This window comes from Micromonospora sp. C81, assembly GCF_018070425.1.
In the GTDB taxonomy this organism is placed as follows: domain Bacteria; phylum Actinomycetota; class Actinomycetes; order Mycobacteriales; family Micromonosporaceae; genus Micromonospora; species Micromonospora zamorensis.
Genome location: NZ_JAGPXS010000010.1, coordinates 57,553 through 170,690, shown reverse-complemented (window position 1 = coordinate 170,690; position 113,138 = coordinate 57,553). Strand labels below are relative to the sequence as shown.

General features: G+C 70.5%; 107 protein-coding genes (2 of these 107 only partly in view). 43 read left to right on the top strand and 64 right to left on the bottom strand.

What is annotated here, in order from left to right; all coding sequences use genetic code 11:
• The 3 genes in view from KBX46_RS18500 to KBX46_RS18490 are tightly spaced (at most 2 nt apart) and all read right to left on the bottom strand, a layout consistent with a single transcriptional unit that may run on beyond the window.
• Positions 1-169, bottom strand: the 5' end (the start) of a protein-coding gene (locus tag KBX46_RS18500) for an ABC transporter permease (RefSeq protein ID WP_210793414.1). Its footprint begins 815 nt before the window's first position; only the first 169 of its 984 coding nucleotides appear in the window; its start codon is at positions 167-169; its stop codon lies beyond the left edge, outside the window.
• Positions 170-171: 2 nt separating this feature from the next.
• Positions 172-1,143 carry an ABC transporter permease gene (locus tag KBX46_RS18495; RefSeq protein WP_088947080.1) on the bottom strand — a complete coding sequence of 324 codons (972 nt, stop codon included), beginning with the start codon at positions 1,141-1,143 and terminating at the stop codon, positions 172-174.
• Positions 1,140-2,651, bottom strand: coding sequence for a sugar ABC transporter ATP-binding protein (locus KBX46_RS18490; protein WP_210793413.1), 1,512 nt, complete (start codon positions 2,649-2,651; stop codon positions 1,140-1,142). The genes KBX46_RS18495 and KBX46_RS18490 overlap by 4 nt, the downstream gene beginning before the upstream one ends.
• Before the next feature lie 523 nt (positions 2,652-3,174).
• On the opposite strand from KBX46_RS18490, the gene KBX46_RS18485 reads away from it, so the two are divergent.
• Positions 3,175-6,720 carry a ThuA domain-containing protein gene (locus KBX46_RS18485; RefSeq protein WP_210793412.1) on the top strand — a complete coding sequence of 1,182 codons (3,546 nt, stop codon included), beginning with the start codon at positions 3,175-3,177 and terminating at the stop codon, positions 6,718-6,720.
• A 111-nt stretch (positions 6,721-6,831) separates the two neighbouring features.
• Here the strand turns inward: KBX46_RS18485 and KBX46_RS18480 are convergent, their stop codons facing one another.
• From KBX46_RS18480 to KBX46_RS18445, 8 genes are all read right to left on the bottom strand, one after another.
• On the bottom strand, positions 6,832-7,812 hold the full coding sequence (locus KBX46_RS18480) for an aldo/keto reductase (RefSeq protein WP_308159586.1): 981 nt from the start codon (positions 7,810-7,812) through the stop codon (positions 6,832-6,834).
• Entirely contained in the window at positions 7,809-8,687 is an 879-nt protein-coding gene (locus KBX46_RS18475) for an amidohydrolase (RefSeq protein WP_210793410.1), read from the bottom strand. Before KBX46_RS18475 ends, KBX46_RS18480 begins: the two co-directional genes overlap by 4 nt.
• Positions 8,684-9,445 (bottom strand): SDR family NAD(P)-dependent oxidoreductase, encoded by a 762-nt coding sequence (locus KBX46_RS18470; RefSeq protein ID WP_210793409.1) that lies wholly within the window; start codon positions 9,443-9,445, stop codon positions 8,684-8,686. The genes KBX46_RS18475 and KBX46_RS18470 overlap by 4 nt, the downstream gene beginning before the upstream one ends.
• Positions 9,442-10,467: a zinc-binding dehydrogenase gene (locus KBX46_RS18465; RefSeq protein WP_210793408.1), complete on the bottom strand. Its 1,026-nt coding sequence runs from the start codon at positions 10,465-10,467 to the stop codon at positions 9,442-9,444. The genes KBX46_RS18470 and KBX46_RS18465 overlap by 4 nt, the downstream gene beginning before the upstream one ends.
• Positions 10,468-10,572: 105 nt before the next feature.
• Entirely contained in the window at positions 10,573-11,796 is a 1,224-nt protein-coding gene (locus tag KBX46_RS18460) for a mandelate racemase/muconate lactonizing enzyme family protein (RefSeq protein WP_099851741.1), read from the bottom strand.
• A 1-nt stretch (position 11,797) separates the two neighbouring features.
• On the bottom strand, positions 11,798-12,625 hold the full coding sequence (locus KBX46_RS18455) for a carbohydrate ABC transporter permease (protein ID WP_088947072.1): 828 nt from the start codon (positions 12,623-12,625) through the stop codon (positions 11,798-11,800).
• Positions 12,625-13,605, bottom strand: coding sequence for a carbohydrate ABC transporter permease (locus KBX46_RS18450; RefSeq protein WP_172861986.1), 981 nt, complete (start codon positions 13,603-13,605; stop codon positions 12,625-12,627). Before KBX46_RS18450 ends, KBX46_RS18455 begins: the two co-directional genes overlap by 1 nt.
• A 4-nt stretch (positions 13,606-13,609) precedes the next feature.
• The gene (locus KBX46_RS18445) at positions 13,610-14,875 is read right to left on the bottom strand and encodes an ABC transporter substrate-binding protein (RefSeq protein ID WP_210793407.1); all 1,266 of its coding nucleotides are present in this window, start codon (positions 14,873-14,875) and stop codon (positions 13,610-13,612) included.
• A gap of 147 nt (positions 14,876-15,022) precedes the next feature.
• On the opposite strand from KBX46_RS18445, the gene KBX46_RS18440 reads away from it, so the two are divergent.
• On the top strand, positions 15,023-15,793 hold the full coding sequence (locus KBX46_RS18440) for a FadR/GntR family transcriptional regulator (RefSeq protein ID WP_088947070.1): 771 nt from the start codon (positions 15,023-15,025) through the stop codon (positions 15,791-15,793).
• Between the two features lie 99 nt (positions 15,794-15,892).
• Here KBX46_RS18440 and KBX46_RS18435 read toward each other — a convergent pair whose 3' ends face one another.
• From KBX46_RS18435 to KBX46_RS18425, 3 genes are all read right to left on the bottom strand, one after another.
• Positions 15,893-17,278 (bottom strand): RICIN domain-containing protein, encoded by a 1,386-nt coding sequence (locus KBX46_RS18435; RefSeq protein ID WP_210793406.1) that lies wholly within the window; start codon positions 17,276-17,278, stop codon positions 15,893-15,895.
• A gap of 225 nt (positions 17,279-17,503) precedes the next feature.
• Positions 17,504-18,970, bottom strand: coding sequence for an endo-1,4-beta-xylanase (locus KBX46_RS18430; RefSeq protein ID WP_088947068.1), 1,467 nt, complete (start codon positions 18,968-18,970; stop codon positions 17,504-17,506).
• A 454-nt stretch (positions 18,971-19,424) separates the two neighbouring features.
• Entirely contained in the window at positions 19,425-20,432 is a 1,008-nt protein-coding gene (locus tag KBX46_RS18425; RefSeq protein WP_210793405.1) for a PaaX family transcriptional regulator C-terminal domain-containing protein, read from the bottom strand.
• Positions 20,433-20,699: 267 nt separating this feature from the next.
• On the opposite strand from KBX46_RS18425, the gene KBX46_RS18420 reads away from it, so the two are divergent.
• Entirely contained in the window at positions 20,700-22,034 is a 1,335-nt protein-coding gene (locus tag KBX46_RS18420) for a PHB depolymerase family esterase (protein ID WP_210793404.1), read from the top strand.
• Positions 22,035-22,111: 77 nt separating this feature from the next.
• Here the strand turns inward: KBX46_RS18420 and KBX46_RS18415 are convergent, their stop codons facing one another.
• Together KBX46_RS18415 and KBX46_RS18410 are read right to left on the bottom strand one after the other, a co-directional pair.
• Positions 22,112-23,686, bottom strand: a complete 1,575-nt coding sequence (locus KBX46_RS18415; RefSeq protein ID WP_210793403.1) for an arabinofuranosidase catalytic domain-containing protein — start codon at positions 23,684-23,686, stop codon at positions 22,112-22,114.
• Between the two features lie 193 nt (positions 23,687-23,879).
• Entirely contained in the window at positions 23,880-25,715 is a 1,836-nt protein-coding gene (locus KBX46_RS18410; RefSeq protein ID WP_210793402.1) for an RICIN domain-containing protein, read from the bottom strand.
• Between the two features lie 297 nt (positions 25,716-26,012).
• Here KBX46_RS18410 and KBX46_RS18405 point away from each other — a divergent pair, with 297 nt between their 5' ends.
• Genes KBX46_RS18405 through KBX46_RS18390 form a run of 4 tightly spaced genes read left to right on the top strand, consistent with a single transcriptional unit; the run spans position 26,013 to position 30,830 of the window.
• Complete coding sequence (locus KBX46_RS18405; RefSeq protein WP_210793401.1) at positions 26,013-27,251, top strand: extracellular solute-binding protein; 1,239 nt, start codon at positions 26,013-26,015, stop codon at positions 27,249-27,251.
• Between the two features lie 27 nt (positions 27,252-27,278).
• A complete protein-coding gene (locus KBX46_RS18400; protein WP_247667748.1) occupies positions 27,279-28,241 on the top strand; it encodes a carbohydrate ABC transporter permease in 963 nt (320 codons plus the stop codon).
• Positions 28,238-29,062: a carbohydrate ABC transporter permease gene (locus KBX46_RS18395; protein WP_210793400.1), complete on the top strand. Its 825-nt coding sequence runs from the start codon at positions 28,238-28,240 to the stop codon at positions 29,060-29,062. The genes KBX46_RS18400 and KBX46_RS18395 overlap by 4 nt, the downstream gene beginning before the upstream one ends.
• A gap of 55 nt (positions 29,063-29,117) precedes the next feature.
• Positions 29,118-30,830 (top strand): amylo-alpha-1,6-glucosidase, encoded by a 1,713-nt coding sequence (locus tag KBX46_RS18390; RefSeq protein ID WP_210793399.1) that lies wholly within the window; start codon positions 29,118-29,120, stop codon positions 30,828-30,830.
• Between the two features lie 7 nt (positions 30,831-30,837).
• On the opposite strand, the gene KBX46_RS18385 is transcribed toward KBX46_RS18390, so the two are convergent.
• Positions 30,838-31,851, bottom strand: coding sequence for a LacI family DNA-binding transcriptional regulator (locus KBX46_RS18385; RefSeq protein ID WP_210793398.1), 1,014 nt, complete (start codon positions 31,849-31,851; stop codon positions 30,838-30,840).
• A 201-nt stretch (positions 31,852-32,052) separates the two neighbouring features.
• Here KBX46_RS18385 and KBX46_RS18380 point away from each other — a divergent pair, with 201 nt between their 5' ends.
• The gene (locus tag KBX46_RS18380) at positions 32,053-33,525 is read left to right on the top strand and encodes an arabinofuranosidase catalytic domain-containing protein (RefSeq protein ID WP_210793397.1); all 1,473 of its coding nucleotides are present in this window, start codon (positions 32,053-32,055) and stop codon (positions 33,523-33,525) included.
• 77 nt (positions 33,526-33,602) lie between these two features.
• On the opposite strand, the gene KBX46_RS18375 is transcribed toward KBX46_RS18380, so the two are convergent.
• Complete coding sequence (locus KBX46_RS18375; protein WP_157743913.1) at positions 33,603-33,830, bottom strand: hypothetical protein; 228 nt, start codon at positions 33,828-33,830, stop codon at positions 33,603-33,605.
• Between the two features lie 97 nt (positions 33,831-33,927).
• On the opposite strand from KBX46_RS18375, the gene KBX46_RS18370 reads away from it, so the two are divergent.
• A complete protein-coding gene (locus KBX46_RS18370; RefSeq protein WP_210793396.1) occupies positions 33,928-34,530 on the top strand; it encodes a bifunctional 2-polyprenyl-6-hydroxyphenol methylase/3-demethylubiquinol 3-O-methyltransferase UbiG in 603 nt (200 codons plus the stop codon).
• A 59-nt stretch (positions 34,531-34,589) separates the two neighbouring features.
• On the opposite strand, the gene KBX46_RS18365 is transcribed toward KBX46_RS18370, so the two are convergent.
• Both KBX46_RS18365 and KBX46_RS18360 read right to left on the bottom strand, forming a co-directional pair.
• On the bottom strand, positions 34,590-35,333 hold the full coding sequence (locus KBX46_RS18365) for a VOC family protein (RefSeq protein ID WP_210793395.1): 744 nt from the start codon (positions 35,331-35,333) through the stop codon (positions 34,590-34,592).
• A 176-nt stretch (positions 35,334-35,509) separates the two neighbouring features.
• On the bottom strand, positions 35,510-35,656 hold the full coding sequence (locus KBX46_RS18360) for a hypothetical protein (protein WP_172861983.1): 147 nt from the start codon (positions 35,654-35,656) through the stop codon (positions 35,510-35,512).
• An 83-nt stretch (positions 35,657-35,739) separates the two neighbouring features.
• On the opposite strand from KBX46_RS18360, the gene KBX46_RS18355 reads away from it, so the two are divergent.
• Positions 35,740-36,594, top strand: a complete 855-nt coding sequence (locus KBX46_RS18355; RefSeq protein ID WP_210793394.1) for a phosphotransferase — start codon at positions 35,740-35,742, stop codon at positions 36,592-36,594.
• 54 nt (positions 36,595-36,648) lie between these two features.
• Positions 36,649-37,467, top strand: coding sequence for an MOSC domain-containing protein (locus tag KBX46_RS18350; protein WP_210793393.1), 819 nt, complete (start codon positions 36,649-36,651; stop codon positions 37,465-37,467).
• Here KBX46_RS18350 and KBX46_RS18345 read toward each other — a convergent pair.
• The 4 genes from KBX46_RS18345 to KBX46_RS18330 form a co-directional block, all read right to left on the bottom strand.
• Positions 37,464-38,087 carry an HIT family protein gene (locus tag KBX46_RS18345; protein ID WP_210793392.1) on the bottom strand — a complete coding sequence of 208 codons (624 nt, stop codon included), beginning with the start codon at positions 38,085-38,087 and terminating at the stop codon, positions 37,464-37,466. The genes KBX46_RS18350 and KBX46_RS18345 overlap by 4 nt on opposite strands.
• Positions 38,088-38,164: 77 nt before the next feature.
• The gene (locus tag KBX46_RS18340) at positions 38,165-38,635 is read right to left on the bottom strand and encodes an SRPBCC family protein (protein ID WP_308159583.1); all 471 of its coding nucleotides are present in this window, start codon (positions 38,633-38,635) and stop codon (positions 38,165-38,167) included.
• 85 nt (positions 38,636-38,720) lie between these two features.
• On the bottom strand, positions 38,721-39,197 hold the full coding sequence (locus KBX46_RS18335; RefSeq protein ID WP_088947051.1) for an SRPBCC family protein: 477 nt from the start codon (positions 39,195-39,197) through the stop codon (positions 38,721-38,723).
• The gene (locus tag KBX46_RS18330) at positions 39,194-39,514 is read right to left on the bottom strand and encodes a helix-turn-helix transcriptional regulator (protein ID WP_210793391.1); all 321 of its coding nucleotides are present in this window, start codon (positions 39,512-39,514) and stop codon (positions 39,194-39,196) included. Before KBX46_RS18330 ends, KBX46_RS18335 begins: the two co-directional genes overlap by 4 nt.
• A gap of 325 nt (positions 39,515-39,839) precedes the next feature.
• Between KBX46_RS18330 and KBX46_RS18325 the strand changes: the two genes are divergently transcribed.
• On the top strand, positions 39,840-40,967 hold the full coding sequence (locus tag KBX46_RS18325) for a hypothetical protein (protein WP_210793390.1): 1,128 nt from the start codon (positions 39,840-39,842) through the stop codon (positions 40,965-40,967).
• A gap of 217 nt (positions 40,968-41,184) precedes the next feature.
• On the opposite strand, the gene KBX46_RS18320 is transcribed toward KBX46_RS18325, so the two are convergent.
• The gene (locus KBX46_RS18320) at positions 41,185-42,027 is read right to left on the bottom strand and encodes an aldo/keto reductase (RefSeq protein WP_210793389.1); all 843 of its coding nucleotides are present in this window, start codon (positions 42,025-42,027) and stop codon (positions 41,185-41,187) included.
• A gap of 233 nt (positions 42,028-42,260) precedes the next feature.
• Here KBX46_RS18320 and KBX46_RS18315 point away from each other — a divergent pair, with 233 nt between their 5' ends.
• From KBX46_RS18315 to KBX46_RS18290, 6 genes are all read left to right on the top strand, one after another.
• Positions 42,261-42,842, top strand: coding sequence for a type 1 glutamine amidotransferase domain-containing protein (locus KBX46_RS18315; RefSeq protein WP_210793388.1), 582 nt, complete (start codon positions 42,261-42,263; stop codon positions 42,840-42,842).
• Positions 42,843-43,215: 373 nt separating this feature from the next.
• Entirely contained in the window at positions 43,216-44,127 is a 912-nt protein-coding gene (locus tag KBX46_RS32565; RefSeq protein ID WP_247667747.1) for an SRPBCC family protein, read from the top strand.
• A complete protein-coding gene (locus KBX46_RS18305; protein WP_210793387.1) occupies positions 44,124-45,299 on the top strand; it encodes a zinc-dependent alcohol dehydrogenase in 1,176 nt (391 codons plus the stop codon). Before KBX46_RS32565 ends, KBX46_RS18305 begins: the two co-directional genes overlap by 4 nt.
• 190 nt (positions 45,300-45,489) lie before the next feature.
• A complete protein-coding gene (locus KBX46_RS18300) occupies positions 45,490-46,119 on the top strand; it encodes a TMEM175 family protein (protein WP_308159581.1) in 630 nt (209 codons plus the stop codon).
• 73 nt (positions 46,120-46,192) lie between these two features.
• On the top strand, positions 46,193-46,600 hold the full coding sequence (locus tag KBX46_RS18295) for a DUF2267 domain-containing protein (protein WP_088947045.1): 408 nt from the start codon (positions 46,193-46,195) through the stop codon (positions 46,598-46,600).
• A 156-nt stretch (positions 46,601-46,756) separates the two neighbouring features.
• Positions 46,757-47,602 (top strand): hypothetical protein, encoded by an 846-nt coding sequence (locus KBX46_RS18290; RefSeq protein WP_210793385.1) that lies wholly within the window; start codon positions 46,757-46,759, stop codon positions 47,600-47,602.
• Positions 47,603-47,666: 64 nt separating this feature from the next.
• Here KBX46_RS18290 and KBX46_RS18285 read toward each other — a convergent pair whose 3' ends face one another.
• The 6 genes from KBX46_RS18285 to KBX46_RS18260 all read right to left on the bottom strand — a co-directional run bounded on the left by KBX46_RS18285 (position 47,667) and on the right by KBX46_RS18260 (position 53,029).
• Entirely contained in the window at positions 47,667-48,323 is a 657-nt protein-coding gene (locus KBX46_RS18285) for a DUF1345 domain-containing protein (protein WP_308159580.1), read from the bottom strand.
• Positions 48,324-48,406: 83 nt separating this feature from the next.
• Positions 48,407-49,417, bottom strand: coding sequence for a mechanosensitive ion channel family protein (locus tag KBX46_RS18280; protein WP_210793383.1), 1,011 nt, complete (start codon positions 49,415-49,417; stop codon positions 48,407-48,409).
• Between the two features lie 265 nt (positions 49,418-49,682).
• Positions 49,683-50,066: a VOC family protein gene (locus tag KBX46_RS18275; protein ID WP_099851695.1), complete on the bottom strand. Its 384-nt coding sequence runs from the start codon at positions 50,064-50,066 to the stop codon at positions 49,683-49,685.
• 67 nt (positions 50,067-50,133) lie between these two features.
• Positions 50,134-50,883, bottom strand: coding sequence for an alpha/beta hydrolase (locus KBX46_RS18270; RefSeq protein WP_247667746.1), 750 nt, complete (start codon positions 50,881-50,883; stop codon positions 50,134-50,136).
• A 162-nt stretch (positions 50,884-51,045) separates the two neighbouring features.
• Positions 51,046-52,467, bottom strand: a complete 1,422-nt coding sequence (locus KBX46_RS18265; protein ID WP_210793382.1) for an NAD(P)/FAD-dependent oxidoreductase — start codon at positions 52,465-52,467, stop codon at positions 51,046-51,048.
• A gap of 1 nt (position 52,468) precedes the next feature.
• Complete coding sequence (locus KBX46_RS18260) at positions 52,469-53,029, bottom strand: hypothetical protein (RefSeq protein WP_210793381.1); 561 nt, start codon at positions 53,027-53,029, stop codon at positions 52,469-52,471.
• A gap of 181 nt (positions 53,030-53,210) precedes the next feature.
• On the opposite strand from KBX46_RS18260, the gene KBX46_RS18255 reads away from it, so the two are divergent.
• Positions 53,211-53,819, top strand: coding sequence for a TetR/AcrR family transcriptional regulator (locus KBX46_RS18255; RefSeq protein ID WP_210793380.1), 609 nt, complete (start codon positions 53,211-53,213; stop codon positions 53,817-53,819).
• A 30-nt stretch (positions 53,820-53,849) separates the two neighbouring features.
• Here KBX46_RS18255 and KBX46_RS18250 read toward each other — a convergent pair whose 3' ends face one another.
• Positions 53,850-55,085, bottom strand: a complete 1,236-nt coding sequence (locus KBX46_RS18250) for a low temperature requirement protein A (RefSeq protein WP_210793379.1) — start codon at positions 55,083-55,085, stop codon at positions 53,850-53,852.
• A gap of 467 nt (positions 55,086-55,552) precedes the next feature.
• Positions 55,553-56,065, bottom strand: coding sequence for a PH domain-containing protein (locus KBX46_RS33140; protein ID WP_210793378.1), 513 nt, complete (start codon positions 56,063-56,065; stop codon positions 55,553-55,555).
• Between the two features lie 307 nt (positions 56,066-56,372).
• Between KBX46_RS33140 and KBX46_RS18240 the strand changes: the two genes are divergently transcribed.
• Positions 56,373-56,900: a hypothetical protein gene (locus tag KBX46_RS18240; protein ID WP_308159579.1), complete on the top strand. Its 528-nt coding sequence runs from the start codon at positions 56,373-56,375 to the stop codon at positions 56,898-56,900.
• 16 nt (positions 56,901-56,916) lie between these two features.
• Here KBX46_RS18240 and KBX46_RS18235 read toward each other — a convergent pair whose 3' ends face one another.
• The gene (locus KBX46_RS18235; protein ID WP_210793377.1) at positions 56,917-58,011 is read right to left on the bottom strand and encodes a bifunctional NAD(P)H-dependent oxidoreductase/GNAT family N-acetyltransferase; all 1,095 of its coding nucleotides are present in this window, start codon (positions 58,009-58,011) and stop codon (positions 56,917-56,919) included.
• Between the two features lie 71 nt (positions 58,012-58,082).
• Between KBX46_RS18235 and KBX46_RS18230 the strand changes: the two genes are divergently transcribed.
• Positions 58,083-58,517, top strand: a complete 435-nt coding sequence (locus KBX46_RS18230) for a MarR family winged helix-turn-helix transcriptional regulator (RefSeq protein WP_197699598.1) — start codon at positions 58,083-58,085, stop codon at positions 58,515-58,517.
• Between the two features lie 5 nt (positions 58,518-58,522).
• Here the strand turns inward: KBX46_RS18230 and KBX46_RS18225 are convergent, their stop codons facing one another.
• The 3 genes from KBX46_RS18225 to KBX46_RS18215 are packed head-to-tail and all read right to left on the bottom strand — an operon-like array spanning position 58,523 to position 61,343.
• A complete protein-coding gene (locus KBX46_RS18225; protein WP_308159578.1) occupies positions 58,523-59,428 on the bottom strand; it encodes a questin oxidase family protein in 906 nt (301 codons plus the stop codon).
• Positions 59,429-59,464: 36 nt separating this feature from the next.
• Positions 59,465-60,715, bottom strand: coding sequence for an MFS transporter (locus KBX46_RS18220; protein ID WP_247667744.1), 1,251 nt, complete (start codon positions 60,713-60,715; stop codon positions 59,465-59,467).
• Positions 60,696-61,343: a disulfide bond formation protein DsbA gene (locus tag KBX46_RS18215; RefSeq protein WP_374224984.1), complete on the bottom strand. Its 648-nt coding sequence runs from the start codon at positions 61,341-61,343 to the stop codon at positions 60,696-60,698. The genes KBX46_RS18220 and KBX46_RS18215 overlap by 20 nt, the downstream gene beginning before the upstream one ends.
• 18 nt (positions 61,344-61,361) lie before the next feature.
• Here KBX46_RS18215 and KBX46_RS18210 point away from each other — a divergent pair, with 18 nt between their 5' ends.
• Both KBX46_RS18210 and KBX46_RS18205 read left to right on the top strand, forming a co-directional pair.
• Positions 61,362-61,853 (top strand): MarR family winged helix-turn-helix transcriptional regulator, encoded by a 492-nt coding sequence (locus KBX46_RS18210; protein ID WP_210793375.1) that lies wholly within the window; start codon positions 61,362-61,364, stop codon positions 61,851-61,853.
• A 303-nt stretch (positions 61,854-62,156) separates the two neighbouring features.
• Entirely contained in the window at positions 62,157-62,507 is a 351-nt protein-coding gene (locus KBX46_RS18205) for a YrdB family protein (protein WP_210793374.1), read from the top strand.
• On the opposite strand, the gene KBX46_RS18200 is transcribed toward KBX46_RS18205, so the two are convergent.
• Positions 62,504-63,148: a TetR/AcrR family transcriptional regulator gene (locus tag KBX46_RS18200; protein WP_210793373.1), complete on the bottom strand. Its 645-nt coding sequence runs from the start codon at positions 63,146-63,148 to the stop codon at positions 62,504-62,506. The two genes, KBX46_RS18205 and KBX46_RS18200, sit on opposite strands and share 4 nt — an antisense overlap.
• A gap of 80 nt (positions 63,149-63,228) precedes the next feature.
• Here KBX46_RS18200 and KBX46_RS32555 point away from each other — a divergent pair, with 80 nt between their 5' ends.
• Positions 63,229-64,524: a YbfB/YjiJ family MFS transporter gene (locus KBX46_RS32555; protein ID WP_247667743.1), complete on the top strand. Its 1,296-nt coding sequence runs from the start codon at positions 63,229-63,231 to the stop codon at positions 64,522-64,524.
• A complete protein-coding gene (locus tag KBX46_RS18195) occupies positions 64,430-65,077 on the top strand; it encodes an alpha/beta fold hydrolase (protein WP_247667774.1) in 648 nt (215 codons plus the stop codon). Before KBX46_RS32555 ends, KBX46_RS18195 begins: the two co-directional genes overlap by 95 nt.
• Positions 65,078-65,223: 146 nt before the next feature.
• Here KBX46_RS18195 and KBX46_RS18190 read toward each other — a convergent pair whose 3' ends face one another.
• The 13 genes from KBX46_RS18190 to KBX46_RS18130 are packed head-to-tail and all read right to left on the bottom strand — an operon-like array spanning position 65,224 to position 77,395.
• Entirely contained in the window at positions 65,224-66,381 is a 1,158-nt protein-coding gene (locus KBX46_RS18190) for an acyl-CoA dehydrogenase family protein (protein ID WP_088947027.1), read from the bottom strand.
• A gap of 12 nt (positions 66,382-66,393) precedes the next feature.
• On the bottom strand, positions 66,394-66,771 hold the full coding sequence (locus KBX46_RS18185; RefSeq protein WP_210793371.1) for a Zn-ribbon domain-containing OB-fold protein: 378 nt from the start codon (positions 66,769-66,771) through the stop codon (positions 66,394-66,396).
• Positions 66,771-67,904, bottom strand: a complete 1,134-nt coding sequence (locus tag KBX46_RS18180; RefSeq protein WP_308159577.1) for an acetyl-CoA acetyltransferase — start codon at positions 67,902-67,904, stop codon at positions 66,771-66,773. Before KBX46_RS18180 ends, KBX46_RS18185 begins: the two co-directional genes overlap by 1 nt.
• A 5-nt stretch (positions 67,905-67,909) precedes the next feature.
• A complete protein-coding gene (locus KBX46_RS18175; protein ID WP_210793369.1) occupies positions 67,910-68,353 on the bottom strand; it encodes a MaoC/PaaZ C-terminal domain-containing protein in 444 nt (147 codons plus the stop codon).
• Positions 68,350-68,850 carry a MaoC family dehydratase N-terminal domain-containing protein gene (locus KBX46_RS18170; RefSeq protein WP_210793368.1) on the bottom strand — a complete coding sequence of 167 codons (501 nt, stop codon included), beginning with the start codon at positions 68,848-68,850 and terminating at the stop codon, positions 68,350-68,352. The genes KBX46_RS18175 and KBX46_RS18170 overlap by 4 nt, the downstream gene beginning before the upstream one ends.
• A complete protein-coding gene (locus KBX46_RS33135; protein WP_210793367.1) occupies positions 68,847-70,082 on the bottom strand; it encodes a RidA family protein in 1,236 nt (411 codons plus the stop codon). The genes KBX46_RS18170 and KBX46_RS33135 overlap by 4 nt, the downstream gene beginning before the upstream one ends.
• Positions 70,079-71,473, bottom strand: coding sequence for an MmgE/PrpD family protein (locus KBX46_RS18160; protein WP_210793366.1), 1,395 nt, complete (start codon positions 71,471-71,473; stop codon positions 70,079-70,081). Before KBX46_RS18160 ends, KBX46_RS33135 begins: the two co-directional genes overlap by 4 nt.
• Complete coding sequence (locus KBX46_RS18155; protein WP_210793365.1) at positions 71,470-72,729, bottom strand: CaiB/BaiF CoA-transferase family protein; 1,260 nt, start codon at positions 72,727-72,729, stop codon at positions 71,470-71,472. Before KBX46_RS18155 ends, KBX46_RS18160 begins: the two co-directional genes overlap by 4 nt.
• Entirely contained in the window at positions 72,726-73,760 is a 1,035-nt protein-coding gene (locus KBX46_RS18150) for an LLM class flavin-dependent oxidoreductase (protein ID WP_088947020.1), read from the bottom strand. The genes KBX46_RS18155 and KBX46_RS18150 overlap by 4 nt, the downstream gene beginning before the upstream one ends.
• A complete protein-coding gene (locus tag KBX46_RS18145; protein WP_088947019.1) occupies positions 73,757-74,296 on the bottom strand; it encodes a MaoC family dehydratase in 540 nt (179 codons plus the stop codon). Before KBX46_RS18145 ends, KBX46_RS18150 begins: the two co-directional genes overlap by 4 nt.
• Positions 74,296-75,837 (bottom strand): class I adenylate-forming enzyme family protein, encoded by a 1,542-nt coding sequence (locus KBX46_RS18140; RefSeq protein WP_308159576.1) that lies wholly within the window; start codon positions 75,835-75,837, stop codon positions 74,296-74,298. The genes KBX46_RS18145 and KBX46_RS18140 overlap by 1 nt, the downstream gene beginning before the upstream one ends.
• 46 nt (positions 75,838-75,883) lie before the next feature.
• Positions 75,884-76,681 carry an SDR family oxidoreductase gene (locus KBX46_RS18135; RefSeq protein ID WP_210793364.1) on the bottom strand — a complete coding sequence of 266 codons (798 nt, stop codon included), beginning with the start codon at positions 76,679-76,681 and terminating at the stop codon, positions 75,884-75,886.
• 39 nt (positions 76,682-76,720) lie between these two features.
• Entirely contained in the window at positions 76,721-77,395 is a 675-nt protein-coding gene (locus tag KBX46_RS18130; RefSeq protein ID WP_210793363.1) for an isochorismatase family protein, read from the bottom strand.
• A 216-nt stretch (positions 77,396-77,611) separates the two neighbouring features.
• On the opposite strand from KBX46_RS18130, the gene KBX46_RS18125 reads away from it, so the two are divergent.
• Positions 77,612-78,478 (top strand): DUF4437 domain-containing protein, encoded by an 867-nt coding sequence (locus KBX46_RS18125; RefSeq protein WP_157743911.1) that lies wholly within the window; start codon positions 77,612-77,614, stop codon positions 78,476-78,478.
• 98 nt (positions 78,479-78,576) lie between these two features.
• On the opposite strand, the gene KBX46_RS18120 is transcribed toward KBX46_RS18125, so the two are convergent.
• Complete coding sequence (locus KBX46_RS18120; protein ID WP_210793362.1) at positions 78,577-79,419, bottom strand: CoA ester lyase; 843 nt, start codon at positions 79,417-79,419, stop codon at positions 78,577-78,579.
• 102 nt (positions 79,420-79,521) lie between these two features.
• On the opposite strand from KBX46_RS18120, the gene KBX46_RS18115 reads away from it, so the two are divergent.
• The gene (locus KBX46_RS18115) at positions 79,522-80,229 is read left to right on the top strand and encodes a hypothetical protein (protein ID WP_210793361.1); all 708 of its coding nucleotides are present in this window, start codon (positions 79,522-79,524) and stop codon (positions 80,227-80,229) included.
• Between the two features lie 14 nt (positions 80,230-80,243).
• Here the strand turns inward: KBX46_RS18115 and KBX46_RS18110 are convergent, their stop codons facing one another.
• Entirely contained in the window at positions 80,244-81,062 is an 819-nt protein-coding gene (locus tag KBX46_RS18110) for an IclR family transcriptional regulator (protein ID WP_210793360.1), read from the bottom strand.
• 205 nt (positions 81,063-81,267) lie between these two features.
• Between KBX46_RS18110 and KBX46_RS18105 the strand changes: the two genes are divergently transcribed.
• Genes KBX46_RS18105 through KBX46_RS18080 form a run of 6 tightly spaced genes read left to right on the top strand, consistent with a single transcriptional unit; the run spans position 81,268 to position 88,585 of the window.
• Entirely contained in the window at positions 81,268-82,221 is a 954-nt protein-coding gene (locus tag KBX46_RS18105) for a flavin reductase (RefSeq protein WP_210793359.1), read from the top strand.
• Between the two features lie 5 nt (positions 82,222-82,226).
• Complete coding sequence (locus KBX46_RS18100; protein ID WP_210793358.1) at positions 82,227-83,504, top strand: acyl-CoA dehydrogenase family protein; 1,278 nt, start codon at positions 82,227-82,229, stop codon at positions 83,502-83,504.
• Positions 83,501-84,994, top strand: a complete 1,494-nt coding sequence (locus tag KBX46_RS18095; protein WP_308159574.1) for an aldehyde dehydrogenase family protein — start codon at positions 83,501-83,503, stop codon at positions 84,992-84,994. Before KBX46_RS18100 ends, KBX46_RS18095 begins: the two co-directional genes overlap by 4 nt.
• Positions 84,991-85,914 (top strand): oxaloacetate decarboxylase, encoded by a 924-nt coding sequence (locus KBX46_RS18090; protein ID WP_210793357.1) that lies wholly within the window; start codon positions 84,991-84,993, stop codon positions 85,912-85,914. The genes KBX46_RS18095 and KBX46_RS18090 overlap by 4 nt, the downstream gene beginning before the upstream one ends.
• Entirely contained in the window at positions 85,914-87,119 is a 1,206-nt protein-coding gene (locus KBX46_RS18085; protein WP_247667741.1) for an NAD(P)/FAD-dependent oxidoreductase, read from the top strand. The genes KBX46_RS18090 and KBX46_RS18085 overlap by 1 nt, the downstream gene beginning before the upstream one ends.
• Complete coding sequence (locus KBX46_RS18080) at positions 87,116-88,585, top strand: aldehyde dehydrogenase family protein (RefSeq protein ID WP_210793356.1); 1,470 nt, start codon at positions 87,116-87,118, stop codon at positions 88,583-88,585. Before KBX46_RS18085 ends, KBX46_RS18080 begins: the two co-directional genes overlap by 4 nt.
• A 29-nt stretch (positions 88,586-88,614) precedes the next feature.
• Here the strand turns inward: KBX46_RS18080 and KBX46_RS18075 are convergent, their stop codons facing one another.
• Positions 88,615-88,977 (bottom strand): Dabb family protein, encoded by a 363-nt coding sequence (locus tag KBX46_RS18075; RefSeq protein ID WP_255509111.1) that lies wholly within the window; start codon positions 88,975-88,977, stop codon positions 88,615-88,617.
• On the opposite strand from KBX46_RS18075, the gene KBX46_RS18070 reads away from it, so the two are divergent.
• The 9 genes from KBX46_RS18070 to KBX46_RS18030 are packed head-to-tail and all read left to right on the top strand — an operon-like array spanning position 88,970 to position 97,655.
• Positions 88,970-90,610, top strand: coding sequence for a nitrilase-related carbon-nitrogen hydrolase (locus KBX46_RS18070; protein ID WP_210793355.1), 1,641 nt, complete (start codon positions 88,970-88,972; stop codon positions 90,608-90,610). The genes KBX46_RS18075 and KBX46_RS18070 overlap by 8 nt on opposite strands.
• Before the next feature lie 2 nt (positions 90,611-90,612).
• Positions 90,613-91,419, top strand: a complete 807-nt coding sequence (locus KBX46_RS18065; RefSeq protein ID WP_210793354.1) for an oxidoreductase — start codon at positions 90,613-90,615, stop codon at positions 91,417-91,419.
• A complete protein-coding gene (locus tag KBX46_RS18060) occupies positions 91,416-92,405 on the top strand; it encodes a dienelactone hydrolase family protein (RefSeq protein ID WP_210793353.1) in 990 nt (329 codons plus the stop codon). Before KBX46_RS18065 ends, KBX46_RS18060 begins: the two co-directional genes overlap by 4 nt.
• A gap of 6 nt (positions 92,406-92,411) precedes the next feature.
• Positions 92,412-93,677: an aromatic ring-hydroxylating dioxygenase subunit alpha gene (locus KBX46_RS18055; RefSeq protein ID WP_088947004.1), complete on the top strand. Its 1,266-nt coding sequence runs from the start codon at positions 92,412-92,414 to the stop codon at positions 93,675-93,677.
• The gene (locus tag KBX46_RS18050) at positions 93,674-94,396 is read left to right on the top strand and encodes a hypothetical protein (RefSeq protein WP_088947003.1); all 723 of its coding nucleotides are present in this window, start codon (positions 93,674-93,676) and stop codon (positions 94,394-94,396) included. Before KBX46_RS18055 ends, KBX46_RS18050 begins: the two co-directional genes overlap by 4 nt.
• Positions 94,389-95,390: a hypothetical protein gene (locus KBX46_RS18045; protein WP_210793352.1), complete on the top strand. Its 1,002-nt coding sequence runs from the start codon at positions 94,389-94,391 to the stop codon at positions 95,388-95,390. The genes KBX46_RS18050 and KBX46_RS18045 overlap by 8 nt, the downstream gene beginning before the upstream one ends.
• Entirely contained in the window at positions 95,387-96,235 is an 849-nt protein-coding gene (locus tag KBX46_RS18040) for an SDR family NAD(P)-dependent oxidoreductase (protein WP_210793351.1), read from the top strand. Before KBX46_RS18045 ends, KBX46_RS18040 begins: the two co-directional genes overlap by 4 nt.
• A complete protein-coding gene (locus tag KBX46_RS18035; protein ID WP_210793350.1) occupies positions 96,232-96,915 on the top strand; it encodes a hypothetical protein in 684 nt (227 codons plus the stop codon). Before KBX46_RS18040 ends, KBX46_RS18035 begins: the two co-directional genes overlap by 4 nt.
• The gene (locus tag KBX46_RS18030) at positions 96,912-97,655 is read left to right on the top strand and encodes an arylmalonate decarboxylase (RefSeq protein ID WP_141908497.1); all 744 of its coding nucleotides are present in this window, start codon (positions 96,912-96,914) and stop codon (positions 97,653-97,655) included. The genes KBX46_RS18035 and KBX46_RS18030 overlap by 4 nt, the downstream gene beginning before the upstream one ends.
• A 69-nt stretch (positions 97,656-97,724) precedes the next feature.
• Here the strand turns inward: KBX46_RS18030 and KBX46_RS18025 are convergent, their stop codons facing one another.
• From KBX46_RS18025 to KBX46_RS17990, 8 genes are all read right to left on the bottom strand, one after another.
• Positions 97,725-99,101, bottom strand: a complete 1,377-nt coding sequence (locus KBX46_RS18025; protein ID WP_210793349.1) for a hypothetical protein — start codon at positions 99,099-99,101, stop codon at positions 97,725-97,727.
• Positions 99,098-99,871 carry a neocarzinostatin apoprotein domain-containing protein gene (locus KBX46_RS18020; RefSeq protein WP_210793348.1) on the bottom strand — a complete coding sequence of 258 codons (774 nt, stop codon included), beginning with the start codon at positions 99,869-99,871 and terminating at the stop codon, positions 99,098-99,100. Before KBX46_RS18020 ends, KBX46_RS18025 begins: the two co-directional genes overlap by 4 nt.
• Complete coding sequence (locus KBX46_RS18015) at positions 99,868-102,678, bottom strand: ATP-binding cassette domain-containing protein (RefSeq protein ID WP_210793347.1); 2,811 nt, start codon at positions 102,676-102,678, stop codon at positions 99,868-99,870. The genes KBX46_RS18020 and KBX46_RS18015 overlap by 4 nt, the downstream gene beginning before the upstream one ends.
• Positions 102,675-104,756 (bottom strand): ABC transporter ATP-binding protein, encoded by a 2,082-nt coding sequence (locus KBX46_RS18010; RefSeq protein WP_210793346.1) that lies wholly within the window; start codon positions 104,754-104,756, stop codon positions 102,675-102,677. Before KBX46_RS18010 ends, KBX46_RS18015 begins: the two co-directional genes overlap by 4 nt.
• On the bottom strand, positions 104,743-106,101 hold the full coding sequence (locus tag KBX46_RS18005) for a hypothetical protein (protein WP_210793345.1): 1,359 nt from the start codon (positions 106,099-106,101) through the stop codon (positions 104,743-104,745). The genes KBX46_RS18010 and KBX46_RS18005 overlap by 14 nt, the downstream gene beginning before the upstream one ends.
• Positions 106,098-107,291 (bottom strand): hypothetical protein, encoded by a 1,194-nt coding sequence (locus tag KBX46_RS18000; protein WP_210793344.1) that lies wholly within the window; start codon positions 107,289-107,291, stop codon positions 106,098-106,100. The genes KBX46_RS18005 and KBX46_RS18000 overlap by 4 nt, the downstream gene beginning before the upstream one ends.
• Complete coding sequence (locus KBX46_RS17995) at positions 107,288-108,316, bottom strand: WxL protein peptidoglycan domain-containing protein (RefSeq protein ID WP_172861980.1); 1,029 nt, start codon at positions 108,314-108,316, stop codon at positions 107,288-107,290. The genes KBX46_RS18000 and KBX46_RS17995 overlap by 4 nt, the downstream gene beginning before the upstream one ends.
• 73 nt (positions 108,317-108,389) lie before the next feature.
• Positions 108,390-110,024 carry a hypothetical protein gene (locus tag KBX46_RS17990; protein WP_210793343.1) on the bottom strand — a complete coding sequence of 545 codons (1,635 nt, stop codon included), beginning with the start codon at positions 110,022-110,024 and terminating at the stop codon, positions 108,390-108,392.
• A gap of 285 nt (positions 110,025-110,309) precedes the next feature.
• Between KBX46_RS17990 and KBX46_RS17985 the strand changes: the two genes are divergently transcribed.
• The gene (locus KBX46_RS17985) at positions 110,310-111,128 is read left to right on the top strand and encodes an NAD(P)-binding domain-containing protein (protein WP_210793342.1); all 819 of its coding nucleotides are present in this window, start codon (positions 110,310-110,312) and stop codon (positions 111,126-111,128) included.
• 48 nt (positions 111,129-111,176) lie between these two features.
• On the opposite strand, the gene KBX46_RS17980 is transcribed toward KBX46_RS17985, so the two are convergent.
• On the bottom strand, positions 111,177-112,589 hold the full coding sequence (locus KBX46_RS17980; protein ID WP_210793341.1) for an FAD-dependent oxidoreductase: 1,413 nt from the start codon (positions 112,587-112,589) through the stop codon (positions 111,177-111,179).
• Positions 112,590-112,680: 91 nt separating this feature from the next.
• Positions 112,681-113,138: the end of an MFS transporter gene (locus KBX46_RS17975; RefSeq protein ID WP_210793340.1), read on the bottom strand. It continues 880 nt past the right edge of the window; 458 of the gene's 1,338 nt are visible here — the last part of the coding sequence; its start codon lies beyond the right edge, outside the window; it ends in the stop codon at positions 112,681-112,683.

The following is a 113,138-nucleotide window of genomic DNA, read 5'->3' as shown; positions in this document are numbered from 1 at the left end:
GCGCCGAACGACCGAGGAAGGACATCAGCGACGGCGGGGACAGGAAGTCGGGCTGCCGGATGCCGACGAGCACCAGCAGCACCGCGAGGATCGCGAGGATCGGCAGGACACCACCGGGGCGCACCTGCGGCAGACGCAGCGGCAGCGAACGGGGCTGGACGGTCTGCACGGTCAGGCCGCCTTTCGCATGGCCCTGCGGGCGTAGACGGCGACCGCGGCGATGATGATGACGCCCCGGATCACCTGCTTGAAGAAGGCATCCACCTCGAGCTGGTTGAAGATGGCGTCGATGCTGGCGAGCAGCAGCACCCCACCGACGGTGCCGATGACACCGCCGCGCCCGCCGGCGAGGGCGGTCCCGCCGATCACCACGGCGGCGATCGACTCCAGGTCGTAGAGACCTTCGGTGCCCACCCGGGGAGCGCCCGAACCGAGCCGACTGGCCAGGTAGATACCGGCGAGGCCGGCACACATCGAGCAGAGCACATGGGCGGTGACCAGGATCCGGTCGTTGCGGACACCCGAGAGCCGGGCCACCTCCGGGTCGCCGCCGACGGCGACCAGGTGATGGCCGAAGCGGGTCCGCGAGAGCGCGAACCAGGCCGCCGCCGTCACGGCGATCAGCAACAGGAACGACAGTGGCACCGGGCCGACGCGCTGGTAGCCGAGAGACTGCACGAGCGTGGGCGAGGTCGTGCCGGCCGGGCCGTCGTAGCCGTTGTCGAGGTAACCCTTGAGCAGCAGCCCGACGCCGAGGGTCGCGATGAACGCGTTGACCCGGAACTTGGTGACGAGGAGCCCGTTGAGCAGCCCGACACCGGCGCTGACGGCGAGCGCCAGGCCGATCGCCGGCACCAACGCGCCGTCGCTGCCGTTCATCGTCTCGGCCGCGACGAGGGTGCTGAGGCTGATCACGTACGCCACCGACAGGTCGAGCGAGCCACCCAGGATGACCAGGGTCTGTCCGACGGCGACGAGTCCGAGGCCGGCGGCGACGTGCAGCAGACTCACCGTCGTGGACTGGTTGAACAGCTGACCGCCGTCGACGAGGACGACCAGCCAGCCGATCGCGAGGGTGAGGGTCAGGGCCACGAAGACGCCCGGTACGGGACGGCGGGCCGGAAGGAGCGACAGGGCGCTCATGCAGCTGCCTCCCGCGCGGTCCCGACCGCCAACGCGACGACGTCCTCCTCGGACGCGCCGGCGGGCAACTCGCCCACGATGCGGCCGTCGCGCAGGACGACGATCCGGTCACTCATCCCCAGCAGCTCCGGCAGGTCGGACGAGATCATCAACACGGCCGCGCCGTCGCGGGCGAGACGGCGGACGAGATCGTGGATGGCGGACTTCGCGCCCACGTCGATGCCCCGGGTCGGCTCGTCGAAGAGCAGGATCCGCGGGTTGAGCGCGAGCCATCGGGCCAGCACGACCTTCTGCTGGTTGCCCCCGGACAGAAAGCGGATCTCCTGGTCGTCGCCGGCGCCACGAACCTCCACGGCGGCGAGCAGCTCGCGGGCGCGGACGGTGCGGGCGGCGTGGCCGGAGCGGATCGCGAACACGGCCCGGCTGGCGAGCAGCGTGTTGTCGAGGACCGACTGTCGGGGGACGATCCCCTCGCCCTTGCGGTCCTCGGTGACGTAGGCGATGCCGGCCCGCATCGCGGTGCGTGGCGAGCGCAGCCGCACCGGCCTGCCGTCGAGCGTGACCTCGCCGGTCGTGAACGGCGACACCCCGAAGAGCGCGCGGGCGAGCGCCGAACGCCCGGAGCCCTGCAGGCCGCCGACCCCGAGCACCTCGCCGGCACGCAACTCGAGGTTGACGCCGCGCAGCTTCCGGTTTCCCGCGTCGCGGACGGTGACCCGCACCGGGCCCAGGTCGTCGGGGCTGGCCCGGTCGGGGTAGTAGCTGGAGAGCTCGCGGCCGACCATGTGCCGCACCAACTGGTCGGCGGTGGTGTCCGCCGTGTCCACTGTGGTCACCCGACGGCCGTCCTTCAGGACGGTGATCCGACTGGACAGGTCGAAGACCTCGGCGAGCCGGTGCGAGACGTACAGCAGGCCGATGCCCCTCTCCTGGAGTCGGCGCACCAACCCGTAGAGCAGCTCGACCTCGTGGTCCGCCAGCGAGGCGGTCGGCTCGTCCATGATGAGCAGCCGCGCGTCCAGGGCGAGCGCCTTGGCGATCTCGACGACCTGCTGCTGCGCGACACCGAGCTGCCCCACCCGGGCGTCCGCCGGCAACGTGGTCTCCCCGATCGAGGCGAGCAGCCGCGTGGTGCGGTCGAGCATCGCCCGGCGGTCGACCAACCCGCGGCGGACCGGCTCGTGGCCGAGGTAGACGTTCTCGGCGACGGTGCGCTCCGGGAGCAGGTTGAACTCCTGGTGGATGATGCCGACGCCGGCCTGTTGCGCGTCTCGCGGGCCACGGAACACCCGGGGTTCCCCGGCGAACTCGACAGTGCCCTCGTCCGGCGAGTATCCGCCCGAGACGATCTTCATGAGGGTCGACTTCCCTGCGCCGTTCTCACCGACGACGGCGTGGACCTCGCCTGGCGCCACATCGAGGTCGACTTCGCCGAGAACGCGTACTCCGAGGAAGGACTTGCCGATACCCCGAAGGGTGAGCAGCGGCACCGGCCGCGAGTCTGACATCCCGAGTGCCCTCACAGACAGTAGTTATCGACAGCGTTCAATGCCACACTACGGCGACTTTGAAGCGCTGGACATCAAACTTTCGTAGGAACGGAGGCGGCTTACGTTCGCGTGTTGCAAACATTCTCTTGACATCCGCGAAACATCACACGTATGAAGATAGATGTTTGGATGCGGGTCCGCAATCCTCGATCTAGGCCGACTCCCAGGCCGGTCCATGATCGACAGTGGCACCGCAGCCAGGGAGCCGCTCACGGCCGTCGTCCACCGGGCAGGACATCGGATGTTACCCTCGCTGATTGACACCCATCGATCTCTAGCTCATCCTGACCTCGTGGGCCACGGGACGACAACCACGGCCATCATCACGCTGTGTGACGTCCTGCCGGTCTGACTGCCGTTTCGGCGAACGGCACGAGGACAGCCCAGCGCGCGCTCGTGCCCGCCCAGGCGTCCAGGCAGAACCTGACGCACCGTAGGGCCCGTGATCGCACCCCCACCACCGCACAACCTAGGAGACGGCATGCGTCGCAATACATTGATCATCGCGGTGATCGCCGGCCTGTTACTGTCGCTCGGACTCGCCCCACCCGCATCGGCGGCCCCGGCCTTCCGCGCCCTGCTGTTCACCAAGACCGCCGGCTACCGGCACGACTCGATCCCCGCCGGAATCGCCATGTTCCAGCAGCAGGCGGCGGCGAACAACTTCGAGCTGGTGGCGACCGAGGACTCCAGCGTCTTCACCGCCAGCAACCTGGCGACCTTCGACGTCATCATCATGTTCCAGACCTCCGGCATGGTCTGGACCTCGGCGGCGCAGCGCCAGGCGGTGGAGGGCTACCTCGCCAGCGGCAAGGGCATCGTCGGCGTCCACAACGCCACCGACATGGGCATCGAGTCGGAGTACCCGTGGTGGGACCAGACCATCAACGGCGGCGCCCACATGCCCGAACACTCCCCGGGCGTGCTGCCCGGCACCGCCATCGTCGCCGACAAGCAGCACCCGTCGACGGCCGGTCTGCCGGATCGCTGGAACCGCAGCGAGGAGTGGTACAACTTCGACACCAACCCGCGCGGCAACGTGCACGTCCTGGTGACCGCCGACGAGCGCACGTACAACCCGGGGTCCCGGGCGATGGGCCCGGACCACCCGATCTCCTGGTGCCGCAACGCCGGTGGTGGGCGGGTGTGGGCCACCGCGATGGGCCACGCGATCGCCTCGTACAGCGAGACGAACTTCCGCAACCACGTCCTCGGTGGCGTCCGGTGGGCCGCCGGCAGCGTCGCCGGCGACTGCGGCGGCACCGTCTGGGGCAACTTCGAGAAGCGCACCCTCGACGACAACACCGTCGACCCGATGGCGATGGCAGTGGCCCCCGACGGGCGGGTGCTCTACGCCCAACGCGGCGGGCAACTGAAGATCTTCAAGCCCTCCACCAACAGCACTGTCACCGCCGGCACGCTGAGCGTCTACACCGGCGGCGAGGACGGTCTCACCGGCATGGCGCTGGACCCCAACTTCGCCACCAACGGGTACGTGTACCTGTACCACTCGCCGGCGAGCAGCACGACCGACGTCAACCGCGTCTCCCGTTACACGCTCTCCGGCGACACGTTGAACATGTCCAGCGGTGTGACGATCATCGACATCCCGGCCTACCGTGACCGGACGTTCCCGGAGCCCGGCCACACCGGCGGGTACATCGAGTTCGGTCCGGACGGCAACCTCTACATCGGCACCGGCGACGACACGCCGCCGAACCTCGACCCCAACTGGCAGGGCTATGCCCCGCTGGACTGGCGGTCGGGCAAGTCCAACCTCGACGCCGCCAGGACCGCCGGCAACACCAACGACCTGCGTGGCAAGCTGCTGCGCATCCGCCCCGGTGCCAGCGGCAGCTACACCATCCCGACCGGCAACCTGTACCCGCAGGGCACCGCGCAGACCAAGCCGGAAATCTACGCGATGGGCTTCCGCAACCCGTTCCGCTTCTCGATCGACCCCGCCAACGGCTGGGTCTACCTGGCCGACTACGGGCCGGACCGCAACCCGCCCACCACCAACCGCGGCCCCGAGGGCCTGGTCGAGCTCAACGTGATCAAGACGCCCGGCAACTACGGGTGGCCGTTCTGCCACGGCGACAACCAGCCCTACGCGCCGTTCAACCCGGACACCGGCGTCGTCGGCTCGAAGTTCAACTGCTCGGCACCGGTCAACAACTCCCCCAACAACACCGGCCTGACCAGCCTGAAGCCGGTCGTCGCACCCAACATGTGGTACGGCTACGGCACCTCGCCGACCTTCCCGGAGCTCGGCTCCGGCGGCTCCGCGCCGATGGGCGGGCCGGTCTACCGGTACGACCCCGCGAACCCGTCCGCGACGAAGTTCCCGCCCTACTACGACGGCGTCCACTTCTTCTACGAGTGGTCGCGCAGCTACATCAAGGAGGTGCACTTCGACTCCGCCTCGGCGGTGACCCGCACCAACCCGTTCCTGCCCACGGCCCGGTTCAACAAGCCGATGGACATGGAGTTCGGCAAGGACGGCTCGCTCTACCTGCTGGAGTGGGGCACCAACTTCGGTGGCGGCAACAGCGACTCCGGGCTCTACCGGGTCGACTACATCCAGGGCGGCCGATCGCCGATCGCCAAGGCCACCGGCACGCCCACCAGTGGCACCGCCCCGCTCACCGTCCAGTTCAGCAGCGCGGGCACGGCCGACCCGGACCCCGGCAACACGCTGAGCTACCAGTGGACGTTCGGCGACGGCACCAGCTCCACGGCCGCGAATCCGTCGAAGGTGTACACCGCCAACGGCAACTACACAGCGCAGTTGAAGGTCACCGACAACACCGGTAAGACGGGCTTCGCCAACGTCCAGATCACCGTCGGCAACAGCGCCCCGGTGGTCACCATCACCACACCATCCAACGGCGGCATGCTCACCTTCGGTGACAAGGTGTCGTACCAGATCACCGTGACCGACCCGGACGGCGGCACTGTCGACTGCTCGAAGGTGGTCCTCAACCCCGCGCTCGGTCACGACGACCACGCGCACGAGACCACCGAGTACCCGGGCTGCTCGGGCACCATCTCCACCGACCTGCTCGGTGGTCATCCGGACGGCGCCAACCTGTTCTACGTGCTGAACGCGCGCTACACCGACAGCGGTGGCGCGGGGGGCGCGGCACCGCTCACCGGCACCGCGCAGGCCATCCTCCAACCGAAGCACAAGCAGTCCGAGTACTTCAGCAGCCAGTCCGGCATCCGGGTCGTCGACCAGGCGGCTGCGGAGAGCACCAAGCGCGTCGGTGACATCTCCACCAACGACTGGATCGCGTTCAGCCCGATGAGCCTGTCGGGCATCTCGACGGTCAGCTACCGGGTGTCGTCGCCGTCCGGTGGCGGCACGATCGAGCTGCGCGCCGGCTCGCCGACCGGCACCCTGCTGGCCACCACCACGGTGCCCAGTACGGGCGGCTGGGACAACTACCAGTCCACGACTCCGGTGAGCGTCGCCGCGCTCAGCGGGACACAGACGCTCTACATGGTGTTCAAGAACAGCAACAACTCGTTCGATCTGGACTCGCACACCTTCGGCGGCAACGGCGTCGGAACACCCGGAACCGGCGGTGGCGTGGCGGGGAAGACCTGGACGGTCACGGCCCAGCACAGCGGCAAGCTGATGGACGTCAGCGGTGTCTCCACCGCCGACGGCGCTCAGATCACCCAGTGGGCGGCCACCGGGGGCAACAACCAGAAGTGGCAGGCCGTCGACGCCGGTAGCGGTGCGGTCTACCTCAAGGCCGTGCACAGCGGCAAGTGCGTCGAGGTGGTCGGCAGCTCCACGGCGGCGGGTGCCTTCCTCCAGCAGGCCACCTGCAACAACGGCAACCAGCAGAAGTTCACCGCGACCGCGACGGGAACCTCCGGGGTCTACACGGTGCGCAGCGTGCTGAGCGGGCTGTGCGTGGACGTCAACGGCGCCGCCACCACCGACGGCGCCCGACTGTTGCAGTGGACCTGCCACAGTGCGGCCAACCAGCAGTGGCGGTTCACGGCGGTGTGACCCGCGGCTGTCGCCGTAGCGAATGACGTCCCGGTCGGGACCGGTATCCGATGAGCGGAGCCGGTTCCGGCCGGGACGTCGTCGTCAGGCTGAGAGGGAGAGAGCGTCGCCCTAGTGCGCCGTGGCGAGCAGCCCCGCCGCCGCCAACGCGTCCCAGAGTTCCTCCGCCACGACGGCCTCCGAGCGTCGCACCGCCTCGGCGACCTGGGAGGTGTTGCGCACACCGACCACCGTCGACACCACCGCCGGATGCCGGCGGACGAAGGCAAGTGCCGCCTGCGACAGGGTGACGCCGTACGTCTCGCAGACCGTCGCGATCCGCCGCGCCCGCTCGATCAACTCTGCCGGGGCCTGCTGGTAGTTGTAGACCGCGTCAGCCGGCGGCCGGTCCCGCGACAGCAGCCCCGAGTTGTAGACACCTGCGATGACCACGCCCACCCCGCGACTCTGGGCGGCGGGCATCAGGTCATCGGCCGCGCCCTGCTCCAGCAGGGTGTACCGCCCGGCGCACATCATCACGTCGACGTCGGCTTCCCGCACGAACCGGGCCAGCATCTCCGACTGGTTCATGCCGGCGCCGATGGCACCCACCACGCCCTGGTCACGCAGCTCGACCAGGGCCGGCACGGCTTCATCGGCGGCCCACTCCCAGTGGTCGTCCGGGTCGTGGAGGTAGACGATGTCGATCCGGTCCAGCCCGGTGCGATCCAGGCTGGCCTCGATCGAGCGAAGGACGCCGTCGCGGCTGAAGTCCCACACCCGCCGGTGGCTCGCGGGGACATCGAACCCGTCGGAGTCCCGCAGGTGGGCGTCCTGCGGCGACGGCACCAGCAGTCGCCCGACCTTCGTCGACACGACGTACTCGTCGCGCGGGCGGTGCCGCAACGCGGCGCCGAGTCGGCGCTCGGACAGACCGAGCCCGTAGTGCGGCGCGGTGTCGTAGTACCGGACGCCCGCCTTCCACGCGGTGTCGACCGCCGACGCGAACTCCTCGTCCGTCGTGGCCCGGTACAGGTTGCCACCCTGGGCCGCACCGAAGCCCAGCTCGGTGAGACGCACCTCCGGGCGACGCGGCAGTGCTCGCACCCTCACGACGCCTCCAACCGATAGACGCGCCGCGCCGTGTCCCCCCAGAGCAGCGCCTGGTCGGCCTCGTCGTGGTCGCCCAGCAACTCCGCCAGCGCCTCGACCCATCGCGGGTACGAGCTGGCGAGCAGACATACCGGCCAGTCCGAGCCGTACATCAGTCGGTCCGGTCCGAACGTGTCGAGCGCGCCCTCGACGGCCGGTCGGAGGTCTTCCGTCGTCCAGGGCGACCGCTCCACTTCCGTCACCAGACCGGAGAGCTTCGCCGTCGTGTTCGGCGAGGCCGCCAACGCCCGCAGACCGCGAGTCCACTCGGTCATCTCCGGACGGCCCAACGCGGGCTTGCCCAGATGGTCGAGCACGAAGCGCACCTCCGGCAGGTCGTGCGCCAGGCGTGCGGCCATGGGCAGCTGGTGTTGGCGGACCAGCAGGTCGAAGACCAGGCCGGCCGCGCCGACCGCCGCGATCCCCCGGCGGACGTCCGGGCGGTCCAGGTACGCCGGGTCGGTCTCGCTCTGTACGAGGTGGCGGATGCCGACGAGGCGTTCCCCGCCCGGTGCGGCCCGCAGGCGTCCGAGGCGCTGGGCGACGTCGTCGGCGGTCAGGTCCACCCAGCCGACGACACCACGGACGAGGGTGTCCCCGGCCGCGACAGCCAGCAGGTCCACCGTCTCCGCCTCCGAGGCGATGGACTGCACCACCACGGTCGCGGTGACCCCGGCGGCCCGGGCCACCGGCGCGAGATCCGCGGGTTCGAAGTCGGCGTCGATGGCCGCCATGGTCACCGGGTCGATCCACGGCTGGGGGTGCCGTGCGCGGACCCAGAGGTGGTGGTGCGCGTCGACGATCCCGGCTCGTCCGGGCACCTCTGCGCCCGTCATCGGCCCAGCCAGCCGCCGTCGACGGGCAGGACGATTCCGTTGACGTAGTCGGATGCCGCCGACGCCAGGAACACCGCGGCGCCACCGAGGTCGTCGGCCCGGCCCCACCGACCCGCCGGGATCCGGGTGAGGATCGCCGGGGCACGGTCGGGGTCGTCGCGCAGCGCCTGGGTGTTGTCGGTGGCGATGTAGCCGGGGGCGATGGCGTTGACGTTCACCCCGTGGGCCGCCCACTCGTTCGCCAGCGCCTTGGTCAGACCGGCCACCCCCGACTTGGACGCGGCGTAGCCGGGGACGGTGATGCCACCCTGGAAACTCAGCAGCGACGCCGTGAAGATGATCTTTCCTCGGCCCCGCTCGACCATCGTCCGGCCGATCTCCCGGCTCAGGACGAACTGGCTGCTGAGGTTCACCTCGATCACGTGGTCCCACATCTCGTCCGGGTGCTCCGCGGCCGGAGTACGGGCGATCGTGCCGCCGTTGTTCACCAGGATGTCGATCGGCCCGAGAGCGGTGATGTCCCGGGCCAGCCGGTGCACGGCCGCGCGGTCGCCGAGGTCGGCCCGCAGCGCGGTGAACCCGCGGCCTGCTGCCCGCACCCGGCGTTCCACCTCGCTGCCGGTCGCTTCGAGCTGGGCGGAGACCCCGACGATGTCGGCACCGGCCAGGGCCAGGGCCTCGGCCATGGCGAGGCCGATGCCGCGCCGTGCCCCGGTCACGACGGCGGTCCGTCCGGACAGGTCGAACAGGGCGCTCACTGGTCGCCCTCCCGCAGGTCGAGCAGCACCTTCATGACGCCGCCACCTTCCAGGGCCGTGAAGGCGTCGGCGGCCGCCTGGACCGGTTCGACACGGGAGATGAGCTGTCGCGCCGGGATCGCGCCCGAGGCGACCAACCGGATCGCCTCCACCATGTCGTCGCGCTGGTAGAGCCGGGCACCCAGGAGTTCCAGCTCGCGCCAGAAGAACCGGTGCAGGTTCACCTCGCGAGGCTTGGGGTGGATCGCCACCATCACCAGCCGACCCCGGGTGGTGAGGACGTCGACCGCCGTGGTGACGCCGGCCGCGGAGCCGGACACCTCGAAGGCGATGTCGGCGCCCGCGCCGTCGGTGCGGTCGTTGACCAGTGCCACGACATCGGTCGATCCCGGGTCGACGGCCTCGATCCCGATCCCGCCCGCCACCTCGCGGCGGAACGGGTCCGGCTCGACGAGGAGCACCCGTGCGCCGCGGCTCAGCGCGACGGTGGCGATGAGGACACCTACCGGTCCACCGCCGACCACGACCACCTGGTCGTCGGCGGTCACGTTCCCCCGCCGGACGTCGTGCACGGCGACCGCGACCGGCTCGACGAGCGCCGCGTGGTCGAGCGGCAACTCCTCGGGCAGCGGCAGGACCAGCTCCACCGGCACGTTCCAGGAGGACTGCATGGCGCCCGGTGAGTCGATGCCGAGGAAGTTCATGGCGTGGCAGACGTGGGAGTTGCCGCGCTCGCAGGCGGCGCACTGCCCGCACGGCCGGGTCGGCATCACGGTGACGGGCTGGCCGACGCTCCAGCCGTCGACGTCCTCGCCGAGGGCCGCGATCCGCCCGGACATCTCGTGGCCGATGATCGCGGAGTCACCGACCCGGGCGTCCATGTCCCCGTGATAGATGTGCAGGTCCGTGCCGCAGATTCCGGTGTAGGCCACCTCGATCCGCACCTGGCCGCGACCGGGTGGCACCGGTTCGCGTTCTTCGATTCCGAGGTGACGCGCCCCCCGGTAGACGACTGCCTTCATCGATCCTCCGTCTCGACGGTCGGTACGTCGGTCGTGCCGACCGGCATGGTCATGGGTGCACCGCCGTGGCGGTGCACCCACGCTCCCTTTGATGTGGTGGTCAGCTCAGTGCCGCGCGGTGGGTGCCACGTCGTTGTGCGAGTTCAGCGACACGACGGGCACCTGGCGGCCGGGGACGATGCCGTCGACCCCGGCCAGCAGCCGACGGCCGGCGCGCTCCGGCCGGACGTTGGGGCTGTCGGCCGTCTGCGGCTGCGGGCGGCGGTTGGCGGCACGGATTAGCTCCTCGTCGACCCGGACACCCAGCCCGGGTGAGTCGCCGAGGACGAAGGCACCGTCCTCGACGTGCAGGTCGATGGAGACCCCGACCGGTCGGTGCAGGTCCTGCAGCTCGCTGGTCAGATGGTTCGGCACCGAGGTCGCGGCGTGCAGCAGCCCGATCGGGCTGTTGCCGATCGGGCTGACCGGCAGGTCGTGGGCGTGTGCCAGGGCGGACGCCCGCAGGAAGTGGGTGACCCCCCAGACGGCGGCCATCTGGACGACGTCGACCGCGCCGGCGGCGATCAGCGGGCGGTACTGTTCGAGCCCGGTGAGGTTTTCCCCGGTGGCGACCGACGCGCGCACTCCTCTGCTCACCGCGGCGTTGCCCTCGGCGTCCCAGCGTCGGACGGGCTCCTCGATCCAGATGAGGTCCAGGCTGCGTTCGAGTTCGCAGACGTGCCGAACGGCCTGTTTGCGGGTCCATGCCTCGTTCACGTCGAGCATCAGACCCGGCCGCCGGCCGTGGCCGGCCTCGGTCAGGACGTCCCGGACCAGGCAGAGCCGGTGCCGGTCGCGCTCGATGTCGAGGCCACCCTTGAGCTTGGCGGCCCGCAGGCCGTGGCTGGCGTAGACCTCGTACTCGGAGACGAGCTCGTCGTCGGTCAGCCCGATGTCCAGGCCGGACGCGTAGGCGGGAACGCGCCGGTCACGTCCGCCCAGCAGCCGCCACAACGGCTCACCGGCGGCCTGCGCCTTGATGTCCCAGAGTGCGGTGTCGAGAGCGCCGATGGTGCCGAACACCGGGCCCGCGTGGCCCGCCTTGAACGTGTGCCGCAACATGCGGTCGTAGAGGGTCGTCACCGCGCGCGGGTCCTCGCCCTCGATGGCGGCGAAGACCCGTTCGATCTCGACGTGCGGCCCGAGGCCGACGCCCGAGATGCCCTCGTCGGTGTCGACGACGACGATCGAGACCGGGACCACCCCGTCGGCGAAGACGCCGTTGGCATCGCCGACCGGCCGCCCCCATTCCTGGACCGTGGTGAGCGTCCGATATCCCGTGATGCGCATGTCAACCCTTCGTGGAACCGGCGGCTACACCGTCGGCAATTTGGCGCTGGAGGAACAGGTAGACCAACAGGACGGGTATCGCGGCGATCAGCACCCCGGAGGCGAAGGTGGGGATGTTGTCGGAGTACTGCCCGCGCAGCGAGGTCACCCCGATCATCAGCGTCCGGTGTTCGGCCGACGGCATCATCACCAGTGCCATGAGGACGTCGTTCCAGCAGAACAGGGCGTTGAGGATGCCGACCGACAGCAGCGCCGGGGTGCCCAGGGGCAGCATGATCCGGCGGTACACGCCGTACACGGTGTTGCCGTCGATCCGGGCCGCGTCGACGATCTCCGACGGGATGCCCTTGTAGTAGCTCGTCATCAGGAAGACGGTGAAGGGCAGGAACTGGGCCACGTAGACCAGGATCAGGCCCGGGTACGTGTCGATGAGCGCGGTGTCGGCCATGATCCGGGCGAGCGGCACCATGATCACCTGGAACGGGATGAAGAGCCCCGCGAGGCAGCCCAGGAACAACGCCGACGAGCCACGGAACCGCAACTGGCTCAGGGCGAAGCCGGCCATCGACCCGAGCAGCAGCAGCAGGAGCACCGACGCCGTCACCACGAACAGCGAGTTGACGAAGTAGCGGCCCATCCCGACGCTGTTCCACGCCGTGCTGATGTTCTCCCAACGCAGAGCGTCGGTCAGGGAGAACCGGTCGAGGATGTAGTCACGGCGCGTCTTCATCGCGACGTTGGCGGTGAACAGCAGGGGGTAGATCGTCGCCAGGGCGAGCAACGACATGGGGATGGCGATCAGCCACCAGCCCAGGCGGAGGCGAGACATCAATCCTCCTTTCCGGATCGTTCGAGCAGCTTGATCTGCAACAGCCCCACCACGAGCATGATCATGAAGAGGATCGTCGACGCGGCCGACGCGAGAGCGGGACGGTTCATCTGGCCCTGCTGCTTCCAGATGTAGAACTCCGGCAGGTACGTCGACCCCTCCGGCCCGCCGCTGGTCATGACGTAGAGCAGCCCGAACATCGAGGTCAGCATCCCGATCATCGTGGTCACGAAGACGAACTGGATGGTGCGCGAGAGGCTCGGGACGATCACGTGCCAGACCACCTGGCGCAGCGACGCCCCGTCCACGCGGGCGGCGTCCAGCAGCGCGGGGTCCAGCGTGGCGAACCCGGCGAGGAACACCACCAAGGCCATGCCGAAGGTGGCCCAGATGTGCACGCCGACCACCATGAACATCGCGATGCCCGGGTCACCGAGCCAGTCGATCGGATCGACACCGACCGAGGAGAGGACGGCGTTGAGGGGGCCGTCGAAGGCGAGCAGCAGGTTGAAGATCGCACCGACGATGACCGGTGAGAGCACCGCGGGAAAGAAGTAGACGCTGCGGTAGAAGCGGTGACCGGGCACCCGCAGGTAGATGAACGTCGCGAGCAGACCGGGGATCGCCACCGCCACCGGCAGCAGCAGCACCAGCAGCCCGACGTTCTTCAGCGCGGTCTGGAACAGCGGGTCGGCGAAGAGCTCCCGATAGTTGCCGAAACCGACAGCCGTCCCGTTCTGCGCACCGTCGCCGGTGAAGGAGAAGTTGACCCCGAGGATCAGCGGGTAGAGCCGCAGCAGCACGATGATCAGGACGGCTGGGGCGACCAGGATGTAGGGGGCGAAGCGTTCCGCGCGCAGCCCGCCCCGGTCGGGACGGGGGCGTACGCCACCCCGGTGCGCGGCGGGGGTGCCCGCCGCCCCGCCGGCCCGTCCGGCCGGAGCCAGACGGACCGACGGTTGCGTGTTTCCGATTGGCACGAGGTCAGCCCGCCTGGTCGGAAGCGGCCAACTGCTTCACCACCTCGTCGACGGTGATCGAACCGCTGAGCAGTTGCTGGGAGAGGCGGCCCATCAGGTCGAGCGTCTTCGAGGAGAGCGCGACGTGCAGCGCGGGCTTGCCACTCTTCAGCTCGTTGACGATCGTGGAGACCGCCGGCCCGCCCTGCGACACGTCGATGGTGGTGTCGGCGGCGATCGCGCCGGCGTCGGCGTAGAACGCCTTCAGCGCGTCGGCCGAACTCAGGGAGCGCACCAGGTCGGCGGCCACCTTCGGGTCCTTCGTCCACTTGGCGACCGCGTAGCCGATGCCACCGTCGTACGGGAGGCTCGGGGTGGTGCCGGCGGTGACGACCGGGGCCTTCATGACGCCGAGCTTCTCCGGGGTGAGGAACTCGTTGAAGTCCTGCCAGTGCCCCACGTCCGACATCAGGCCCATGACGTGCGCGGCCTTGCCGGACTGGAAGAGTGCGAAGGAGTCGTTGAACATAGCGGTCGAGTTGGCCCCGTCGCTGTTCATCTTCTTCTCACCGGTCTCCTTCCAGAGTTGGAAGACCCGCTTGACGTTTGCCGAGTTCCAGTCGCGCTTGCCGGTGATCCAGGCGTCGTACTCCGCGGCGGTGAGGGTGGTCGAGCCCATGCTGGAGAGCCAGAACTGGATGCCGACGCCCTCCTTGTTGCCGAGGGCGAAGCACTTGGAGCCGGCCTTGGCGATGGCGGCGCAGTCGGCGACGAACTTGTCCCACGTGGTGGCCGGGCTCGCCGGGTCGAGGTTCGCCTTCTGGTAGACCGCCTTGTTGTAGTAGATGGGGTAACCCTGCAGCGTCACCGGTGCGGCGTAGGTCTTGCCGTCCTTGGCGAACGCCTCCCAGCCGGCCAACCGCTGCTTGTCCTCGGCCACGTAGTCGTCGAGCGGCACCAGCGCGTCCACCCGGTCGCGGATCTGGCCACCGCCGTTGAACAGCATGACGTCCGGGCCCTTGCCGGACTGGATGGCCGCACCGAGCAGCGTGTAGTACTGGTCGAAGGGCTGCGCGACGAACTCGACAGTGACGTTGGCGTGCTTCTTCTTGAAGTCGGCCTTCGCCTTGTCCAGGTACGACTTCGCGAACGGCTCGCCGGACTTCCAGTCCCACACCACCAACTTGTCGTCCGAGCCGCCGCTGGACTTGCCCGAATCGCTGGCACTGCCACAGCCGGCCAAGGCCAGTCCCACAACGAGGACGGCCGACCACATTGCGCGCTGTCTCATCAGTTGTCACCTCTGAACGTGGGGTGGCCGACGGGCGGGCCGCCATGCCATTGTTGATCGGAAAGTAACTCGTATGACGTGTGACGTCAATAGTCGGCCGTAGACTGATGTCGACGTCGTGCCACGGCGAGCCATTCGGAGGGGGACATGACGCCAGCGCAGGAGACAGCCCTGAACAATCCGGGGACCCCGGAGTGGGTGCGTCGACCGACCAACCTCGCCAGGGCGGTCACCGCCGAACTCGTGCAGCGCATCGTCCGTGGCGTCCACCCGTCCGGGACGTCCCTGCCACCCGAACCGGTCCTCTGCGACACCTTCTCCGTGAGCCGGACCGTCGTCCGGGAAGCCGTCAAGATCCTTCAGGAGAAGGGGTTGGTGCAGGTCCGCCAGGGTGCCGGCACCATGGTCACCCCACCGTCACACTGGGACATGCTCGACGAGCTCGTCCTCGCGGCCACCATCGCCGAGGACGACAGCCTCGCCATTCTCGACGACCTCGTCGTCACCCGGCGGGTGCTGGAGTCCGACATGGCGAACGTGGCCGCCCGCCTCGCCGACGCCGAGACCGTCGACCGGCTGCGCGCCATGGTGGACCGGATGGACGAGCTCGTCGACGACCACGTCACGTACCACGACCATGACCGGGCCTTCCACGACACGATCATGCAGGCATCCGGGAACCGCATCGCCCGCGGCGTCGTGCGGGCACTGGAAAGCCAGGTCATCAACACCGCCCGCTACATGGGCCGCACCGAACGCTCGCTGTGCGTGGCATCCAACAAGGGCCACCGACGCATCTACGAGCGCATCGCCGCCCACGACTCCGAGGGCGCCGCCCAGGCGATGTTCACCCACATCACCGAGGCCTGGCTGGTCCGCCGCAGCGGCTCGGGCAAGCCGGTACGTCTTCAGCGCTGAAGGGCGCAGCTCCAACGCTGAGGGCGGCAGCGCCTGCTCCCGCGATCTCGGAGCAGGCGCCACCGCCGATGTCAGCGCCGGCCTCGCCGGCGACCGGGATCAGGAGAACTGCGCGAAGAACCTCCAGATCTCACCCTTGGTCCAGGTCGTGATGCCGCTCTCGGCGTAGGTGCCGTCGACCGGACCGGGCATGTGACCGTTGTCGTACGCCGCCCACTGCACCGGGTATCCGGACCGGCAGCCCGAGTAGGTGGTCGTGATGTGGGTGCGGCTGCCCGCGCCCGGCTCGGGCGGGTTCTGCGCGGTGCACCCGTTGTTGCGGACGAACGTGTCCCGCAACGACCGCCCCTGGGAGATGCTCAGGACGTTGTCCGAGATGCCGTGCAATCCGAAGTACGCGATGGGCTGCGTGCCGCCGCTGCAGCCACTGATCTGCCCGCCGGAGATGACCGCGACGGCCCGGAAGACGGTGGGCCGCGCGCAGGCGATGGCGTAGCTCATGCCGCCGCCCCAGCTGAAGCCGAGGGCGAAGCGCTGCCTCGGGTTGACGCAGAGGCTGCTCTCGATCCGGGTGATCATGTCATCGACGAAGGTGATGTCCTCACCGCCGGCGTTGCCCCAACCGTTGCCGAACCCCTGGGGCGCGACCAGGATCGCGCTGTTGTTCGACTGCTCCTGCTGCCCGTAGTAGGACCACGGGGTCCCGCTCGTGCCGCCGGAGGAGATCTCCTGCATGGTGCCGCCTCGCCAGTGGAACGCGAAGATCAGCCGGTACGGGTTGCTGTTGTTGTAGTTCGCGGGCACCCGCAGGATGAAGGTGCGGCTCTTGCCGTTGGTCTGGATCGTGTGCGTGCCACTGGAGAGCGTCGGCGCCTTGCCGCACCCGCTGCCGCCCGTCGGCGGCGGGTTGCCGCTGTCCGTGGGGACGAGTTGCCACTGCTGGTTGGCGCCACCCCAGTCGGCGTACTGCACGATGTTGCCACCGTCGGCGGTGGACGCTCCCTGCACCTCGACGGCCTTGCCGCTGTGCCGGCTGATCAGCCGCACATGGCCGCCGTCGGAGTCGGCCAGCCGGAACTGCTGGTTGGTCCCGTTGAGGTCGGACCACTGCACGATCGCTCCGCCGTCGGCGGTCGAGAAGTTGCTGACGTCGAGGACCTTGCCCGAGTGCCGGGACTTCAGCCGGTAGAAGCCTCCCCCGGAGTCCACGAACTGCCATTGCTGGTTCGCGCCGTTGTTCCGGGTCCACTGGCTGATCCGTGCGCCGTCGTTGGTGGCCGAGCCGTACAGGTCCAACGCCTTGCCGCTGTTGCGATTGACCAGGACGTACCAGGCGTTGGTGTCCACGGTCGCCGCAGAGGCGGGGGCCGCGTTGACCGCGACGAGCGTGCTGGCCGCCATGACCGCGGCCGCCGCTGCGGCCAAGCCTGACCGCCAGCGACGTCTCCGTGGAGAGGCGGGACGAGCCTCACCGATGGCCTTCATGGTCCACTCCTTCGATCGGGGTCATCCACGAGCAGAACGCACGCGGGTGCCCTGGCGTGCGTGCCGACGTCTGGTGGTGGCGTCAGCACGTCTGGGGGGATGGGTGCGGGCGAGATGCGGCAGGCGGCGACCGGAGGCCGCGCGTGCGGCACCTCGACGAGGAGGATTGCGGCGGCCCGCCCTCCGGGCGGGCCGCCATCCCTGTCACCTACGGCGTTGCGGTCACTATCCGATGCGGACCAGCTGCCACTGCTGGTTGCTGCCACCCCAGTCGGCGTACTGGACGATGTTGCCGCCGTCGGCGGTGGACGCGCCCTGCACCTCGACGGCCTTGCCGCTGTTGCGGTTGATCACACGCACGTAGCCATCGGATGACTGGGCGAGCCGGAACTGCTGGTTGGTGCCGTTGCCGTCGCTCCACTGCACGATCGCCGCGCCGTCGGCGGTGGAAAAGTTGTAGACGTCGAGCACCTTGCTGGAGTTCCGCGACTTCAGCCGGTAGTAGCCGCCGCCCGAGTCGACGAACTGCCACTGCTGGTTCACGCCGTTGTTGCGCGTCCACTGGCTGATTCGCGCCCCGTCAGTGGTCGCGTTGGCGTACACGTCCAGGGCCTTGCCGCTGTTGCGATTCAGCAGGACGTACCAGGCACTGGTGTCCACCCCGGAGCCCGGCGGAGGCGTGGTCGGCGGGGTCGAGCCGGAGTTGAGCGCGTCCAGGACGGCCGTGTACGCGGCCTTCTTGTTGCCGTTGCAGTCGAACAGCAGGGCGTTGTCCGAACCCCGCCACGAGTCACAGTCGCGCACGCCCCAGGTGGTGATGCCGGTGCAGCGCGAGACGGCCAGGCAGGCGCGGGTGACCGAGCCGTAGATGTTGGCCTGGTTGCCGCCGGTCATCACGTCCAGCTCGGTGATCTGCACGTCCACACCGAGGTCGGCGAAACGCTGCAGGTTGGCCTGGTAGTCACCGGCCAACGACGTGCCCAGGTGCGACTGGAAACCCACACAATCGATCGGCACCCCACGGGACTTGAAGTCCCGCACCATGTTGTAGATGCCCGTCGACTTCGCGTTGATCCCATCGGTGTTGTAGTCGTTGTAACACAACTTCGCACCCGGATCCGCCGCCCGCGCCGCCCGGAACGCCGCCTCGATCCAGTCGTTACCGGTGCGCTGCAGGTTCGAATCACGACGCCCACCACTGCCACCGTCGGCGAACGCCTCGTTCACCACATCCCACGAATGGATCTTGCCCCGGAAATGCGTCGCCACCTGCGTCACATGGTTGATCGCCGCGTTCCGCAACGCGCTACCCGACATCCCCTGCGCCCAGCCCGGCTGCTGCTGATACCACAACAACGCATGACCCCGCACGCTCATCCCGTTGGCCTGCGCATGACTGACCAACCGATCACCACCGCCATAGTTGAACTGACCCTGCTGCGGCTCGGTGGCGTCCCACTTCATCTCGTTCTCGGCCACGACACTGTTGAACTCACGGTTCAGGATGGTCGTGTACGCACTGGTGGAGAGCTTGCCCGTCGCGACGGCCGCACCGAAATAGCGGCCCTTCTCCGCCGCCGCGGCCTTCAAGGTCGTGCCAGCGGCGGCTGCGGGATTCAGCGCCACGGTCATACCGGTGGTGAGGGCGACGGCGAGGGTCGCTGCCGCCAGCATCTTTCTCATGGGCTTCATGTCGTTCCTTTTCAGTGGTTGCATCGGTGGTGGTGATGTGCCACTTCACTCGGGACAGATGGCCGAGCCGGCCATCCTGGCCACCAGGCGTCGGCGCGCCCGGTCCGAGAGGACTGCCGGCACCTGCCGGGTCCCGAGGTGACGTCCGCATGCCCTGGGGACGTCGCGATCGGAGGTACGACCCGTGCGGCTCGCCCGGTGAGCCACCACAACGATCGGCCTCTATATCGAGAGTGAGCGATAACATGTCGTTCGTCAAGACGTAACGAGCCGTTCACGCCCATCTCCCGGAACGCCGCGTTTCGCCCGGTACCAACGGGCCCGCAGCAGCCGTGCTCAGCAGCCACGCGACCAGGCGGACGAGCCGCAGCGCCGCGCCGCCGGGGTGCTGCCGTACGGCGACGCTGTTATCGCTCACAGTCGTCAGCCGAAGACGACCGTCGACTTCTCGCGGTTACGGGCAACCGGTGGCCGGGCCGCCCGGGGCCGGCTGCGCCGGGCCCGCGTCGACCCGCAGTCCGGCGAGGATGTCGGCAGTGGTGTGCGCCTCGATGCCGGGCTGGGCGGCATCGGTGAAACGGGCGACGACCGCCCGTACGTGTCGTTCGGCGGGTGCGGCGAGGCCGTCGTAGACGGCCGCGAACAACTCGCGGGCCGGCCGCCTGAGCCATCCGTCCGGAAGGAGTTCCACGGGCAGTTGCGGGTCGAGAACGGGAAAACGGCGGAAGGTGTCCATGATCTCGGTACGGGCCCGCACAGCGGCGGCTCCGTCGACCGCCCCGGACGCCACCGGGGGCAACAGTGGCGTCCAGCGCCGGAGGAACTCCTCGTAGCTGCGACTGATCGCCTCGACGTCCCAGGCCTCGATCGGGGCACGGTGACCGGTCGAGTCGAGCGCGACCTGCCGTCCGCGAAACACCGTGACAGCACCGTGGGTGAGCTGGTCGAGCTGGGCCCGAGCGGGAGCGGTCAGTTCGCGGGGCGAGATCCACAACCCGTCGTACAACGGCGCGTATCCGAGCCAGCGGAGCTGGGCGCGCAGGGCCCGTCGCTGCGTGCTCAGGCCCTGGGGCAGCGAGAAGGCGACGACCGTCCAGCACCCGTCCCACAGTGCCGCGGCCGTGGTGGAGGTGATGATCCAGTGGCCGCCGGCGGAGAGGTTGGCGGCGGCCGCCCGGCTGAGCCGGTAGGAACTGCGCCGCCCCAGCCGACTGCCCTCCAGGACGCCACGACGGGCCAGCCGGCTGATCGCGGTACGCGCCCCGGCCGTGGTCACGCCGGTCTCGGCGAGCAGCTCCACGATGGCGGCGGACGGGAGGGCAGCCCTGGTCCGCAGCGTGTAGTCCGCCAGCAGGGTCACCGCGACGCCCTGGGGTGAGTTGCCCACCTGCCGCCGGGGCAGTCGGAGTGGCTGGTCTCCGTCGTCCGGATATATCTCGTCGATGTCGAACGGGCTTGCCACAGGCGCTCCGTGCTCCTCAGGGACGGTGTGACGACTGTAGACGGACCGCCGCCGAGCCGGGCTGCGGTAGCCGCCCTCGATAGAGAAGCTTCGATTGACACTTGTGGGTCCTCGGGGGACACTAATTGCCACACGATGCCGTCCGGAGCCGGGCAGGGCGAGTCACAGACAGCGGGCATCGCGCGATCACCCGCGGGAGCCGGGCGTCCCCGCCAGCGGACCGCGCAGCCAGTCCCAGCCTGCACAGGCAACCGAAGGAGTCGTTCGTTGAGAACCAGAAGGAAACTGCTGCTCGCCCTCGCCATGACACTGGTGGCTGCCGGCCTGGTGGTCCCCGCGATCCGACCCGCGTACGCGGCGTCGCTGACCGAGGTGACCAGCTTCGGCGACAACCCGGGCCGGATGCGCATGCACGTCTACGTGCCGGACAACCGCCCGGCCAGGCCGGCCACCGTGGTGGCCATGCACGGCTGCGGCGGGTCGGGCCCCGGCTTCTACTCCGGCAGCGAGTTCGCCAGCCTCGCCGACCGGTACGGGTTCATCGTGATCTACCCGTCCGCGACCCAGCAGGCCGGCTTCGGCAACTGCTTCGACGTCTGGTCGGACGCTGCCAAGCGCCGCGGCGGTGGCAGCGACCCGGTGTCGATCGTCTCGATGGTCCGGCACGTCCAACAGCAGTACGCCGCCGACCCGGACCGCGTCTACGCCACCGGCAGCTCGTCCGGCGGCATGATGACCAACCACATGCTCGCCCTCTATCCCGACCTGTTCAAGGCCGGCGCGGCGTTCATGGGGGTGCCGTACAACTGCTTCGCCAACGCGGCGGACTTCCCACCCACCAGCAGTCAGTGCACCGGCGGTGCCATGAACCGGACCCCGCAGCAGTGGGGTGACGCGGTGCGCCAGGCGTACCCCGGCTATTCCGGCCCCCGCCCGCGCGTGCAGCTGTGGCACGGCACCAACGACACCCTCGTGCCGTACTCGTTGTTGACCGAGACGATCGAGCAGTGGACCAACGTGTTCGGGCTGAGCCAGACACCGACCTCCACCGACACTCCCCAGGCCAACTGGAACCGGCGGAGGTACGCCGACACCAGCGGCACCGTCCAGGTCGAGGCGTACAGCATCCAGGGCGCCGGGCACAGCCTGCCCTCCAGCGGCATGGCCGCGTCCGCCATCCAGTTCTTCGGCCTGACCAACCCGACGACGCCGCCCCCGACGACGCCACCCCCGACCACCCCGCCCCCGACCACCCCCCCTCCGACCACACCGCCGCCGGCTCCCGGCACCTGCGGTGTGACAGTCGCCATCAACGCCTGGAACACCGGCCTGACCGAGAACATCACCGTCACCAACACCGGCACCACCGCCGTCAACGGCTGGTCCCTGGTCTTCACCCTGCCCTCCGGGCAGACCATCACCTCAGGTTGGAACGCCTCCTACTCCCCGAGCTCCGGGCAGGTGACTGCCAAGAACGTCACCTACAACGCCGGCATCCCCGCCAACGGGTCGGTGACGATCGGCTTCCAGGCCACGCACTCCGGTAACACCGCCAAGCCCAGCGCGGTCACCCTCAACGGCGCATCCTGCGCGGTCTCCTGACACCAGCCGACGCCCGATGAGGCCGTGCGCCGGTCACCACTCGGGTGGTGACCGGCGCACGGGTCGTTCCGGCATGGTCAGCGGTAACCGGCGGTCACCACGTTGGTCTGCACGGCGTTCTCGGTGGCGTCGGACGGATAGCCGGCGACCATGGCCCCCTCGTAGAAGGTGCCGGCGCTCAGGTTCGCGCCGCCGTCGGGCTTGCAGCAGTCACCGCCACTGCCCAGGATGATCGCGCCCTGCTTCTTCATCGGGCTGTATCCCGGCGGGAGCGAGCCGTCCCAGAGCGTGTAGAGGCTGCCGGACTGGGCGTTGCTGCCCTTGATGGCAAAGCGGCTCACGCCGTTGTTCTTGAGTGTCGCGGTCACGAACTTGCTGGTGAAGGCGCGCTGGTTCGGGTTCCAGGAGCTGCTTCCGCCGGGGAACAGACCCCACTCCAGGTCGGCCTGCACCCAGGGGCCACTGCCCGAGCAGCCGCCGAACCAGCACTGCGTACCGAAGTTGATGGCGTCCATCGCCCCGGCGGCGTCGGCCTTCCTCGTCGTCTCGCTGTTGCCGTAGTCGAAACAGCAGCCGCTGTTGACGTGCGTGCCGCTGGTCACCATGTACATGCCCTCGGGAGCCGCGCCGGTCGGCACCCCGGTCAGGTGGCCGTCGCGCCAGTAGCTGTTGCCGGGGTTGATGTAGAGCGAGTACGCCTTGGCGCCGCCCACCGTCAGGGACTCCGACGTCGCGGTCGCCGGCCTGCTCTGCGGTGACCCCGGAACCACGCTCGACCCCTGGTACCAGAGGTCGTTGCCGCGCCCGGACTGGTCGAAGACGACAGTGATCACGCAGGTCGTGCCGGAGCAGAACGAGTCCTGCGTCGCCGCGTTGGCGGTGCCACCCGTACCCGTGAGCCCGATGTTGCGGGTCGTGTTGTCCGACGAACGCCGGACCTGGTAGAGGTTGCCGGCGTACGCCTCGTAGAGCGCCCGCGTCGTGCTGTGCGCCGCGATGCACGGGGTGCCGCCGGAGGCGTAGATGTCGCACGGGCGCGAACCGGTCGGCGGGTTGGTCGGAGGCGGGGTCGTCGGCGAGGCCCACTGCTGGTTGGTGCCGCCGTTGCAGGACCAGAGGATGATCTTCGTGCCGTTCGCGGTGGCGGCGCCGTTGGCGTCGAGGCACAGCCCGGACTGCACGCCGGTGACGGTGCCGTTGCTGTTGACGTTCCACTGCTGGTTGTTCTGGCCGTTGCAGTCCCAGATGATCGCCTGGGTGCCGTTGGTGGTGCCTCGGCCGGAGGCGTCCAGGCACTTGTTGCCGTACACCTGGAGTTGTCTGGTCGACGTCCAGGTCCAGGTCTGGCCGGCAGCGCCGTTGCAGTCCCACAGTTGCGTCTGGGTGCCGTTGGTGGTGCTGGAGTTGGGCACTTCGAGGCAGCGGCCGGACGCCGTACCGATGATCGGGGTGCTCTGCCCCGGCTCGATGGCTGCCGCCAGCGGTGCCGCAGCGGCTGCCTCGGCGGTCGGCGAGGGGGCGCCGGGGGTGGCGCCGATGCCGACGAGAACGCCAACCAGCGCGCCGGCCAGGGCGGTCAGGCGTCGGGCGCGATGGCGCCTCGGGATGAGTTCGGGGGCTTTTCCTGGCCCACCGGGGGACGGGGTTCGCACGAGGTTGCTCCTCGGAGTCGTGAGGGCGCGGGGGATTGTCGACGCGCCAGGGCGGTGGTCGCGGCGGCGGTGATGGCGAATCGATTCGCAGCGAATCGTATGACCTTTGTTGAATTCATGTCAATAAATGTGTGTCTCTGGTGAGGCGCTGGCCGGTGGGCGGACAGCCAGCGCCTCACCTCCCCCGAGACGCCTACCGGCCCAGGACCCGCCACGTCTGGTTCAGCGGGTTGCCCTGGCCGGCTCCGATGCAGGTCCACTGGTGGACCGGCGCCCGCGCCGCCGTGGAAACCGTGCTGACGTCGACGCACTTGCCGCTGTGCCGGGCGACGAGTTGGTAGTCGTGCGAGTCGTTGCCCGAGTAGGTCACCTTGCGCAGGGTGAACTGCTGGTTGGTGCCGTTCAGGCAGGTCCACTGATGCACGGCCGCGCCGTCGGCGGTGGACACGCCACTGACGTCGAGGCACTTGCCGCTCTGCTGGTTGACCACCGTGTAGGTGTTGGCCACCCCGGCGACCGGGCGGAAGTTCCAGAGCTGCTGATCACCGCCCTCGCAGTAGAACTGCTGCTGGACCGTGCCGTCGGCGGTGCTCAGGTTGGGGTTGTCCAGGCACTGCTGCGAGTGCTGGGCCACCGCCACCGACTGGAAGCCGCCGTCCGACGGCGGCAGCAGGGTGACCGTGTAGGTGTCGGTCTGGTTGGCGTACGGCAGTGTCACTGTGACGTTGTTGTTGGAGACGCCGACCACGCTGTTCGAGACGGTGACCGGCCCCTGCACGGCGCCGCCGCCGTTGTGGGGAATGCGCTGGGTGAGGACCCGGACCTGGTTGTTCTGCACGATGCCGCTGGTGGTGTCCAGGCGTTGCAGGTTGACTGTCAGGTTCCCGGTGGTACGACCACCACCGACCAGCACCTTCGCCGCGCCGGTCGCCCTGGTGGCGTACGCGTCATAGGACTGGCTGGGGGTCACCGCGACGATCTGCCCGGCCTGGGAGGCGTAGTAGCGGTAGGCCCACCACTCGCCCCTGGGCTGGTGCTGACCGGCCGAGTTGCGGATCAGCAGGTTGCCGAGGTCGTTGTGCAGGCTGCCGCCGCTGGCCCAGTTCGCCCGGAGGCCGTCCGCCCGGGCCCGCTCCAGGCGCGCGATGTACCAGGCGCCGTCGGCCGGGTTCTGCTCGTCGGGGGCGCCGTACTCGTTGATCTGGTACGGCCGCGGGTGGGCGATGCCGCGCGGGTCGAGGGTGGCGTTGGCGGCGGCGACGTTGGCGACCGGGTCACCCGGCAGCGAGTGCCAGCTGATGATGTCCGGCACGGTGTTGGTCGAGCGGACGAAGTCCAGGTACTGGTTCCAGAAGGTGTGCGTCGTCGACGGCACGCAGGCGCAGCTCGGCCCGACGATGAGCTGGCTGGGGAACTCCGCTCGGATGCGCTGGTAGGTGCGGCGCCACAGTTCGAGGTACTGCGAGATCGGACGGTTCCAGAAGATGGTGATGTTGGGTTCGTTCCAGATGTCCCACTGCACGGACAGCCCGGACGCCCGGACGTCGCTGATGAGTCGGGTCAGGAAGTTGTCGTAGTCGGTCCAGTTGCCGTTGTCGCCGGGGAAGCGGGAGATGCCGGCACCGTCGGCGCCCCACAGGTCGTGCGGCAGGATGATGAACTTCCCACCGAGGGCCGTGGTCCGACGGGCCTGGGCGACTGTGGAGTTCCACCGCCGGTCGTAGGTGCCACCGACCCAGCCGCTGCCGGGAAGCTGCGCGCCACCGGCGCGCATGTACTGGAACTTGACGTCTCGGTAGAAGTGGTCGGCCGGGCCGCTGGCGTTCTCGGTCATGCCGTAGATCCAGCCGGACGCACGGTAGGTCGGCGTGCCGTTGGTCGTGGAGAAGTCGACGCTGATCGACTCATTCGCCGCCTGGGCCGGGGACGGGACGACGGTTACGGCGGCAGCGGCGGCGAGCAGGCCGACCACGAGTCGGGCGACGAGCGCACGGGCTCGGTCTGACCTGCCGCGGGACGGGGTTTTCACGGGCGGCTCCTTGGTGGGGCGCGGGGGACGCTCTCCGGAGGCAGCACTTGCGAATCGATTCGCACGGATCGTAGGACCGGGGACTGATCTGTGTCAATGAAGTGAAGACCCGATGAAGCTGGCGTTTCCGCCCAGGTCCTCGATGGACTGGCCGATCCCTTGACCCGCAGGTGTGGACAGACCTATCTTCGGGCGAACCGATTCGGCGAATCGGTTCGCCTCATGGTCGGACTGGGTCCGGCCCGCGACGGTCACCCGCACACCCCACCTGACGATCGACTTGAAGTGAGGCAACACATGACAGGACTCAGTCGTCGGCGGCGCCTGGCCGCCGTTGTCGTGATGGCGCTCGCCGCAGCGGCGGGCAGCGCCTGCTCGTCGTCCACCGACGACCCCGCCGAAGGCGGCGCCTACGTCGTCTGGGACCCGTACCCGCAGTTTGCCGACGACTCCGACTGGGTCACGCTGCTCAAGAAGTGCGGCACCTCCGCCGGGGCGACGATCGAGCGGACCGGCTACGACACCACCGACCTGACCAACAAGGCGCTGCTCGCCGCCCAGCAGGGCAACTCGCCGGACGTGCTGATCGTGGACAACCCGGTGATCTCGACACTGGCCGAGGCCGGCGCCCTCACCACCACCGACGACAACAAGCTGGACGTCTCGGCCATGGAGAAGAACCTGCTCGGCGCCGGCCAGAGCGAGGGCCGGACGTACGGAGTGCCGATCGGGGCGAACACGCTTGCTCTCTATTACAACAAGGATCTGCTGACCGCCGCCGGCGTCGACCCGGCCACGATCAAGGACTGGACGTCCCTGACCGCGGCACTGACCACGGTCAAGGCCAAGGGAAAGAAGGGCATCACGTTCTCGGCCATCGGCACCGAGGAGGGCAGCTTCCAGTTCCTGCCCTGGTTCTGGGGATCGGGAGCCCAACTAACCACTCTGGACTCGCCGCAGGCGGTGTCTGCGCTGACGCTCTGGACGGACTGGCTCAAGCAGGGCCACGCCCCCAACTCCGTCATCAACAACACCCAGACCACGAGTTGGCAGGAGTTCGCCACCGGCGATTACGCGTTCGCCGAGAACGGCACCTGGCAGCTGGCCAACGCGGAGAAGCTCGGTTTCTCGTACGGCACCATCGCGATCCCGGCCAGCGCGGGTGGCCCGGCCCCCGCGCCCACCGGCGGTGAGTTCGTCTCCATCCCGGTGCAGAAGGACACCGGTCGGTACGACACGTCGCAGAAGCTCGTCGCCTGCCTGACCAACGCCGACAACCTCCTCACCACCGACACCACGCTCTCCTACGTCGCGCCTGTCGCCGCCGTCCAGGATCGACAGGCCACCGCGGACCCCAAGCTCAAGGTGTGGGTCGAGGCGGTCCGAGCGGCCAAGGGCCGCACCGGCGACAACCTCGGCACGAAGTATCCGAAGATCTCCGAATCGCTGTGGACTGCGGTGCAGGCGGCACTCAGCGGCGGGAAGTCGCCGCGCGAGGCGCTGTCCGCCGCGCAGGCCGCCGCCACGACCAGGTAAGCACGCCGAACCGACACCATGCCCCCGATGACACAGAGCTCCACCACCGCACGAGACCAGGGTGGGGCGGCGAAGGCCGCCCCACCCGGGCCTCCCCCGTCCCGTGCCCGCCGGCGCAGCCGATGGCCGGCATGGGGCTTCCTGGCACCCGTCACCATCTACCTGTTGGCCTTCTACGCTTACCCGCTCTACCGCAACGTCGAGCTGAGCCTGCGCGAGTACACCGTCCGCTCGTTCGTGCAGGGCGGCGCGCCCTTCGCCGGCCTGGACAACTACCGGACCGTGCTGACCGACCCGGCCTTCGGGCCGACGCTGACGCACACAGTGGTCTTCACCGCCGCGTCGCTCGCCTTCCAGTTCACCATCGGCATGGCCCTGGCCCTCTTCTTCCACCAGCACTTCCCGCTGTCGCGCACGCTGCGGGCACTGATCCTCGTACCGTGGCTGCTGCCACTGATCGTGTCGGCGTCGACCTGGTCGTGGCTGCTCAACAGCGACTCGGGGCTGGTCAACGCCGCGCTCGGTGTCGTCGGCATCGACCCGGTCAACTGGCTCACCTCGCCGGGCTGGTCGCTCACCTCGGTGATCATCGCGAACATCTGGATCGGCATCCCGTTCAACCTGGTGGTGCTCTACAGCGGCCTACAGGCGATCCCCACCGAGATGTACGAGGCGTCGGCGCTGGACGGCGCGACGGGATGGCAGCGGTTCTGGTCGATCACCTTCCCGTTGCTGCGCCCCGTCTCCGCGATCACGCTGTTGCTGGGGTTGATCTACACACTGAAGGTCTTCGACATCGTCTGGATCATGACCAGAGGCGGGCCGACCGGCTCCTCAGCCACGCTCGCGACCTGGTCGTACCGCCTCGGATTCGGCAACCTCCTGCCCGAGTTCGGCCCGGGCGCGGCCGTCGGCAACCTGCTCATCGTGATGGCCCTGATCGCCGGGCTCGTCTACATCCGGATCGAGCGAAGGCAGCACCTACGATGACCGCATCAACGCCTCGGGCCTGGTGGAAGACCGGTGTCGGTCTGGTGCTGACCGGGCTGATGCTCTTCCCCGTCTACTGGATGATCAACGTGTCGTTCACCCGGGACCGGGACATGCGGGCCAGTCCCCCGCACCTGATCCCGACCAACGGCACGTTGGACGGCTACCGGGCGGTGCTCGACCAGCAACTGCCGTACCTCGGGACCAGCTTCCTGGTCGGCCTCGGCACTGTGGTGCTGACCGTGGCGCTGGCCGCTCCCGCCGGGTACGCGCTGGCGAAGCTCCGACCGCCCGGCGGCCCGGCGCTGAGCTTCGTGCTGCTGATCGCGCAGATGATCCCGGGGATCATCATGGCGATGGGCTTCTACGCCATCTATCTCACCCTCGGCATCCTCAACACGCTGCCCGGCCTGATCCTGGCCGACACCACGCTCGCGGTGCCGTTCGGCGTACTGATCTTCACGGCCTTCATGTCCGGAATTCCCGACGAGCTGCTCCAGGCGGCCGTGGTCGACGGCGCTGGCCGGCTGCGGACCTTCTGGTCGGTCGTGCTGCCGGTGAGCCGCAACTCGATCGTCACGGTGTCGCTGTTCGCGTTCCTGTGGTCCTGGTCGGACTTCATCTTCGCCTCGACCCTCGCCGGCGGCGGCGACCACCAGCCGATCACCCTCGGCATCTACCACTACATCGGCAACAACAACCAGCAGTGGAACGCCATCATGGCCACCGCCGTCGTCGCCTCCATCCCGGCCGCCGCGCTGCTGATCCTGGCCCAGCGGTACGTCTCGATGGGCGTGACCGCCGGCGCCGTCAAGGACTGACCACCCACGCGGTCGAGGATTCACCACCCGCACCACAGAAAGGCACCCGCCACCCATGACCGTCGCCCCGTCCGGTCCGGAGTTCGCAATCCAGGACATCCCGTTCAGCTACCGCGGTTCCTGGTTCAATATCTCCCCGGTGGTAGCCGAGAAGACGTACGCCGAGGACCTGCACCTGGTCTCCCACCAGACCGGGATGCATCCGGTGCTGCGCCTGTCCCCCACGGTCGCCGGCGCCACTGTCGTCGCCACACCCGCGCTGCTGACCTGGCGTGACGGCACCGGTCGGATCGAGGCCGTCTACGACGGACCGGACACCCTGCGGATCCGGGGCCGAGGGCTCGGTCTGCGGGTGGCCGCCGCCGCGCGCATCCTCACACCGTTCAGCGGCACCTACCTGTACTTGGACCCGCTCGACGGGTCACACGTGTTCACCTCGTACGAGACGGGTCGCCGCTACCGGGTCACGGTGCTCTCGGGCACTCTCGCGCGGACCGACGGCGCGGAGGCGCTCGGCACCGCCGACCGCTCACTGGACCTGCCGGGCGACCAGCCCTGGGAGATCGCGGTCGAGGAGTACGCCACCGCCCGCCGCCCGTACGCCGGATCGGTCACCTTCAAGCAGTTGTGCCGGGACCGCATCGCGGAGTTCACCGCGTTCGTCGACGCGATCGCGCCGTGGCGCGGCGCGGAGACCCCTGCCGCCGAACTGGCCGCGTACGTGCTGTGGTCGGCCACCGTCGCCCCGGCGGGCTTCGTCACCCGACCGGCGGTCCTGATGTCCAAGCACTGGATGGACAAGGTGTGGAGCTGGGACCACTGCTTCAACGCGATCGCCCTGGCCGGCGGTGAGCCGGAGCTGGCCTGGCACCAGTTCCATCTGCCCTTCGACCACCAGGACGAAGCCGGTGCGTTGCCAGACTCGGTCACCCACTCCGAGGTCCTGCACAACTACGTCAAGCCCCCCATCCACGGCTGGGCCCTGCGACACCTGCGCCGACGACTTCCCCAGCCACCGGATCGGGCGGCGCTGGCGCAGACGTACGACCGGCTTGCACGCTGGACCCGGTTCTGGCTCGACGCCCGTCGAGCTCCCGGCCAGGACCTGCCCCACTACCAGCACGGCAATGACAGCGGCTGGGACAACGCGACCACCTTCGACGCCGACCGGGTCCTCCAGACGGCCGACCTCGCCGCGTTCCTGGTCTCGCAGCTCCGCTGCCTCGCGGACCTCGCCACCGAGCTGGGCGAGCCGGCCGAGCCGTGGTCCCGGGAGGCCGACCGGATCTGCGCGGCCCTGCTGCGGGAACTGTGGGACGGCGAACGCTTCACCGCCCGCAGCCCCCGCACCGGACGACGGAGGGCCAGCCGCAGCCTGCTCGACCTGATGCCCATCGCGCTCGGGGCCGACCTGCCGGCACCGGTCGCGGCAGCGCTGGCGCGGGGCGTCGAAACCCACCTGACCACCCACGGGCTGGCCACCGAACCGACGGATTCGGCCCACTACGTCGCCGACGGCTACTGGCGCGGGCCGATCTGGGCGCCCTCCACGGTTCTGATCGAGGACGGTCTGCGGCGGGCCGGCCAGAGCCGGATGGCCGACGACATCAGTCGACGATTCCTCGCCCTGTGTGAGAAGTCCGGGTTCGCGGAGAACTTCGACGCCGAGACCGGGGCCGGGCTGCGCGACCGCGCCTACACCTGGACCGCCAGCAGCTATCTCATCCTCGCCGCCGCGCAGGAGCAACGGCGGGCAGCGGGAGGCTAGGGCCGGCTCAGCGGGCCCGGACCGGGCCGGTGCTGGAGCGCAACGAGATGGGCGGGCTGTATAGCCGGTGTCGTGGCACGGCCCCGCGCTCGGCGATGTTCTCCAGAAGCAGCGACACCGCCTCGGCGCCCATCTCGACCATCGGTACGTCGGCAGCGGTCAACGGTGGGCGGAAATCCTCCGCCCAGTGCTGGGCAGCGACGCCGGTGACGGAGAAGTCGCCGGGCACGGACAACCCGGCGCCGGTCAACGCGCGCTGCATTCCGGGCAGCGCTGCCTCGTTGATGGTGGCCACCGCCGTGACGCCCGGGTGCGTCACGAGCAGCTGCTCGACGCACGCCTCGCCCGAGGCCGTGTCGTCGCCGCAGCAGACCTCCACACCGGTCAGGCCTCGTTCCTCGGCAGCCGCCCGGAACCCGGCCAGCGCCCGATGGCTGGGGCCGTAACCCGCGGCGACCAGCTCGGCGGAGCGGTTCACGAGGGCCACCTGCCGGTGCCCCAGATCGGCCAGGTGGTGCACGCACCGGGCGATCAACCCGGCGTAGTCGATGTCGATCCAGCTCATGCCGTGTGGTTCGGCCGTCCGCCCGATCGTGACGAAGGGCAGGCCGGCCTTCGTCAGCCGAGTCACCCGCTCGTCCTCCAGGCGGATCTCCATGAGCACCACGCCGTCGACCCGACGCCCGGTGACGATCCGCTCGAACGACCGGTCGTGGTCGCCACCGGACGGCGACAGCAGCACATCGAGGTCGTGGCGAGCGGCCGCCTCGACGACGCTGGCGACGAAGCCCAACTGCATGTCGGTCAACCGTTGGCTCGCCGGAGGGATCACCAGCCCGAGGGTGCGGGTGCGGCCCTCCTTCAACGCGCGGGCGCTGGCGTTCGGCCGATAGTCCAGCTCGTCGATGACCGCCTGGATCCGTTGCCGGGTCGCCTCCGACACCGTCCGTTTTCCGCTCAGCACGTAGGACACGGTGCTGCGGGAAACCCCGGCCCGGCGAGCGATCTCCCCGATGTTCATAGACCGCCCTCGAATCGAATCTTGCCCCGACACGGGACGCACCAGGCTGCGCTGACGAGCATATCCACCCGACGCTCGACAACCGGGGGCCCCGGCTCGCGACCTGGCGCTATCGCATGGACAACCATTAATGTCATAGGTATTACGTGTGATGAAGAATCGTCGCCACGCCGCATCCCACCGCACACCGGAAAGGATCCGATGAACGTGAAGAAAAAGCTAAGTCGCCTCATTGCCACCGCGGGGACCGTGTTGGTCCTTCTCGCCGGCGCTGGTGCCTACGTCGCCTCGGACGCGCCGAGCGCTCGGGCCGCAGTCTCGGGCCCGTGCGACATCTACGCCACCGGCGGCACCCCGTGCGTTGCCGCGCACAGCACCACCCGGGCGCTGTACGGCGCGTACAACGGCCCGCTCTACCAGGTCCGACGCTCGTCGGACAGCACCACCCGGGACATCGGTCTGCTGAGCGCGGGCGGATACGCGAATGCCGCGACCCAGGACTCGTTCTGCGCCAACACCAGCTGCGTCATCACCGTCATCTACGACCAGTCCGGTCGCAACAACCGTCTCACCCAGGCACCGCCCGGCGGCTTCACCGGCCCCGCCCCCGGTGGATGGGACAACCTCGCCGACGCGAAGGCCGCGCCGGTCACCGTCGGCGGCCAGAAGGCGTACGGCGTCTACATCGCGCCCGGCACCGGTTACCGCAACAACAACACCAACGGCGTCGCGACCGGCGACCAGCCCGAGGGGATCTACGCGGTCGTCGACGGCACGCACTACAACCAGTGGTGCTGCTTCGACTACGGCAACGCCCAGACGAACAACCTTGCCGACGAGCGCGCCATCATGGAGACCGTCTACTTCGGCGCCAACAAGCAGTGGGGCTACGGCGCGGGCAGCGGCCCCTGGGTCATGGCCGACCTGGAGTGGGGGCTGTTCTCCGGGGTGAACGCGGGCTACAACAACATCGCGTCCATCAACCACCGCTTCGTCACGGCCATGGTCAAGGGCGAGCCGAACCACTGGGCGATCCGGGGCGGCAACGCGCAGTCGGGCAGCCTGACCACCTACTTCGACGGGCCCCGCCCCAACGGCTACCACCCGATGAAGAAGGAGGGTGCCATCCTCCTCGGCATCGGCGGCGACAACAGCATCACCGGCCGAGGCACCTTCTTCGAGGGCGTGCTGACCTCGGGCTACCCGTCGGCGGCCACCGAGAACGCCGTGCAGGCCAACATCAACGCCGCCGCCTACGCGCCGGCCGGCGGCGGCAACCCGCAACAGAACGTCCAGGTCGTGGGTGGCCAGTCCGGCCGCTGCATCGACGTACCGAACGGCAGCACCACCAACGGCACCCAGACCCAGCTGTGGGACTGCACCGGCGGCACGCCGCAACGTTGGACCTACACCGCCGCCAGGCAACTCCAGGTGTACGGCAACAAGTGCCTCGACGCCTCCGGCCAGGGCACCACCAACGGCACCCAGGCGATCATCTGGGACTGCCACGGGGGCACCAACCAACAGTGGAACCTCAATGCCAACGGCACGATCACCGGCGCCCAGTCCGGGCTCTGCCTCGACGCCAACGGCGCCGCCACCGCGAACGGCACCAAACTCATCCTCTGGGCCTGCAACGGCGGCAGCAACCAGCAGTGGTCCACCCGGAGCTGACCACGTGCACCATCAGGTCGGTCGTGCCGGTTCCGAGAGGTCTGCGGAGCCGGCACGACCGACGACCCGGTCGTGCCTCAGCGGGTGCTGCCTGACGTCGGTGCCGCACCGCGCGCCTGGCTGGCCCCGCCTGAGCGCTTGAGCATGTACGCCCCGCCGGCAACGAAGACGACGCCGAGGACGATCCCGACGAGATTGCCCTGGGCCAGACTGGAGAAGACCGCCAGAATGCCGATGATGACTGCCACTCCGCCGAGAAATCGCATGAAGTAGCCGCCGACAGACTTGACCCGTTCATTCGTCATGGTCTTTCTGTGCCCGGCGTGCCGGTCCGACAAACGAGCGCGGGCAGCCGACGCCGAGGACGGACCCACCCACTCCGGTGGGCCGTATAGTGCCCGGGTGGACAGGGACAAGGTCCGGCAGGCATACGCGTCCGTCTCGGAGCTGTACATCGGGCTGTTCGGCAGCCGCGAGCAGGTGGATCCGGCCGACCTCTCGTTCATCGGCCGGCATCTGGGGACTCGGGCGGGCAGGGTGCTCGATCTGGGGTGTGGCCCCGGCCATCTCACCGGTTACCTGCGTTCGCTGGGCGTCGACGCGGCGGGGATCGACCTGGTGCCCGAGTTCCTCGCCCACGCGCGGGCCGCCCACCCGGACGTCGAGTTCCAGCTCGGGTCGCTGGAGAACCTCGACGTCGCCAGCGGCTCCCTCGACGGCATCCTCGCGTGGTACTCGACGATCCATCTGCCACCGCAGGAGCTGGACGGCGTCCTCAACGAGTTCCGGCGAGCGATCGCCCCAGCCGGGACGGTGGTGCTGGGCGTGTTCGTCGCCGACGAGGTCGGCGCCTTCGACCACAAGGTCGTGACCGCCTACCGCTGGCCCCTGGACGAGATCTCCGAGCGCCTCAGCCGGGCCGGCTTCAAGGAGGTCGAGCGCCTGGAGCGACCGAGAGAAGGCGACCAGCGACCGCATGCCGCCATCGCGGCGATCGCTGTGTGAAGGTCGAGCCCTTCGTGCTCAGCCGTGCAAGGACGGGGAGGCCCCTGCGTCACGCCATCTCATTGAGGTGCCGCAGCAGGCGATGCGGCGGAGCTGTGGTGCGCCGGCCTGACGCAGAACTCGTTGCCGTCCGGGTCTGCCAGCACGACTGCGCCGTCCTGAGCGACATCAAGTCGGGTGGCGCCCAGCGAGACCAGCTCGTCGACCGTCGCCTGCTGGTCGCCAGCGGCCGGGACCAGTTCGAAGCGCTGCCGGTTCGGCTCGGTTCTCGGGGCCACCGGCGAGCCCGCCCATGCGATCTTGGTGCCGCCGCGTGGTGACTGGATCGCGGTCTCCTCGTCCTGGTCCCACACCAGCGGCCAGCCCAGCACGTTGCTCCAGAACAGGCCGACGTCCCGGTTGCCGTCGCAGGTGAGCTCACCGAGGAAGCCGCGTCCGGCGAGGTAGGCGTTGCCCGGCTCGATCACGCAGAACGCGTAGCCCGCGGGGTCGACCAGGACGACGTGCCTCTCCTCGGGTCGTTGCCCGACGTCGAGGTGGCGGCCACCCAGCTTCAACGCCGTCGCCACCGTGTGCTGCTGCTCGTCGAGATCAGCGCTGGTCAGGTGCAGGTGCATGCGGTTCGCGCCGAGCTGACCAGCGCGGCCCGGAACGAACCGAAGAGCAAGCTGGGCGTCCTCGCCCGGCAGGAGCGCACCGACGGCGTCCTCGAAGACCTCCCGGCCGAGCAGAGCGGACCAGAACTGGGCCGCACGAGCCGGGTCGTCCGCCTCGACGGTCACTGCCAGCAGTCGCGAACGCATCACCAGACCCTAGACACCGCCCCGGCAGGGCGACAAAGGGATTGACGTCCTGGTGCGCGTACCGGAGGAGGGCTTGCTCTCCGCCGCGCAGCACCGCGCCGCGACACCGCACACGGCGGGCAGGCGGCAGTTTGTGACTGCCGGCCACCGGCCGCGACGACGACCCGCCCCTCACGTCAGTTGGTGATCACCGGCCAGGCGTAGGCGAGCAGGGCGCACGCCGCACCCAGAAGCGCGAGTGAGACGCCCCGGGTGGGCAGGGGCAGGGCGGCGAGCACGATGAGAATGACAGCGACGATGTACAGAAATGCCTGAATCGACATGGGGCTCTCCTCGATCATGGGGATTGATGGCGGCTGACTGTAACCCCCGGAGAGCCACCGCGCTCAGTCGTATCATTTCGGCCGTGACTTCTGCGCTCGGGAACCTCTCCGCCCAGCAGCGGGCGTTGGTGGACCGGTGGCTGCCGAACGCGACCGTCGAGAGAGACCACAGTTGGGGCCTGACGACGACCACCGTCGTCGAGATGACCCACGCCGGGTCACGATTCATCGTCAAAGCCGCCGGCCCTGACGACCACCACATCCAACGAGAACTCCATGCCCACCTCAACTGGTTGCACCCCTGGACCAGCCGGGGACGCGCGCCTGCCCTGGTGCACGGCAGCGCGGACGCGAAGGTCCTCGTCACCCGGTACCTGCCCGGTGAGCTGGTGCTGGGCGGCACGCACGCCGACGACCCCGCCGTGTATCGGCAGGCGGGCGAGTTGCTGGCCCTGCTGCACGCGCAGAGTGTCGTCGTGGACGACGACTACGAGAGGCGCGAGAACGAGAAGTCACTGGCGTGGCTCCGCCAACCACACGGGATCGCCGCGGCCACCGCGGAGCGCCTACGAGCCGAGATCGGGACCTGGGCGACACCACCCGCGACCCTGGTGCCCACCCATGGGGACTGGCAGCCCCGAAACTGGATCGTCCACCGCGACGTCGTGGGCATCATCGACTTCGGCCGTGCGGCAATGCGTCCCGCGTCCACGGATTTCGCCCGGCTCGCCGTCCAGGACTTCAACCGCAACCCGAACCTCGAAACGGCGTTCCTCGACGGGTACGGGCCCGATCCGCGCGATGCGGGTGCGTGGCACCGTGACCGGGTCCGCGCGGCGATAGGCACTGCCGTCTGGGCCCACCGCGTGGGCGACGAACCATTCGAAGCGCAGGGCCATCGAATGATCGCGGAAGCGCTCTCGTCCTCCCGGGCATGACGACAGCCCGTGCTGTCCCTGCCGTACCAGCGGTGATCGGGCAGCATGGTCGTCATGAGTTCGGTTGTCATGCTCCGGCGCTATCCGCTCAAGAGCGCTCAAGGCGAGGCACTCACGGCGGTCGAGGTCGAGCCGACCGGTCTGCGCGGCGATCGGGCGTGGGCCTGCATCGATCGCCTGGACGGGACGGTGGGCAGCGCCAAACATCCACGACGATGGGGTCGCCTGTGCGGTGTCGCCGCCACGACACACGTCGACGGCGCGGAGACGACGGTGACGCTGGACGTCGACGGCACCTCGCTGCGAGCCGGCAGCGCTGCGGCAGATGCCGCACTGAGCAGGCACCTGGGCCGCCCGGTGCGGCTGAGCCGGGAGCTGCCGCCTGACGCACGGCTGCACCGGACGTTGCCCGACGAGGTCGGCATGGTGCCGGACTGGATGAGCGGCACCCGGCCCGGCCAGGAAACCATCACGACGATCGCGGGCACCGAACGAGTCGGCCGGTTCGTCGATTTCGGCGCCGTCCACATCGTGACCACCGGTGCGCTGGATCTGCTGGGCCAGCGCATCGGAGGCGCCAGTGTGGCCGCGGCGCGCTTTCGACCGAACCTGGTCATCGACGCACCCGGTGACCCGGAACCGGGGCAGGAGCTACGTCTGGGCGACGTCGTGCTCCGGGTTACCCTGCCCACCCCGAGGTGCGTCATTCCCGGCCTGCCCCAGGCCGACCTGCCGGCGGACCGCTCGGTGCTGAGCGCCCTGGCTCGGCACTACCGCGTCCCGGTCGCCGGGCTCGGGCACGCGGCCTGCTTCGGGACGTACGCCGATGTCGTCCAACCAGGCCGGCTCCGCCTGGGGCAGCGCGTCCGCTAGGAGCCCGTTCGATCCGTGGACGGCCGGTGGCCTCCGTGGGACGCGAGCAGCGCCTCCGCCACGATCTCAGCGTCGGCCTCTGCGACGTCGGCCGGATACTCCGGCAGCAGGTCGTCCCAGACGGGCAGCCACGACCCGAAAAACTGTGCCTGCCCTTCGGGCCGGGCGAAGAACCAGATGTGCAGGTGGGCGCCACCATCGCCGATGCGATACAGGTGAGCCCGCGAGATGTGCGGCAGCGCCTGCATGTGGCGAACGATGCGGGTGCCCAACAGCCCCAGTTCGGCGGCCAGCTCGTCCGGCAGGTCCGCCATGTCGTAGTGGTCACGCGGATGCAGCATGAGTACGAGCGGGACGCCCACGCCCGAGATCCGGACCAGTCGCCAGTGGTCGTTCCACCAGATGCCCTTGTCCCGGTCGCGGCACGCGTCACAGTCCGACGGATCCTCACCGTGGCGCGGGGGCTCCGGGAGCACCGGCGGGCGCAGGGGCGTTACGCGCAACCCGTCCGGCTCGAAGGGACTGATCTCCCAGCCCGTCATCCGTGCCAACGGAAGTCGACGCTCGCTGTCCGCGGCGGCGATTGCGTGGTCGTAGAACTCGTCCGGTCGCAAAGCCATGCGGCGAAGACTAGCCCGGGAGGAATCCGCGTGATCGACAGGCTCTCGGGACGGTCACGACACGCCACCCGGCGTCGTCACGCCCGACGATCGTGGGCTTCCGCCAAGGACCTGATGTGCGCTGCCCGCTGCCTCAGCAGGCGTCGCAGATACGGCGCGACCAGCACCCGGGCGGCCACCGCTCCCAGCGGCCCCCAGGGTGCGCTCATCGTCACGCGGTCGGTCATCCGCGTCCCACCGCCGTCCAGGCCTTGGAAGTGGTGCTCATGACGGAAGGCGCTGAAAGGACCCCGTGTCTGCTCGTCAACGAAGCGGTGGGGCCGTTCATAGACGGTGATCCGGCTGGTCATGCACCAGCGCAGACCCAGATGGCGGGCGCGGAAGGTGACCTCGTCTCCGAGCGTGAGGAGACGACGTCCGGTGCTGGTGGTGGCCGTCTCCTGGCTGCCGCGCAGGGACGCGGCGTGCACGTCCACATCGAGTTCCAGGTCGAACACCACGTCCGGGGCAGCGTCGATGACGGACACGATCTCGATCAGCGCCGGCACGTCGGCAGCTTAGCAACGTGGTGAGCGTTTCCCCCGGCCGCTCGTGACGCCCGGTCGGCGGCATGAGCGCGCACACGTGCGTCACCTATCCCTGGAAGAGGGAGTGGTACCGGTCGAGGTAGAGGGGCCACCCGGCTTCGTCCTCGACGCCGTCCCGAACCGATTCCCAGCCAGGCCCGTGCCGGTCGAGATGCCGGTGCTCCAGCTCGACCCTGGTCTGGTCCGGAGTCTCGACCACGAAGGTGACCTCGACCTCGCTGGTCAGGCCAGGGTCGGTTTCGAGCTGCCAGGTCGGTCCGATATCCCAGCTGAAGACGACCCGCGTCGGCGGCTCGAAGGCGAGAATGCGCGCCCACCGGCATTCGCTGCCGTCGACGCCCCGGTCGTAGATGTGCCCGCCGACCCTGGGCTCGAACACGGTTTCGGCGATCGGGACCTGCAGCAGGTTGTGCTCGCGAGGCTTGAAGTCCCCGAACCGCTCGGTGAACACGGTGAAGGCCTGCTCGATTGGTGCGTTGACGACGATCTGTCGGCGGACCACCGACGTGGCTGCTTGCGTCATGAGCTCTCCTCGGTCTCTTCAACGACGTCCTGATAGCCATCCAGCGCCCGTCGCCAGAACGTGTCGAGCTGGTCCCGCAGAGCGGCCAGGCCAACCGGGCTGAGCCGGTAGACGCGGCGGGTCCCCACGGCCTGGTCAACGACCAGGCCGGCGCTCTTGAGCACCTTGAGATGCTGCGACACGGCCGGCCGGCTGATCGGCAGCTCGTGTGCCAGCTCCCCCACGGCGCGGGGCCCCTCGGCGAGGCGTTGAACGATGGCGAGCCTGCTGGGATCGCCCAGCGCTTCCCAACCCGGATGCGTTCGGTAAGTCGCCACGAACGTAAGCTACGACTTACGATTGCCGTGGTCAAGGGGAACTGCTGAACGATCAGCCCGTCACCGCCTTCGCCACCCGCTACGGCGTACCGACCGAGCCGCGCAACGTACATTCAGGGCTGGTGCAAACCGGCCTTAGAGACCGGAACGGTCTGCGACGATATGAGCGCCACAAAGGGCATGGCTCGGCAGTGCGTGGATTTCTGCTGCACCCCGACGGTCGGCACTGGGAAGCACTCGCTTCTCAGGGGTGACCTGGCCTACTCCGCAGCCGGCGTTGGTGACGACGGACGGCGACGAGCCCGGCCAGCGGTGAGGAGCAGCGATGACCCACGGTGGAGAGCACCGCCCGCAGATCGTCGTCGGGCTGGTGGCGACCCCGCCGGATCACCCGGCGCGGGTGGCCGCACGGCTCACCGCCGAGCTGGCCGGCGGGCTCCGCGAGCGGGTGAACGCGGACGTGCGGTGGACTGTCCGGGAAGGCTGGGGCGAGGTGGCGCCGCGCCGCGACGGTGGTGTTGAGGCACTGCTCGACGATCTTGCTCGGCGGCGTGCCGAAGACCAGTGGGACGTCGCAGTCTGCCTGACCGACCTGCCGCTGCATGTCGAGCGGGTGCCGCTGGTCGCGCAGACGTCCGCTCGGCGGCGAGTCGCGGTGGTGTCCCTGCCAGCGCTGGGACTGAACCAGCTACGAGCGGCCCGCGCGGCCGTTCCGGATCTGGTGAGCCGGCTGCTGAGCGATGCTTCGGACCAGCGGGTGCCGCAGGCCGGCTGGGCACCGACCGAGATGGCGAGCAGGGTTCCCGCCGTCCACCGGATGGTCGGCGAGGCCGACGCCGGGGAACGAAGCTACGTCGCCTCGCGGTTCATCGGCCGGGTGCGGCTGTTGACCGGCATGGTCCGAGCCAACCGCCCGGGGCGAGCCCTGCTGGGCCTGTCCAAGCTGCTGGTCGGCGCGTTCGGCACGGCCGCGTTCGCGCTCACCACGGACACCATCTGGCAGATGGGCGATGCCCTCGGCGGATTCCGGCTCGCGGTGATCATGCTTCTCGGGCTGTCGGCGTTGGTGGCCTGGCTGATCGTCGCGCACAACCTGTGGGAGAAACCGGACCGGGAGACGCCGGCTGAGCTGGCACGGCTGTTCAACCTGGGCACGATCCTCACCCTCACTCTGGCCACGGTGCTGTCGTACGCGGTGTTGTTCGTGGGGACGGTGCTCGTCGGGGCACTGCTGATCGACACATCCGTGCTGGAACAGACCTTGCAGCGGCCGGTCGATCTCACCGACTATCTGACGCTCGCCTGGATCACCAGTTCGCTGGCCACTGTCGGCGGCGCGATCGGCTCCGGGCTGGAGAACGAGGAGACGGTCCGGGCCGCCGCTTACGGTTACCATCCCGAACCGGACGGCTGGCGGGACGAGAAAGACGGGCAGCCCCGCAGCAGGAGGTAAGCGGGATGCCTCAAGTCTCTACCTGACCAACTATGGACCGGGCGGTGCGAGAGAGAGTTGGCGGCAGTCGTACCGGTCAGCCGGTGGGCTGGAAGACGGCCCGTACGCGTCCGTCGGACTTCTGTTTGAACCTCTCGTAGCCGCGCGGAGCTCGCCCAGCACGAATACTGCCGCCCTTGCGGCACTTACCTGACTCCCGCCGAAACGGCCGTTGGCCCTACAACATCTCCAGCGGTTGCGGACCGGCCGGCGGCGGAAACGCCGTGTCGAGCGCCACCACGTCCTCCTCGGTAAGTTGCACGTCACGCGCCTCCGCGTTCTCCCGCGTGTGTTCTGGCTTGGACGATCGGGGGATGGCTGCGACCGCCTCCTGTCGCAGCAGCCAGGCCAGCGCGACCTGAGCGGGCGTGGCCTCGTGCCGGGCGGCGACCTCCGCGACCTGGGGGTGGCCGAGCAGCCGCCCCTGCTCGATCGGCGAGTACGCCATCACCGGGATTCGGTGCTCGCGTAGCCACGGTAGGAGGTCGTACTCGGGGCCGCGGCGCGTGAGGTTGTACAGGATCTGATTCGTCGCGCAGGCATCTCCGCCCGCATCGAGCAGCTCCGTCATGTCCGAAAGATCAAAGTTGCTCACACCCCACTGCCCGATGTCGCCGGCGTCGACGAGTTCGGCGAACGCCTCGATCGTCTCCGCGAGTGGATGCGGGCCGCGCCAGTGCAGCAGGTAGAGGTCGATGTGGTCGACGCCGAGTCGTTGCAGGCTGCGGCGGCAGGCCTGCACGGTTCCCCGCCGACTGGCGTTGGACGGCAGCACCTTGTCGACCAGAAAGGCGTCGGCGCGCCGTCCGACGACTGCCTCGCCGACGAGTTCCTCGGAAGCGCCGTCACCGTACATCTCCGCAGTGTCGATCATGGTCATGCCCAGGTCGAGCCCGGTACGCAGGGCGGTCATCTCGTCCCGCCGCCTCGCGGGGCGCTCGCCGAGGTACCAGGTTCCCTGGCCGAGCACGGGCATGGTCTGGCCGGACGGCAACTCGATCGCGTCGGCAGCAGGGTTCATGTCGGCCTTCCGGGTACCAGTGGGTTGTCTGCGATACCCGCTGCGACAGCCAGCACACGCGCGATGCGGCCTTCTCCGCACAGGCACTGGCTGTGCAGCGGGCAGGTGAGGAGAATTGTCCACCCTCGAGCGGGCTTCGCTGGCCTGTTTGCCCGTCCCCCACACCGGGAAGGCGACCGCGATCTAGCGACGCGCCGCCGGCGGGGCGGTGCTGCGAAGGGGAGGCCGCAGAGATGGCGCAGAACCAGCAGCCACTGACCGGCAAGCGGATCGCTTGCCTCGCCGCCGACGGAGTGGAGGACGTGGAATACACCCAGTCCCGAGCTGCCGCGGAGCAGGCGGGAGCCGAGGTCCATCTGATCTCCCTGCAGTCGGGCGAGATCCAGTCGATGAACCAGGACATCAACCCGGCCAACCGCTATCGGGTGGACCGGACCGTGAACGACGTCAATGCGGCCGACTACGACGCCCTGTTGCTGCCTGGCGGGACGGTCAACCCCGACCGGCTCCGGATGAACCCGCAGGCGATGGACTTCGTCCGGGCGTTCTTCCAACAACAGAAGCCGGTGGCGGCGATCTGCCACGGCCCCTGGTCGTTGGTCGAGACCGGCATGGTCAACGGCCGGACTCTCACCTCATTCCCCAGCCTGCGCACAGACATCCGTAACGCGGGCGGGAACTGGGTGGACCAACAGGTGCAGGTCGACAACCGCTTGGTCACCAGCCGCAGTCCCAGCGACCTTCCGGCATTCTGCGCAAAGATGGTCGAGGAGTTCGCCCAGGGCGAAGACGTCCGCCAGATGGCGACGGCCTGACAAGCGGGGCTCAGGGCCGGAAGCACCAGGCCGGTCCTGAGCCCGTAGCGGCGTTTATCCCGCCGCCCGAAAGGCCGCCGCTCCCGCCGAGCAGCGGCTGTTAGAACCGGTGCAAAGCGACGATCAGCCGGTGCCGTGACGCCGTGCTGAGCAGCGGGACAGGGATCGCCTGCGTACTGCGGCCGATGGGCGGGTTGAGGTGGTTTCCGAGGGGTATCCGGGCGCCTAGGGGTCGCGGCCCGGACCGTCGTGAACCGGAATGCGCGGCCGGTGCGACCGGATGCGGAGGCTACCCGTGACTCAACTAGCAACCCGAGATGCAGTGAAGGCCAGGCAGGACGAGGTTCAGCGGCGCGGGCGCGGGCTCGGCTGGATGAGTCTCGGCCTTGGTGTGGCACAGCTAGCGGCACCGGACACGGTGCGTCGCATCAGCGGAGTGGACGACTCCCCCACGACCCGGGCGGTGGTGCCGCTGGTCGGGGCGCGGGAGTTGGTACATGCGGCCGGGCTTCTGACGAGCCGGCGGAAGAGCATCTGGGCGTGGACCCGGGTCCTGGGCGACGCGATGGACCTGGCCTCTCTCGGGGTGGCCATCGCCCGCCGTGGCGGGCGCCGCCGTCGTCGTCTCGTCGGTGTCACTGGCGCCGTCGTCGGGATCACGGTGGTGGACCTGCTGACCGCCGTGCAAGCCACCCGGGCGAAAAGGAGCGGGGCGGTACAAGGCTTACGCGAAGGAGGATCCATGGAGCTGACGGCCACGACAACCATCCGCAAAACCCCACCCAAGGTCTACGCGTTCTGGCGCGACCTGGGCAACCTCCCGACGTTCATGGCCCACCTTGAGGAGATCCGCACCACCGGTGATCGCACGAGCCACTGGTCCGCCAGCGCTCCGTTCGGCAAGAACGTCGAGTGGGACGCGGAGATCGTTGACGAGGCACCCGGCGAGAAGATCGCGTGGCGGTCGACCGGGAACGCGGATGTGCCGAACGCCGGTACGGTCCGCTTCGTTCCCGCCCCGGACGGCGTGAGCACCGAGGTGCACGTCGTTCTGTCGTACGACATCCCGGGCGGCGCGATCGGCAAGGCCGTCGCCAGGTACTTCGGCGAGGAACCACACCAACAGCTCGACGACGACCTGCGGCGGCTCAAACAGGTGCTGGAGACCGGCCAGGTGGTTCGTTCCGACGGTGCCCCGTGGGGCAAGCGGGCCCGCAAGGAGTTCCCACAGCGTCCGGCGCAACCGCTGTCGGATGCCGAACTGGCCAAGGGGGCGGACGCGTGAGGGCGAACACCTGGGCCGGCCGCAACAAGGTCAAGGTCCGTGACGTGCCGGACCCGAAGGTCCTGAACGAGCGCGATGCCATCGTACGGATCACTTCCACGGCGATCTGCGGCTCGGACCTGCACCTGCTCGATGGGTACGTGCCCACGATGCAGGACGGCGACGTCATGGGTCACGAGTTCATGGGCGAGGTGATCGAGGTCGGCCGGGGCGTCGATCCGGGCCGGCTGAGCGTCGGGGACCGGGTCGTCGTGCCGTTCCCCATCGCCTGCGGCGCGTGCGGCGCCTGCGCCGCCGAGCTGTACTCCTGCTGCGAGAACTCCAACCCCAACGCCGGGATCGCGGAGAAGATGTTCGGTCACCCGGTCTCCGGAATCTTCGGCTATTCGCATCTGACCGGCGGCTTCGCGGGCGGTCAGGCACAGTACGCGCGGGTGCCGTTCGCCGACGTCGGGCCACTGAAGATCGAGGCCGACCTGACCGACGAACAGGTGCTGTTCCTCTCCGACATCCTGCCCACCGGCTACATGGGTGCCGAAATGTGCGACATCCAGTCCACCGACGTGGTCGCGGTGTGGGGCGCCGGCCCGGTCGGCCAGTTCGCGATGGACAGTGCCCGCGCGCTCGGCGCCGCGAAGGTCATCGCCATCGACAAGGAGCCCTACCGGCTGCAGATGGCCGAACGGGCGGGCCACACGCCGGTGAACTTCGAGGAGGTCGACGTGCGGTCCCGGCTGCTGGAACTGACCGGTGGGCGGGGACCGGACAAGTGCATCGACGCCGTCGGCATGGAAGCCAGCCACGGCAGCGCGCACGTGCACGCCTACGACCGAGTCAAGCAGGCAGTCCGCTCGGAGACCGAGCGCCCGCACGCACTGCGGCAGGCGATCCTGTCGTGCCGCAGCGGCGGCATCGTGTCGGTGATCGGCGTGTACGGCGGCTTCCTCGACAAGTTCCCGGCCGGGGCGTGGATGAACCGGGCGCTGACCCTGCGTACCGGTCAATGCCACGTACAGCGCTACATGAAGCCGCTGCTGCAGCGCATCGAACGCGGGGAGATCGACCCGACCCGGGTCATCACCCACACCCTGCCGCTCGACCAGGCAGAACGCGGCTTCGAGATCTTCAAGAACAAGCAGGACCACTGCGAGAAGGTCGTCCTCAAACCTTGACCACCACCCGCATCCGGCCACCGCGGCGCGCCCGGTGGCCGGATGCGGCGTATCCGGAGACATCGGCCTGCGGGCGCGGGGCATTCGCAACGGGGCTGCCCAGCTGTTTGCCGCGGACGACCCTGGGAAGGCGCACTCGGTGAGCGGGCCAGACACGGACCTAGGCACCCGATCGGACACCAGCCGTGCCGTGGCGTTCAGCGATGCGATCTTCGCCATCATCATCACGTTGCTGGTCCTGGACCTCCGGGTGCCGGACGTTGCTCCTGGCCGCCTCCTGTCTGGCCTACTCGACCAATGGCCATCGTACGTCGCCTATCTCGCGTCCTATTCGTACGTGGCCGTCGTCTGGCTCAACCACAAGGCGGCGTTCAACCGCATCCGGCAGGTCGATCGCGGCCTGCACTGGATGAACCTCTTCGTGCTGTTCAGCACGGCGCTGCTGCCGTTTCCGACCATTGTCGTGTCGCACGCGCTGCAGGAGCACAACAACGCGGACCAGCGTGTAGCCATCGCCTTCTACGCGCTGATCGGCGCGTTGCTGTGCGCGACGTGGCTGGCGTTCTACCACTACCTGGCCCGGAACCCCGATCTGCTGAAGGAGCAGGCCAAGGACGGCTTCTTTCACGTCGAGCGGTTCCGGGCCCTCGCCGGGGTCTTCCTGTACGTCCTCGCAGGAATTGTCGGCTACCTGGTGGCCCCCTTGATCGGCCTCGTCATCTTCCTCATCCTTCCCGTCTTTTATGCCATCACCAGTGCCGGCCTGTACCAGTTGCGGGTGACCCGCAGGATCATCCACCGCCCTCCGCCACCACCCTGAGGGTGTGCGAACCGCCGTTTCACCCCGGCAAGGGCGGGTACCCGCCGCAATCCGGCTCGAGAGGGGATCCGAGGTGAACTACAGCGAGTTCATTCAGTCTGTGGCAGCACGACCCAAGGTTCCACCGGGGCAGGCGGAACCGATCACTCGCGCCACGCTCGAGACTGTGGCAAAACGGATCACTGGTGGCCAGGCAAGGGACCTCGCTTCCCAGCTCCCCGAGGAGCTGAAAGGCCTGGTGTCCAGGCCCACCGAAGATCCGGAACGGTTCGGCTTCACCGAATTCTTGGAACGGGTGCAGTCCCGGGCAGGGGTGGATCGCCAGGTGGCCACCGACGGAGCGCGGGCCGTGCTGGACACCCTCCGTGAGGCTGCCAGCGCGAAGGAGTACGGGGACTTTGTCGACCAGTTGCCGCAGGAGTTCTGGCAGTTGACCGGGCCAGGGTCGGGACAGCTCCAGCCCCGGCGGATCGGCACCTAGGCCACACCCTCGCTGCGGTGAGGCTCAGGCTGATCACCAGGATCAGCAAGGCGGGGTTGGCCTTTCACACCAAGGGATGGGCCGAGGATCGGAGCGACGTACCGATGGTGGGGCTCCATCTGGTCGGGACGTCAGGCGAGGCCCGAGGAGTGCGGGATGACCGAACCGGAGAGCCGGGACACGCACGGGGAGTCGCCCGGGCAACCGCGTGAGCAGGTTGGTGGGCGGCGCGACGGCGAGGAAGGCGCGAAATCCGCCGGTCGCGGCCAGAACCTCGGTGCCGCCGGCGGGCCAACGGGTGCCAAGCACGGCGAACGCCCCGTCGTCCCGAAGAGCGCTGAGCACGGCCTTCCTCAGCCGGCTGGCGGGCACAGCAGCAAGACGATGTCAGACCCGGACGTCGTCCTCCAGATTCCGCAGGTCAAGGTCGAACAGATCTACGTCGAGGTCGACGATCTGGACGCCTCCGTTTCTCTGCGAGCCCGGCTGGGTAGCCTGCTCCAGCTCGACGTGGGCGTTCAGGCGCATCTCGGCACGGTGAAGATCGACATCAAGGGCGTCGAGGCCGAGGCGATGCTCGAGGTTCGGCTCGATGAGCTCAGGGGCATTCTCGACAGCGCCCTCCGCACAATCGAGCGCAACCCTCAGATCATCGAGTCGGTGGTGAAGACGGTGGACACGGCCGTGAACCAGGTCGGGCAGACAGCGCAGGAGGCGCTGGGGCCCAATGGACCGCTGTCGCAGACGCTGCAGCAGGCCACCCAGCAGCTCGGTCAACAACCCGGACAGGCCACCCAGCAGCTCGGACAGAGCACCCAGCAACTGACTCAGACCAGCGGGACGGCGGCTGGCGGCGGTGTGGAGGGTCTCGGCAGCGTGCTGGGCGGGTCTTCGGGCCGAGCGGGGTGGCAACGGATGAAGAAGATCGTCAACAGCAGTCAGCCACTGAGGCAGGTCACGGCGCGGCTGGCACGACCGCAGGGGCAACAGCCACAGAGCTGATCGACGTCTGCCGTGGTGGTGGCACAGCAGCTGGCCAGGTCACGCCACTGCATGCTCCGCGGGGTCACGATTGGCCCAGGTTGGTGACCAGGTTGACGGCGACGGCCAGGATGCCAGTTCCGAAGGTGTAGGAGAGCAGCGCATGCCCTAGCGCGACCCGGCGCACGCGGTTGCTTGTCGGTTCGGTCTCGCCCGGAGCGTAGGACATGCCGACCGTGAACGCGGCGTACGCGAAGTCGGCGTACGCCGGCGGATCTTCCCGCTTGAAGTCGATGCCGCCATCGTCGCGGAAGTACATCCGGGCGTACTTGAATGCGAAGACCGTATTCACCAGCGCCCACGCCAGGACCACCGCGACGACGCTGAGGATCACCAGCGTCACAGCCACCACGTCCTGCTGGTTCGAGGCGCGGACGAGCGCCTCGGCCACGGCGATGAGGCTGATGGCAGACGCGATCAGGATCGCCGCATCGGTGGAACGGGACTGCTGCTCCGCCTCGGCAAGCTGCTCAGTAAGCCTTGGGCTCGCCGACCAGCAGGCCCTCCACACCCAGACGAGGATCGTGCCCGCCGCGATCGTCCAGATCACCAGCGGCGTCAACTCCGGCGCCCCGACCAGCGCGATGGCGGCCCCCGCGACCACACCGACCGCTAACGACCACAGGGCACGCCTGACCGACAGCAGCCGTTCCCGCGCCGGTCGTCCCGATTGCTGCTCCACACGTTCAGCGTTCCAGCTCGAACGGATCATGTACGGAATACCCGAAGCGATTACCGGATCAGGTTGTGAATAGAACCCGCCTGTCAGGGTTGGTACTGACTGCGGGTGCGGGGCAGCCACTGGGGATGATGGTCACGCAGGTAGGCGACGAGTCCCTCGCGCAGGTCGCAGCGCAGGTCCCAGGCGCTGGCGCCGTCGGCGGCCGAGGCCTGCACCTGGATGACCGCCGTCTGCGGTGTGGAGTCGACCATCTGGAGGACCCACTGGCTGCGATCCCACAACGGTGAGGACTCGACCAGCCGGCGCGCCTCCCGGCGCAGGTCGTCCAGGTCGGCGGTGTGGTCGACATGGATCTGGATTTTGCCGACGACCCGGGACACGTTCCGGGTCCAGTTCTGGAACGGCCGCTCGGTAAAGTACGTGGTTGGCAGAATGAGCATCCGCTCGTCCCAGAGCCGGATCACCACGTTGGTCAGCTTCACCTCTTCGACTCGGCCCCATTCGCCGTCCACCACCAGCACGTCGTCGACATGCAGACCGTCGGCGAAGGCGACCTGGATGCCGGCGAACGCGTTGCCGAGCGCGGTTCGGGCGGAGAGGCCGATCAGAGCGCCGACCACTCCTGCCGACGTCAGCACGGAGATACCGAAGAGGCGTACCGGCCGGAAGGTGATCAGGATCAGGCCGATCGCGACGATCGTGACCACGGCGACGGTGAGCCGCCGCACGGGGCGGATCTGCGTCCGAGCCCGCCGGACCCTCCGGCTGGTGGCCACGTCGCCCGGCAGTCGGCTGAACGCGAGCGCCTCGGCGACGTGCAACGCCTTGATCACTAGCCAGGCCCCGGCCACGATCAAAGCCACCAGGACGACGTGCCGCAGATGACGTTGCCACCCGGCCGGTCCCGACGGCAGCGCGTAGTGCAACGCCGCGGCCAACAGGACCGCTGCCGCCGGGCGGCGGCAGGCTTGCCGCAGCGGCTCCAGCAGCCACTGGTAACGGCCACGGGCTACGCGGCGGGCCAGCAGGCCAGAGATCAGGTCCACGATCACTGCCGCCGCCAGCGCGGCCACTACGATCATCGCGGTACGCATCAGAGGACGTTCACCGCAACCCCGATGTCAGCTTCCCCCGGCTCCCTGCCCTGTCCACGTGCCCAGGGTGCCATCCGGTCCGATCGTGGGCAGCCAACATCGACAACCATTGGTGAGCCGCATGCCGGATCGCCGGGTCAGTCGTCGTCGGTGACTGTGCAGGACGTGTCACACCCTGCGCCTGGTTCCCCGAGATCCATGAGATGCCGGTGAGTAGGCCCACGCAGTAACGGACAAGGTTGCGGAACGGGCCTTGATCATGGCCTCAAGCGACGCAGAACTCGTTGCCCTCGGGGTCGAGCATGACGACGTGCCCGAGGACATCGCCGTACCACTCCTCGCGGACCACCGTCGCACCGGCGGCGACCAGATCGGGCACTTTCTGCCGGATCAACAGGGTGCGCTCGGCCATGTCACCGGCGCCCGGACCGGCGACTCGGATGTCGATGTGCATGCGATTCTTGGCAGATTTGCCCTCGGGCACCTTGAGAAACGCAATGGCGGGGCCCCGGCCGTCCGGGTCGACGATGGACGCGTTGTCGGGCTCGTCAAAGCCGGGTTCATTGACATAGCCGAGGGCCAACGCCCAGAAAGCAGCGATCCGCTGGGGATCGTCGGCGTCACAGCCCAGGGTCCAAAGAGTGCCCACCGCGCCAACGTACCCTGTTGCTCCCAGCAGGATCGGCCAGCGCAGTCCGACCAGTCGGAACGAACACCTAGCGCGTGGTGGCGCGGGCGGCGGTGTCGATGAGGTCTGCGACCGGGCCGGGTTGAGAGACCGCCACGGCGTGGGACGCCTCAATCTCAACCGTCGTGGAGCCGGCCCGCTTGGCCAGGAAGCGCTGGAGGTCCGGCGGAATCCCCATGTCCTGGGTGGTGATCAGGGTCCAGGACCGGATCGTCTTCCAGGCGGCCCTGGTCACGCTCTCCGTCTGGGCGGCCTCGGTGGGCGGCCGCTGCGTCACCGCCATCAGCTCAGCGGTGTCGGGGTCGACGTCGGCGGCGAAAACCGCAGGGAATTTTTCCTGATAGATGTACTGCTCCATGGACGTGCCGCCCTCGTCGAGGGGGTACGGCACCATCTTGACGGAAGTGAGGAGCGCGCTTCCCGGGAACTTCGTGACCAGGTCGGCCACGCTCTCGCCGACGTCCGGGCTCACGCTGGCGACGTACACCAGAGCCTTGACGTTGGAGGCACCATCGGCAGCCTCGGTCATCACTGATCCGCCGTATGAATGAGCGGCCATCACGACCGGGCCGGACACGGTGTCTACGACAGATCGAACGTACGCCGCGTCCTTGTGCACACCGCGGAGCGGGTTCGCGACGGCGATGACCGGATAGCCCCGACCCTTGAGGTGAGCGATCACCCCGTTCCAACTCGACGAGTCGGCGAATGCGCCATGAACAAGCACGATGGTGGCCATCCCAGCGTCCTGGGCGGACATGTCAGATGCAGCGTTCATCGCGGCATTCCTTCCGAGCTGGCGGACGTCGTACCGGCCCGCAGTTTCGGCTGTGGGAACGGTGCAGCACCCAGTATTCAAGGCGACTCAGACCTCTGTCAGCGAGATCTGGAATGCCAGCTGTACAACTCGACGACGCGGGGCGAGCGCTTGGTTGCACCGTCACCGGCCGTATGTCTCCAGCAGCCGTAGCCAGACCTCGCTGACGGTCGGGTATGCCGGAACCGCGTGCCACAGCCGGTCCAGCGGAACCTCGCCGACGACGGCGATGGTCGCGGCATGGATCAGTTCCGCGACGTCCGGGCCGACGAGGGTGAAGCCGATGATCACCTTTCGATCCTCGTCGACGACCATTCGGGCGTGCCCCTTGTAGCCATCGGCATGCAGGGACGATCCGGCGACAGAGCCCAGGTCGTAATCCACGACCCGGATCCGCAGTCCGGCCGCCGCAGCCGCAGCTGCCGTCAGCCCGACCGACGCGACCTCCGGGTCGGTGAAGATCACCTGCGGCACCGCACGCTCATCAGCCGTCACCGCATGGCGGCCCCACTGACCGTCCTCGACCTTCTCACCCCTCGCCCGGGCCACGATCACGTCGCCCGCCGCGCGCGCCTGATACTTGCCCTGATGGGTCAGCAGCACTCGCCGGTTCACATCACCGGCGGCGTACAACCATCCCCCGCCGCCGACGACGCGCAGCGTGTCGTCGACCGCCAGCCAGACACCCGGCGCCAGCCCGGCGTTCTCCAGCCCGATGTCCTGGGTGTTCGGGATACGACCGACTGCCACCAGCACCTCGTCGGCTTCAACCTGCTCACCGTCGGCCGTATCGACGTGGACGGTTCCGCTGTCGTCGCGGCTGACGGAGACGGCATTCGCGCCGAGGCGTACCGACACACCGGCCTCGCGCAACGACTCCGTGACCAACTCCCCCGCGAACGGCTCTGCCGACGGCAGCACACCGTCACGGGCCAGCACCGTCACCGAAGATCCCAGGGCGCCGAACGCGGTCGCCATCTCAGCCGCCACCACACCACCACCGATGATCGCGAGCCGGCGGGGCACCGAGGCGGCCGAGGCGGCCTCGCGACTGGACCACGGCGCCGCCTCCCGCAGGCCTGGAATATCCGGCAGCAGAGCGCTACTCCCGGTCGCGACGACCACCGCGTGCCGCGCGGTCAGCGTGACCGTCACGCCGTCGACCCCCGTCACCTGGACGAGCCGGGTCGAACGGATTCGCCCCTGCCCGCGGTGCAGCGCGATCCCCGCCGACTCAAGCCAGGACACCTGCCCGTCGTCCTTCCACTGGGACGCGAAGGAGTCCCGGCGTCCGAGCACCGCTGCGGCGTCCAGGTGTCCCGTCACCGCCTCCCGCGCTCCCGGCAGTTGGCGAGCCGCCCGCAACGCGGACGCGCTACGCAGCAGCGCCTTGGTCGGCATGCAGGCCCAGTACGAGCACTCCCCGCCGACCAACTCCCGCTCGACGATGGCGGCGGTCAGGCCGCCCTGCACGACCCGGTCAGCGACGTTCTCCCCAACCGGACCGGCACCGATCACGACGACGTCGTACTCGAAGGCGGTCATGTCAGTTGCCCTTCGCGGCACGGCCGAGACGGACGGCCGCGATGAGGAAGAAGATGGCGCCGGGGATGGCGTAACCAGCCGCGTTGGTCAGCGACGGGTCAGCCGCGGACGCACCGGCGATGAAGGACCCACCAGCCAGAACCGAGATACCCCCACTGATGATCATCGGCCACTGGCCACCCATCTTCCGACGAGTGACACCCACAATCAACTGGACCAGTCCGGCCACGATCGCCCAGGCGCCCCACACCCGCAGAACGGCGGGGATGCCGGACGCGCTGGCGACGCCCACACCGACGGCGGTTATCAGGCTGACCGCGATGTTCACGTACAGCAGGGCCGGCGAGCCGGCGAGCCGCGTCGAACGAAGGTCGTAGATGGCGGCGCCCACGTCGAACAACGGGTAGAGCACGAAAAGTGCCACCGTGAGCGGGCCGATCTCCTTGGCGGTGGCGATAGTCACGAGTGCCCACACGATGGCGAACGCGAAGCGGGTGAAGTACAGCCGCCGCAAGGCGGAGGCGGGCTGGGAGATCTCGGGGGCAGCGGCAATGGTGGTCACGGTGACCCTTTCGGCGAAGGCTCGACGAGAACGAACGTTCTGTCGCGTCTCAAGCATGACGAGCCCCCGCCTGTCTGTCAAGACAGACCGTTCTACCCACCAATCCGCCGAGGGGCCGCCCCCCACAAACCTTCGGCCGCGCGCAGCGTTAGACCGAACGTTCTATCGCTAAGATAGTGGGATGCTCCGCACCGAACCTGGCACGCGGCCTTCTGAGGCGCGGCTCCGGCTCCTCACCACGGCAACCAGGATCTTCTACGCCGAGGGCATCCACGCCGTGGGCGTTGACCGCATCATTGCTGAGGCGAAAGTGACCCGGGCCACCTTTTACCGGCACTTCCCCAGCAAGGACGACCTCATTCTGGCGTACCTGCGGGAGATCCACCGCATGGAGCGCGGCACGGTCGAGGCGGCCATCGCCGCCGACTCCGCGCCGGTCGACCGCCTCCTGGCCGTCGCTGGCTCCATCGCTGGAAACATCCAGTCCCCCGGGTTCCGCGGATGCGCCTTCCTGAACGCAGCGGCCGAGTATCCCGACACCGACCATCCCGTGCACCAGGAGATCATCGCCCACCGGCAATGGTTCCTGGACACGCTCACCACGCAGATGGCGCAGGTCCACGAGGAAACGGCGGATGCCGCCGCACGCCACTTCGTCATGCTTCGCGACGGCGCCATGGCGGCCGGGTGCCTTTTCGACCCCGCGTTGGTGTCCGAGACCTTCCTCAGCGGGGTCGAAGGACTGCTCCGGATCAATACCGAGCGCCAGTCGGCCGAGTCGGCGCATTAGTACGCCTGATTGGTGCGCATAGTCGCGCGGTCACGCCTCGGAGTCACGCTCGCCGGATGCCTCTCGCCCGATCGGCGAAGCGGAACCCTCCAGTGGTCGTCCCCGGCTCCGCAGGCTGTCGAGTAGCGCGACCAGGACCAGCACTGCGGCCACCACGCTCAACCCGACCATCGGTGCCCAGCGGGCCAATGCCGGCGTGAACAGCAGCAGGGCCAGCACTCCGGCCACCCGGGAAGGCGAAACCCGGCCAAAGATCTCGTACTCCAGCCGCATACGGGCGACAAGGAAGAGCATCGGACCGCCCACCACGAACAGAAGCCAACCGGGCCGCGGCGACCCGTACGGATTGTGGATCACCAGCTCGTAGCCGACCGAGGTGACGAGCACGCTGAACACGATCAGCAGATGCGTCCGTTCCGACGACGCGCCCAGCCGGCCGGGCATGGCCGACCGTTCCAACGCCTCGGCCAACAGCAAGCCGGCGCGGTGGAAGTAGATCCGCCAGATCAGCGCGCTGATGGCGAACGCGACCGCGAAGGCGGCCGCCCGCACCGCGGAGTAGTCCGTCCCGCTGAAGACCACGCCGATGACCAGAATCGACTCACCGAGTGCGATGAGAAACATCTGCTGGTAACGGTCGGCGAGATGCGTGCCGGCGATTCGCCAGCGGCCCACCTCTGAGGCCCCGAGCCACGGCAACGGCCAACCCAGGGCCCAGGCGACGTAGTCGACAGTAAGGGCGGCAGCCCACAGCGGCAGGCGAAGTCGATCCGGCCCCAATGCGCCGGCCAGCCACAGTGGCGCACTCGCCGAAGCCCACACGGCAAGCCGAAACGGCACCAGTCGTCGCGGATGGCCACGCAGCGCGGCCGCGATCACCAGCGGCCGTACCACCATCACCATCAGGTACGCGACCGCGAACGGCAGCGCCCGTTCCTCCATGGCCCGAGGCAACGCCACCGCCATGACCAGGCTGGCGAACATGGTGCCGACCACGACGGCCTGGATGATCGGTTGCTCTGGTTCGTAGCGACTGGTGATCCAGGCTGTGTGCGACCAGATCAGCCAGAGGGCCAAGAAGAGCAGCAGCGTACGACCGAACCCCTCGACGAGGGCCCAACCGGTGTCATCGCTCAGGCCGGCGAATCGTTGCGAGACCCGGGTGAGGGCCACTACGAAGGCCAGATCGAAGAAGAGTTCGAGGAAGGTCGCGCGGCCCGAACTCGTCGGAGGGCGCAGCAGTGCGGCGCCGCGTTCCGCCGCCATCGTCCGCCCCCGTCCTCCCCTTGTCGCACCAACGATCCGGCCGACAGAAGAGTTGCGTCCGGTCCGCCCGAACCAGATAGAGCGGGCGAGCCGCTCCTGATCCAGCTGAGCTGTCAGATCGGGCACCGTGTTGATCTATACCCCAGATGACTCCTCGTGACGGTGGAGCCATCGGACGAGAGCGCGTTCGATGTGTCCTCGTTGCCGCATCCATCGGACCAACAGGGCGACGCCGAGTGACAGGACCAGGCCCGCCCACTTGGGTGCACCGGCTTTCCACACCAGCCAGCCAGCCAGCCCGGCGACCATGAGCAGAACCGACTCCGCCCTTTCGGGGGTCACCCACCTAACCAGCCTTGTGCGAGTCACGAGCACACCGAAGCACATCCGCGGTCCGGTCGCCTCGATCGATCAGGTGAGGAGGAACACCGGAGGTACGACACACCCGTTCCGCCCTAAAGGGTCTGTCACGTGTTGTTGCCCGGTCCGTCGTCACTCACCCGGGACGCCACTCGCCTCGACTGCCGTTGGTGTTCTCGGGCGCGCTGTTCGAGGTAGTCAGCGACGTCGTCCGCCCGGGTCGCACGTCCGAGCCAGCGGCTCAGGTTCGACTTCTGCGGGGCGGGAGCCATTACCCGACTGCCGTCGGCGCAGGTGATGGCGATTCCGTGATAGCCCGGGTCGCACCGCACAACGGCTGACCACGGCACGTGGAACGTACGCCACTGGCTGTGCAGGATCAGTCCTTCGGGACCTGCGGACAGTCGAGGATGGAATATGTTCCGCCACAACACGAATCCCAGGAGGCCGTAAGGCACGGCGATGGCGAGCACCGGACGCAGATCGCCGTCGGGTGCAGAAGCCTGGTAGGCGGAGAACACCAGCACCCCAACGGCTGCAACACCCAACAGCAGGCCGCTGAAGATCCTCAACGCGACACCCAGTCGCCACACCCGCACTTCCTGCAGATCGATCGGCACTCCCGACCCCTATCTGTCTGGCCGCGATTACGTCAAGCGCCACAGGCTCCGCCCACGAGCACCGGCAGCAACACCATCATCTATCCGCGCCGTGCCCAGCCCTCGGCCGGGTTCGCCGCCGTCTCCACGACGCGGGATCTCCCTGCGATAGTTCAGCTCTTACGGTTCGGGTCGGGCTGATCATTCACTGCCGGCAAGGGAACAGCACAGTGGGACATCACCTCGTCTGCTCGCCGAGTGCCGCAGCGCAGCGGCATGAGCGGATGCCGGCTGGCGAGTCGTGTGTTCAGTGGGTCATGGTTTGGGCGTGATCGTCATTCAGCGGGTACGCGTGCGATGGAGCGCGGCTGGGCGCGGCGCTCCACAGGCCAACGCCCGTCGAGGGCTCAACCGCCCAGTGGCACTCCCGGCGCCACTCCCAGAGGGCCACGTCGTAGTCCACGACGTCCTGGCCGATGAGGCCGGCGGCTACGTACGTCGTAGCGACGTACTGACCGGTGACGTGAGCATCGCCCGCAACCTCAATCTGTGGCTCACCTCCGACGGCCCGGCGGTGACCGTCGAGCGCCTGCCCGGCGCGGCGGCGTTCCCCCCACCGGGAGTGTCGGCCCGCCTGTTCACCCTCGCCCACGGACAGGTCGGCCGGTATCGAGCCAATTTCCGGTTCCGGTTCACCCAGTGCGCGTGCGACCCCAGCTGGTACTACGAGGACTGGGTGGTTCATGTCAGCAACGGCCGTGTCGCACACGACCGCTTCCTGCACGGCGAACCGGACCACGATGTCGACAACCGCGTCCACCTGTACGGCGGCCCTGCGCGCCGAGGTAACCGCTGACAACCGGCGATGAGGGTCAGGCGGTCGGTTGCCTCTGTTTGATGAGGTGGACGCTGCCATCCGGGGTGTCGTCAGCGTGGGTGAGGGCGTAGCCGGCGCGTTCGTACATCTTGATGTTGCTCGTGCTGCGGTGGCCGGTGAACAGCTCGTAGTGCGTGGTTTCCTCGGGGGCCTGCTGTTCGGCGTATGAGAGAAGCCAGGAGCCGATGCCGTTTCCGGCCTGGTCGGGAGCCACCATGAGGCGACCGATCAACCACCCACGGCCGCGTGCCTGGGCTCGGACCGCCGCGACGAGGCGTCCGTGTCGACGTACGCACCACAGCTGCCATGTCGACGTCGATTCGCGCAGTTCGTCGAGGGTTTCCCGGAGCGGCGACAGGTCGAGCGTGTCGTTCGCGAGGGCCTCCTGCACCCAGCAGCACCGCTGGAGGACGAGCAACTCGGCGAGGTCGTCCGGCTGGGCGATGGTCAGCCGTAGTCCTTCGACCGGCCCGGGCACGTTGGTGACGTCACTGTCCGGTTCGGTGCGCAGGGGCCGCATCGCTGAGGCCACCCGGGTCAACTCAAGCAGCATCCTGCGAGCCGTGTCGTCGAGTCCCGCGGAACGGAGAACCTGCCCGTCCTGGGTGCTGTCGGCGATGCGGAGGGCGACGGTGGCACCGATGGGCATCATCTTCAAGGTGGTGACGACCTGCTTCGTCATCTGCACCGACCGGGTGCCGGCCGAGGTGTTGCCGTAGCTGACGAATCCCACCGGCTTCCACGACCACTCGTGGTAGAGGAAGTCCAGAGCGTTCTTCAATACCGCTGGCATGCCGTAGTTGTACTCGGGTGTCACCACCACGAATGCGTCAGCTGCGGCAACCCGCTGGCTCCATGCGCGAGTGTGCTCGTGGACGTAGATGCCGCTGGAGGGATGCTCGGGCTCGTCGAGCAGCGGCAGCCCGATGTCGGCCAGGTCCGCGACGTCGAGAGTGATCCGGGCCGCTGCGGCTGTCGGGAGGGTCGCCTGGACGAACCAGTCGGCGATTGCTGGACCCAGCCGTCCGGGGCGGGTGCTCGCGACGATGACCAGGACGTTCAGTTGGGCAGTCTGTGCTTTCAATGACATGTCAACGAACATAACCGAGCTTTCGATGACGTGTCAACGAGATGTAGTGTGACCGCGTGGACACTGCCTGGTTGAGCGAGGACGAGGAACACGCCTGGCGCGCTTTCCGGCGCCTGCTGACGACGCTGCCGGCGCGGCTCAACCGGGACCTGGCCCGCGACTCAGGGCTGTCGCCGGCCGACTACGAGGTGCTGAGCACGCTGTCGGAGAAGCCGAACCGCCGGTGGGCGCTCAAGGACCTCGCCCACAAGATGGAGTGGTCGCGCAGCCGACTGTCCCACCACGCGACCCGAATGGAGGCGCGCGGACTCATCGACAAGGAGCCCGACCTACAGGACGCGCGGGGCTGCATCCTGCACCTGACCGACGACGGCTTCAGGGTGCTGGATGAAGCTGCCCCACACCATGTCGTTTCCGTACGCGCGCGCTTCCTCGATCATCTAAGTCCCGACGAGCTCGAGGTGCTGCGCAAACTTTCGACCCGGATCTCCGACCTGCCTGACTGACGGCACTAGTCGGCGGCGATCTGCTCGACGGATTGCGCGGCGATGGCGAGCAGTGCGGAATCTCCGGATCGGGTGTACGTGTCGCTCAAGGCATCAATGAACTTGATCGCGTGCGCGTCTCCGCTGTCTGTTGCGCGGCGCATGACCTGACCGAGGCTCAGGTTGGTGCCAGCGGACGGGGCGGGCCGCGCCTCGGCCGGGGCGTAAGCGGCAGTAACGGCAGCTGTTGCCGCCCAGGCGGCGGCGAGGCTCGGCACCCAGAGCGCCTGCGGTAGAGCCGGCAACGCACGCAGGACCGCGTTCGGCGCGGTCGCGGCGTGGACGAGCATGACAGGGCTCGCGTACCCGTGGGTGCCGTGCCGGACCACCGCGGCGTCGACGATCCCCGCGAGCCGTGTCGGCACGTCGTCCGTGTTGTTTCCGGGCACCGCGCCAGCTACGGAAGGCCACCGGCTCAGGTCGGCCAGTTGGGCGAGGCGGGCTCGAATGCCGGACCGCTGGTCGGGTACGCGGGGTACCGCGTCGAGCGCGGACCGGGCGTCGGTTGTCGGGTACGACCCGGCGCCAGGTGGCGCGAGGGGCTGCCACCGGGCGGCCCAGTAGGCCAGCCCCTGACCGAGTTCGGCGACGCGCGGCTGGGTCTCCTCGTCGAGCAACGCACGTACGGCGTGGCCGACCCGGATGACGCCGTGGGTCGCGCCGGCGGCTATGCCAGGTAGCAGGCGCGGCCACCACCGGACCAACACCTCCCGCCAAGGTTCGCCGGCCAACTCGCGGTCGAAATAGTTCAGCCAGTCTCCGGTACGAACCGGGTCGCCGAGCGGGTCGCGCCACTCGTCACCTGGGATGGGTCGAATACCACGTGGCCGCTCTTCCAGCCTGTCCGCGTAACCATCAATCCATCGGTGCACTGCCTGCTCGTGGCCGCGGTAGGCCAGGGCAAGTGGTCAGGTGGCTCCCGGGTCGAGTGTCTGGAAGGGCCGGCGGTGCGCGGCCCAGGTGACGGCGAGAGTCGTGGTGAGCCCGGTGGCCAGGAAGACGAGCCCGAGAACGAGCCACCCCGGACCGGACCAGACCATAACCAGGGCGGTCAGGGCGGCCGGCCCGACGGCACGGGCCAGCGGGACGCCGCTGGAGTACACGCCCTGCCACTGCCCGGGGCGGGTTGGATCGGCCAACGCGAATCCGACGCACCACGAACCGGCGGCCAGTCGCAGCTCGCCGGCCACCTGCACAGCCACGGCGGCGAGGAGGAGACCCGTGGTGACGGCAGGGTCGGTGGTGGCGGTCGCCGTCGAGAAGAGCACGCAGGCTACGCAGAGCGCGAGGCCGGCGAGGCGGATCGCCCGGGTCGCCTCGGCCAGGGTGGTCACGCGTCGGGCCGTCCGGCGCTGCCAGCCGAGGACGCCGAGGGTGTTGACGACGAAGACCGCCGCCACGATCCAGGACGGCGCCGCCGTGCGGCTGGTCAGGTAGAGGGGCAGCAACACGCTGAGCATCGGCATGTACAGGTACAGCACCGCGTTGAGCGCTGCTACCACGACGTAGCGGGTGTCCCGCGGGGCGTCCCATCCGTGGCCCGTCCGTACGGGGGCCCGTGCGACGGGCGGCAGCCGGGTGAGCATGATCGCGCTCACGGCAAAGAGCGCCGCGTCACCGACCAGGGCGGCGCGGTAGACGGTGGGGGTACCGGCGAGGAGCGCCAGCCCTCCGGCAGTGGCGCCTAGCCCGATCCCGGCGTTGACCGCGGTCTGGATACCTGCTCGCACCGCGACCAGTTCGGTGGACGGCACCAGGGAGACCAGCAGGGCCTGCCGGGTCGCGCCGGCCCCGCTCTGGGCGATCGCGTACGCGACGCAGGCGGACGAGACCAACCAGGGTGTCGGTGCCGACGCCAATGTCAGCAGGGCGGCTGCGGTGGCCGCGGACAGCAGGATGGTCACCCGTCGCAGTCCGATCCTGTCGCCCAAGGCTCCGAGGGGATGAGTGAGGAGGAAGCCGGCCCCCCACGCGACGGTCAGGAGGCCACCGACCTGCGCCGGTCTCAGGTGGCCGACCTGCACCAGGTAGACGACGAAGATCACGTAGAAGCAGCCGTCGCCCACGGCGGTGACGAGCTGTGCCCGGATGAGGGTGGTGGTTGGCCGCCGGTGAGGGGCCGCGGTGAGCGCGGCCGGGCTAGGCGAAGCTGAGGCCATCGGAGCGGGCCCGCTTGAGTTCGGAGAAGGCCCGGCAGCCGGCGAGCATGCGGGCGCCGTCGAAGACCCGCAGGGCCTCCTCGCCGCGGGGGATGGAGGTCAGCACGGGGCCGAAGAAGGCGACGCCGTCGATCACGACGGTCGGGGTACCGAGGTCCTCGCCGACGAGTTGCCGGGCCTTGGCGGTGCCGGCGCGCATCTGCGGGTCGAGGTCGCTGCGGTGGGCGGCGTCGGCGAGGTCGGCGGGCAGGCCTGCCTCGGCCAGGGCCGCCGGGACGACGGCGGCGAAGTCCTTGTCGCCCTCGTCGTGGATGCGGCGGCCGAGCGCCGGGTAGAGGCGGGCGAGGGCCGCCGAACTGTGGTGCACCGCCGCTGCCACGCACACCCGCGCCGGCCCCCACGCGCGGTCGTTGAAGGCGCGGTACCAGGGCTCCAGCTCGCGGTCTTCGTTGAGGACCGAAAGGCTCATCACCTCGAACCGCAGGTCGATCGGACGCAGCCTCCCCACTTCCATGAGCCATCGGGAGGTGATCCAGGCGAACGGGCAGGACGGGTCCACGTAGGCCGTGACCACCGGAACCGACGTACGATCAAATTTACCTTCCACGGAAGGAAATTTACCTTCCATGGAAGGTAAGATGCAAGCATGAATGAGGACCGCGTCGGCAGCATCGTCGCCCAGTGGCGTCGTGAACGTCCCGAGCTCGACCCCGACCCATTGCTGATCATCGGGCGGATCCAGCGGCTGGCCGAAGTGCTCGACGCGGCCCTACGGCCGCCGTTCGCCGAGGCGGATCTGGGAAACGGCGAGTTCGACGTGCTGGCGGCTCTGCGCCGGGAAGGCCCGCCGTACACGCTCACGGCCGGGCAGTTGAGCCAACGGATGCTCGTCACCACCGGGGCGGTGACCAAGCGAGTCGACCGGCTCATCGCCCGGGGCCTCGTGTCGCGTTCGGTCTCCGACAGCGACGCTCGAGGCAGAGTGGTGGGGCTGACCCCGGCCGGCGCGGCGTTGACCGACCGCCTCATCGAGCAGCACCTGGCCAACGAGGCGGCCATTCTCCGCGAGCTGCCCGACGCCGACCGCAGGGAGCTCGAGCGCCTGCTGGCGACGTTGACCCGGATCGTTGGTTCCTGAGTTTTCGACACGCCGCCCGCTGCCACGGCCAAGAAGTCCCGCCCTCGATGCGACGCGGCCGGTCTCCCCTCAGGGAGACGTCGACCGCAGATACTTCTGCCCGTGGCGCATGCGTGGAGCCGCACCCGGGGCCCTGGGCTTGCGTATTCCTGACCTATGTTTCAACGCCGACCTGAACGACGTGTTGGATAGCTTGTGTTGCCCTGTGTGGCCGGGCGGACATCGGAGACAAGAAAGGCGCGCCAGGTCACCAGTTCTTGGCTCCTGAAGCCTGCGACAATCGACTTTGAACGAGGAATTGGGATGAACTTCCTGCGACATGTCAACGACCTGCTGGCCTTTCTGCTTGAACTTGCAGCACTGGCCGTTCTCGGCTACTGGGGCTCCAAGACTGACTCGGCCGTCCCGGTCAAGGTCGCGCTCGCCGTCGGAGCGCCCCTGTTGGCGGCGATCACATGGGGGCTGTTTGCTTCACCCAAGGCGACAATTGCATTGCCACTCATTGGTGTGCTCGTGGTAAAAGCGCTCGTATTCGGCTCGGCCGCGCTGGCCCTGCATGCGCTTGTAAATCGTGCACTCGCTACTTCGTTCGCAGTAATTGTGGTAATCAACATTGCCATTGCACTGACCGTCAAGTCGGTCGGCGATAATTAATCCGCTGATACTTCAACGTCATTTGGCTTTGCGTCGGGCGTGGCCCGGGCGGCCCGGCTCGGCCGGTTGGCGGGCAGCAGTGCGAGGGCGGCCTGCTTGGCGTGGTGGCCAGCACCGGTCGGGTCGTGGTGGGCGGCGATCAGGGTCGCGCCCTCGACCAACAGCAGCAATTGTCGCCCGAGAGCATCGGGGTCGACTGCGCCAGCGCGCTCAGCGATCGCGGTCAGCAGGCCGAGGCGGCGGTCCAGATGGCGGGCGGTGACCGTCCGTACCGCCTCGACCTGGTGTTGAGCGGCGGCGTTCTGCATCGCGCAGCCACGGAAGGTCGGTTCCTCGTACCACCGTTGAAGTTCGTCGAAGACGGCAGCGAGCTGCTCGCGGGGATCGTCCCCGGCTGCGGCTGCGGCCCCGGCGATCCAGGCCGTCACCCGCTCGCTGCGGGCCTCCAGCACCGCCTGGATGAGACCGTCCTTGGTGCCGAAGTATCGGTAGACGGTTTCCTTCGACACGCCGATCCTGGCGCACAGTTCGGCGACGCCGATGCCGTCGAGGCCCCGCTCGTACAGCAGTGGGGCGGCGGCCTCGATGATGCCGGCGCGGGTGCGCTCCGGGTCGATCGTCGAACCTTTGGGAACTGGCATAACAGAGATGGTACCGACCGGTTCCTTCTACTGCTACCATCGCCGAGTTCGTACCGATCGGTTCGATGATGTGGGGGGTCATGACGTCGACCGCGCCCGCGAGTGTGTGGCGCGCCGCACGGCTGGCCCTGGGCACCGCCGCCGCGCTCGGCTTGGCACGCTTCGCCTACGGGATGCTGCTGCCGGCCATGCGCGACGACCTGAACTGGACGCTGGCCGCTGCCGGCGGAATGGGGACAGCGAACGGGCTCGGCTACCTGCTGGGCGCGCTGCTCACGAACGGGCTGGTACGCCGAGTCGGTGCCGCCACCGCGTTCCGCGCTGGCATGGTGCTGACCGCCGCGTCGCTGCTGGCGACCGCGGTCAGCGGCGATTACCTTGTGCTGTTGGTTCTCCGAACGCTGTCCGGCGCGGCCGGAGCGGTGGTGTTCGTCGCAGGCAGTGTGATCGCGTCCCGCCTCGCCGCAGACGCCGCCTCGGCTACTCCCCTCACCGTCTACTTCGCCGGCGCTGGGCTGGGCATCGTGGTCAGTGGCTTGGCCATACCCCTGCTCGGCGTGCACTGGCGGCTCGCCTGGGTGACTCTCGGTGCTGCCGCCGCCGTAGCGACCGGGGTGAGCTGGACCGTGGTCAGTTGCGACGGTGCCCGGCGGCTTGAGGTCGGCCGCGCCCGGCTTCGGCCACTCCTGCCCGCGGCCCTGGCTTACCTGCTGTTCGCCGCCGGCTACATCACCTACATCACCTTTCTCTCCGCCTATCTGGTCGAACGGCACAGCTCCGTGTTGCAGGTGATGCTCACCTGGTCGGTGCTCGGAACGGCAGTGGCGGCGGCGCCCGCCGTCTGGACTCGCCCGATCGCCAGGTGGCCCGGCACCCGCGCCCTGGCCATCCTGCTGACCGTCCTGAGCGGCGGAGCGGCACTGGCGCTGACGTCATCCGCGACACCGGTCGTCCTGGCCTCCGCGCTCATTTATGGGGGGACCTTCATGGGCGTGCCGGCCGCGATCACCGCCCTCATCAGGGCTCACACTCCGACCGCTGACTGGACCGCCACGCTCGCCGTCTTCACCGCCGTGTTCGCCGCCGGTCAGACCGCTGGTCCGTGGCTCGCCGGTCTGGTCGCCGACCACACCTCCACCGCGGCCACACTCGGGTGGACCGCTGTCCTGTGCGCCGCCGCAGCGTTGAGCGCCCTCCTCGGACGACTCACCACAGTGGACGCCATCCTCAGAATCAACCGAAGGAGCAAGCCCGATGTCAAACTTCCTACTCATCCCAGGGATGTGCCACGGTGGCTGGTGCTTCGAGCACGTCACCCGGCGGCTGCGCGACCTGGGACACACCGTCCACCCGCTGACGTTGACCGGCGTGAGTGAACGCAGCCACCTGCTGCACGGCACGGTCAACCTCGACACGCACATCCAGGACGTTGTCGCCCTCCTCGAAGGCGAGAACCTACACGACACGGTGCTGGTCGGGCACAGCTACGGCGGGATGGTCATCACGGGCGCCGCCGACCGGGCACCGGACCGGATCGACTCGCTGGTTTACCTGGACGCCGTGGTACCCGCCGACGGCGACTCTTGCTGGTCACTGGTGTCCGACCAGGAGCGGAGGTGGTATCTGGAGGTGGACGAGACCGGCTGCGCATCCCGATCACTGCCGTTCTTCGACGCTCGGGCGACGCCGCACCCGATCGCCTCGGTGCTCCAGCCACTCCGACTCACCGGCGACCCGGGACAAATCCGCCGCCGGGACTACGTCTACGCCGCCGGGTGGGCCGACCAGTCCCCGTTCACCACGATCTACCAGAAGCTCCGCGCGGAGCCAGGCTGGACCACCCATGCTCTCGCCGGTGGACACAATCTCATGCGTGACACCCCGGAAGAGCTGACGAAGATCCTGGTCGACGTTGCCGCGTCCCGCTGAGCACGCCCGGTGGCCCACTGCGGAAGGTCCGTCACCGATCCTCCCGCCCGGAGTGGGCCACCGGGCCCACCTGCCACGACCCCCATACCGCCGCTCCGCGCCTCGGCGGTCGTCGGCCGGGCACGACGAACGCCCTGGTGGGAGTGTCAGACAGTCAGGTCGCCGCGTACGAGCGCCTTCGCGACGACGGTCCGCAGGATGTCGTTCGTGCCCTCGCCGATGCTCATCAGGATCGAGTCCCGGTAGAGGCGCTCGACCTCGAACTCGGTGGAGTAGCCGTAGCCGCCGTGCACCTTCATCGCGTCGATCGCGGCCTCGAGGGCCACCTCCGAGCAGAACACCTTGGCCATCCCGGTCTGCCCGTCGGCGCGACCGCGCCGGACCGCGTCGGCCGCCCAGTACGCCATCAGGCGGGCGGCCTGGAGCTGGATCGCGATGGTGGCGAGCTTGAGCTGGATCGCCTGGAACTCGGCGATGTGCTTGCCGAACGCCTTGCGCTGCTGGGCGTACGCCAGCGCCTCGTCGTGGGCGCGCTGCGCGATGCCGACCGACCGCGCGGCGATGTTGACCCGGCCCCACTCCAGGGCGGACAACGCCTGCTTGAGGCCGACGCCCTCGACGCCACCGAGCAACCGGTCCTTCGGTACCCGCACGTTGTCGAGGAGGATCTCGCAGGACTCGGTGCCCTTGTAGCCGAGCTTCGGGATGTCCCGCAGGACCTGGAAGCCGTCCAGCGTCGCGTCGACGAGCAGCACGCTCATGCCGGTGTGCGCGGGCGTGGCGTGCGGGTCGGTCTTGACCAGCACCGGCAGTGGGTCGGCGTACCGCGCGTTGGTGATCCACATTTTGGTGCCGTTGACGACGTAGTGGTCGCCGTCGAGACGGGCGGTGGTGCGGATGCCCTGCAGGTCGGTGCCGGCGTCCGGCTCGGTGAGGCCGATGCCGCTCCGCCGGGCGCCGGTGGCGAGGTCGGGCAGGTAGGCCTGCTTCTGCTCCTCGGTGCCGTGTATGGCGATCATCCGGCAGGCCAGGGAGTGGCTGCCGAGGATGCCGGCGATGCCCATCCAGCCGCGGGCGAGTTCCTCGAACACCAGCGCGAACGAGACCGGGTCGAGGTCGAGGCCGCCGTACTGTTCGGGCACGGTGATGCCGAACAGCCCCATCTCGGCCATCCCCCGCACGATCTCCGTCGGGTACCGCCCGGTCTGCTCCCACTCCCGCGCGACCGGGATGATCTCCCGGTCGACGAACGTGCGGAGCAGGGCGCGGAAGTCCTGCTGCTCCTCGGTGAGCGTGAAGTCCATGGGTAGCCTCCGTCAGCGGTGGAAGACCGGCAGCGCCCGGCCGTCGTCGAGGTCGAGCCAACCGACACGGACCGGGTCACCGATCCGCCAGTCCTGCCCTTCGAGGGTGGACAGCACGAGTGGTCCCTCGGTGAGCCGGACCCGGGCGATCGTGTACGGCACGGCAGCCCCCGGCACGGGTGCCCGGTGCACCACGGTGAACGTGTCCACGACGCCGTGGCCGGAGGCCTCGACGAACCCGAGATCCACCATCGACGAGCAGCCGGTGCACAGCGCACGCGGCGGATGCTGGACGTGCCCGCAGGACCCGCAGGTCTGCAGCGTGTAGCGGTGCTCCCGGGTGGCGTCCCACCAGCCGGCCGTCACGTCGTCGGGTGGCGGCACGTGCATCACCGCACCCCCAGCACGACCGTCGCGTGCGTGGACAGGATCCCGCCGGTGCCGTGCGCCACGGCCACCCTGGCGTCGGGCACCTGCCGGGCTCCCGCCTCGCCGCGCAGTTGGCGGACCGCCTCCACCAGCAGCAGCACCCCGTACTGACCGGGATGGCAGTACGACAGGCCACCGCCGGAGGTGTCCAGCGCCAACTCACCGCCGGGACGGATCCGGCCGTCGGAGATGAAGTCGAGCACCTCCCCCGGTCCGCAGAAGCCCAGTGCCTCGATGCTGAGCGCGGCCGTGATGGTGAACGAGTCGTACACCTCCAGCACGTCCACGTCAGCCGGTGTGATGCCAGCCCGGGCGAACGCCTCGCGGCCGGACTCGCGCGCGCCGGTGACCGTCAGGTCCTCGACAGCGGTCATCGACGTGTTCGTCGACCGTTCGCCGTACCCGAGGACCCGTACCGGCGGGTGCCGCAGGTCGCGGGCCCGGTCGAGCGTGGTGAGCACGACCGCTCCGCCGCCGTCGGTCACCAGGCAGCAGTCGGCGACGGTCAGCGGGCTGGAGACCATCGGCGCGGCGAGCACGTCGTCGACGGTCAGCGGCCCGGCGCCGTAGCGGAACGCGGCCGGGTTGAGCAGCGCCCACTCCCTGGCGGCGACCGCGATCTCGGCCAGCTTCTCCCGCGTGCCGCCGTACCGGTGAAAGTACTGCTGCGCCGCCATCGCGTAGTACGACAGCGGGTACAACGGGCCGTACGGCGCCTCGAACTGGGCCTCCGGGGTGTGCTCCTCGACGATCCCGCCGAGGCTGCGCGAGCGCGCGGAGCGCTGGTTCGACGCGAAGCTGATGACCACTGTGGACGCCTGGCCGGCGTCGATGGCTTGGGTGGCGCGGGCGACCATCATCTCGGCGGCCGACCCGCCGACGAACGTCGAGTCGACCCAGCGGGGCTGCTGCCCGAGATACTCGGCGAGCTGTGTGGTGGAGAAGCGGGACACTCCGGTGGTGGCCAGTCCGTCGACGTCGGCGAGGGTCAGCCCAGCGTCGGCGAGCGCCCGGGTGACGGCCTGGGTCTGAAGCGTGAGCGTGGACTTCCCGGTGCTGCCGAGGTCGCACTCGGCCGCGCCCACGATCGCCACGCCGGTCACTGCGCGCCCGGCCCGTCGGCCGTGCCCAGCAGGACCGTCGCGTGGGCAGGGCGGGCGGCGGGCCGTTGCGGGCCGTACTCGCTGGCCAGGATCGTGGCGGAGAGTTCGACCCGGACGCGGTCGGCGCCGGCCTCGACCACTGTCGCCTCGCACCGCACGGTCTCGCCGGCGAACATCAGGTTCCGGAACGTGAACGACAGCTCGTGCACGAAGCAGCGCGGACCGAGCGCGTCCTGCAGCAGCTCGACGAAGAGCGCCCCGAACACCTGCCCGTCCACGACCGGGCCCGGGACCCGCGCGGCGGCCACGAACTCGCTGTCGTAGTGCAGGCGGTACCAGTCCCAGGTCGCGCCGGCGTAGGCGACCATGTCGGTGAGCGTGATGGTGCGCTCCAGCATGGGCAGCGCAGCCCCGACGTTCGGTGGCACCGGAGGTGTCATGCGGCACCGTCCAGGCTGACCAGGATGATCGTCTCCTCGTTGACGGCGAGCAGTTCGCCGTCCTGGTTGGTGTACGTCGCGCGCGAGAAGACCACGAGCATGTCCGCACCGGTGCGGGTCCGCTTCTCGGTCAGGTCGTGGATCTCCCAGCTCGCGGTGATGACGTCGTCGGGGCGTACGCGGCGGTGGAACGTGTAGCTGTTGCCGCCGCGGACCTGGCGGGTACCGGGGAGGTCGAGGTGCCAGGAGTGCCCGGCATAGCCGTCGCTGTCCATCGGGAGGTTCGCGTACTGGTTGGTCTCGCAGATGAGCGTCGGTGGGGCGGTCACGCCCGGCAGGCCCTGCGCGCGGGCGAACTCGGGGTCGGAGTAGAGCGGGTTGTCGTCGCCGACGGCCATGCCGAAGTACCGGCCGGCCGCGGCGCCGAGCGGTTCCGGCGCGGTGTAGACCTTCCTCGTGCCCAGCAGTGCACGCAGGTCGTCGGTCAGCAGGCTCATGCCGTCTCCTCCGCCACGCCGCGCGGCGCTGATACCGGGTACAGCGCCGTCGGGAACACCTCGAGCAGGAACTCGGGGCGCAGCAGGGCCTTGCAGATCGCTCCGGTCGACGCCGGCCAGGGCGGGCTGAGTAGCCGTTCCCGCACGCCGGCCACGCCCCGGTACGCCGACAGCGCGGACTCGACGCAGTATTCGGTCGTCTCCAGCAGGTGCTCCGGTCCGAGGCCGGCGTGGCGCAGCAGGTGCAGGATCGCGCCGTACGTCGCCTCGGCCTGCGCCACGATGTCGTCGGGGTGCAGGGCCTGCTGCGTCTGCATGTCCAGCGCCGCGAACCCGGACATGTACAGGGTCCGGCCGGCCCTGACCCCGGGTGCGTAGGTGAGCGTGTCGTAGCGGGACCAGCCGGGGTTGACCAGTTCCAGGGGGTGCCGGGACGCGGTGACGTCGATCGCGACGAGCGCGTCCGGGTGGTGCAGCCGGCTCATCAGGATGCCGCCCGCGCCCGGGTAGACGCCGGCGCCGCCGAGGCGTTCCCGCCGCACGCGGTGCGTCCGGCGGTACACGTCGCGGGTCTCCGGCGTCGAGTAGTCGTAGGTCGTGACGACCGCGTCGAGGGACAGCCCGACCGCCGTGAGCAGGTCGCCCGCCCGGTCCAGGCAGTAGGCGTACTGCGCGGCGAAGTCCCCCGGGTGGACCACGGCGCCGGTGGCGTCGACCGGGACCATCGTCGGTAGGTACACCGCACCGTCGTGGCCGGCCCGCACGGTGGAGGCCTGCCAGGTGCCGGCCGGCCGGGGCTCGCTGGCGGCCAGCACCTCGCCGCCGCCGCGGACCGCGTGCAGCTCGACCTCCAGCAGCGCGGTACGCCGCACGAGCCGCTCGACGACGACCGTCCGCAGCACGGGCTCGTGGTCGCCGAAGACCTCCCCCCGGACCGCCGCGGCCGCCCCGTACTCGGCGAGCCCGGCGACCGTCACGTTCTCGGTGATTCGGGTGACGTCCTGCGGCCCGAACCCGGCGGCCGCCAGGATCGTCAGCACCTTCTCGTACGCGGTGCGCGCCTGCGCCGCCATGTCCCCGGTGACCGTCATCCTGCCGACGGCCTCGTCGAACGCGGCGGAGGTGTGGCCGGAGGTCCAGGCCGCGTCGCCCTCGGCGAGGCCGAGGCAGAACGTGAAGCCGTCGTACGGGAACCAGCGGAAGGAGGGCGGTTTGATGGCGTGTGGTGTCACGGGCGGTCCCTGCCTGTACCGGCGGCGGCCAGCGCCGCCATGAGCGGTTCGATGGTGTCCAGCTCGTCGAGACGGGACAGCAGGTCGATGACGTCTGTGGTGTCGCCACCGGCGTTGCCGTGGAACTTCGCGACGAGCTGCTCGTCGGTCAGCGGGTTGTCCGGGCCACCCGCGCTGCGTGGCACGCTGCCGGGAACGGCCGAGCCGTCGACGAGCGTGATGCGGGCGGTGCCGGGCGCGTCGGCTGCGGGGCCGCCGGTGGGGGCAACGTGCCAACGCACCAGCCGGGCAACGCGTTCCACCTCGGGTCGGCCGAGCGAGTCCGGCTCGTACGTTGCGGTGGTCAGGTCACCGTCGACGACGGCGGCGGCGATGCTCCACGGCAGCGAGAACTTCGCCGCGTACGGCGATGCCGGTCGCGCCAGGTCCCGCCGGGTGTCGCAGACCGTGGGCACCGAGTCGGGGTGAACGTCGACGTCGATCGAGGCGACGTCGACGGAACGGACACCGCCGCGGCGCACCGCGTCGCGGACCGCGTCGATCGCGGCGTGGGAGAGTTGGCACGCCGGGTACGGCTTGATGCCGATCCGGGTGGTCTCCCAGCGTGTGCCGAGCTCGGCGGTGATGGACGCGAGGTCGACCGCGCCGGCGGCCAGTGCGTCGTAGACACCGTGCGGGCCGTCGAGGACGTTAGCGGGGCCGCCGGCCCCGGCCGCGGCCAGCCGGGCGGCGAGGATGCCGGCGTGCCCGGCGAATCCCGGGTGCAGCTGCTTCGTCGAGGCTCCACTGTGCAGGAACGCCAGGAGCCCGCCGGCCTGGCTGCCGGCGATGCCGAGCGCGTCGGTCGTCCGCGCGGCGTCGAGGCCGAGCAGCCGGGACGCGACGATCGCCGAGGAGAACACGCCAGCCACCATCGTGGCGTGCAGCCCGCGGGCGTGGAAGCCGTGCGACGCGGCGGCGGCGACCCGGCACACGGTTTCGTAGCCGACGACGGCGGCCTCGAGCACGGCCCGGCCGGGCGCGCCGACCTGCTCGCCGACGGCGAACGCGGCCGGCAGCACCACGGCTGTGGCGTGCACGAGGCCGCCGGCGTGGGTGTCGTCGAAGTCCAGTGCGTGCACGAGGGTGCCGTTGGCGAGCGCGGCGGCCGGCGCACCGACCCGGCCCCGCGACCCGATGATCGTCGCCTCCGGCGGCCCGCCGAGTCCCAGGGCGACGACGACGGCCGGTATCGGCGACCGCCCACCGGGCTCCCCCGTCATCGGGCTGGCGCGCAGCCCACCCAGCGCCGTTCCGACCCCGTCGAGCAGGTGCCGCAGCGCTGCGGCACGGACCGCGGCCGGCACTTCGACGCGGCCCGTGCCCCACTCGGCAAGCTCCTCGGCGATCATCGTGACGTGGCTGTGGTGTCGAGGCTGTCAGGGGTGTTCGCGCCGTGTGCCGGCTCGGCATCGCCGAACGCGCCGGCGGCCCGCAGCGCCACCACCTGCTGCGCGTCCAGGCCCAGGATCTCCTCGGTGACGAGTGCCAGGTCCTCGTTGCGCTGCGGTGCCCGGCGGTAGGTGGGCGTCTCGTCGCCGACCCGCACCGGGGACGCGAGCTGCCGTACCTCGCCGTAGCGGGGGTGGTCGGTGGTAACCACGAGGTTCCGGGCGGCGGTGTGCTCGTCCGCCAGGGCCGCGCCGACGTCGTTGATCGGGCCGCACGGGATCGACCCGGCGTAGAGCCGCGTGAGCCAGTCGTCGACGGTCTTCTGCCGGAAGATCGCCTCCAACCGGGGCACCAGGTCGCTGCTCTGCTCCCGCCGGCCGGCGAAGGTCGCGTACGGCGAGCCGGCCTCGGCCCACTCCGGGTGGCCGACGATCTGGCACAGCCGGGCCCAGAACTTCTCCTTCGCGCAGCCGACGACCATCCAACCGTCCTTGGCCTCGAACGCCTGGAACGGCACGAGCGACGGGTGGGCCGAGTGGTGTGTGCGGGCCGGCTGGAACCCGGCGTTCAGGTGCCACGTCGCGGGATAGGTCAGCATCGACACCGCGGTGTCGTAGAGGCTGACGTCGCAGTCCATCCCGACGCCGTCGCGGCGGGCGGCGTGCACCCCGGCCAGCAGCGAGATCGCGGCCACGAAGCCGCCCGAGTAGTCCACCAGTGACAGTCCGGACTTGGTGGGCGGTCCGTCCGGCTCACCGGTCAGCTCCATCCAGCCAGCGAGACCCTGCAACACGTAGTCGTAGCCGGGTTCCTGCTTGCGCGGTCCGGTCATCCCGAACCCGGTCAGCGACACGCACACGATGCGCGGGTTGAGGTGCTTGAGGTCGTCGTACCGGATGCGCAGCTTCTCCGGCACGTCCCCGCGCAGGTTGGAGTAGACGACGTCGGAGACCGCGACGAGTTGTTCGAAGACGCCACGCCCGGCGGCGGTAGCCAGATCGAGAGAGACGCTGCGCTTGTTGCGGTTGAACGTCTCGAAGAAGAGCGAGTCCTCGTCCTCGGCGTACGGCGGCACGTACCTGCCGACGTCTCCGCCGGCCCGCGGATCCTCGATCTTGATGACCTGGGCGCCGAGGTCGGCCAGGTGCACGCTGCCGAACGGCCCGGCACCGTACTGCTCGACCGCGATGATGCGCAGGTCCTCCAGCGGTCTCACGTGGTCGCTCCCGTCAGCTCACCGATCAGCGCGATGATCTCGTCCTGGGCCGCGCGGATCTCGACGGCCGGCAGCCCGTGGGTCGGCGGGCTCAGCTTCACGGTGTCGGCGATGCCGTCATAGGCCGCGATCCGGGCGGCGACGTCGTCGCGGGTGCCGGCCATGGTGAGCGCGTCGACCATCCGGTCGCTGACGCTGCCCGCGAGGTGGTCCGCGCCGGCACCGGCCCGGAACGCGTCGATGACGGCCTGCTGGTCCTCGGCGAGGCCGTGGAACGCGAAGAAGTCGGCGTAGGTGCGGACCGTGGCGTAGAAGCCGACCACACCGGCGGCGCGGCGGCGGGCGAGCGCCGGGTCGGCGGCCACCGAGCAGCACGCGGAGACGACGACGTCGACGTCGTGGCGCGTCTTGCCGTCCGCGCGGTCGATGCCGAGCGTGAGGTCGGGCAGGATGTGCTCCCGCAAGTATCCGGGTGAGCACAGCTCGTGGCTGATCCAGCCGTCGCCGATCTCGCCGGCCAGCCGGGTCATCAGCGGGCCCATCGCGGCCAGGTACACCGGGATCGGCCGCTCCGGAACGGCGTACGGCCGCTCGTAACCGCGGATGTGCATCGGCTCGAACTCGCCGTCGGCACGGATCTCGGCGCCGGTGGTGCAGGCGTCCCAGAACAGCCGGATGTTGTAGACCGTCTCGCGCAGGTGACCGACCGGCTTGCCGAACGGCACGTTGTGCCATTGCTCGTTGAGCCGGCGCACCCCGGAGCCGAGGCCGATCACGAACCGGCCACCGGACAGCTCGTCCAGGTCGAGCGCCTCCAGCGCGGTGATCATCGGGCTGCGGGTGAACGCCAGGACGATCGAGGTGCCGATCCGTGCGGTCGACGTCGCCCCGGCCAGGGCCGCGGCGGTGCCGGTCGCGCTCCGGTGCAGCTCCGAGGCCCACAGCACCTCGGCGCCCGCGCGTTCCGCCCGGCGCCCGGCGTCGGCCAGCTCCGCGAGCGTCTCCCCCCACGGCTGGTACGTGAGCCTCATGCCGTTTCCTTGCTGTCGCCGTCGAGGGAGAGTGGGGACTTCCCCACCGGGAAGAGGTTTTCCAGCTGTTCGGCGCCCCGGCGGTACACGTAGAACGTGCGCTTGAAGGAGCAGACCTCGTCGCCGTGCTGGTTCAGCGTGCGGGTGCGCACCGTGACGATGCCGGCATGCGGGCGGGACGCGGACTCGCGCTTCTCCAGCACAAGTGACTCGCTGTAGAGCGTGTCACCGGCGAACACCGGGTGGGTCATCCGGATCTCGTCCCAGCCGAGGTTCGCGAACGCGTTCTGGGTCAGGTCGGTGACGCTCTGCCCGACCGCGATGGCCACCGTGAGCGTCGACACCACGAGCGGCTTGCCGAACTCCGACCGTGCGGCGTACTCGGCGTTGAAGTGCATCTCGTTGGTGTTCATGGTCAGCAGCGTGAACCAGGTGTTGTCGGTCTCCGTGACGGTGCGTCCCAGCGGATGCTGGTAGACGTCTCCGATTTCGAAGTCCTCGAAGAACCGCCCGGTCCAGCCTTGCTTGAGCCCCATCAGTCAATCTCCTTCTGACAACGCGCGAGGTACCCGTCGCGGATCGTCCGCTTGAGGATCTTGCCGCTCGGGTTGCGCGGCAACGCGTCGACGACGTGCCACTCGCGGGGCACCTTGTAACGCGCCACGTGCTGCCGGACGTGGCCCTCCAGGGCTCCGACGTCGATCCGCGTCCCTGGGCGGCCCACCACGAACGCGGCGATGCGCTCGCCGTACACCTCGTCGGGCACGCCGATGACGGCGACCTCGTCGACCGGCTGGTGGCGGGCGATGACCTCCTCGATCTCGCGCGGGAAGATGTTGACCCCGCCCGCGATGATCATGTCGTTCTTCCGGTCGAAGATGGTGATGAAGCCCTCCTCGTCGCGCACGGCCACGTCGCCGACGGAGAAGAACCCGTCGGCGTCGTATCCGGCCCGGGTGGCCTCCTCGTCGTCGAGGTACCCGGCCAGCAGCAGCGGCGAGCGGGCGAACAGCTCGCCGGGCTCACCCGGCCCGACCTCGTTGCCGTCGTCGTCCTTGAGCCGGATCTCGTTCCAGAACCAGGGATGCCCGACGCTGCCGGCCCGTTCCAGGGCGAACTCGGGGCGCAGGTTGGTGACGATGGAGCACTCGGTCGAGCCGTAAAGCTCGTGCACGTCGACGCCGGGGAACGCGGCGATCACCCACTCCTTCAGCGCGACCGGCAACGCGGCGGCGTTGAAGTAGAGCGTCCGCAGCGCCGACAGGTCGTACCGGGCGGCCGGCTCCTCGCAGAACCGGCGGAGGTGCTGGGCGTGCGTGGGCACCAGGAACACCGTGGAGGCGCGACTGGAGACCATCAGGTCCAACAGCCGCTCCGGATCCCAGGTCGGCAGCACGCTGCACGAGCCGCCGAGCATCGGGGCGGTGTAGGCGAACGCGAACCCCGCGCCGTGGTACATCGGTGCGACGGCGATCGTGCTGCGGTTGGGGCCGAGCCCGTAGTCCAGCCCGACTCCGAACGCGGTGAGGACCCGTCCGCGGTGGGTCAGCAGGACGCCCTTGGGCCGCCCGGTCGTGCCGGACGTGTAGGTGATGCAGAACGGGTCGAGTTCATCGACGGGGATCTGCGGATCGACCGCGCGGCCCTGTCCCAGGAACGTCTCGTACCGCTGGCCGACCTCGCCGGCGAAGCTGAGCACGAGCGGCAGGTCGTCGAGCAGGCCGTCGACGTTGCCCGCCAGCTCATCGGCCAGGATGATCCCCCTCGCCCGGGAGTGGGCGAGGATGTAGGCGTTGTCCGAGCTGTTGTTCTTCGTGTTCAGCGGCACGGTCGGGATGCCGGCCTTGGCCATCGCCGCCGATATCTCGAAGTACTCGTAGCGGTTGTTGCTCAGCACCGCGATCCGCTCACCGGGGGCGATGCCGTGCGCGAGCGTCGCGGACGCGAGCTGGTTGGAGCGCTCGTCGAGCGCGCCGAACGTCACGGCGTGGTCGCCGTCGACGACCGCGACCCGGCCCGGCGTGGCCCGGCCGAACTCGCGGATCCCGGCGGCCATGTTGAGCTGCACACCCTTCACCCGGTGCCGTCCTTCCCTGAGTCATTGATGTGCATGACGGCCCCGGTCAGAGTCCGTAGCGGGCGAGGACGTCCCGCTTGCCGGGGATGAGGACCTTGCGGGTCATCCGGCCGGTGGTGAGCCATGCGATCGCGTCGCCGTTCCTGGTGCTGGTCAGCATTCGTTCGACCAGGTACGGCGCGACGTCGTCGACGTGGTCGCACAGGATGTTCAGCCACCTGCGCTGCTGCGCCACCTGCTCCGGCGCGGCGGCGGCTTCGCGCAGCCACCCCTCGGTGATGAGGATGCCGGGGCGGATCTGGCCGATCCGCACGCCGGTACCGGTGACCTCCTTGGCCAGTGCCCGGGTGAAGGAGTCCAGACCACGCTTGGTGGCCGCGTAGACCCCCATGCCGGGGCGGATCCGGCCGTCGCTGCCCCCGCCGAGCACGTTGAAGACCTGGCCGCCGCCGGCGGTGAGCATGCCGCGGACGGCGACCTGCGACCCGTACACGGTGCCGAGCATGTTCGTGGTGACCATCGTCCGGACGTCCTCCGGCGCGGTGTCGACGATCGGCCGGGTGGTGTTGGCGACACCGGCGTTGTTGATCCACAGGTCGACGCCACCCAGCGCGTCGACCGCGGCGCTCCACATCCGCTCGACCTGCTCGGCGTCGGTGACGTCCACGGCGAACCCGTGGACCGTCGCTGCCGTGAGGGCCCGTGGGCGCAGCCGTGCGACGGCGTCGTCCACGGCCGTCCGCGAGCGCCCGGAGACGACGACCGAGTGGCCCCGCGAGAGCAGCTCGCGGGCGAGCGCGAAGCCGATCCCCCTGGTGCTGCCGGTGATGACTGCCTTACGCATGACTGCTCCTGCCCACTCAAGTCGGGAGAACGGGTCCGGTCAGTGGCCGACCAACCGGGCGACCGCGTCGGCCAGCGGCACCACGTCGGCATACTTGGCGTCGAGGTCGAAGAGGTTGGCCTCGTGCGGGCCGGGATCGCGGTCGGCGCACGCCTCGCGCACCACCATCGGGCGGAACCCGTGTTGCAGGGCGTCCACCGCCGACGCGCGGACGCAGCCGCTGGTGGAGAAGCCGCCGAGCACCACCGTGTCGACGCCGGCCGCGGTGAGCCAGGCGGCCAGGGCGGTTCCGGCGAAGGCGCTGGCGTAGTGCTTGTACACGATGTGATCGCCCGGGGCGGGCGTGATCTGGGTCGGGAAGTCGCCGAGTGGGTTGCCGGCGGCGAACGTGGTCAGCGCCGGCACCTTCGCGGCGAACAGGGGTGCTTCGGCGCAGGACTCGTCGGCGTACCGCACCGCGGTGAAAGCCACCGGAACCCCGGCCGCGTGGGCCGCCGCCACCAGCGCGGCCATCGCGGCCAGCGCGGCCTCCGCGGAGGTCAGGAACAGCGGCGACGAGGGTACGGCGTACGCGGCGACGGGGTCGACCAGCACGAGCGCGGGCCGGGTGCCCCAGCCGAGCCGACGGGCGAACCCGGCACCGGCGTAGTCGGCATCGAGCCTGCCGCCGCGCGCGGTGCCGCCGGGGGTGGCGGACAGCTCGGCACCATTCATTCGACGCATCGTATGCGTTGGATACACCGTTTCGCTAGGGGGAACATTGCGGGGCTTGCCGTGTCCGTGGAAACAGTGTTTCCATTGCAGCCATGCTGGTCCCGGACGGCGCCGATCTCACCATCGCCGGCTGCCTGGCGCCCTGCACCTCCGGCTGGGGGCGCCGCCCGCAAACGCCGCCGGGAAGACCCTGAAACGCGAAGTGAGGAGCAGCGGGTGCGAGCGCACGTCGAACTGATTCACGAGAATGACTACATCTGGCACGTCGGGGAGCTGCCGCACGGCGAGGGCGGGGTCCACGAACGCCGGCTCTCCACAGACGAGGAGGACGGATCGTCCTCGCTGGCGTTGCGGTTCGACAGCGACTGGGGGCGCGGGCCCGGCGTGCCGCACGCCGACACCGAGTTCTTCGTGCGGTCCGGCTCGCTGATCTACGGCGGGCAGGAGATCGGCCCGGGCGGCTATCTTCAGGTGCCCCGGGGCGTGCCGATGGACTGGATCAAGATCCGCGAGGGCTCGTCGGTGCTGCACTGGCGCGAGTACGGCGACTGCGGTTTCGACGTCGGGAAAGCACAGTGGAGCCCGGCCTCAGCGCGGTGGGAGTCCGCCGTCGGCGAGGTGACGGTGGTGGATTCCAACGACATGGAGTGGACCGCCGCCCCGACGGTCGGGCCGATCACCCCGCTCTACATCAAGCTGCTGCACCGCGACCCGGTGACCAACTTCTACACCCGCCTGATCCGGGCCCACAAGGGCTGGAGCGACCACCGGCTGGCCCACCACCCCTGCTATGAGGAGTTCTACACGCTCGGCGGGAAGATGGCGTACAACTTCGGCGACATCGACGAGGGCACCTACTGCTTCCGGCCGGCGGGGGTGAAGCACGGCCACTTCGTCGCCGAGACCGACATCGACTGGATCATCCGGTCGGACGGCGAGCTGATCAACTGGTACACCACCGACGAGTGGGTCAAGTGGGGCGGCACGGCGACCAACTACCACGAGCACGACGAGGCGCCGGTCATCTCCACCCTGCCGGTGCGGTCCCGTTCGCGCGGCCCCTGGTCCGGCGACGGGATGTGATGGCGACGGGGTGTGCCGCGGCCACGACCAGCGCCGCGTCACACCCCGGTCACCCGCAGCCGCCCGTGCCGGCGAGTGCCCGGGTCCCGGGTGGGCGTCTACACGGCCAGGGCGAGCAGGCGCCGGGCGGAGCGGACCACCGCCTCGTCCACCAGCCGGCCCTGTGCGTCGAGGCAGACTCCCACGCCGTCGCGGACCGCCGCGTCGAAGCGGGCCACCAGGTCCGCCGCCGTCGCCACCTCGTCGGGTGCGGGGGTGAACACCTCGTTCACCACCGCGACCTGCGCAGGGTGGATACAGGCCCGGCCGACGAAGCCGAGCCGCCGCAGCGCCATCGTCGACTCGCGCAGCGCGACCAGGTCCCGGAAGTCGGTGCTGACCGGCCCCACCGGAGGCTCGATGCCGACCGCCGCGCTGGCCAGCACCACCTGCGAGCGGACGAAGAGCAGTTCCCGCTCGTCCGGCCCGAGCGTGACACCGAGGTCGGCGCGCAGGTCCGCCTCACCGAGTTGCAGCCGCCGTACCCGGGGTGCGCGGGCGATGTCGAGGGCCGCGACCACGGCCGCCGCCGACTCCAGCAGCGGCACCACGGGGGTCGTGCCCACCGGCGACCCGGCCGCCGACTCGGCCGCGCCGAGCACCTCGTCCAGGGCGACCAGTTCGGCGGCGGACTCGGCCTTCGCCACACAGAGCCCGGCGAGCCCCGGCCCCACGACGGTCGCCGCGTCGACGTGGCCCAACCGGCCCGGGTTGATCCGCACCCACCAGGCGACCCCGGGTGGTGCGGAGCGCAGGAAGGCGGCGACCGCCGAGCGGGCGGCGTCCTTGCCGGCCTGCGGCACCGCGTCCTCCAGGTCGACGATCACCGCGTCCGCGCCGCGCCCCGCCGCCTTGGCCAGCTTGTCGGGCGCGTCCCCGGGCACGTACAGGTACGACCTCAACGGCTTCGCGCCCTTCCGTTCGACAATGCTCCGGCGATGCGGCCATTGTTTCGGCTACGGATACAGTGTTTCCATCAGTGGTCGAGACGTCAAGGAGGCCCCATGGGACCGCACCCGCACGGCTGGTGGATTCTGCTGCACATCGTGCTCTTCGTCTTCTGGCTGGGCGGGGATCTCGGGGTCTTCTGGTCGAGCCGGTTCGTCCTCAAGCCCGACCTCACGCCGGCCGCCCGGGCCACCGCGCTGAAGATCATGGGCGGGCTCGACCTGGGGCCCAAGATCTGCCTGGTGCTCTTCCTGCCCAGCGGCGTCACGCTGATGGCGCTGGACCCGCACGGCGCGCGGGTCTTCGGGATCAACCCGTTCGGCTGGCCGATCGTCGCACTGGTCTGGGTGTTCGCGGCGGCGTGGCTGGCCGCCACGATCTCCGACCACCACCGCCCGGGCCACCGTCGGTGGGTACGCCGGGCGGACTGGACGGTCCGGATCGTGCTGATCGCCGGCCTGGCCGGGACCGCGCTCTACACGCTCTTCGCCGCCGCACCGTTCGGCGTGGACACCAACCCGAGGTGGCTGGGCGGCAAGATCCTGCTCTACAGCATCGCGATCGCCTGCGGACTGGGCATCCGGCTCACCCTGCGCCCGTTCGGGCCGGCCTTCGGCGCGCTGATGACGACCGGCTCCACGCCGGAGGTGGAGCGCGCGATGCGGCGGGCGATCGACGGCTGCCTACCCTACGTGTGGGGCATCTGGGGCAGCGTGCTGGCGGCCGCGGCGCTCGGCGTGCTGAAGCCGCTCGCGGCGCTGTGACCCGGGCAGGTCGGTCAGGCGCCGCTGTAGCCGAGCTGGGCGGAGATCCGGCCGGTCGCCTTCAGCAGCGACTTCGCCAGCTCGGGCGAGTCCGGCTTGAACCGCCCCACCGGCCCGGCCACGCTGACGACCGCCACCACGTGCCCGTCGTGGTCGTAGACCGGTGCGGCGATCGACGTCGCGCCGGGCTGGCGTTCGCCGCGCGAGGTGGCGTAGCCGCGCTTACGGATGGCGGCCAACTCCTTGCGCAGCTTCGCCGGGTCGGTGATGGTGCGGTCGGTGATCTCGTCGAGCCGGTGCCGTTCCAGGTAGACGTCGAGCTCGTCGTCGTCGACGAAGGCCAGGAACGCCTTGGACGAGCTGCCGGCATGCAGCGGGTACGGGATGCCGATGTTGACGTCCAGCCGCAGCTCCTGCTCGGGCACCACCTGGTCGACGTACAGCCGGGTGTCGCCCCGGCGCAGCGACAGCGTGGCGGTCTCGCCCGTCTCGGCCGCCAGCCCGCGCAGCTCCGGGCCGGCCATCGCGCGCAGGTCGGTGCGGGCCAGGTAGGCCCGGCCGAGCGTGACGGCTGCGTGGCCCAGCGCGTAGCGACGGGTGCTCGGGTCGACGGTGATCAGCTCCCGGCTGCGCAGCGCCGTGAGGATACGGTGCACGGCGGCCTTGGTCAGGTCCAGCGCGGTCGCGATCTCGGTGACGCCCAGGTCCGGGCGCCCACTGCGCCCGAAGTAGAGCAGCACGTCCATCGCCCGCTCGACCGCCGCGATCGAGCGGGACTGGCCCTCGCCGTCCTCCGCGGCCGGTGCCTTCGCCTCCGATGTCCGACTGGGCATGGTTGGGCCTCCACAGCGCTGTTCGTGCGTCCGTCTCCAGAGCAGTGTAGGGCGCTCGATTTCACCTAGCGAAACACCGTGTCCTGAGCGGGTCACCGATTTTCGGCGGCGAGGCGCCCGGACCGATCGGCGGTTGACACGGGCCACCACCCCTCGTTACGTTTCTGGTAACGACGTTTCCTCATGCGAAACGGAGAACCTGCCAGTGTCGGTCGACAGCATCACGTTCCGCTCGGCCCTTGCCCAGTGGCCCAGTGGCGTCGGTGTCGTGACCACGGTCATCGACGGCCAGCGGCACGGCATGACCGCGAGCTCGTTCTCGTCGGTCAGCCTCAACCCGCCGCTGGTCTCCGTCTGCCTGGGCGTCCACCTTCCCAGCCACGCCCTGGTGGAGCGGGCCGGCGTCTTCGCGATCAGCTTTCTCGGCAAGGGCCAGGCCGGCATCGGCCAGCGCTTCGCCGGCATGCGTCCCGAGGTCACCGACCGCTTCGCCGGGCTGGACTGGGCGCACGCCGAGACCGGCTGCCCGCTCCTGGCCAGCGCGACCGCCTGGCTGGACTGCCGGGTCGTGCACGCCTATCCCGGCGGTGACCACACGATCTTCGTCGGCGAGGTGCTCGCGGCCAGCACCCCCCGGGTCGGTGCCCCGCTGCTGTTCCACTCCAGCGCGTGGAGTCAGCTCGCCGACCCGCTGCCGGAGAAGATCGACATCGCGATCGGGGGCCGACTCTCCCGCCTGCGCGCGAACACCCTGGTGACGGCCGGCTTCACGGTGCGGGCAACCCCCGGCCCGATGATCGCCGACGCCTTCCGGCCCGGCGGCGAGGATGCCACCCTCGCCGAGCTGGACCAGTTGCTGCGTGCCGGGCACACCGCCGTCACCCTGGTCGAGGAGGCCGACGCCAGCCCGGTGCAGGTGCGGGCCGTGCTCGCCGACGCCACGGTACGCGCCCGCCGCGCCTCACTCCGGGTGCGGCTGCGGCCCCAGCGCGGGCTCGGCCTGGTCAACGCCATGGTCGCGATGAAGAGCGGCGTCACCGGCTTCGACACCACCCTCAGCGGTCGAGCGAGCGCCCTGCGCACCCGCGACCTGGTCTTTCTCGCCCGGCAACTCGGGGTGTCCTGTCCCCGGCTCCCCGCCAACAAACCAGAGGAGTGACTTACATGTCCACCGGCGGACGGCTCATCGACGACCTCACCCCGGCCGAGCAGGATCGCGCGGCCCGAGTCGAGAAGGTGCTGCCCGCGCTGCGGGCCGCCGCCGCGCAGGCCGACGCCGACGGGGTGTTCCCCGCCGCGCACGTCGCGCTGCTGCGCGATGCCGGGCTGCTCGGCCTGGTGGTTCCGCAGGAGTACGGCGGTCTCGGCGGTGGCCTGCGTGACCTCGCCGCCGCCACCTTCGCCATGGGCAGCGCGTGCCCGTCGACGGCCTTGGCCTTCTTCTTCCACAACACCAGCGCCTCCCGTGGTCTGCTGCCGCTGGAGGCCATCGAGCGCGGCCTCTTCGACGACGCCGACGTCCCCGCCGTGCAGGCCTTCGCTGAGAAGGTGCTGACCCGGATGGCTGGTGGGGTATGGCTGGCCAACTTCGCCAGCGAGGCGGTGAAGAGTTCGTCGGCCAACATCGCCATCTCCACCACCGCCACGCCGGCGAGCCGCGACGGCGTCGACGGCTGGTCGCTCACCGGCGAGAAGTCGTTCGGCTGCGCCACCGGCGTCGCCGACACCTACCTGGTCACCGCCCGACTCGCCGGGCACGAGACGGCGGACGGGCTGGCCCTGTTCCTGGTCCCCCGCGATGCCGCCGGGGTCGCCTCACGGCCGGCCTGGGACGGCATCGGCATGCGCGGCTCGGCCAACCACGGCATCCGGCTCGACGACGTCTTCATTCCGGCCGACGAGGCGCTCACCGTGCCCGGCGCGTTCGTGAAGATGTTGCAGTGCAGTCGGGGCAGCTTCGTCGGCAACCAGCTGGCCATCACGGCGGTCTACGTCGGTGCGGCGCAGAGTGTCTACGACGACACGCTGACCAGCCTCACCCAGAAGACCTTCGCCGACACCGGTCGGCCGATTGCGGAGAGCCCCATGCACCAGGTGATCATCGGCGACATGACGGAACGGTTGGAGACCGCGTACCTCTGGCTGCGCCGCCAGTTGCTGCTGGAGACCAGTGAGCCGCCGCTACGCCCGCACGCCGAGGTCTACCGGCAGTGGCGGTTGGCCAAGGGCTCGATCTGCGAGGCGTGCTTCGACGTGGCGGTCGGCGCGCTCAAGGCGTCCGGCACGTCCGGCGCCACCATGAACGGGTCCGTCGGCCGGGCGCTGCGCGATCTGGCGATGGGACTGGTGATGACGTTCCCGCCGGAGCGCGGCCGGTTGGAGGCGGCCAGTTCGGTGACCAGCGACCGGTCCAACGACCTGTTCGCGGCGGTGGCCGGGTGACCCAGCCGGACCTGCCCGATCTCGCCGACCTGGTCGACGGGGTCTGGACGCCCAGCGACGCACCGCTCGGGTTCGACCTGGAGGATCCGGCGACCGGTGCGGTGCGGCGACCCGCTGCCGGCACGCCGTCGCACCGGATCGAGGCCGCCGTCGCCGCCGCGTCGGCGGCGCACGAGGCCGGGAGCTGGGCCGCGCTTCCGGCCCCTGATCGCGCCGACGTACTGGACGCCGTCGCCGAGGCGGTCGAGGGCGTCGCGGCCGAGATCTGCGCGCTGGAGTCGGCGACCACCGGCGTGCCGATCCGGCAGACCACACCGCTGGGCGTGATCCTCGGCGGCTCGTTCCGGCTGGCCGCCGCCCAGCTACGGCAGGGCCCGCAGAGCCAGGAGTTCCAGCGCGAGGACGGCCGGATCGCGTACGCCGAACGACTGCCCTGGGGTCCGGCCGCCTGTGTGGTGCCGTGGAACGCGCCCGCGCCGATGGCCGCGCACAAGGTCGCGAACGCGCTCGCCGCGGGCTGCCCCACGATCCTCAAGCCCAGCGAGTACGCCCCGCACGGCAGCCAACGGCTCGCCGCCGTCGTCGGGGCCACGCTCGCCGCCTCTGGCGTGCCGGCCGGGGTGTTCCAGCTCGTGCACGGCGGGGCCGAGGCCGGTGCGGCAGTGGTCGGCGATCCCCGGATCCGGGCGGTCTCCTTCACCGGCGGGCTCGCCGCCGGGCGGGCGGTCGCGGCAGCCTGCGCCTACGACATCAAGCCCGTGCAGCTCGAGCTCGGCGGCAACAACCCGCTGGTCGTGCTCCCCGACGCCGACGCCGCCGATGTCGCCCGGGCCGCGGTCGACCTGCTCAGCACCCTCAACGGGCAGTGGTGCCGGGCGCTGGGTCGGCTGATCGTGCCCGCCGACCGGCACGACGAGATCGTCGCCGCGATCGCCGACCGGCTCGCCGGCCTGGTCGCCGGCGCGCCGTTGGACCCCGCGACCGACCTCGGTCCGCTGGTGCACTCCCGGCACCTGGCCCGGGTGGTGGCCGCCCGCGACGACCTGCTGGCCCACGGCGGGACCGCTGTCACCGGCACCACGCTGCCGGCGGCCGGGCCGCTGGCCGGCGGGAACTTCCTCGCCCCGACGCTGGTCACCGGCATCGCCGCCGCGCTCACCGGCGACGAGATCTTCGGGCCCGTGGCAGCGGTGCACCCGTACGCCACCGTCGACGAGGCGGTGGCGCTGGCCAACGGCACGTCGTACGGGCTGGAGGCGTACGTGCTCGGCGCGGACGAGGAGGCCGCGCTGGCCGTGGCCCGCCGGATCCGGGCCGGTGAGGTCAAGGTCAACGGCTCCTCGGTGCTCAGCCTGCACCTGTTCAGCCCGCGCCCGGCGTTCGGGCTGTCCGGCTACGGCGAGGAGGGCACCGCCGAGACCCTGCGGTTCTTCACCAACCCGCGGGTCGTCGGCGTCGAAGGCGGCTTCGCGCTGCACGGCCGGTCATGACCCCGGGCGAGACCGCCCCGGCGCAGGCTTCGCCCCCGATCACGGCCGGCGGCGCGGCGACCGCACGCCCGGCCGACGTGCTGCGGGCGCTGCTGGGCGGCCCGTCGCCGGTGCACGCCCCCGGCGTACACGACCCGCTCACCGCCGCGCTGGCCGCCGGGGCCGGGCACCGCGTCGTGCACCTGTCCGGTGCGGTCTGCGCCGCGGTCGAGCTGGGCCTTCCCGACCTGGGATACCTGCACGGCACACACGTCGCGGAGCGGGCCGCCCGGGTCGTCCCGGCGCTGGCCGGCGTGCCGCTGATCGCCGACGCGGACACCGGCTACGGCAATCCGCTGCACGCGGTCTGGACCGCCCAGCGGTACGCGGCGGCCGGCGTCGCCGGGCTGCACCTGGAGGACCAGGTCAGCCCGAAGCGCTGCGGCCACCTGGACGGCAAGGAGCTGTTGGACATCGCGGGTGCGACGGCGAAGATCCGGGCGATCGCCGAGGCGGGCACCGGCCTGGTGCTGATCGCCCGCACCGACGCCTACTCGGTGGCCGGCCTCGACGAGGCGATCGAGCGGGCCGGCCGGTTCGCCGACGCCGGCGCCGACGCGGTCTTCCTGGAGGGTGTGGACACCGCCGAGGAGTTGGCGGCGGTGCGTACCGCGCTGCCCGGCGTACCCCTGGTGGTGAATCGCTCGGAGGCGGCTGGTGTGCGCGCCTTCCCGCCCGACGACGTGCTCGGCGCGCTCGGGGTCCGGGTCGTGCTGCACCCGGTCGCGCCGATGCTGGCCGCGCTGTGCGCGGCTGCCGCCGCCTATGCCGCGATCGGCCGGCACGGTCACGCCGACGCGGTGCCCCGGCTCGCCTGGTCGTCGTTCACCGCGCTGGTCGGCCAGGACGATGCGCTGACTCTCGATCGGAGGTACGCCTGATGCACGTGCTGATCGCCGGAGCGGGGCCGGTCGGGCTGACCGCGGCGCTCGCGCTGGCCCGCCGGGGCTGCGAGGTGACAGTGCTGGAGGCTGGTGACGACCTCGCCGCCGAGTCCCGTGCCTCCACGTTCCACCCGCCGACGCTGGAGATGCTCGAGGCGTTGGGGGTCGGCGCGGACCTGTTGGCGCGCGGGCTGGTGGCGCCGACGTTCGCCTACCGGGATCGCCGGGAGGGACTGATCGCGGAGCTGGACCTCTCGGTGCTCGCCGAGGACACCCCGTACCCGTACCGGGTGCAGTGCGAGCAGTCCAAGCTGTGCGTGATCCTGCTGGCGCACCTGGCCGGGCAGCCGACGGCCCGGGTCCGCTTCGGTTGGCCGGTCGACTCGGTACGACAGGCCGCGGATCAGGCCGACGGCGCTGTGGTGGCGGTCGCCGAGGACGGCCGGGAGGTGGCCGGCGACTGGCTGATCGCGGCCGACGGCGCCAGTTCGGCGGTGCGGCGGGCGCTGGAGTTGCCGTTCGACGGGATCACCTACCCCGAACGGTTCCTGGTGGCCTCCACCGACGAGGACCTGCCGGCGCTGCTCGGCCCGCTGGCGTACGTCAACTACGTCTTCGACCCGGTCGAGTGGTCGGTGCTGCTGCGCACGCCGGACCACTGGCGGGTGCTGCTGCCCACCCCCGAGGACACCCCTGACGCGCACGAGCTGGACCGGCTCGACGGGCGGCTGCGGGCCATCGCCGATCCGGGCCGGCCGTGGCGGGTGGCGCACGCCAGTTTGTACCGGGTGCACCAGCGGGTCGCCGCGACGTTCCGGCAGGGGCGGGTGCTGCTGGCCGGCGACGCCGCGCACGTCAACAACCCGCTCGGTGGGCTGGGCATGAACTCGGGCATCCACGACGCGGTCGCCTACGCGCAGGTGCTGGCCTCGGGCCGCCCGGCACCGGACGGCGGGGAGCTGGACCGGGCGGTGACGGCGGTGGCCGACGAGCGGCGCCGGATCGCCCTGACCTACGTGCAGGAGGTCTCCGACCAGAACTACCACCGGATGCGGGCCACCGATCCGCAGGTGCGGTCCGCGCAGCTGGCCGGCCTGCGCGCGCTGGCCGAGGATCCGGCGGCGGCCCGGGCGTACCTGCTGCGCAGCTCCATGATTGCCTCGCTGCGCCCCGACGCCGGGCAGCCGGCGGCCCGGGCATGACGGCACCCGGCGACGGCCCGCGCGGCGCGGTGATCGAGCGGGAGAACCCGTCCAGGACCAGCGAGCTGGTCGGCACTGTCGGTGTCAGCGGGCCCGAGCGGGTGGACGCCCTGGTCCGCCGGGCCGACGCCGCGCAGCGCAGTTGGGCGGCCACCGGCATCGCGCGGCGGCTCGCTGCGCTGGCCGCTGGCGCCGACGCGATCGCCGGGCGGCTCGAACCGTTGGCCGAGCTGCTGGCCCGGGAGTCGGGCAAGGTGCTCGCCGACTGCCGCGGCGAGGTCGGGTTCGCCGGCACGTACCTGCGCTGGGTCGTCGAGCACGCCCCGGCGGCGTACGCGGATCGGGAGATCGACGACGCGGCCGGTCGGCTGCTGCGGCTGCCCCGGCCGTACGGTGTGGTCGCCGCGATCACGCCGTGGAACGCGCCGATCATCCTCACCTTGCTCAAGGTGGCCCCGGCCCTCGCCGCCGGCAACGCTGTGGTGGTCAAGCCCTCGCCGCTGGCCCCGCTGGCGGTCTCGGAGGTGCTGCGCCTGCTCGCCGGGGCGCTGCCCGACGGGATGCTGGCGGTCGTCCACGGCGACGCCGCCGCCGGTGCGGCGTTGGTCGGGCATCCGCTGGTGCGCAAGGTGGCGTTCACCGGCGGCGGCGTGGCGGCCCGGCAGGTGGCGGCGACCGCGGCCACCCAGACCACACCGGTCGTGCTGGAGCTGGGCGGCAACGACGCGGCGATCTTCCTGCCGGACGCCGACCTGGGCACCGAGCCGATGCGCCGGCTGGTCCTGGCGAGTTTCGCCACCAGCGGCCAGGTGTGCATGGCCGCCAAGCGCCTGTATGTGCACCGCGGCCGCCGCGACGAGTTCGTGGCGGCGTACCGGGCCGCCGCGGCGGAGGTGCTGCGCGTCGGTGACGCGCTCACGCCGGGGGTGAGCATGGGCCCGGTCATCTCGGCCGGTGCCGTCGCCCGGGTCGAGCGGATCGTCGCGACGGCCGTCGCCCGGGGTGCCACGGCGCTACCGCTGGGCACTGTCGACGGTGGCACCGACCTGGCCGGCGGGTACTTCGTGGCCCCGACGCTCGTGCTGGACGCACCGGACGACGCCGAGGTGATCACCGGGGAGCAGTTCGGGCCGACGGTGCCGCTCCTGCTCTACGACGACGAGGAGGAACTGCTGGCCCGGGTCAACGCCGACGAGCTGGGCCTTGGCGGCTCGGTCTGGTCGGCCGACGAGGAGCGGGCGTTCGCGCTGGCCCGTCGGGTCGAGGCGGGCTTCGTCTTCGTCAACACGCACAACCGCACCGGGCTGTCGCTGCGGGCGCCGTTCGGTGGGGTGAAGCGCTCCGGCTACGGCCGTGAGTATGCCGAGGAAGGGCTGGCCGAGTACGCGCAGACCTGCGTCGTGCACGCGCCCGGCCCGTTCCGGCCGGGTGGCGCCGGGCTGCCCGCCAACGCGTACCCGGGCTGAGGCCGGGCCGCGTCGGTCGAGCGCTGCCGTCAGTAGTCGACGACGACGCGGGCCGCGAGGCGCGGCTTGAGCCAGCCCGCCACCTCCAGGTGGGCGGGGTGGGACTGGTAGGCGCGCAACGCGTCCACGTCGGTGTGTGTGCTGATCATGCACAGGTCGTAGGAGACCGGGGTCCGCAGCGTGTCCAGGGCGACGGTCAGCGTCGCGATCTCATCAATTGAGCTGGCCAGACCTTCCAGCAGCGACCTCGCCTTGGCAGCATCGGCCGCATCGTCGAACTTCATGAGTACCACGTGCGTAAACACCTGTTCTTCCCCCTGTTCCCCGGCGTCGCCCGAGTGTATGTTCTGGAAACAGCGTTTCGCCAGGGGAACCGGAGCGGGAATGACCATCAGGGTTGCCGCCGTACAGTTCGAGGCCGGCCAGGACATCGGGGCCAATCTGGCCACCTGCCTGCGCCTGGTCACCGACGCCGCCCGACAGGGCGCACAGCTCGTGGTGCTACCCGAGTTCTGCAACCATCTGGCCTGGTACACCGACCGCGCCCAGGCGCACGCCCTGGCCACCCGGCCGGGCGACGATTTCCTCACCGCGATCTCCGCGAGCGCCGCCGAGCACCGGGTGTATCTCAAGGTCAATGTCACGCACGCCTATCCCGACGGACGCACCGGCGGCACCAACTTCCTCTTCGGCCCGGACGGGGCGCTGCTCGGCAGCTGCGACAAGCAGGTCCTGATGGGTGCCGAGAACGACCACCTCGACCCGGCGACCGAGGTCGGACCGGTGCTCGACACCCCGATCGGCCGGCTCGGCATGTATGCCTGCATGGAGGGCGTCATTCCCGAGACCACCCGCGGGCTCACGCTGCGCGGCGCGCAGGTGCTGCTCAACAGCCTGAACTCGTTCGCCACCGATGAGGCCGCGCTGCACATTCCGGTGCGGGCCGCGGAGAACCGGGCCTGGGTGATCGCCGCCAACAAGGTCGGCCCGCTGCTGCCCGCCGAGCATCTGCCGGCCATGAGCCGCGGCCTGGGCGTGCCGGAGCAGTGGCTGCACGGGGCCGGCGAGTCGCAGATCGTCGCACCGGACGGCACGGTGCTGGCCAAGGGGCCGCGTACCGGTGAGGCCGTCGTCATCGCCGACATCGCTCCAGAGCACGCCGACGACAAGCACCGCCCGGACGGCAGCGACATCCTCGCGGCCCGCCGGCCGGAGCTCTACGGCCCGCTCGGGGACGCGCCGACCGGCCGCCGTCGGCCGCCCAGCGCGTCGAGCCTGCCGGTCGCCGTGGTCCGGCCGCGGGACCCGGGCGAGGCTGCCGACCTGCTCGCCAAGGCGGTCGCCGAGGGCGCGCTGCTCGCCGTGCTCGCCGAGAACGCCCTCGGCACGCACGTCGGGCCGGCCGAGGTGGCCGCGGCGCTGACACCGACACTGCGTGGCACCAACGGGTACGCGGTGGCCACCGCCCGCACCGCCGACGGCCCGGTCGGGCTGCTCATCGGCCCGGATGGCGTGCTCGGCGAGCAGCCACAACTGCATCGGGCCGGCGCGGCCCGCGACGCCGCGCGGCCCGGAGACGCGCTGCGCACCTTCGACCTGCCCTGGGGGCGGCTGGCGATCGTGGTCGGCGACGACGCGATCTTCCCGGAGACGTTCCGGCTCGCCGCGCTCGCCGACGCCGATGTGGTCGCCGTGCCGTTCACCCCGCGCGAGACCTGGGAGCTGGCGCTGGGCCTGCCGGAGCGGGCTGCGGAGAACCGGCTCAACGTGATCGCCGCCGGGCCGCTCGGCACCGGCGCCGCGGTCTTCGCCCTCAGCGCCGACTTCACCCTCTGGACCACCTGGGCCGGGCCGTTCACCGGCCGGATCAGCAGCCCGCTGCGCACCGACATCGCCGCCGACCGGCCCGTCACGCATGCCGTCGTGGCGCCGGCGCAGGCGGCGAACAGGCTCGTCTCCCGCCGCACCGACCTCGTCGACGGCCGCCCGTGGCGGCTCGTCCAGGCCCTTACCGAAAGGCGCTGACCGTGGCCGACACCTTGAAACACGTCGAGGAGATGCTCGACGACTCCCCCACTGTCGACGTCCACGAGACGTTCCACCGCTACCAGGCACTCCTGAATGAGCTGAAGGACAAGATCACCGCACGGTTCACGCTGACCCGCGACCCGTCCACCGAGGCGCTGGAAAACTACGGGGACTACCCGAACGGACCGGGCGGCTCGCTCGCCGCGTACACCGGACCCGAGGTCGACTGGCTCGTGCACTCCTGGCTGGGCAACCCGGGTGCCAGCTTCGCCAACCTGCACCTGACGTGCTGGCTGGGCCCGCAGGTCAGGGTGCCGCACCTGGGATTGGCCCTGCTGGTCTGGCCCGGCGGCTGGTTCTACGTCGACTCGGTGCCCCGGGTCAACATGGTCGAGGACGGCGACTACTACGACCGGTACTACGAGCCGGCCAACGAAGAGTGGCTGCAACTGCGCAACGACCCGGCGTTCGACTACTTCATCAGCCGGGCCGGGTTCATCCGGGCCAGCCTGTCACCGACGGCATACTGCTACTCCTTCGACCGCAGCCCGGAGAACATCGAGAAGGTCAGCCAGGTGACCCACGCCCACGTCGACCGCTGGCTGCGCTGGGTCGACGAGGCCGAACCGGTGCCGGCCGAGGAGCGGGCCGCGCTCGCCGAGACCGATCTGCGGATCCGCCGCAATATCGCCGACCGCGACCCGGCGAACGTGATGGGCGTGCGCTACTTCGGCGAGGAGACCACCAACCAACTCGTCCGCGCGCTCTGGGGCGGCGACCGCGAACTCCCCCGGCCGTCGGCATGAGCGGTGGCCAGGAAGGCGGTGTCCGGTCGGTCTGGTGGGCCGTACGCGTCCCCGGCGCGCCGGCACCGTTCGACACCGCGCACCTGCGGGTCTACTACCCGGCCCGGCCCACCGGCTCGGACGCCGAGCGGCTCAGCGGGGTCCTCGCGGCCGACCCGGCCGGTGCCCCGTACCCGGTGGCCCTGCTGGTCTCCGGCGTCAACGTCGGGCAGGACGCCTACCGCTGGCTGGCAATGGAACTGGCCGCCCGGGGCGTCGTCGCGGTGACCTACGACTGGGTCGGAGTGCTCTTCGCCGGCCTGCACGGGATCACTCCCGGCGTCGACCTGGACGCGGCCCGACCGGACGGCTACGGCAGCCGACCGACCAGCCCCTCGCTGCGCCCGGTGCTCGACGCGCTGGCGCAGCTCACCGGGCCGCTCGACGGGTTGCTCGACCTCGACCGGGTGGCGCTGGTGGGTCACTCGGCCGGCGGTACGGTCGCGCTGCAGTCGGCGCGGTTCCTGCCCGAGGTCCGTGCGGTTGCCAGCTACGGGGCGCACACCATGGTGGCGACCATGCTCGGTTGGCCGGCCGGCACCGTGCTGCCAGCCCAGGTGGACTGCCCGGTCATGCTGCTCGCCGGCACCCACGACGGCGTGATCAACGGCTCGGCCGACCGGTACGGCGAGGACACGTCCACCCGCGCCGACCCGATCACCCGCACCTTCGACGAGGCGCTGCCCGACGCGGGCGGCACCAACCTGCTGGTGCGGCTGGCCGGCGCCAACCACTTCAGCATCGTGCACCCGCTCGATCCCACCTCGGCGCGCGCCTTCCTCGACGAGGAGGCGACCGCCGAGCCGGAAGCCACCCGCGCGCTCCTGGTCGACCTGCTGTCCGGGTTCCTCGCCGTCCACCTTCGCGGCGAACCGGCCGACGGCTTCGACCGATTGCTGGCACAGCTCGGCACCACCTCTTCGATCGCCTCGTTCCGTCGGAGGTAAGCCACCATGCTCAAGAACTTCTGGTACGCGGTCGAGTTCTCCGACCGGGTCACCACCAAGCCGGCCCGGATCACCGTGCTCGGCCAGTACCTGGCCCTCTACCGCACCCCGCGCGGGCGCGTGGTGGCTCTCTCCGACCTGTGCGTGCACCGGGGCGCGGCGCTCTCCGGCGGCTCGACGGCCGGCGAGAACATCGTCTGCCCGTATCACGGCTGGGAGTTCGAGCCGGGTGGGGCGTGCACGAAGATCCCGGCGAACCAGCCCGGCCGGGGCATCCCGAACAAGGCCCGGGTCGACTCGTACCCCGTGCAGGAGCGCTACGGCTTCGTCTGGGTCTTCATGGGCGACCTGCCCGAGGCCGAGCGACCACCGATCCCGGTCTGGCCGGAGTTCGACAACCTGGTGGAGAACGGCGGCAAGTTCCGCGCGGTGACCGGCGAGTTCCTGTGGAAGGCCAACTACGAGCGGATCCTGGAGAACGGCTGCGACATCGCGCACGCGCCCTTCGTGCACGGCGGCGCATTCGGCAACCCGCAGAAGCCCGAGGTTCCCGAGTACGAGCTCGAAATCCCCGACGAGTGGTCGGCGTACGCCACGGTCAGCCTGCACCCGCCGCGCTCCAAGGGCCTCTGGTCGCTGGTCAACCGCAACAACGCCGACCTGGCCAACCGCCCGCCGGTGGTCACCTCGGCCGGTTGGATGCTGCCCAACATGATCAAGCTCCACGTCCGGCTGTCGATCGGTGAGCTGATCATCTACGACACCAACATTCCGGTGGACGAGACGACCACGCTGGTCAAGTGGGTCGCACTGCGCACCTTCTTCACCGGGGCGTGGGCCAACCGCAACGCCGTACAGCGCGTCCTCAAGATCTTCTACCAGGACGCCGAGGTGGTGAACAACGTCCGCCCCGAGCTGCTTCCGTTCGACCTCGGCGCGGAACTGCACGTCAAGAGCGACCTCATCGCGGTGCACTACCGGCGACGCCGCCAGGAGCTGGCCGAACGAGGCTGGATGCTCTCCGACGCCGACCGGATCACGGGCGACGTGCCGCGCCGGGAGGCGACAGTCATCCCCTCGCCGGCCCGCCGGGAGAACCCGGAGCTGGCCCGCGCCTGGGTGCACAAGGCCAAGGGCGACCACCCGACCGTGGCGGAGGCGCAGCGGATCGGGCTCAAGCGCATCACCGAGGAAGAGGGCGCCGACGCCGCCGCAGGAGCCGAGGCGCAGGCGAGCCCCACCAGCAGCGCGACGACGAAGGAGCAGGCATGAGTCTCCCGCTGGAACTCTGCGAGAACGCGGTGGCCCACCTGACCGCCCGGCACCCGCTCACCGCGGTCATCGACGAGCCGCTGAGCAGCCCGATGTCGCCCGACCCGGTGGGTGCGCTGCGGGTCTGGCAGGGCGCACCCGGTCAGCCGGTGGCCAAGGTGGTCTACGTCGGGCTGGTCGTTCCGATGATCCGCCTCGACAGCCACATGGTCTTCGCCTTCACCGCCGCCGACAGCGCGGTCCCGCACTTCACCCTGGACTCGGTGTACGGCGGCGACTACTACGCCTACCACCTCGACCTGATTCCCCGGGCCGAGCTGAGCAGCCACCTGCCCTACCTGGACGCGGCGTACCAGCCGCTCACCCCGGTCTTCACCGAGGCCAGCGCGATGGACGGGCTGAGCCGGGCCGACATCGGGCCGCGCCAGCACGCGCTGATGTCGCCGTGGATGCTGGTCAGCCGGGCCACCGAGGAGGCGTTCCGGAAGATCGGAGCCGCCGTCTCCGCGTATGCCGAGCACTGGTCCGCGCTGGTCACCGACGGCCTACCGGCCGACGTCGTGGCCGGCCTGGCCGACACCGACCTGGCCGCCCGGGACACCGCCGTGCGGGTCAACCTGTTCAGTCCCGACGTCGACCCGGTCTGGGCCCGGGTCACCCGGCTGATCGGCGAGCCGGCGACCGACCGGATCCGGGCGGAGCTGATCGGCAATGGGTGAACCGACCGCACCGGCCCCCGCACCGGCGGCCGCTGAACCGAGCGAGTGGCAGCAGCGGATCGCCGGCGAGTGGCACGGCCGGCCGTCGCTGTTCACCGCCACCGGCGTCTGGCAGGGCTTCGAGAAGATCCGCCGCTCGTCGGTCTTCGCCGACGGCGTCACCACGTACTTCATGGACGGCGGGCTGGTCGGCGGGGGCGAGCTGGCCGGGCGCTACCGGCTGGGCGCGCCGTTCGCCTTCGGCGTCATCGACTCCGACGCCGACCGGGTCTACACCGGCCCCGACTTCTTCGGCACCGGCCAGCCGTACGGCTCCTTTGTAGACTCGCACTACTACGGCCCCGGCTGGCAGGTCGACCTGAACACCTGGAATCAGGTGCTGCCCGACGGCGAGACCCAGGTCTACTCGTCGATGCTCTACCAGGGCTGGACGGTGGTGGGCTGCTTCAACGGCGTCTACACCCGAAGCTTCGACCACGACACCAACCCGGACACCCGCGAACGGGTGGCGGGGTTCCTGTCCGCCGAGGAGCGGCGCGGTCCGGTGCCGTACATCCTGCCGACCAAGCAGGCCGGCGCGTTCACCGGCAGCTGCGAGCTGTGGGGCGCCGACCAGCAACTGCGCGGCGAGGTCGCGGTGCGCCTCGACCTGGAGCCGATCGATCTGCTGCGCACCCGGCGGGTGGTCAGCTGGGCCGGTGCTGGCCTGGACCGGCGGTACGTGGTCGAGCAGCGCCGCGACGGTGACCGGCTGTTCTTCGAGGGCCCCGACGCCTGGGGCAACGCGCAGGGCTTCGGCCGGGCCAGCTACCCGTCCTGGCACTTTCACGCTGACGGCGGCGACGTGTGGAAGGTCAAGGGCCGCGAGTTCGCCATCGACGCCGAACCGGGCATGTCCGCCGGCGGGCGCCTCGCCGTGGTGTACGAGCTGTTCCGGGGCAACGTGCTGGACAGCGTCCTGCACGGCCTGCTCGACTGGGAGCCAGCCGAATGACCGCAGTGGTGGTGACCGGCGGCACCCGCGGGATCGGTGCCGGCCTGGTACGCGCGCTGCTGGCCCGCGGCGCCCGGGTCGCGTTCTGCGGACGCAGCGCGGAGTCGGTGGCAACGGCGCTCGCCACACTGCGTTCCGAAGCCTCCGTGCCGGCCGGAGCCGAGGTGCTCGGGGTACGAGCGGACGTCACCGACCGCGCCGACGTGTCCGTGCTCTGGTCGACGGCCGCCGAGGCGTTCGGCGGGGTCGACATCTGGATCAACAACGCGGGCACGAACCATGCCCGCCGCCCACTGTGGGAGCTGCCGCCGGCAGAGCTGGACGGAGTGCTCGCGGCGAACCTCGGCGGGGTGGCCCGGGCCAGCGCGGTGGTGCTCGCCGCGATGATCGAGCAGGGCCGCGGCGCGCTGTGGAACATGGAGGGCTTCGGCTCCAACGGCCAGGCCCGGCCGGGGCTGACCGGCTACGGGGCATCGAAGCGCGCGGTCACCTACCTGACCGACGGGCTGGCCAAGGAGCTCGCCGCAGCCGGGGTCGCCGACCGGGTCACCGTGCACCACCTCTCCCCCGGCATCGTCGTGACCGACCTGCTCACCCACGACTACCCGCCGGACGAGCTGGCGAAGGCCAAGAAGGTCTTCAACATCCTCGGTGATCGGGTCGAGACGGTCACCCCGTGGCTGGCCGACCGGGTCCTCGCCGGGGGCCGCAACGGCAGCCGGGCCGCCTGGCTGACCAGCCGCAAGGCCGCCGCTCGGTTCGCCGTCGCCGCCTTCCGCAAGCGCGACCTCTTCGGCGAGCCCGTCGGCGGGCCCGCGGTGACCCGGCGCGAGCACCTGTCGTGAACGGCAGCGACTACACAGTCGTCCTCGCGCTGGAGGACTTCGTGCCGACCGGCCTGGCGCTGGTCGGGTTCTGGATCCTGGCCAGCGTGGCCGCCCGGGTCGTGCCGCGGGTGGGCCCGGTCGCCCGCGTCAGCGCCGTCCTGATCGGCCTCGGCGGCCTGGCCAAGTCGACCTGGAAGCTGCTGCTGGCCGGATTCTCGATCGACCTGCCCTGGCTGGAGGCGGCGCTGTTCCCGCTGATGGCGGTCGGCGCGGTCGGGCTGATCTGGGGCCTGGCGAGCGCGCTGCGCGGGCGTAGCGTGCCGTGGTGGCCGTTCGCCGCCGTGCTGGCCGTGACCGCCGGCGTGGCTGCCGCGTACGCCATCTTCGCCCCCATCTTCGCCCTCGCCACCACGGGCGTGACCACCGTCAGCGTCCTGGCCGCGATCATCGCCGGCCGGCGGCGTGCCTGGGGCGCGGTGGCGCTCTACGTCGCCGGGCTGGCCTGCGTGCTGCTGCTGGTGCCGCTGCGCAACCACCCGGATCACGAAACCCTGGCCATGCAGTGGGTGGAGCAGGGCACCAACACCCTCGGACAGGCGGCGCTGCTGGCCGCGGCGTGGCTGACCGTGCGCGCTCACAGCCGGGCCTCGACCACGTCCCACCCGACCCCCGCCCAGGAAGGAGCCGTCCGCTCATGACCGACGCGCTCGGCTGGCGCCGCAAGTTCGGCGTCATCGCCCCGTCGACCAACACCATCGTGGAGCCGGACTTCTACCGGATGACAGTGCCCGGGGTGACCGCGCACTTCTCCCGGATCCACATCCGCGACCAGGACCTCTCCAGCGACGGCAACTTCGAGAACCTCCTGACCCAGATCCGCGACGAGATCGGCGGGGCCTGCGAGCGGGTGCTGACCTGCGAGCCCGACTACATGGTGATGGGCATGTCCGCCGAGACGTTCTGGGGCGGCGTCGAGGGCAACCGGCAGTTCGTCGCCCAGATCAAGGCGATCACCGGGCTGGAGGTGGCAACCGGCGCGGAGGCGTGTGAGCGGGCACTGCGCCTCTACGGCGCACGCCGCATCGGCGTGGTCACACCGTACCAACCGATCGGCGACACGAACGTCGTGCAGTTCTTCTCCGAGATCGGCTTCGAGGTGGCCGCGATCGAGGGGCTCAAGTGCCCGACCGCGGTCTCCATCGCCCACGTTCCGGAGGACGAGTTGCGCCGGGCGCTGCTGGCCGTGGACGGCCCGGATGTGGACGCCCTGGTCCAGTGCGGCACCAACCTGTCGATGGTCGGGCTGGCCGACGAGGCCGAGCGCTGGCTCGGCAAGCCGGTGATCGCCATCAACGCGGCGACCTGGTGGATGGCGCTGCGCGAGAACGGGATCACCGACAAGGTGTACGGCGCCGGTTCCCTGCTGCGCGAGTACTGACACGGCGCTGTCGGCGAACGCAAGCGGCGCGGGCCGGGGCAGCATCCCCGGCCCGCGCCGTTCGCCGGTTCAGCTGCGCAGCAGACGGCGACGCCTCGGCAGCACCACGACCAGACCGACACCGAGCAGGAGCGCCGCGCTCGACCAGAGCAGTATCAGAGTCGTCACGCCCCCCTCGCCCGTGGTCGGCAGCGACCCACCACCGTCGCCGTTGCCACCGCCACCGCCTTCGCCCTCGTCGTCGGTCGCGGCCCGCGACTTCACCGTGAACTTGGCGACGATCGACGTCTCCTTCGGGCCGGTGACCGGGTCGGCGCCGGCGTTGCACTCGGTGTCGACCTGCGGGTGATCGAAGACGACGTTGGTGACCGTCAGACTGACCAGGCCCGCCTGCGAGGTGGTGTAGGTCCCGGTCAGCGTCGCGCCGGGCAGGATCGCGTTGGCGTCGATCGCGCCGTACGCCGGGCCCGTCAGGTTGACCGTGCCGCTGCCCACCCCGCCGACCTTGACGGTCGCCTTGGGCACCAGGTCACCGGCGCCGACCGGCACCGGTCCGCTCTTCGGGCCGGCTGAGAACTTCAGGCTCACCGTCACCTTGGCACCCCGACCGGGGTTGCTGGGCGACATGCTCAACGTGTGCGTGGCGGTCCACGTCGAGAGGCTGCTCAGCGTCTTGCAGTTCAGCTTGACGCTTTTCGGGCCGAAGGGTTGGGCCGGCGTGTCGACCTCGTCGGTTGCCGTCGGCGGCGGGTCGTCCGTCGCGGACGGCGGGAGCGACGGCGACGGTTTCGCGGAGGGCGGCGGCGTTGCGGAGGCCGACGGGCGCGGCGGTGGGGTCGCGGTGCCGGTACCGCCGACGGTGAAGCTCTCCACGATGGACGTCGGCACCGGTGCGGCCTTGTGGTCGCGGTCGCCGGCCGCCGAGCAGTGCGTCGTGGCCGAGGCGTTGGCGAAGGTGACCCGCCCGACGGTGAGCGTCGCCGCCCCGGCGGCGGCGGCGAAGTAGGTGCCGGTCGCCGTGATCGGGCCGAGCGGTTCCGTCGGGGCGACGGCCCGCGCGGGGTAAGAGGACATCCGCAGCGTCGCGCTGCCGGAGAGCGAGCCGCCCAGGGCCAACGTGACGTTCACCGGAACGTCACCGGCGTTCAACCCCACCGGCCCGTTGTCGGGGCCGGTGGGCGCGGTGAGTGTGACGGTCACCGTGTCGCCGACCTTCGGCTCGGCCGGCGACTGGGTCAGGGTGAAGGTGTCCTGCCAGATCGTCGGCGAGCTGCCGGTACCGGCGTCGTTGAAGTAGAGCCGGCAGCCCAGCGTCGCGGCGGTGGGACCGATCGCCGCGGCCGGTGGCGCCGCCCGGGCGGGGACCGCCGCCGGGATCGTCAGCAGCAGCGGCGCCAGGACGAGCGCGGGCGCTGCCAGCCGGACGGGGAAACGACGTCGGGTCATGAGGACCTCCGGTTCCGGTAGGGCATCAGCACGAGCAGGCCGATGCAGAGCAACAGCAGGCCGGAGCCGACCAGCACGGTGACGGCGTACCGGTCCGGGCCGGCGTTCACCCGGTTGGCGTTGACCAGCGTCGGGGCCGATGTGCCGGCGGCGCCCGCCGGCCCGGTCGGGGGTGAGGTGGTGGCGGCCGGCGTGGCCGAGGGTGCCGCCGGCGCGGCTGGGGTTGCGGACGGGGTTGCCGGTGCGGGCTTCTGCGCCGGCTTCTTGCCGAACGTCAACGTCACCGAGACCTTGTTGGCCTCGACCTGGTCGGCGTTGCCGCTCGTGGGCAGGATCTGCGCCGCGACCACGCACTCGCGCTTGGTGCAGTCGAACGCGCCGAATTTCTGGGCCAGCTTCAGGGTGACCGTGGGCAGCTTCCCGCTGCCGTCGGCGTTGACGAACGCGGCGCCGCCGGACAGATTGCAGTCGGTCGGGCCCTTGAAGCCGGCGACGCACTGACCGACGGCGATCTGCTTCAGGTTCGGGGCGAAACCCGAACCGTTGACGATGACCTGCTGCTTGTCCGTCAGCCCGGTGGTCACGCTGACGGTGAGGGCCGGCGCGGCGAACGCGGCCGGGGGTGCTGCCACGACGGCGAGGCCACTGCTGGTGGCGAGCAGGGCGGCGAGCGCGAGCGCCCGGCGGCGGAAGGTTCGCACGGCGATCTCCTGACAGGTTCGGCGCAGGCCGGCACGGGCAAGTGGCGGGGCGACGCGGAGCGGGCTCACGACGGCACCGTCGTACGTTGAGCGGGCACGCCGGAGCGGTTGACGGCGGCGTGGTCGGTGCCGAGGTAGGAGCGGACCACGTCGGGGTGAGCGCGGACCTCCTGCGGGGTGCCGTCGGCGATGACCCGGCCGCCGTCCATCGCGACCAGGCGGTCGGCGAGCCGGGCGAGCAGCGGCAGGTCGTGCTCGATGATGACCATGGTGACCCCGAGTTCGTCGTGGATCCGGCGCAGCACCTCGCCCAGCGCGACGCCGTCGGTCTGGGACACTCCTGATGAGGGCTCGTCGAGCAGCAGCAGCGCTGGCTCCAGCGCCAGCAGGCAGGTGATCTCGACGATCCGGCGGGTGCCGGTGGACAGTTCCCCGACCAACCGATCGGCGAGCGGGGCCAGGCCCATCAGCGTGACGAGTTCCTCGGCCCGGCGGCGTTTGGCCTGGTCCGGCCCGGTGGCACCAAGAGCCGCGGCGACGAGGCTGGTCGGTGCGGTGCGTTCACCGGCCACCATGACGGTCTCCAGCACGGTCATGGTGGCGAAGAGCCGGGCGTCCTGGAACGAGCGCACCAGCCCGAGACCGGCCCGCCGCTGCGGCGACAGCCCGGTGACCGGGCGGCCGGCGAACAGGACCGCGCCCCGGTCGGGGCGGGTGAAGCCGGCGATGATTTCGAACAGGGTGGTCTTGCCGGCGCCGTTCGGGCCGATGATGCCGACCACCTCGCCGGCGGCGACGTCCAGGCTGGCCCCGGCGACGGCCCGCACGCCGCCGAAGGAGCGGGCCACCTCCCGCACCGAGAGCAGCGGCTCGCCGGTCGCCGCCGGTCGCAGCGGGACGGTGCGCGGCGGCAGCGTGATCGGGCCACCGGAGCCGGCGGCCTGCGCCGGCCCGCCCATCTCCTCGGTGGCGGACGGCGTCGGTGCGTCGCGGCCCCGGGCGATCAGCGCGGCGATCCGGTCACGCAGCCACAGCACCGGCCCGCCGAGTCCGGCCGGCAGCGCGATCACCACGACCAGCCAGACCAGGGTCAGCGCGGCCTGGCCGATGATGTCCAGTTCCAGGAATCCGGGTACGCCGACGATCAGGAACGCCCCGAGCAGCGGGCCGCCCAGCAGCGTGATCCCGCCGACCACCACTGTGGCGACGACGTCGATGCTGGCCGACGCCGGGAACGTGTTCACGGTGAGCTGGCTCTGCCCGTGGCCGATCACCGCCCCGCCGAGACCGGCGAGCGCGCCCGCGACCGCGTACGCCTGCAGGACCCGCACCGGCACCGCGACGGTGAACGCGCGGGCGGCGTCGGCGTTGTCACGTAGCGCCACCAGGATCCGCCCGAAGGCACCGGCGCGCAGGTTGGCGGTGACCCACAGGCCCAGCAGCAGCACCACCAGCGCGAACAGGTAGTAGTCGGTGGCCAGGTCGAAGGTGTGGCCGAGGATGCGCGGCTTGGGCACCTGCGCGCCATCGCCGAGCAGCCAACCCTGCCGCAGCAGGAACGTGCTGGTGGCCAGCGCGAAGGCGAGCGTGGTGACGGCGAGGGCGAGCCCGCGCAGGCGCAGCGCCGGCACGCCGACCGCGACTGCGGCCAGCGCCGCCGCCGCGCAGCCGGCGAGGATCCCCAGGAACAGGTTGCCGGTCCGCACGGAGACCTGCACCGACACCGCGGCGCCGATGCCGGCGAACGCGAACTGGCCCAGGGACAGCTCGCCGGCCACACCGGTGACCAGCCCGATCGACAGGCCGACCAGGGTGAAGCCGATGATGGCGATGAGCACCGAGGCGGTCTCATTGCTGATCACGAAGGCCAGCACGGCGGCGACGGCGAAGCCCACCCCGGCGACGACCCGGCCCAGGTTGCGCAGCAGCCAGATCCGCTGGTAGGCGGCGGGCAGCGGCGGCGCACCGATCCGGCCCCAGCCGCCGTCCTCGCCGTCGCGGCGCGCGCGGACCGGCTGGGCCAGCAGCGCGACCAGGATGACCGCGACCAGGGCCAGCTCGACGAGGCCGCCGCTGGACTGACCGGACAGCAGGATCTGCTCGCCCACCCCGATGCCCAGCGAGGCGCCGAACGCGATCGGGACGGAGGAGAACCGGGCGATCACCGCGCCGGCGAGGCCCCGCACCAGCAGGGCCGGGCCGAGCGACTCAATCGACTGGGTGCCCTGGGTCGGCGCCATGAGGATCGCCGAGAAGGCGGCCACGGCACCGGCGATCGACCAGGCGAGGGTCGCCATCCGGGCCGCGGTGACGCCGTTGAGGGTGGCCGCGTCGGGGGCGTCGGCGGCGGCCCGAATCGCCAGCCCGAACCGGCTGCGCTTGAGAAACATGGCGAGCCCGACCAGCAGCACCGGAGTGAGCAGCAGCATCGCGGTGAACGCCGGGCCGACCGGGGTGTTGCCGATGGTGAACGACGGCATGCCGGGCGGCGCCGGGAACGCCGGGCCGCTGGCCCCCGAGCTGTTCACCAGCAGGGCGAGCACGAGCACGAACTGGGACAGCCCGAGGGTGGCGATCATGCCGATCACCCGGGGCCGGTGCCGCAGCCGGCGGACCACACTCAGCTCGATCGCGCCGGAGACCGCGGCGGCGGCGAGCATCCCGACCGGCAGGGCGAGCCAGTACGGCAGCACCCCGTCACCGACCAGCCGGCCGAGCACGGCGGCGCCGAACACCCCGACCGCGCCGTGTGCGAAGTTGACGAACCGGCTGGACCGGTAGACCAGCACCAGCCCGACCGCCAGCAGCCCGTACGTGAGGCCGGTGAACAGGCCCAGCACGATGCGGTCCGGGCCGACGTCGAAACCGCCGATCATCGGATCACCGCCCCGTCCACCGGGGTGGCTTCCGACGTGGGCGCGTCCTGCGCCTGGGGCGCGGGCTCGGTGTCCTGCGCCTGGGGCGCGGGCTCGGTGTCCTCGGCCGGCGCGTGGCCGCCGAGCATCAGGGCCCGGACCAGGTCCGGCTGACCGGCCAGCTCGCCCGCGGTGTGCTCGGCGACCATCGCACCCTTCTCCATGAAGTAGATCCGGTCGGCCAGCGACAGCGCCACATTGACGGACTGCTCCACCACCAGCACCGAGGTGCCCAGCGCGTTGAGTCGGCGCAGCATCTCCAGCAGGCCGCCGACGACGACCGGGGCCAGGCCGAGCGACAACTCGTCGACCAGCAGCATCCGGGGGCGCTGGATCAGCGTCTTGGCGAGCACGAGCAGTTGCCGCTCACCGCCCGACAGGGTGGCGGCGACCTGGTCGCGCCGCTCGTAGAGGCGGGGAAAGACGGCGAACGACGCGTCGACCCCCCGGTGCACCGCGTCGCTGCGCCGGCCCAGCGCGTAGCCGTGCATGCGCAGGTTCTCGGTGACGGTGAGCGAGCCGAACACCGCCTGACCGACCACGGTGGACATGCCGAGCTCGATCCGGCGGGGCGCGGTCAGCGCGGTCACGTCGACCCCGCCGAGCCGGACCACCCCGGCTGCGGGGCGGTGCAGGCCGGAGAGCACCCGCAGGAACGTGGTCTTGCCGACCCCGTTCGGGCCGCAGATCGCCACCATCTCGCCGTCGCCGACGCGTACTGCCGCGTCGTAGAGCACCTGGACCGGACCGTACGCCGCGTCGATGCCGGAGCAGGAGAGAGCGGCCGGACGTGCGCCGCTGTGCCGTAGCCGGGCGACCTCCGCCTCGTCGGCGAGCACCCGGGCCAACCGTTCGGCGTCGGCGGCGGCGGTGCGCCGGAGCCGTCGGGCGTAGCCGGCGCCGACCAGCACCGCCGCCGCGGCCACCGCCAACGCCGGACCGGCGCCGTACCGGGTGTTGAGCAGGGCGAGCAGGCCGGCGCCGCCCAGGCCACCGGCCAGGGACAGCACCGATGTCGCCGCCACGAACGCGGGGCCGGCGTCGGGGTGGAGCACCTCGGCGGCGATGCGTTCGCCCGAGACGGCGAGCGCGACCAGCGCACCGACGGCGACGGCCAGGCCGGATGCGAACAGCACGACGCCGACCGTGGCCCCGACGGACAGGGCACCGGCGGCGACGAGCAACCCGGCCGGGGCTGCGGCGACGGCGAGGCGCAGCGCCCGCTCCCCGCGCAGGAGCACCGCAAGCGCGGCCCCGGCGAGCAGCGCGTCGCCGATGACTCCGACGGCGCCGCGCGGACCGAGGCCGAACCCGGTGCGCAGCACGTCGACGGCGAAGATCAGCGCGCCGGGCACGATCATGCCGAGGCCGGCCTGGGCCAGCACGGCGGTACGCGCGGTGGTTGGGCGGGTGGCGTTGTCGAACAGGGTGCGTAGGGCCGGTGGCCAGCCGGCATCGCCCGGCAGTTGCTCGGCGGTCGCCCCGGCCAGCACGCCGAGCGCCGCGAGGACGCCCGCCGCCGCCCAGTGGTACCCGGATCCGCCGCCGGTGCCGCTGGCGAGCAGCGCGGCCAGGCCGAGCCCGTTCAGCAGCCCCACGTGCCAGTACCGCAGGGCGGCCGTCGCGACGGCGATCGCGCGGCCGGACACCACCAGGACCGCCCAGGGCAGTCCGAGCGCGGTGAGCGCGAGCAGCCCCGGCACCGGGGCGGCGACGTTGACCACCAGCAGCAGCGCGGCGCCCAGCCCGGCGCCGGCGAGCAGCGCGGCGCGTACCGAATGGCGGTGCGGTACCCGCTGCACGACCGCGACGGTCGCGGCCGCGCCGACCACCGCGGCGGCGATCACCGCGGTCAGCACGCTGGTCAGGTCGACATCGAGACCCCGGGCGAGTCCCGCGGCGCCGAGCAGCGGCACCCCGGTCAGCAAGCCGCTGGCCGTACCCGCTCCCCAGCCCGCGCTGCGGGAACGCCAGGCCCTCGCACCGTCGCGGGCGGTGCCCGGCGGGACGCTCCGGCGGGTGTTGTCATCGGGTCGCAAAGGACACGTCCTCCCCGCGGTAGGTGAAGCAGGCGCAGCTGCTGTCGTAGCCGAACGCCCGGTAGCCGTTCGAGGCGGCGAACCGGTCCGGGCCGAGCCGCCCGGAGAATCCGGTGGCCGGCTGGAACTGCGTGTCGAGCCTGCCCACGGCCGCGAGCCACCGGTGCGCGTTGAGGTCCGCGCCGAGGTCCTTCGCGCCGGTCTGCAGCAGCAGGACCGCGTCGCAGTACGGGAAGGCCACGCGGGCGTTCTCGCGGGTGCCGAACGACTCCCCCGCTGCGGCGAAGATGCCCAGGCACGCTCGTTCGGGGTCGGTGGCGGGGAAGGCGTACTCCCGGTCGGCGACGTCCTGGCTGGGGTTGAAGCCGATGCCCACCGCCCCGGTCAGTGCCTCGCGCGGAATGATGTCCGGGTTGCCGATCAGGAAGCTGGGATTGTCGTAGCTGGAGATGCCGTACCGGGCGGTGAAGCCCTGGGCGGACGCGGAGGTGAGGAAGAAGGAGGCCAGCCGGGTCCCGCCGAGGAAGAAGACCCGCTCGACGCGCTTGGCCCGCAGGTCGACGGCGGCCTGGTTGAGCCCCGTGTTGAGGGTGCCCAGGTCCGTGGAGTCGATCCAGGCCACGGTCGGGGTGATTTCCCGCTGCTTCAGGTACGGCACCACGTGCTGCTCGTACATCGCGCGGTTGGCCGGTGCGTCGACCGCGACGATGCCCGCCTGCCGAGCACCGTCGAAGAAGCCCTGCGCGGCCAGCGCCGGCAGGTACGCGCGCACGAAGTCGTCGTACGCGGGATAGGCCGGGGCGAACAGGTATGGCGCGAGGCGCTCGTTCGTCGCCTGGTCGATGGTGATCAGGGTGGCGTCGAGCACCAGGGTGTGCCGCTGTGCGTAGCAGGGGCGGGCGTTGGCCTGCAACTGGCCGGTGAGCACGACCGCGAACGCGCGGTCGTCCTGGGTGATCTGGTTGCAGAGCTTCTCCTCGGCGGCCGGTGAGTCGTCGCTCGCCTCGTAGTTGCGGAAGACCGCTCGCATCCGCCGGCCGGCGATGCCGCCGTTGGCGTTAACGTGGCTTTCCAGCGCCCGCATCTGGCGTACCGGGTCGCCGGCCGAGGCGGTGTTGAACCCGGTCAGGTTCGCCGTCCTGGTCAGGTCGGTGCCGACGAACACGACGGTTACCGCGTCGGCGGTGACGCCGGGTCCGACGCCGGTGCCGTCGGCGCCGCCCACTCCGGGCAGCACCGCGCCGCAGCCGACGAAGGCGAGCAGCGCGGCGACGGTGGCGACGGCCGCCCGTACCGTCAGGGCCCGGTCCCAGCCGGTGGTGTGGGTGCCAGGGTCGCGACTCATCGAGGGCTCCCGAGGTAGGTGTCGAGCGCGGCCAGATCGATCACGGCGGCGGCGCTCTGGTTGCCGGCGCGTGCTCCGGCCGGCGTGGCCGTGCCTGGGCGGGCGGCGAGCACCGCGTCGAGGGCGGTGAGGTCGATGACCGCGGTGCCGGCGGCCTCGGTGCCGGATCCGTTCGGCAGCCCGGTGTCGCCGAGCAGGTCCCGCAGCGCGGCGACGCTCAGGTGGGCGTTGGCCCGTCGACGTAGCCGGCCGGCGCCGGGAGCGTCGTCGAAGACGAGGTACGCCCCGAGTGAGCCGACCCGCACGACGGACGGCAGCAGCGTGCCGGTCGGTGCGGCGGCCATCGCGGGCAGCGGCGGGCGGTCGCGGCGGTTGGCGATGCGGCGGGCGATGCCCACGATGATCAGCGTCCCGCCGAGCAGGTGCACCAGGAACAGGCCCCATGGGTACGTCCGGAGCGTCGTCTCGGCCGGGCCGAACCCGCCCAGGTCGGCCTGCACGGTGTACCGGCCGAACGCGGCGAACGGGGTGGTGACGGGTATCCGGTAGGTGCGTGTCTCGCCCGGCCGGATGCTGCCGGTGCCGGGCGTGCTGACCCGGTCGCCGCCGCCGTCCCGGCCGATCCGGACGTTGAGGGGCGGGTTGGGCAGCGGGTGCGGCCCGGGGTTGTGCACTGTGTAGACGAGGGTCCGGGTCGCGGCGGCGCCGAAGAGGCTCCGCCAGCCCGGTCGGCCGGCGATCCTCGCCTCGACCAGGTCGAGGCGGACCGGGGCGGCCGAGACGGTGGGGGTCTCCCCCATGGTGTGCCCGGTGAGTTCCAGCGGCGCGTCGACCTGGCCGCGCGCGGTGCCGCCGACGAGCGTGGCGTGCACGACGCACGGGCAGGGCACCGGCGGGGTGCCGAGCACGAGTTGCACCGCGAAGGTGCCGTCCGGGCGCACCGGAACGGCCAGGGCGGCACGTGTGTCGCAGGAGGCCGAACCGCCGATGGCGAGCTGCCCGCAGGTGACGAGCTGGACCAGTGCGCCGCCGGGCCAGCCGGTGCCGTTCACCCCGAGCCGGTCGCCCGGTGCCGCCGCCGGGGCGGCGAGGGTCAGTCCCTCGGCTGCCCACGCCGGCCCGGTGGGCAGTGCCAGCCCGATGACCAGCCCGCACACGACGGCGGTCAGGGTGCGTCCGATCCTCGTCATCCGACCTCCGCGTGCGCGCGGACGCGTGAGACGCCCCGGGGGCGGGCCACCTGGGCGCGGCGGCGCCTGCGCCAGGCCACGACTGCGGCGGCGATCAGCGCGGCGAGTGCGGCGACGCCGGTCCAGGAGACGACGACGGTACGGGTGGTCCGCACCGTGAGCACGCCGCCGTCGGCCTTCGCCGTCACGGTGGCGGTGACGACGTCGACCGGCCACAGGCCGGTGAACCGGGTACGCATCCGCGACTCGGCGCCCGGGACCAGGTCGAGCTGTGGGGTGGCGCCACGCTGGTGGATCCGGTGGCCGAACATGCCGGAGGCGGTGACCGTGATGGTGGGGGCGAGGCGCAGGTTGCCGGTGTTGGCCAGGGTGTATTCCAGGGCACCGTCGACCGGCGTGGGCAGCCAGGGCGTCGGGTGCGTCAGGTCCAGGTCGGCGAGGTTGAGCCCGGGCATCTCCGGCCCGGCCACCCGCAGGTAGATGCGGGCGCCGACGGCCCGCTGCACCGCGACGGCGACGCCGTTCTGCTCGCTCCGCCCGCCCGGAACGGACTCCATCGCGACGATGCCGCCGATGTGGTCGCCGGGGCTGGCGTTCGTCGGGATGGTGATGGTGAACGGGATGTCGGCCTGCGCCTTGGGCGGGAGCACCACTGTGCCGGCGCCGACCACCGTCCACACCCCGATGTCCGACTGCTTCTCGGTGAGCTGGCGCAGCGCGAATCCGCCGTCGCGGGCGGTGTTGTAGGCGTCAGCGCCGTACACGGTGAAGGTGCGCTCGGTGTCGGTGCGGTTGATCACCCGCACGGAGTCGGTGAGGGTCCGGCCGGCGGGTGACTCAAGGAAGAAGTAGAGCCGGGGGGTGGGCCCGGCGTTGGCCGGCGGGGTGGGCACGACGGCCCACTCGCCGTTGTCCGCAGCGGCGGCCGGCCTGATCGGGACGACGGTCAGCGTGACAGCGGCGACTGCGGCGGCGAGGGCTGCCGCACCGGTGCGGAGGCGGCGTGGCCAGAGGGGGTGACGCACGCGGTTCCACCCTTCGACTGGTCGGTGTGGGGGCGGCCGGCTCGCACCGACCGCCCTCACCTCGATGCGGTCCTCAGCTCAGGGTGAGCGTGAGGGTCGCGGCGTAGGTACCGGCGAGCTGGTTCGCCGGCACGGAGAGGGTCAGCCCGGCTGAGGCGTCGAAGCTGCCGCCCGTACCGGTGGCGCTGGTCGGTGCGGAGCAGAGCGTCGCCGCGTCGACCGTGCCCGGGGTGCCGGCCACCGCGGTGACCGCGTTGGTCGCGCCCGCGGTGTCGACGCAGGCCGGCGTCCAGGACAGGTTGCTCTTGGCGATGGTTCCGCCCGGGGTGCCGGTGAAGTCGGTGACCGTGCCGACGAGGCTCCACCCGAAGGTGCTGCCCCGGTGGTCGGTAACCGTGACGGTCGAGAGGTTGCCCGTCGCCGTCTGCACGCTGCCGCCGACGGTGACGCCGGAGAACGGGATGTTGCCGGTGCCGGCGGCGCGAGCCATCGACAGGTTTCCGGCGGTCACGGTCTCCGACAGGTTGTACGACAGGGTGCAGTTGCCGGTCGTGGCCGAGCCGGTCTTGGCGGTGCACGAGTCAGCCGACCCGGTCCACGCGGAGATCGCGAACAGGGCGCCGGACTGCGCGCCGATGTACGCGGTGGCACTGTCCGTGACGGTGAAGGTGGCGTTGATCCCACCGGTGGCGCCGGCCGTGGCCGTCGTTGCCGGGTCGCTCGTCGCGGGCGGCGGCGGGGCGCCGGTGAGCGCCTTGTAACCACCGATCGTGACTGTGCTGCCCGGGTTCCAGTTGGTGCCGGTGACCGTCACCACGGTGCCGGAGCCGCCACCGCTGGGGGTGATCGCGATGCCCGGCGCGCCGAGAATCGTGATCGGGACGGAAACCGTGTTGGTCCCGTCCGAGACCGCCACGGTACGTGCTCCCGTGGTGGCGCCGCTGGGCACCGTGAGCGTGCCGGTGCCGACGCCGGCAGCGTCGGTCGTGCCCGTGCCGGAGCCTTCGGCCGTTCCGGTGCCGTCGGCCGCGCGCAGTGTTGCGGTCAGTGCGGTGGACGGCGCGAGACCGGTCACCGCGTAGTTGATGACGTTGCCGGCCCGGGCAGCCCCGGTCACGGTCTGGCCGGTCACCGAGGTGACCGAGACCGTGCCGCCGAAGACGGTGAAGCTCTCCACGATGGAGGTCGGGACCGGCGCTGCCTTGTGGTCCCGGTCGCCAGCGGCGGAGCAGTACGTCTTGGCGATCGGGTTGTTGAGGATCACCCGGTTGACGGTGAGCGTCGCGGCTCCGGTCGCTCCGGCCACATAGGTGCCGGTGGCGGTGATCGGGCCGGTGGGGGTGTTGCCGGGGACAGGACCGGCGGGGTAGTTGGTCTGCTGGAGGGTGACCGGGCCGCTCTGCGAGCCACCCAGCGCCGCCTCCACGACGATCGGCACGTCACCGGGGTTGATCGCGACCGGGCCGTTGTTCGGACCGGCCGCAGCGGTGAAGGTCACCGTCACGGTCTGACCCGGGCTCGGCGTCGCCGGCGTCTGAGTGAGCCCGAACGAGTCGGCCCAGTTCGTCGGCGAGCTGCCGGTACCGGCGTCGTTGAAGTACAGCCGGCATCCCAGGTTGCCCGGGGTGGGGCCGTACGCCTGCGCGGGGGACACGCAGACCGCGGTCGCGGCGGCGGCCAACGCCGCTACGCCCACCGCTGTTGCCATAGTTCTGAGCAATCCCATTGCGGTCCCGCTCTCCTTCCTGTGGGGAACGGTGCACCCCTGGCTGCTGTTTCGCTAGTGGAAACAGCAGTTTCCAAAATTGGATAGGTTCATAAAGGCAGCCGGCCGACCCTCCTGTCAATAGCCCGACAGGCGATTTGACGCCGGCCGATGTGATCGATTCCCCGGGCCAGCGCAGCGCCGACGGGCGGGTTCGGCGGCACGGCCTTGGCAGGGGGCCCGAGATGGGGCAGAGTGTGGAAACGGCGTTTCCATGAGGAGGTCCAGGTGCGTTACGTGATCATCGGGTGCGGCAACGTCGGCATGGAGCTGGCCCGTCGTTGGGTCTCGGCCGGCCACCAGGTGATCGGCACGACCACCTCCCCCGACCGGGTGCCCGAGCTGGCCCCCGTCTGCACCGAGGTGGCGGTCCTCCGTGGCAGCGACCGTCCCGCCGTCGAGCGGGTCACTCACGACGCCGACGCGGTCGTGCTCACCGTGAGCCCGCGCATCGCCCGAGCCTTCGACGCCGACCAGCGCATCGCCGAGTACGCCGACACGCTCACCGCGTCCGCGCGCACCGCCGCCACCGTGCATCCCCGGGTGGTCTTCACCAGTTCGGTGTCGGTCTACGGTGCCGGCCAGGGCGCGCTGGTCGACGAGGCAACCCCGGTCACCGACGACCCGGACGCCTCCCCCCGCAACTTCGCCGCCGCCGAGGCCGCCGTGCTGGCCGCCCCGCGCGGTGCCGCGCTGCGGATCCCCGACGTGTACGGGCATCCGCGCGACCTCGACTATCCGACCCGGGTGAAGCTGGCCCACGAGATGCTCGGCGGCAGCGTGCCGTTCTCGGCCGAGGCCCTGCACTACCGCATCGACTACCGCGACGCCGCCGCCGCGCTCGACTTCGTGGTGACCCGCGACCTCACGGGCGTGTTCAACGCGGTACCGGACGCGGTCGTGCCGCAGACCAACCAGGCCGTCCTCGACGAGCTCTGCGCCGCCGGGGGCTGGCCCGCGCTGACCTACCGGGGTGAGATCAGAACCCCGTTCGTGCCGATCAGCTCCGGCAAGCTGCGCGCGGAGGGCTTCGCCTTCGCACACTGACTCGGCCCGGAAGCTCTGTCCGCTCTGGACGGGCCGGCCGATACCGGCTCAGCCGGAGGTCCCCGCAAGCCGACGCCCGACCAGCCGACCGAAGGCCATGGCCGGCGTCAGGCACATGCCGGAGCAGAACGCGTTGCCATTGACAGCGGCGGAGCCGATCACCTCACCGACGGCGTACAGACCGGGGATCGTCGTGCCGTCCGCACGGCGGACCCGCAGCAGCTCGTCCACGTCCAGGCCGGCGAACGTGATCAGGGTGACCGGATGGTTCTCCAGCGCGTAGAACGGCGGCTCGACGATCGGCGCCGGCAGGTACGTTCGGCCGAAGTCGGCATCCCGGCCGTCGGCGACGAAACCGTTGTAGCGCGCCACCGTGGCCGACAGCCCCGCCGGGTCGATGCCGGCCAGCCCGGCGAGCTCCGCCAGCCCGGACGCCCGGTGCACGCCGCGGCGCCGGCCGCACTGGGCGTCCAGCTCGGCCGCGCTCCAGCCGTGCACCATCGGGTACGACTCGCGTAGGGCATGGGCGTCGAAGACCGTCCAGAAGGTCATCCGGTCGACAGTGGTCAGCACCCGCTCCTTGTGGTCGATGCTGGGCTCATCCTCGGCGATCCAGCGACTTCCGGCGCGGTCGACGTAGATCTCCCAGGGTGGCCGCTCCGGCGCCACCAGGTGCGGCCGGTGCGCCCAGTCGACCCGAAGGTCGCCGTCGACCGGGGGCAGCCCGCCGAAGGTGGGGATGTAGCGGCCCAGGCCCTGCAGGCCGGCGCCGACCGACCGGCCCATAAGCAGGCCGTCGCCGGTCGAGGTGGGCGCCGCCGAGGTGGTCAGCGGCGCGCCCTCCAGCTCGGCGAACAGCTCCGGCGCGTACCCGAATCCGCCGGTGGCGAGCACGACGGCGGGTGCCCGCCACCGCGCGCCGTCGGCGGTGGCCACCCCGACCACCGTGCCGCCCTCGGTCAGCAGCTCGGTGACGCGCACCTCGCAGCGCAGGTCGATGCGGCCGGCGGCCCGATGCGCGTCGAGCATCGGGCGCAGCACGCCCAGAATGGCCGGACCGCCGGGGACGGTGGTGGCGTGGACGGTCCGCGGCGTGCGGTACGGCTCGTGCCCGTACACGATGCGGGGCGTACCCGGATCGACGGTGAGCCCGGCGGCGAGCAGCCACTCCAGGACCGCCGGCTGTTCGCGCAGCGTCAGCCGGGTCAGGTCGGCCCGGGCGGCGCCCCGGCTGATCCGCCAGACGTCGTCGAAGTGCCGCTCGGGGTCGTCGCTGATGCCCCGCTCATGCTGCAGAGAGAAGCCGCCGGCGGACAGGTGCCCACCCGAGTACGGCAGGGCGCCCCCGACGTCCGGCGCCTTCTCCAACAGCAGCACGGTGCCGCCCGCGTCGGCGGCGGCGATGGCACAGGCCAGGCCACCCGGCCCTGCGCCCACAACGATCACGGTCGGCACACCCACCTCCGGCACTCCCGTTGCGTTTCCCTGGAAGGGACAGTGTTTCCATAAGATCGGACGCCGTCAAACGTCCTGCGGGGTGCGGCTGGGGTTTTCAGCCCACCGGGTGGTTGGGGATCCTCGATCGCACGGCCAGGCCGTACAGGCAGGCCAGCCCGGCCAGGATGCCGAACAGGACGAACGGGCCGGCGGGGCGCCAGTTGTCGTACAGGGTGCCACCGGCGGCGAACGCGATCATGATGCCGATGCCGCCGCTGAGCGCGAACGTGCCGATGACCGAGCCCCGGGTACGGCTGGGAGCCTGTTCGGCGATCAGCACCTGACTGGAGATGACGGCGCTGACCTGGCCGAGGCCGATCAGCGCGGCGACGGCGTAGCCGAGCGGGCTGAACGGGTCCCCGACGAAGATCGTGGCGGTGTAGCCGAGGGCGGCGGTCCCCAGGGAGATCAGCACCGCGTCGGTGCGGGACAGCCGATCGGCGATGATGCCGATGGCCGGTGCCCCGATCAACGCGATGCCGTTGGCCACTCCCAGCAACAGACCTGCCTTGG

Excerpts from the sequence above, each read along its gene's own strand:
- KBX46_RS18495 (WP_088947080.1), bottom strand. The coding sequence starts at position 1,143 with ATGAGCGCCCTGTCGCTCCTTCCGGCCCGCCGTCCCGTACCGGGCGTC.
- KBX46_RS18490 (WP_210793413.1), bottom strand. The coding sequence starts at position 2,651 with ATGTCAGACTCGCGGCCGGTGCCGCTGCTCACCCTTCGGGGTATCGGC.
- KBX46_RS18485 (WP_210793412.1), top strand. The coding sequence starts at position 3,175 with ATGCGTCGCAATACATTGATCATCGCGGTGATCGCCGGCCTGTTACTG.
- KBX46_RS18475 (WP_210793410.1), bottom strand. The coding sequence starts at position 8,687 with ATGACGGGCGCAGAGGTGCCCGGACGAGCCGGGATCGTCGACGCGCAC.
- KBX46_RS18465 (WP_210793408.1), bottom strand. The coding sequence starts at position 10,467 with ATGAAGGCAGTCGTCTACCGGGGGGCGCGTCACCTCGGAATCGAAGAA.
- KBX46_RS18460 (WP_099851741.1), bottom strand. The coding sequence starts at position 11,796 with ATGCGCATCACGGGATATCGGACGCTCACCACGGTCCAGGAATGGGGG.
- KBX46_RS18455 (WP_088947072.1), bottom strand. The coding sequence starts at position 12,625 with ATGTCTCGCCTCCGCCTGGGCTGGTGGCTGATCGCCATCCCCATGTCG.
- KBX46_RS18445 (WP_210793407.1), bottom strand. The coding sequence starts at position 14,875 with ATGAGACAGCGCGCAATGTGGTCGGCCGTCCTCGTTGTGGGACTGGCC.
- KBX46_RS18440 (WP_088947070.1), top strand. The coding sequence starts at position 15,023 with ATGACGCCAGCGCAGGAGACAGCCCTGAACAATCCGGGGACCCCGGAG.
- KBX46_RS18435 (WP_210793406.1), bottom strand. The coding sequence starts at position 17,278 with ATGAAGGCCATCGGTGAGGCTCGTCCCGCCTCTCCACGGAGACGTCGC.
- KBX46_RS18430 (WP_088947068.1), bottom strand. The coding sequence starts at position 18,970 with ATGAAGCCCATGAGAAAGATGCTGGCGGCAGCGACCCTCGCCGTCGCC.
- KBX46_RS18405 (WP_210793401.1), top strand. The coding sequence starts at position 26,013 with ATGACAGGACTCAGTCGTCGGCGGCGCCTGGCCGCCGTTGTCGTGATG.
- KBX46_RS18400 (WP_247667748.1), top strand. The coding sequence starts at position 27,279 with ATGACACAGAGCTCCACCACCGCACGAGACCAGGGTGGGGCGGCGAAG.
- KBX46_RS18395 (WP_210793400.1), top strand. The coding sequence starts at position 28,238 with ATGACCGCATCAACGCCTCGGGCCTGGTGGAAGACCGGTGTCGGTCTG.
- KBX46_RS18390 (WP_210793399.1), top strand. The coding sequence starts at position 29,118 with ATGACCGTCGCCCCGTCCGGTCCGGAGTTCGCAATCCAGGACATCCCG.
- KBX46_RS18385 (WP_210793398.1), bottom strand. The coding sequence starts at position 31,851 with ATGAACATCGGGGAGATCGCTCGCCGGGCCGGGGTTTCCCGCAGCACC.
- KBX46_RS18380 (WP_210793397.1), top strand. The coding sequence starts at position 32,053 with ATGAACGTGAAGAAAAAGCTAAGTCGCCTCATTGCCACCGCGGGGACC.
- KBX46_RS18375 (WP_157743913.1), bottom strand. The coding sequence starts at position 33,830 with ATGACGAATGAACGGGTCAAGTCTGTCGGCGGCTACTTCATGCGATTT.
- KBX46_RS18365 (WP_210793395.1), bottom strand. The coding sequence starts at position 35,333 with ATGCGTTCGCGACTGCTGGCAGTGACCGTCGAGGCGGACGACCCGGCT.
- KBX46_RS18360 (WP_172861983.1), bottom strand. The coding sequence starts at position 35,656 with ATGTCGATTCAGGCATTTCTGTACATCGTCGCTGTCATTCTCATCGTG.
- KBX46_RS18350 (WP_210793393.1), top strand. The coding sequence starts at position 36,649 with ATGAGTTCGGTTGTCATGCTCCGGCGCTATCCGCTCAAGAGCGCTCAA.
- KBX46_RS18345 (WP_210793392.1), bottom strand. The coding sequence starts at position 38,087 with ATGGCTTTGCGACCGGACGAGTTCTACGACCACGCAATCGCCGCCGCG.
- KBX46_RS18335 (WP_088947051.1), bottom strand. The coding sequence starts at position 39,197 with ATGACGCAAGCAGCCACGTCGGTGGTCCGCCGACAGATCGTCGTCAAC.
- KBX46_RS18325 (WP_210793390.1), top strand. The coding sequence starts at position 39,840 with ATGACCCACGGTGGAGAGCACCGCCCGCAGATCGTCGTCGGGCTGGTG.
- KBX46_RS18320 (WP_210793389.1), bottom strand. The coding sequence starts at position 42,027 with ATGAACCCTGCTGCCGACGCGATCGAGTTGCCGTCCGGCCAGACCATG.
- KBX46_RS18315 (WP_210793388.1), top strand. The coding sequence starts at position 42,261 with ATGGCGCAGAACCAGCAGCCACTGACCGGCAAGCGGATCGCTTGCCTC.
- KBX46_RS32565 (WP_247667747.1), top strand. The coding sequence starts at position 43,216 with ATGAGTCTCGGCCTTGGTGTGGCACAGCTAGCGGCACCGGACACGGTG.
- KBX46_RS18290 (WP_210793385.1), top strand. The coding sequence starts at position 46,757 with ATGACCGAACCGGAGAGCCGGGACACGCACGGGGAGTCGCCCGGGCAA.
- KBX46_RS18280 (WP_210793383.1), bottom strand. The coding sequence starts at position 49,417 with ATGCGTACCGCGATGATCGTAGTGGCCGCGCTGGCGGCGGCAGTGATC.
- KBX46_RS18270 (WP_247667746.1), bottom strand. The coding sequence starts at position 50,883 with ATGAACGCTGCATCTGACATGTCCGCCCAGGACGCTGGGATGGCCACC.
- KBX46_RS18265 (WP_210793382.1), bottom strand. The coding sequence starts at position 52,467 with ATGACCGCCTTCGAGTACGACGTCGTCGTGATCGGTGCCGGTCCGGTT.
- KBX46_RS18255 (WP_210793380.1), top strand. The coding sequence starts at position 53,211 with ATGCTCCGCACCGAACCTGGCACGCGGCCTTCTGAGGCGCGGCTCCGG.
- KBX46_RS18250 (WP_210793379.1), bottom strand. The coding sequence starts at position 55,085 with ATGGCGGCGGAACGCGGCGCCGCACTGCTGCGCCCTCCGACGAGTTCG.
- KBX46_RS18235 (WP_210793377.1), bottom strand. The coding sequence starts at position 58,011 with ATGTCATTGAAAGCACAGACTGCCCAACTGAACGTCCTGGTCATCGTC.
- KBX46_RS18220 (WP_247667744.1), bottom strand. The coding sequence starts at position 60,715 with ATGGCCTCAGCTTCGCCTAGCCCGGCCGCGCTCACCGCGGCCCCTCAC.
- KBX46_RS18215 (WP_374224984.1), bottom strand. The coding sequence starts at position 61,343 with ATGGAAGGTAAATTTCCTTCCGTGGAAGGTAAATTTGATCGTACGTCG.
- KBX46_RS18210 (WP_210793375.1), top strand. The coding sequence starts at position 61,362 with ATGAATGAGGACCGCGTCGGCAGCATCGTCGCCCAGTGGCGTCGTGAA.
- KBX46_RS18205 (WP_210793374.1), top strand. The coding sequence starts at position 62,157 with ATGAACTTCCTGCGACATGTCAACGACCTGCTGGCCTTTCTGCTTGAA.
- KBX46_RS18200 (WP_210793373.1), bottom strand. The coding sequence starts at position 63,148 with ATGCCAGTTCCCAAAGGTTCGACGATCGACCCGGAGCGCACCCGCGCC.
- KBX46_RS32555 (WP_247667743.1), top strand. The coding sequence starts at position 63,229 with ATGACGTCGACCGCGCCCGCGAGTGTGTGGCGCGCCGCACGGCTGGCC.
- KBX46_RS18195 (WP_247667774.1), top strand. The coding sequence starts at position 64,430 with ATGTGCCACGGTGGCTGGTGCTTCGAGCACGTCACCCGGCGGCTGCGC.
- KBX46_RS18190 (WP_088947027.1), bottom strand. The coding sequence starts at position 66,381 with ATGGACTTCACGCTCACCGAGGAGCAGCAGGACTTCCGCGCCCTGCTC.
- KBX46_RS18185 (WP_210793371.1), bottom strand. The coding sequence starts at position 66,771 with ATGCACGTGCCGCCACCCGACGACGTGACGGCCGGCTGGTGGGACGCC.
- KBX46_RS18175 (WP_210793369.1), bottom strand. The coding sequence starts at position 68,353 with ATGACACCTCCGGTGCCACCGAACGTCGGGGCTGCGCTGCCCATGCTG.
- KBX46_RS18170 (WP_210793368.1), bottom strand. The coding sequence starts at position 68,850 with ATGAGCCTGCTGACCGACGACCTGCGTGCACTGCTGGGCACGAGGAAG.
- KBX46_RS18160 (WP_210793366.1), bottom strand. The coding sequence starts at position 71,473 with ATGATCGCCGAGGAGCTTGCCGAGTGGGGCACGGGCCGCGTCGAAGTG.
- KBX46_RS18150 (WP_088947020.1), bottom strand. The coding sequence starts at position 73,760 with ATGAGGCTCACGTACCAGCCGTGGGGGGAGACGCTCGCGGAGCTGGCC.
- KBX46_RS18145 (WP_088947019.1), bottom strand. The coding sequence starts at position 74,296 with ATGGGGCTCAAGCAAGGCTGGACCGGGCGGTTCTTCGAGGACTTCGAA.
- KBX46_RS18135 (WP_210793364.1), bottom strand. The coding sequence starts at position 76,681 with ATGCGTAAGGCAGTCATCACCGGCAGCACCAGGGGGATCGGCTTCGCG.
- KBX46_RS18130 (WP_210793363.1), bottom strand. The coding sequence starts at position 77,395 with ATGAATGGTGCCGAGCTGTCCGCCACCCCCGGCGGCACCGCGCGCGGC.
- KBX46_RS18115 (WP_210793361.1), top strand. The coding sequence starts at position 79,522 with ATGGGACCGCACCCGCACGGCTGGTGGATTCTGCTGCACATCGTGCTC.
- KBX46_RS18110 (WP_210793360.1), bottom strand. The coding sequence starts at position 81,062 with ATGCCCAGTCGGACATCGGAGGCGAAGGCACCGGCCGCGGAGGACGGC.
- KBX46_RS18100 (WP_210793358.1), top strand. The coding sequence starts at position 82,227 with ATGTCCACCGGCGGACGGCTCATCGACGACCTCACCCCGGCCGAGCAG.
- KBX46_RS18090 (WP_210793357.1), top strand. The coding sequence starts at position 84,991 with ATGACCCCGGGCGAGACCGCCCCGGCGCAGGCTTCGCCCCCGATCACG.
- KBX46_RS18085 (WP_247667741.1), top strand. The coding sequence starts at position 85,914 with ATGCACGTGCTGATCGCCGGAGCGGGGCCGGTCGGGCTGACCGCGGCG.
- KBX46_RS18080 (WP_210793356.1), top strand. The coding sequence starts at position 87,116 with ATGACGGCACCCGGCGACGGCCCGCGCGGCGCGGTGATCGAGCGGGAG.
- KBX46_RS18070 (WP_210793355.1), top strand. The coding sequence starts at position 88,970 with ATGACCATCAGGGTTGCCGCCGTACAGTTCGAGGCCGGCCAGGACATC.
- KBX46_RS18075 (WP_255509111.1), bottom strand. The coding sequence starts at position 88,977 with ATGGTCATTCCCGCTCCGGTTCCCCTGGCGAAACGCTGTTTCCAGAAC.
- KBX46_RS18060 (WP_210793353.1), top strand. The coding sequence starts at position 91,416 with ATGAGCGGTGGCCAGGAAGGCGGTGTCCGGTCGGTCTGGTGGGCCGTA.
- KBX46_RS18055 (WP_088947004.1), top strand. The coding sequence starts at position 92,412 with ATGCTCAAGAACTTCTGGTACGCGGTCGAGTTCTCCGACCGGGTCACC.
- KBX46_RS18050 (WP_088947003.1), top strand. The coding sequence starts at position 93,674 with ATGAGTCTCCCGCTGGAACTCTGCGAGAACGCGGTGGCCCACCTGACC.
- KBX46_RS18045 (WP_210793352.1), top strand. The coding sequence starts at position 94,389 with ATGGGTGAACCGACCGCACCGGCCCCCGCACCGGCGGCCGCTGAACCG.
- KBX46_RS18040 (WP_210793351.1), top strand. The coding sequence starts at position 95,387 with ATGACCGCAGTGGTGGTGACCGGCGGCACCCGCGGGATCGGTGCCGGC.
- KBX46_RS18030 (WP_141908497.1), top strand. The coding sequence starts at position 96,912 with ATGACCGACGCGCTCGGCTGGCGCCGCAAGTTCGGCGTCATCGCCCCG.
- KBX46_RS18025 (WP_210793349.1), bottom strand. The coding sequence starts at position 99,101 with ATGACCCGACGTCGTTTCCCCGTCCGGCTGGCAGCGCCCGCGCTCGTC.
- KBX46_RS18015 (WP_210793347.1), bottom strand. The coding sequence starts at position 102,678 with ATGATCGGCGGTTTCGACGTCGGCCCGGACCGCATCGTGCTGGGCCTG.
- KBX46_RS18005 (WP_210793345.1), bottom strand. The coding sequence starts at position 106,101 with ATGAGTCGCGACCCTGGCACCCACACCACCGGCTGGGACCGGGCCCTG.
- KBX46_RS18000 (WP_210793344.1), bottom strand. The coding sequence starts at position 107,291 with ATGACGAGGATCGGACGCACCCTGACCGCCGTCGTGTGCGGGCTGGTC.
- KBX46_RS17990 (WP_210793343.1), bottom strand. The coding sequence starts at position 110,024 with ATGGCAACAGCGGTGGGCGTAGCGGCGTTGGCCGCCGCCGCGACCGCG.